Below are 113,388 nucleotides of genomic sequence, written 5' to 3'. Positions count from 1 at the left end.
GGACATCAGGGTGGGGGCCACGACCCCGTAGGCGGACAGGTCCGTGCGTCCGGAGCTCTCGCTGACGGCGAGGAAGACGATGGTGAGGAGCGGCGCCGTCAGACAGACCTGGAGTGTGTCGGGTGAGTTCCTGGCCAGCAGGAGCTGCCAGCGCACGGCCGTGACGAAGAGCCTCACGTGCGCACCGCCATGCCTCGGTCGCCGACGAGGTGAAGGTAGACCTCCTCCAGGGTGGGCCGACCGGTGGTGAGGTCGGTGATTCCGGCGTCGACCAGGTGCCGCAGCACCGCGCGGGTCGCCGCGGTGTCCTCGGTCTCAATCCGCAGCCGGTCCGGGCCGATCGCCCGGGTGGCGACGACGCCCGGTACGCGGCGGACGGCGACGGCGACCTCGTCGGTCGCCCCCTGCGCCTCCACCCGCTCGTAGCGTGTGACGAGCTCGCCGATCTCCGCGGGCGCCTTGGTGGCGATGACCCGGCCGTGGTCCACGAGTGAGACCCGGTCGCAGACCGCCGCGGCCTCGGCCATGTCGTGTGTGGTCAGCAGCACGGTGCGCCGGTCCTGGCGAAGCTCGCCGATCAGGGCGCGGAAGTCATGTGCGGCGACCGGGTCCATCCCGACCGTGGGCTCGTCGAGGATGAGCACGGGCGGATCGGCGACGAGTCCCCGGGCCAGGTGCAGGCGCTGTTTCATGCCCCGGGACAGGGCGTCGACGCGGTCACCGGCCCGCTCGGTGAGGCCCATCCGTTCCAGGAGCGCGTCCGAGCGCCGGCGCAGAGCGGTGCCGTGCAGGCCGTAGAGCGCCGCCCAGAACCGGATGTTCTCCCGCACCGTCAGCCGGCCGTACAGACCGCGCTCGCCGCCGAAGACGATGCCGATGGACCGCTTGACGCGTTGGGCGTCCCGGACCACGTCCAGTCCCATCACCTCGGCGGTGCCCGAGGTGGGCAGCAGGATGGTGGACAGGATGCGGCACAGGGTCGTCTTCCCTGCGCCGTTCGGTCCCAACAGGCCGTAGACCTCGCCGGGTTCGACGGTCAGCTCCACCTCACGCAGCGCGTGGACCGGGGCGCCTTTCCGGCCGCCGCCGTACTGTCGGGCCAGGGCGCGGGTGCGTACCGCGGTCATGCCGGTTCCTCCGTGATCCGATCGAGCTCGCGCAGTGCGGCCTCGTATCGGTCGCGCTCCACGATCTCGCCCGTGACCAGCAGGTAGTCGCCCACAGGTGTCAGGAGCAGCGCGTCGGCCCCGAACCGGTGGACGCGGGCGAGCGGCCAGTGGGCGTGGTCGTCGTGGCGGCGCAGCTGCATGCCGTACAGGGGGCGGCCGTCGTCCAGGGCCGCGGTGGCTCCGGTCGGCGGGGACGGGGCCGCCGGGGCGGTGGCGCGGCGTTCCCGCTCCGCGGCGGCCGTCGTCTCGAGTGCCTCGGCGAGCGGGGCGAGCACGCCCAGCGGGACCAGTCGGCCGGCGAACTCCAGCAGCTCCGTCAGCTCGGGGGCCAGGTGGTACTCGGCCACGGTGGCCACGAGTTCGGTAATGCTCGGCCGATCGAACCGGCCGAGCTGGTGGATGTCCAGGGCGTCCCGCGGATGGAAGGGGCGCTGGAACCGCTCCTCGGCCAGGGCCAGCAGATTGGCCGTCAGCGGATCGTCCGGCATGGCGGTCCTGATCGGCACGGCTTCGAAGTCTCCGACCAGCGCGGCGGTGGCGACCTCGAAGCGCAGGTGCGGATCGAGCAGCGGATCCTCGGCCGGGCGGCTCAGTGTCACCACCACATGGCGGGTCGGCGCGCCCAGCACTGAGACGCCCACGTGCTCCGGCCGCTCGGCCAGCAGCAGCCGGACCACCCGCCACAGCGTCTCCTCGTCGGCGGTGACCAGATCCAGGTCACCCTGCGGGCGCAGCACGTCCTCGGGATAACTCCGGGCCAGCAGCGGCCCCTTCAGGACCTGGAGGGGCTCCTCGGCGGCGACGCGGGCGAGTGCAGCCCGGTAGTAGTCCGCGCGCCGCCGCGCGCGGTCGAGTTCGCCCCGGGCGGCGGTGCTCATCGGTACGCCGTCCCGGGCAAGGACGGAGAGCACCAGGTACGGGAGCGTGTAGTGCCGTTTGCGGGCCTCGAAGAGCAGGTGGCCGGGGCCATTCTCCTCGGGCACGTCCAGTACGTCGTACAGCAGGGCCAGGTCCATATCAGGCGCCGTTCATCGTGAGGGGTGGAGCGACCGTCGCCAGAAGACGTGGTCGAGGTTCCAGCCCTGGGTGAGCAGTGCGGCCACGATGCGGTCGCCGTGATCCGCGGCGGACTGCGCCGAGGGGTGGACGACGTGGCCGAGCAGGGGGAGGTCGAGGCGGTGGGCGTGGGCGAGGGCTGCCGAGGTGAGCGCGGCGGCCACGGCGCCACGGCGGGGCCTGTCCGCGAGCTCGACCAGGATGTCGACCAGTTCCACGGCCCGCCGGCCGGTGACCTCGTCCTGTGCGGCGCACAGCAGGGTGGCATGGCCGACCGCGGTGCCGCCCAGCCGCGCCAGGTAGGAGAAGCGGTCGGGATCGCTCAGGCACTCCCGGGCGAGCGGGACGGCGGTGGCCGGGTCGGCGGTATGACCGTGGTCGGCGCTGCCGTCGACCATGGCCCGGGCCAGCCATTCAGTGATCCGGTCCTCGTCCTGGGCCGTCTCGGCGGGGCTGACCGTGACGCCGGGGACGGCCGGGGCACCGGAAGCGGCGTCGGCCGAGTCGGCCGGGTGGATCACGTAGCTGATGGTGCGCTGCCAGGGGTCATCCAGCCGGACGGTCCCCGGCGCGCGGACGACCACGGCCGCCACCGCGGGTTCCAGGGCGCGGGCCTGCTCGACGAGCCGCGTCAGCCAGGCCAGGTCGGTCAGCAGTTCCTCGTCGCAGTACTCGACGAGAAGCCGGCGCTCGTTCGACAGCGGGTCTTCGTGTACGCCGACGACGTACCGGTGGCCCCGGGCCTGCTCCACCAGTCCGGCGGCGGCGGCTTCGGCGAGGTAGCGCTCGCAGGCGGGCGCGGCGGTCTTCACCTGGCCTCCGGGCGGACGACGGTGACGGGATCCGTCAGCAGCTCGGCGGCGGCCCGCCGCACGTCGGTGGCGGACACGGCGGCGATCTCGGCCAGCTCCCGGTTGATGTCCCAGCGGGCCGGGTGGCGCAGGGCGCGGGAGGCGAGGAGCCGGGCGTGCTCCAGCGGCGTCTCCGTGTCCAGGATCAGGCTCGTCCTGGCGTGCCTCAGCGCCGCCAGCAGATGGTGGTCGGTCGGTCCTTCGTCCGCCAGCCGGGACAGTTCGCGGGTGACGATGTCCACCGCCTTGGGACCGTTCCCGCTCTCCACACCGATCATCACCCGCCAGGCTCCGGCTTCGGTGTAGCCGCGGTCCCATGCCTGGAACGAGTAGGCCAGACCGGCCGCGATCCGCAGCTCCTGGTACAGCACCGAGTAGGCGCTGCCGCCGAGCAGGTTGGCCAGCACGGCGTACCGGTGGCGGTTGGTGTCGGCCAGGCCCTGCGAGCGGCCGCCGACGGCCACCCAGCCGAACGTGTCGGGCCAGGCCGGCCGGCCGGCGCGGACCGCGCCGAGCGGCACCGGGGCGGGTGGTGCGAGGGCGGCACGGCGTTCCGTCGGCAGGCCCGCGAGTGGCCGTGGCAGCCTGGGCCCGATCACGGCCAGTGCCATGGGGGCGGTCACGAACCGTTCGCGGTGGCCTCGTACGACCGTGTCGAGATCGAGAGCGGTGATCTCGGGCACGGTTCCGCCGACCGGACGGCCGAGGGGGTGGTCGGCGAAGATCGCGCCGAGGAACGCGTCCTGGACGACGTCCGCGGGGTCGGCCTCGGCGGCGGCGAGTTCCTGCAGCACCGCCGAGCGCTCGGCGTCCAGTGTGCCCGGATCCAGAGCGGGGCTGAGGAGGCTGCGCAACAGGAGCCCGGCGACCTCGTCCGCGTCCTCGGCGGCGACCTGGGCGTAGAAGAGCATGTGTTCCAGGCCGGTCTCGGCGTTGGCGCTGCCGCCCAGGCTCTCGATGTGCTGGACGAGCGGCCCGACGTCACCGACGGGGGCCGACATCAGCAGGTGTTCGAGGACATGGGCCAGGCCGCCGTGGCCGGTGGGATCGTGGCGTGCTCCGTACGCCACGGCGAGGCAGATGCTCGTCGTCCGCAGCCGTTCGTCGAGCGCGTGGACCAGATGTATCTGATCGGTGGAGGTCATCGGGTTCCTTGGGTATGGGGTGGGAGTCAGGCCACCGAGCGGTGAAGTTCCTGTTCGGCCAGCTCCCCGAGTCGCTCGGCGAGCGCCGCGGGGGGCGCGTCCGTTGCCTGTGCGAGGTCCTGCCGGGTGAGCGCGGCGCGGGTGGCGAAGCGAGCACAGAAGTGGGCGTCCACCAGTCGGCCGGCGGCGAGCAGCGCGCGGGCGTCGGCAAGGGTCCGGTGGTCGCACGCGGGTGAGGCCGCCGCCTCCCGCAGCCTCTCCCGCACCTGGGCCTCGCCGGTCTCCGCCACCTGCCATGCCTCGCGCAGCACCTCCCACAGGTCTGGCCGACCGATCGTCCGAAGGTCCGCGGGGACCCACTTGGGCCTCTGGAACCGTGCCGGCCGGGCGGCCAGCGCCGCCACGGCCAGTTCGAAGGCGGCCGTTCGGACCGCCTCCCAGCCCGGTCGGCCGTGGGCCCCCGGTCCCCGCACCAGGTGCAGCACCCGGTCCAGTCGACCGGCCAGCAGTGCGGGTGGCACCGACTGCCGTGCGGCACGGTCGGCCAGCCGGCCCGCCCGGCCCTGTTCGTCCAGCAGGGGCAGGCCGCCGAACCGCGCGGCGAGCGCGAGCCGGCGCAGCACGGCGGGAAAGGCGTCTGCCGGGTGCGTCGACGGATCCAGGGCGGCGGTCAGGGACTCGGCCGCGTCGAGCGAGACGTATTCGATGCGCACCTCGATGCCGTCCGTCACCTGGCGCACGTCCTGCGGCCGGCCCCGGTCGTCCGTCACCGGCTCGCTGCCGTGCACGACAAGCAGGTTGAGATCGGAGTCGGGGCATGCGCGATTGCGCCCCACCGAGCCGGTGACCAGCACCGCGACGGTGCCTGGGACGCGCCCGAGCCGGTCGGTGAGCCCCCTGGCCACGTCGATCCGCCGTACGCTCTCGGCGGAGCCCGGGAAGTCGTCGGCCTCGCACGGCCGGCCGTTGCGCAGGACGCGGGCCGCTGGTTCCGGCGCGAGGCCGTCGGTGAGGCTCGCCACCGCGCGCCGTCGGCCGGTCAGTTCGAGGAACGGATGCACCAGCGCCGTGGCGGGATCCGCGCCGGCCTCCCCCAACCGCCGCCCCGCGGAGGTCTGTTCCGGTGGGACGCCGAACCAGGTCAGCGCGTCGTGCATCACTTCGATCACGCCGTTGCTCAGGTGGACCCCGTTGTTGGTGCGCCGTACCGGCTCCCCGGCCCTGCCGCACAGCGGAAACAGCCCGACCAGGGCGTCACCGCGCAGGCTGCCCGGAAGCGCCCGGGCGGGGTCGGTGATGCCGCAGAACTCCTGACGCATGCGTTTCCAGGGCAGCGGCTGCTTGCCCGCGGCGGACACCAGGACCGCCACCACGCTGATCTCCGGCTGCTCCAGTTGCGCGAGCACCCCGGGCATGTGGGGATTCATCACGATGACCGGCTCGCCCTCGTTGAAGCCGGGGTCCTGCAGGACGTTGACGAAGAGGCAGTCGCCGATCTCGTTGGGGCCGTCGATCGCGCCGCTGTCCAGTCCGCGCAGCTCGGCGGAGGCGGTGCTCCACTTCTCCAGCCGTTCCGCGGTGATCCTTCCGTCGGCGAGCAGCCGGTAGGCGGGTACGACTTCGAGGTCCTGCGGGCGTGCGCCGAACCGGGCTGTGAACTCGGGTCGGTCGTAGACCCGCAGGAGCGCGATTCGCTCCTCCGCGGTGAGCGACCCGCGCCGCGCCAGCTCGGTGTGCGGACGGTAGTGCGCCATCGCCACCCCGCTGTCGGCGATCTCCCGTCCCGACAGCACTGTGGCCCGCTCGGCACGGTAGCCGCATTCGGCCAGCCGGTCCGCCAGCTCGCGCAGGGTCTCGGCGGTGACCACCATGTCCGGTTTGAACAGGAGGACGCCGTCTGCCCCCGGCCGGTCAGACGCCGCGTCGGGGTGCCGCCAGTGGCCGCTGAGCAGGACGGATTCCAGCCCTGGGGAGGCACACGCGTCGGCGTCCGGTACCCGGCGCAGGCTGCGGCGGAGCGTGGCCGCCGCCCACCAGGTCGCGTCGCACGGCAGCCGGGCGGGGACGGCCAGCGCCAGATCGGGGCCGCTTCCGTCGAACTGGACCACTGTTTCGGCCGGGCCCGTCGCGGTCACGCGGAGAGCATCGGCCGAGTCGGAGATCCAGTGCAGCAGGCGCCCGTGATCCAGCCCGCCCGAGATCGTGAGCCGGGTCACGATCCGACCAGCTCCTCCTGCGTGCGCACCATCGCACGTCCCGCACAGGCCAGGAACTCCTCGATGACGTCGTCGCCGTGGGCGGCCGACACGAACCAGTTGTGCGTCGGATGCACGAAGCAGCCCTCGGCCACCAGATTGACCGCGAAGCGCCGCATCCACAGGTACTCGTCGTCGCCGTCCACCGTGACGTGGGGCATGGCGGCCGGCCCGGTCACCTGCAGCGGCACGCCGTGGAGTTCGCCGAGTGCGTGCAGTCCCGTCTGCAGCTTCTCGCCGCTTGCCCGCATCCGGCCGATGGCGTCTTCCTTCCGCATCGTCCGCAGGTTGGCGATCGCGCCCGCCATCGCCGAGCCCGCGTTCCAGAAGGTGCCGGCCGCGAAGACGTTGCCGGCCGCTTCGCGCAGCGCCTCGGTGCCGGTGACGGCGGCGATGGGCCAGCCGTTGGCGAGCGCCTTGGAGAAACAGACCAGGTCCGGGCGGTAGCCGAACACCGCGTGCGAGCCGCGCAGGTCGAGGCGGAACCCGGCCCGGACGTCGTCCGAGATCAGCAGGGTCCCGGCCCGGTCGCAGTGCTCGCGCAGGGCGCGCAGCCAGGCCGGGTCCGGCAGGACGGCCGCTCCGGGGATCGGGTGGTGGAAGGGGGTGATGGCCACGGCGGCCAGCTCGGGCCCGTGGGTGGCGAAGACCCGGTTCAGGTCGTCGATGTCGTTCCACCGCATCGTGACGACCGTGTGGGAGTCGGACGGCTGACGGCCGGCGCCGGGGTTGCACCAGGCGCACCAGCCGTGCGAGCCGTGATAGGCGCCGTCCACGCACGCCACCAGGCTGCGTCCGGTGTGGGCCCGGGCGGTGAGCAGGGCGATCCAGGTCGCGTCCGAACCGCTCTTGCCCCAGGCCGCCCAGGCGGCGCCGTCCACCGTGTCCACCAGGAGTTCGGCCAGCTCGACCGAGCGGGCGGTCGCCTGGCTCAGGCACTCACCGAGCCGGACCTCCTCGATGACGGCCTGGTCGACCTCCTGGCACGCGTAGCCGTTGACCATGGTGCCGTAGCCGCACATGAAGTCGAGGTACCAGGTGCCGTCGACGTCCCGCAGCCGTGCGCCCTCTCCGCGTTCGGCGAACCAGGGGTACCGATCCGGGTCCAGGACGGAGGGGAACTTGTTGTGGCCCCAGACGCCGCCGGGGATCACCCGCTCGGCGCGGCTGAGCAGCTGGCGGGAAACGGTGAACCGGTCGGGCGTGCTCATGAAGACTCCTCGGAGACGGTGATCGGGGCGGTCAGCCGCTGATGTAGGGGCGCAGCACTTCGAACGCCGCGGGGAACTGTCCGGCTATCTGCTCGGCCCGGGCGATGGCCTGGTCCCGGAAGTCGAAGCCGGGTGCGACCATCTCGCTGATCAGCCCGTGTCCGGCCCCGTCGACGAGCCGGCTGGTCTTCCACCAGCCGCCCGGGCAGGTGAAGGTCAGCACCTGTCCGGCCGCCAGGTCGTCGCCCATCGTCACCTCGTGCACCTCGCCGTCGGGGGCGAGCAGCAGGTAGCGGATGGGACCGCCCGAGTTCAGGAAATGCGTGATGTGCGCGGTGTTGAGGTGCAGATGGCCGACCGGAGAGTCCTGGTCGAGCAGGTAGTGGATGGTGTTGGCGGTCGGACGCGGTCCTCGTGAGGTGTGGACCGACGTCGCGGACTCGTAGTACTGGCGGTAGTAGCCGCCCTCGACGTGGCTGGTGAGCTTCAGCGCGTCCCGCACGGTCGGCGTCCCGCCGGGGTCGGCGGGCGCCACGGTGCGGTCGGCGGGCTGCGCATCGAGGTCTGCCGGGAGTCCGGGCGGCTCCTGCGCCGGGTCCGCGGTCGACCGGTCGAATTCGGCACCCGGTACGACGGCCTCGCTCCAGAGGCCCAGTTCACCGGCCGTGAGCTCGACGGCGAACCAGTGGCCGCCGGGCACGGTGTGCTGGAACGGCTCGCCCGAACCGGGAGACAGGCCGAGGGGGCGGGCGGACACCCGGCCCGACTCGTCACCGAGCCACAGCCGCAGTCCAGCGGCCGTCCCGTGCGGCGGATGGCGGAACAGGACGGTGTCGGCCGGCCTGCGCCGCCAGCCGGTGCGCAAAGCGCTCGCGTGCAGCATGCGGGTGCGAAAGGCCATCGCCCGTTCGGCCAGCCCACGGCCGTCGTAGGAGTCATGGCCACGAACCGGCCCCAGCCACCCTTCGCCGGGAGTGGCGACAAGGCCGAGGAGTGCGGCCGGATCATCGGTGTGCGACATGTTCCTCGGTCCTGGGAGAGCGTCGGAAGGGGGCGAATGCCAGGCGGCGGTCCGTCAGTAGCGGTACGACGCGGGCTTGTACGGCCCCTCCACCGGCACGCGGAGGTAGGAAGCCTGGCGGGCGGTGAGCGAGGTGAGCTCGACGCCCAGCGCGTCCAGGTGGAGCCGGGCGACCGTCTCGTCGAGTTGCTTGGGCAGGGTGTGCAGTCCGATCGGATAGCGGTCCTCCCCGCGGTACAGCTCCAGTTGAGCCAGCACCTGGTTGGCGAACGAGCTGGACATGACGAAGCTCGGGTGACCGGTGGCGTTACCCAGGTTGAGCAGACGTCCCTCCGACAGCACGATGAGCGAGCGGCCGTCGGACCGCATCCACTCGTCGACCTGAGGCCTGACCGTCTGCCGCTGGATTCCCGGTACTTCGGCGAGCCCGGCGAGGTCGATCTCGCCCTCCGCGTGTCCCATGTTGCCCACGACGGCCTGGTGCTTCATCCGGACGAGATGCTCGGCCGTGACGACCTGAGGGCATCCCGTCGCCGTGACGACAATGTCGGCGATTTCGACCACGGAGTCCAGCGCGGCGACCTGATAACCGTCCATGGCAGCCTGGAGCGCGCAGATCGGGTCGATTTCGGTGACGATGACGCGGGCGCCCTGTCCGCGCAATGCGGCGGCACATCCCTTGCCCACGTCCCCGTAACCGCAGACCACGGCGGTCTTTCCGCCGATCAGGACGTCGGTGGCCCGATTGATTCCGTCCACCAGGGAATGTCGGCAGCCGTAGATGTTGTCGAACTTGGACTTGGTCACCGAGTCATTGACGCTGACCACGGGGAAGAGGAGCGAACCGGAGTCCACCAGACTGCGCACGTGGTGGGCACCGGTGGTGGTCTCCTCGGTGACTCCGCGCACGCGCGCCGCGAGGCCGCTCCAGTAGCCGGGGACGTCACGCCTGGCCACGAGCAGCCGCAGCAGCCCGGCTTCCAGCTCGTCGTCGTCCGGGCCGGCGACGGGCGGAGTGCCGGTCCGTTCGCTCTCGGCACCTCGGTGCAGCAACCGGGTGCAGCACGCCGCGTCGTCGAGAAGCATGTTGGGGCCGTCGCCGTCCGGCCAGCTCAGCGCCTGATCGACGCACCACCAGAACTCGTCCGGGCTCTGGCCCTTCCAGGCGAACACGCAGACTCCGGGCTGGTCGCCACCCGGGCCCGCGGCCACCGCGGCGGCCGCGGCGTCCTGGGTCGACAGCACGTTGGAGCCCGCCCAGCGGATCTGGGCACCGAGCTCGACCAGCGTCTCGATCAGCACCGCCGTCTGCACGGTCATGTGGAGGGTGCCGGTGATCCGGGCACCGGCCAGCGGAGCGCTCCCGGCGTAACGAGCGCGCAGCGCCATCAGGGCCGGCATCTCATGCTCCGCCAGGCGTATCTCCCTACGGCCCTGCGCCGCGAGCGAGAGGTCTCGCACCCGGAAGTCCCGGTCCGTACGGCGGTCGTTGCGCGCGGTGTGCGGGTTCCGGGCGGAGGCCGGCCCCGCACTCGGGGTGGCAAGAGAGGTCATGGCCAGCCGTCCCTTCGTCTGCGGTCTTACCTGAAGCATCGTTTTCACGGGAGTGGCCGCTCAAGGGTTTTCCCGTTTCCCAGTCGAACGGGAAACCCATCGGCCGAAAACGAGGCACAAAGCCTTCACCGGCACTGGTCGGGCAACACTTCGGGATGCCGGGCCAGTAATTCCACCGCTGTGCGGCCCGGGTGATCCGTTGCCTGGTTTCCTTCTCTCAGAAACCTCTTGTCCGCCAGGATTCCCGTCGGCAAGGCTCTGAGTCAGGAGAACGCCGCCCGGAAAGTTCCGGGGAATCCGGCGGATCTCTCACCCGGAAAGGAGGTGTTCAAAGATGCGTAACCACAAGGTGGGTCTCCGCCCGCGTCTGGACAAGGTCAAGGTCGGTCGCTGACCTGGCTGACGGTGTGTGCCACGGACGCTCGAACGTCCGTGGCGCACACCTTTTTGGCTGTCCCGCTCCGGCCGTCGCGGTCAGCAGGTGCCGACCGGCTCTTTCCCCGAGCCGAGGCGAGCCCTGCCGAGCGGTTCGGCCGCGCGGCAGCTGCCGTACCGCAGCAGGCTCAGGATCTCGGCAACGTCCGAGAGTTCGACGGACAGGGCGTCCATGTTGAGGCGGCCGGCGTGCGCGATGGCGAAGTGCAGGTTCAGTTCCTCGGCCTGACACCACTGCCAGGCGTGCTCCAGGGTCGGGAAGTTGCCCGACCTGGCCAGGGCCTCGTCGCGTTCGACGCTCAGCAGGGTGCGCAGCGCCTCCTGCGCGGTCCGCCCGTACCACTCCAGGAGCCGGCGGGAACCGGCGTCGCACTGCTGCTGGTCCGCGGTGGCCAGCTCTGCCGCGTAAGCCCGCAAAAGGCAGTGCACGCGGTAGCGGCCCTGGCTGGGCTGCTCCACCAGGTGCAGCTGGTAGAGGGCGTCGAGTCGGCGCCAGGCGGTCGCCTCGTCCGTGTCCAGCAGGACAGCGGCCGCCGCCAGCGAAACGCCGGTCGCGGCGTGCCTGCCGAGCAGCCGGAAAGCGTGGGCGAACTCGTTGTCCAGAGTCCGGAACGACTGCTCGAACGCCGCCCGGATCGAAGCCCCCTCGTCGTTGCCGGCGGACAACAGGTCGAGGCCGGCATCGTCGCCGGCGAACGCGATGCCCTGGTCTCCTGCCAGGATGTTCTCGGCGGCTATCCGCAGCGCCAACGGCAGGTGTCCGCAGCGTCCCACCACCTCGGCCACGGTCACTGGGCTCACGCCCGGCTGCCGCTGCCCCGTCACCTGACGCAACAGCTCACAGGACTCGTCCGTGGACAACGGCTGCAGGGTGACCCGGGCGGCCCCGTTCCTGGCGACCAGGCCCGGCAGACGGTCCCGGCTGCCGACCAGCACCAGGCTGCCCGGCGCGCTGGGCAGCAGCGGACGGACCCGTTCGGCGGAGACAGCGTTGTCAAGCACTACGAGCACCCGGCGTTTCGCCAGCAAAGTGCGATAGAGCGCGGCCCGTTCGGCGGTCCCCCGCGGAATCTCCTCCGTCCTGACCCCCAGAGCCTGCAGGAAGCCCGCGAGCACCTGCCCGGAGTCCGCCGGAACGCCGCCGGGACACAGGTCGTAGAAGAGGCCCCCGCCGGAGAACCGCTCGGCGACGCGGTGCGCCCACTGGAGCATGAGGGCGGACTTCCCCACCCCTGCCATGCCGTCCACCACGATGATGGCCGCCGCCTCGCTGCCCTTGGTACGCAACCGGTCGAAAGCGGTGTCCAGCGCGGCCAGTTGAGCAGTGCGGCCGATGAAAGGGGCTGTGGCCATGGGCAGTTGGGCGGGCCGCTGGGGTTGCGCCCGTGGCGCACCCAGACCGGCCCGGTAGGCCAGCAGCAACTCGCCGCCGGCGCCGAGAACCTCGTCGCAGCCGCGTGCCAGCTGCGCGGAGGCGGGCTTCTCGCCGTTCTCCACTTTACTCAGATGACCCTTGCTGTAATGGACCAGATTCGCCAGTACCTGTAAGGACATTCTCTGGCCGGTCCGGTGGGCACGCAGTTTGCTGCCGAATAACGATGTGCCCTCGGTCGGCATGTGTTCCCGCAACGTGTCGTCTCCCGATCGTTTCCTACTACAGGAAACGGAAAATCATTGCCCGAGGTTCCAATTACGCTGGTGCCGCACGGTCCGCAGGCCCCGCCGGCTCGCTCCGAGCCGCCCAGGACAGGGGCCGGACCCTCAGTGCCACCGTCTCCGAGCCCGAGGTGATCCCCGCGCATGCCCATCGACGACACACCGTTCCTCACCGCGCCCTCGGGCCTGCTGTTCGTGCTCTCAGGCCCGTCAGGTACGGGCAAGACTTCGCTGGCCCAGGCCCTGGTCCAGGCCGACCCCGCACTGGGCCACGCCCGGTCGGTCACGACCCGCAAGCCGCGCCCCGGCGCGGGCGAGGAGCACTACGACCACGTGAGCCGTGACGAGTTCCTCAGGATGGTCGGGGACGGGGAGTTCGCCCAGTGGATCCATCCGTCCTACGACGAGTACTACGGAACACTCCGCACCCCGCTGGAGAAGGCTCTTGCCGCCGGGCAGGACCTGGTCCTCGACTACTGCCCCGAGGGGTACCTGAACCTCAAGCGCTGCTTCCCCGAGCAGACGGTCGGCGTCTTCGTGATGGCACCCAGTGTGGAACACATGGACCGGCGGCTGGCCGGTCGCGGAAGCGAGAACACCGAGGAGCGGGAGTTGCGGCACACGATGGCGCTGCGCGACTTCAACTTCGTCGACCAGCACGACTATCACGTCGTCAACGACGAGTTCGACCACGCGCTGGAGACTCTGCGTGCGATCCGCCGCGCCGAGAAGGCCCGGTTGCGCCGCCAGCGACCGGTGCTGGATGCCTACGCACGCTACGCCGAGCCGACGCTGCTGCGCTACTACTGACCGGCCGTTGACCACACCCGGGACACCTGCGGTCATCGGGCCAGGCCTCTGGCCTGGCCCGATGACGTACGAGGCGGAGGACTTCCGGGTCGGTGACGTGCTGTCGGTCGCCTGCCCCTTCACGCCAACCAGGGTCGAACGAGGCGTGAGGTGGCACGAGGTGTCGGTGCGGTGGCCGTGGTGGCGCATCGACACCGGCAGTGGGGTGCGCGGTCACCAGGCACCGCCACAGGAACCACAGGCCCGCCACCCACAGCGCCGTCATCGCCAGACAGGACATGCCCAGCTGGCCCACGCGCCGAGGCCGACCAGCGCCCCCGCGGCGAGCCACCACCGCGTGCCGCCGGTCGGCCGATCCGCACGGCCACGAGCGCGATCGCCGCCCACGCCAGCACTTCGTACGGCGTCGTGTCGGCGACGTGCCCGCTGCCCGGCAGCACGGGCATGGTGCCCGTCGCGAGCGACTCATAGGGATCCAGCCGAGGCACCGCCGACACAGCTGAATGGAAGACGGAAACCCCTCCTCAGCAACTAAGGCGCGCGCAGAGTCCGTTGCACCGACAAGTGCAAAGTGCACGCGGCAGGTGACGATCAAGACACCCGTGACCGTGGCGAGGCGTGGTCGTGATCTCGACTTGGCAGGGTGGCCACATGAACACTTTGCGGCGGGACCGTCACCCCCGCAGGAGCTCGAGTCGGGAAACGAGCCCGGTCATCCGTGTGTGCAAGGCTGCCGTCGGCCTACTGCTCACGCTGGCCGCCATGACGTCCGTCCTCTCCGGATGCTCCTCAAGCGGGGCAGCCGACGTGAAGCTGGTCGTTCCCTCGGTCTTCTACGTTTCCCGCGATCCACAACAGGCCGTATCCGACCTGCGGGTCGAAGAGAGAGCCGGCCGAGCGACGGTCAGACTGAGGGTGACCTTCGCCGCCGGTGATCTGAAGGGCATCGTCACCGTCAAGCAGGCGCTCGATGCATGTGTCGTCCACTTGCCCGTCTACCACTGCGACACACAGGCGGGTCCGACAGGCGGAGGGGGCATCCAGGCCTTCCACCTGAGTCCCGCGAAAGGCGCGAAGCCCGGCGACTCCGCGGTGCTGCGCTACCGCGTGACCGCGCCCGGCCTGCCGCCCGTCAGCGGCCACTCCCTCATCGTGGTCGGCAGACCGAAGCTCCGGGTCACGCTTCACCCCGATCCGGGCCCGGTGGAACCTGGCGGGAGCCTGGCGGTCCGGCTGACCGTACGCAACGTCGGCGACGTGCCCGCCCGCGGGGTGGCCCTGCGCATGGAAGCACGCGACGGCATCACCCTGACCGACCGGCACCGCAACTGCCGCTATCGAGGCGGCACTTCGGCGTGGTGTCGGCTCCTCGCGGACGACGTCGTCATTCCGCCCGGCCGGTCGTACGGCCTCGGTGCCCGCGAGCACTTGCGGACCGCACGGGATGCCACCTATCCGACCGTCAACTTCAGTGCTGATGCCATCGGCACCGACTACGTGCCCCCGGCCGAGATCGCATCGAGGTACCGGCCCGGCAACGGGCCTCCACTGCATCTCGTTCCGGCCTCCGAGGCCGACGCCGGTGCGACGAGCACAGTCGACGACGATCCACAGGTTCTCCACGTGACCGTCCACAACCAGAGCGAGCTGGCCGCGGTCGCCGACACCGCGCGCGGCCCCATCGGCAGTCTCACCACCGTGCGGATCGGCGTGCGCAACAACGGTCCCGGTTCGCTGACGGCAGCGGTGAAGGTCGTCTTCGCGGTGCCCGAGGGCACCACTGTCATGGCGTCGCCGTACAGCTTCGAACGCGACGAGGAGGTGATCGACCAGGACTGCCGGGCCGTCACCACCGACGGCACGCCACTTGCGGAGGCCTCCGCCAGGCAGCCGAGTGCCAGACGGTACGTGTGCACGGCGCGCGTCAAAGCGGTGGGGACCACGACGACGTTCCCGTTCACTCTGCGCATCGACAAGGACAGCGCCGACGGCAGCGGCCGGGTCACGGTCTCGGACAGCGACCCGAAACGCCCCAGCGGCGACACCGAGCCGGCTGATGACGCGGCGCACGTCGTTGTGTCCGTGTGGCCGGGGCCGGCCTGGGCCACCCCCGGCTTCTACATCGCCGCTGCCGTCGTCATCCCGCTGCTCAGCCTCGCCGTCGCCCTGTACGTGCGGCGCCGAAGGCTCTTCCGCCGCCACGAAGAGATGACACCCGCCGGAAGGTGAGGCGGACGCGGAGCCTGGAATGCCCCAACTCGCCGCGGCGAGGTTGTCCTCGGCGAGGACGTGCAGGGGCACACTGTCGGGAGCGGTCGATCAGGCCGCGAGCAGCTCGGCGACCAGGCGGACGGCCTCTGGCACCTCGACGTGGTCGTCCGGTGTGGCCCCGAAGTGCGCGCCGGCGGGCGTCACGACGGCGGATCCGGTACAGGCCTCTGCCGATCCTGCACTCCGCAGCCGTGGTCTTGGTCGTGCAGAGACGACAGTCCGTGCCGTGATCGAGGAGCGCGGGGTAAGCGCGTGTGGCGGCGCATGTGCGGCAGGCCCGTAGGAACGCAGTCGTACCGCTCTGTTTGAGCAGGTGCTCGCCGAGGCCTGTAGCGGTCTGGGCGGTCAGGCGCTCGCCGCCCCCATGCACTCGGCGCCACGGCGTCGCGCGTCTTTTGGGGCCGGCTCGACACTCGGCCCGGCGGCGGGCGCGACGGACGATCCGAAGGCCGGTGCGGGGGCGTCTGGCGGGCCATCTGTCTTGGGCCGGGGGCAGGGGAATGTCCGGTGTCGTCGCAGACCGTACTCTTCGGGGGCGTCGGCCGGGGGCGGCCGTTTCGGGGGAATCGGGGGCCGCCATGCTCAGGCTGCATTTCACGAGGGACGATCTGGTGCGGACGAGCGTCGCACCCGGACCCGACGTCCTGTGGGAACTCGTCCTCGGCGCGACTCTACTGGGCAGTCGTCAGGGCCGGGCGGTCTTCGACCCGTGGCGTCAGCAGGCCCTGAGCGGCCTGCGTCGGCTACCCGCCTGGCAGCCCCGACTGCTGCGCTCCCTCGCCCCGCCCAGGGGCGACTTCCCCGACTTCCTCACCCCACGCATGGCCGGAAGCGACCTCGACAGTGGCCTCGACATGGTGCTGTCCACGCCGCGGCGCACGCTGCGCACCGACATACGGGTCCTCGGCCGTCAGCCCTCGTGGGCGGGTGGGATCGCCACCGGCGACGGCGAGGCGCTCAACGCGCTCGGCGCCGCCCTGCGCGCCTGTCACCAGAGTCTGATCGCCCCGGTGTGGCCGCGGATCCAGGCCCATGTGGAGGCCGATCGGGCGCTGCGGGCGCGCTCGCTGCTGGACGGCGGCCCAGAGGGGCTACTGGCCGGATTCGGTCCCACGCTGCGCTGGAAGTCACCGGTTCTGGAGGCCGACTACCCGGTGACCCGTGACATCTTCCTGGACGGGCGCGGGCTGCTGCTGATCCCGTCGGTGTTCTGCTGGCGCACCCCGGTCACCCTCATCGATCCCTCGCTGCCGCCGGTGCTGGTGTATCCGATCGGCCGCGGTCCCGGCTGGTGGGCGGGGGCCGGACAGCAGGACGGCGCCGCCCGTCGGAACGGTCTGGACGCGCTGCTGGGGCGGACCAGGGCGGCGGCGCTGCGGGCGGTGGAGGACGGCTGCACCACGGGCGAGCTGGCCCGACGGCTGGGGATCTCGGCCCCGACGGCCAGTGAGCACGCCTGCGTGCTGCGGGAGGCGGGGCTGATCGGCTCGCTCCGGCATCGCAACACCGTGCTGCACGCGCTCACGCCGCTCGGGACGGCGCTGCTGTCGGAGAACCCCTACCGGCCGGGCCGCAGGGCGGTCCGGCCGGTAGGGGTGTGACGGTCAGCCGGTGGACGACGTGATCACGCGGTAGGTCGCGCCCGCGACGTTGTCCGTGTAGCGGTAGATCGTGCTGATCGGAACGTAGTTGTTGATCTCGCCCGAGTAGCACGGGCCCGTCCGGGACTGGTAGCTGCCCTCCAGGATTCCGTATGCAGTCTTGTCGATCTGGCTGAACAGCGGGCCACCGCTGTCACCCTTGCGGGCGCAGATGTCGGTCCAGATGCCGACGCCGTCCTTCGGTGAGATGACCTTGCCGCAGCGCGTTCCGACCAGGTAGCCGTCGCCGGCGCCACTGTCGTAGGACTCGGGGTAGTTCGAGGAGTCCGACCCGGTGCCGGTGGCACACGCGACCCAGCCGGGGTTGATCTCACTGAAGTTGTGGTAGCCGGTGATCCACTGGTCGGCCGTGGTCGCCTGGGTGCCGCACGGCGTGTCCGAGTCGCTGTCCTGGCCGCCGTTGCGGCAGTACTTCATCACCCGGTTCTTCCCGGAGAAGTTGTCCAGCCAGGTCTGCGAGTAACTGCCGCTGATGTACGGCAGCATGACGAAGTCGTACGGATACGAGTTGACCTCGAGGGCGGCGTTCGGCGCGTGCTGCTTCAGGATCGGGTAGCCGTTGTGGTTGATGTACGTGTTGTTGGTCTTCCCGGCCACGCAGTGACCGGCGGTCAGCACCCAGGCCCAGTTGTTGTAGGTGGTGCCGCCCTTGGAGCGGATGTTGAAGCCGGAGGTGCAGCCGCCCCAGGTGCCGTTGTCACGCTTGATGTTCAGGCGGAGTCCGCCGCGCATGGGCCCGTACTTGGTGGAGCAGTACAGCGGGTGGCAGTAGCCCCAGTCCACGTACGGAGTGAAGGCCTGCTGGGGCTGGTCGAGCCGGCGCTCCTCCACCAGCCCGCGCGGCTGCGCCGCCAACGCGGCACGGCCGCGGGCCAGTTCGTGCGCGACGGCGTCGGTCCGCGCCGCGGCGGTCGCCGCGGGACGCCCCGTCAGGTTGGACAGCTTGTTCCATGTTCCTGACCGCTTGGCGTCGGCCACCCAGTCGCGCCGCCACAGCACGACCTTGTTCTCCATCATCGACACCGCCGGGATGAAGAGCGAGTCGGGACCGCCGCCGACCGTCCGCTCGAGGCGGGATACGATCCCGTCGAGCTCGGCCCGGGAGTGAGTGACGGTCCTCGTGCGCACATGGGACCTGTCCGCCAGGGCCCGGATGTAGGGCGCGACGGCGGAGCCGCTGGTGGTGAGGACCCTCAAAACGCCGCCGTGGTCCTGGTCCAGCCACATTCCGGCGTACGCCCCCGGCCGCTCCTTCCTGAGCTTCTTGTCCAGGATCTGTGCGTCGGCCTGCAGTTGCAGCCGGCGCAGCGCCTCGGCGTCGGAGACGTGGTAGGTCTCCTTCAGGTACGCCACGGACTCGCGCACCGCGTCCGGATCGAGTCGCGTGTGCCGTGCCCCCTGCGTGTCGTCCGCCGCTGTGCCGGGCGCAGCCTGCGCCCACGTGGCGCACAGGATCATGGTCAGTACGGCCGCGGCGAGGGCCAGGATGCGCGGCCTCATGCGTCCACCCACAGGCACGTCGTCCCGGACCACCAGCCGCGGGTGATGGCGAAGGCGTGCCGGGTGTGCGGTCCGTAGACGCCGTCGGCCGTGGTACCGGCCGCGTACTGGGCCTTCTTGAGCGCGTTGTAGGTGTTGGTGCCGAAGATCCCGTCGACCGTGAGCTGGGCACCGATCTTGTCGGCGAAACAGTGGTTCAGCTCAGTCTGGAGGTTCTTCACCGCGGAGCTCACAACGCCCTTGACCATGTTGCAGTCGAGGTTCTGTGTGCCCCCGGAGTTGTACGACGGGATCTTGATGGGCCCCGCGTCACCGGTCCAGGCGTCCCCCACTCCGTTGCATGTGGGCGTGGCCGCAGACGCCTGTTCGGCAACTGTCACCCCCAGTCCCAGCGCGACCGCGGTGATTGTCGCCACCGCGAGTAGTCGTCTCATGGGCCGTCCCTCCCTTGCCTCGCCTGCGCGGAATGCACAGCGACGATGGCAGGAGGCCGAGGCGCCGGGCGACCACCTTCGGGCAGTGCCGAAAGACCCAGGTGACGGGGCGCGAGTGGCTGTTCTTGGTGTCCTGGGTCATGACGATTCGACGGTGCCCGCATGTTCGGGTCCGGGTTGCGGGCCGGCCGGCGGCGGGCCGCCGGAGCGGTCGCGGCAGATGACCTCGATTCCGGGATGAGCCCGAAGCCACGGAGCCGGGGTAGCGGCGTCACGTCCAGGCAGCAAGTCCAGGACCTGCTGAGTCTCGGCGTCGATCAGCGCGGGCGATGGGAGTTTCACGAACGGCGACAGGAAGGCGCGGGCGCCGACCGCTCTCGGCTCCGGAGAGGTCGCTCCGTCCCCGTCAAACCTCATCGCCGATTCCCCGTCGCCAGCACCTTGTGTACCGGGCGGGCGACGGGTCGGCGCGGGCTATGGGAGTTTCACGAACGGCGACAGGAAGGCGCGGGCGCCGGGGGTGTCCAGGCGGTACGTCACGTTCGTCGCGTAGCACGGGGTGTCACCGGTGATGGTGGTGGCGGCCAGGACGTTCTTGCCGCCGAACACCGCGAAGTTGGGGCCGCCCGAATCGCCATAGCAGGCACCGCCGTTGCCCTGCGAAGCGGTCATCGCCAGGCGTACCCAGGAGTCGTTGAGGGCGTCGAAGGTGACGGGCGCCTTCATGCGGACGCCGCCGCCGGGGTGGGTCTGCCCGCCGGGGCCGTTGGCGGCTTCCTGGGTGCCGTATCCGGCAACGAACCAGTCGGTGGCGTTCAGACCCTGTGGGCCGAGTGCGCCGAGTTGGTTCGTGGTGGGCAGGGTGGCTGGGGTGAAGGCCCAGCGGGCCTTCACCTTCGCGGCGGGCAGTTCGATCACCGAGATGTCGTGGGGGTCGGAGGCGGGCCCGGGGAAGCCGGGGTGGCTGTGGGCGGTGCCCTGGACGGCGACGGCCCCCGCCTGGGCTGCCGGGTCGCCGGGGTACTTCTGGGCGGCGGCGTCGAGGCCGGCCTGCACGTCCTGGTCGAGCGACACGTAGAACTTCACATTGTCCGGCCAGTCGGTGGTGCAGTGCGCGGCGGTCAGGAAGGTGTCCGCGTCGATCATGGTGCCGGAGCAGACCCAGTCGACCCGGTCCGGGGTCGCGGGGTCGCCGTCGTTGTCCCAGGTGGCCACGAGCGCGCCGACCTCGGTGCGTTCGGGAGCGGGCACAGCGTTATACGAGTTGATGGCCGAGGACGGCATCGCCGTGGCGAGCACGGCCGCACAGGCCGCCGCGGTGACGGCGGTGGCGCGTATGGCTGACAAAAGAACGAACCCTTCTCCAGGTGAGCTTGGGTGTTCTCCTGTGGGGGATGCGCCCAGTGAAGCGCCTCGGAGCGGCCGGGACAAGCGCCTGCTCGTTCCTCCAGGGTTTTCCCTACGGACGATCAGCTCGCCGTGCCGAGAGCCACCCGCACGTTGGGACCGGTGGAGCGTCGTTGCGTCACGTGCCGAATCGGGCCACGCCGCCGAGGGATCGGACTGCTACAGCCGGTAGGGCGCTTCTCCTACGGGCACGGTCCGCCGCCGCCTGAACTCCGCCTGAACGCCGCGCAGGACGAGAAGAGGCAGAGCCGCCGGCTCCGGCCACGGGCCGGTGTCCTTCAACTGCCGTACCAGGAGACCCATCTGAGCCGACGGGGACCTGGGGACAGGACGAGTGAGGTGTTCGATGGCGGCATCGTCGAGGCTGTTGCCGATGTCGGCCATCGTGGGTGCCCTCCCCTGCTGTCCGGCCTTCGTGGTGTTGTCCGGTCGCGGAACGCAAGGATCGGCAGTGAAGTCACGGTGCCGGCGAGGTACTGCCTACCGCGTGCGTCGCAGGGTTGCCGAGAGATGGTGCTGTAGCGGCCGGCCGACGGCCGCGAGGTCGTGAACGAACGTGAGTGTGTCGTTGTCGGTCAGGGTGTAGCGGCGGCGGGTGGCGTTGACTACCTTGGCAGTGGGTGTGAGGGCCACCTCGTGAGTGGAGAGATCGACCGTCTCCTGTGCCGCCTGGCCGACCGCGATCTCGGCGACGCCGGTGGGCTGGGTGATCAGTGCCTCCACCCGACCGTCGGGCTGAAGCCGCCACCATCCGCTCTCCCGAGCCGCCGGGCGCAGCGGCGCGCCGTCGGCGTCGAGCAGCCAGGCCCGGGCCTCGTAGCGGAGGAAGGGGCGGCCGTCGTGGCTGAAGGTGACTTCCTGTGCGTATGTGAAGTCCCCGGCGAGCGTTGGGTATCCCCCTTGGCCCCGGCCGTGCCATGTGCCCAGGAAACCGAGCACGGGCGCGAGCAGTGCGTGCGGTGTGGGCGCGTCGTCCGGCCAGTGGGCGTCGGGGTACGGGTGCTCCGGTGCGGGGTCGTACACGTTCGCGCTCCTTGGGTTGTGCCGGTGCCAGTGCCGGGCGAAAGCCTAGGCGGCCATCTCCTCGGCGACGGGCAGGGCGGTCACTCCGGTGTTCAGCGCGCGGCGGAGCGGGTGGCGGGCTGGAAGCGGGGGGAGACCGCCTCCATCAGCGGCTTGCGCTGTGTCTTCCGGACGGCGGCGATGCGCCGCTCTCCATCTGACCCGGTCAGATACCCCTCCCCTGCCTCAGGAGCCCATCCGGTCGCTATTACGGCGTAATAGACCCTCGCTCCCGGTGGCTTCCCCAGCTCATCGAGCCGATAGCCCCAGACAGGCCGTTTGCAACGGGGTGGAAGCCGGGGTGCGTGCGCGGACTCCACCCCGTACCTCGCTGTCTCGGTACGGGCATGCAGCCTGGTTGAGGCGGCACAGACGGTGCTGACCCGAGCCGCCGATCTCGCCCTGGCCGATGCTGGGCAGCACCCAGCGGCTGCCCGCCTCCACTTTCCTGACCGTCTTCACCGTCGCCCCCGGGCGCCTCTCGGTTCTACCGCCCGCCACTCACTCTCTGGCCGGACGTCGCGCGGAACGGCTGCCTATCGACACACCGCGCGGAACTCCTCCTCCCCCGCTCCCCCGTTGAGACAGCCGTCGAACTGGTCACCGGCCTACGGCTCGCGGCTCAGTAGCGCCGCCAATGCGTCCGAGGCGCCTGCGCCTGATGCGCAGTCGAAGCGGGCGCAGACATTGACGGTGATGCACTGAGGGGCGTCCTGGTGGACTTGGCTGATGAACTTCAGGTCAATCAGCCAAGTCCACCAGGACGGGGTCGGGTCAGGTCGCCCGGCGCAGTGGTACGACGACCTCCTCGCCGGTGGCCTTGGGGCTCAGGCGGTAGTAGCGGATGTGGCCTAGGCGCTCGGACTCCTCCAGCCAGCCGGACTCGACGATCTGGCGGCGGGTGCGGGAGAAGACGGTGGGCGACATGCCGAGGACGTCGGCCAGCTCGGCGGCCGTCTTGCTGACCGTGCCGGCACGGTCCGTGGGGTGCGCGGCGTAGAGCATCAGGATCAGGCGCTGGTTGGCGGGCAGGCCGGCGGTGTGTTCCAGCAGGCGGAGGGTCATGTCCTTGGTGTTGTTCACTTTGCCTCCCACCGTGCAGGGGTTGACTCGTCGAATCCGGGGATGTCCGGCGGGTTGCAGGTCTTGATGGCTTCGCGCTGTTCGATCCCAGTCCCGTGAAAAGCAATGTACGGGCTGATCCGGTAGAAGTTGTAGTTTCCGATGCGGCCGCGGACGATCAGGATGCGGTGCTTGGCCAACTTCCGGTTGACCTTCCCCACGGCATCGGTGGACATGCCGACCCGCTGGCCGATGTCCGCGCCGGTGGCCTTGAGGGGCTCCATGCCTTCCGGTGACACTCCGATCCACCACAGGACGAGGAACTTCTGGCTGGGCGTGAAGGCCCTGCTCTCGGTGATCGCCTCCACCCGAGCCTTGTCGACCTGGGTGTGCCTGCCGGAGAAGGCGTACGGCGCATAGGGGACGATCTCGCCGGTGTCAGCGTCCAGCAGTCTGCGCGCTGTTCCCAACAGGGCCTCCGAGGCTGGTTGCTGAAACGTTCATGAGGGCGGCTTCCAGGCCGACCTCATGAACTTAACGTACATGAACAAGAAGTCGATGAGCCCTGCCCGGAGGGACGTGTCGCTGGACTTCTCGACCGGATCTCGAGTGCCGCCCGGACGGCGTGAAAGGCGGTTTTCTGGGCCGCCTTCATGAACGTGAAGTCAATCTGCCACGTTCCTAGGATCGTTGGCCCACGATCCCTCAGACCGTGTGTACGTTCCTAGGAACTGCCTGGCAGTTCCTAGGAACTGGGTCGGGGGTAGCGTTCTCGCAGGTCAGCGTGGGTTTGGGGGGTGCACGCTCTCTTACTTGAAGCTGAGGCCGTCTTCGGTTGCCGCGCAGGCGGCGGGTGGTGGGGGGTCAGGTTGCAGTGAAGTGCGGGTAGTTCGGGGAAATGGTTGTTGCGGCTCGGCTTGGCGTAGCTCCTCGAGGAGGTGTTACCCGTCTCCCTTTTCGTGCTGCCCATGCCACCCCTTCTGGACCTCAGCTTCCGAAAGTCAGCCACAACGGCGGGTGTGCCGAACGGGCAGGCGCGCGTGTGTTTCCATCAACCACTCCCCCGGCTCAGCCACGTTTGCGTTGTTCCGGGCGGGGGGTGGGACGGGCCGCGGGTGGGCGCGGGGAGAGCCGCAGGTGTGGGTTGGGGGCTACTCCCCCGGTTCTCCGTGGGCTATTACGGCGTAATAGGTCGTAGGTAGAGCGAGGGGCCCCTGCCTTGGTCGGCAGGGGCCCCTCGCTGTGGTGGTCAGTTGTCGGCGGTCGCGCGTTGTCGCTGGTGTTCGTTGAGGATGCTGAGCATCTTGTCGAACTCCGTGTCCGTCATCTTGCGGATGAGGTGCATGGCTAGGAAGGCGCCGTCGTCGTAAGGGAGTTTCGGGGGGTTCGAGGGGTCGGAGCGGGGTTCGGGGACCAGGGCGTCCGCTTCGACGGTGGGTGTGGGGTTGGGTTGTGGTTCGGGGGCGGGGTCGGGTTGTGGCTTGGGGGCCGTGTCTTCTATTACGTCGTAATGGGTGGGGGGTTCGGGCTTGGGCTCCGGTGGGGTGGTTGCCGGGCGTTTGCCTGGCTTCTGTGGGGGGCGCTCGGCCTCCTTGCGGGCTCGTTCCGCCTTCAGTTCCTCCAGGGCCGTCTCCTGCTGGTCGGCCGGCTTGTTGCCGACCGCGCGCAGGAGGTCGATGGGGTCGTGGCCGATGCGGGACTGGAGTTCGGGGGTGAGGCTCAGGAGGGCCAGGCGCTGGGAGACCCAGCCCTGGGAACGGTGGAGGCGCTTGGCGAGGGCCGTCTGGCTGCCGTGGATGGCCAGGAGGCGGTTGAGGGCCTTGGCCTCGTCGAGCTCGTCGAGGTCCTGTCGGTGGATGTTGGCGACCAGGGCCGACTCGAGGAGTTCCTCGGAGGTACTCCCCTGGTCGTCGCTGACCATGACCTTGACGGTGGCCAGGCCTGCTTCGCGGGCGGCGGCCAGACGGCTGCTGCCGTCGATTACGACGTAATAGGTGTCGGCCTCGAGGTCGGCCTCGCGCTCGGGGTTGGCCTTGATGTAGGTGTCGCGGTTCATGACCGTGATCGCCTGCTTCTGGCCGTGCGTGTTGAGGCTGCCCGCGAGCTCGGTCAGGTCGCCGAGGCTGGAACGGGGGTTGTCGGGGTTCGGGCTGATGCGGTGGGTGGGGAGCTCGGTGGGCGGGGCGACTCCGTCGGTGGGGACTCCGGTGGCCGCGGCCACGGCTGCGCGGCGGGCGCTGACCGGTCGTGCCGAGGCTCCGAACCGGCCGGCACCCAGCTGCTCGGCCTTCTTCGTCATGAGATCTCCCGGGCCAGGGCGCGCATGCTGACGGCCTGCTGGGACTTGGGGGCGTAGGACAACAACGGCTGCTTCATGCGGACTGCTTCTTTTTGTTCCTTCAGGTCCCCGACGAGGCCCACCACCCGCGGATCCTTTATGTCCACCCAGCCCTGGAGGGAGGAGGTGGCGATGTAGCCGCGGCGGCCGTCGTAGAGGTTGACGACGATGCCCAGGTAGTCGATTTCGAGGGAGAGGTCTGCGCGCAGGTCCTCGATCTGGGTGGTGAGGAGTTCGTAGGCGTCGGCGGAGCTGTCCTCGGCCTGGACGACGACGAGGGCTCCGGACTGGCCGGGCTTCTCGTTGTCGCGGCGGCGGCCGTAGTAGGCGGCGGCGTCCATGCTGAGGCCGAGGCTGGGCGGGCAGTCGATGAGGATGACGTCGTAGTCGGCTTCCAGGGGGGCCAGGGCCCGTTCGAGAGCGGCTTCCCGGGCTCTTACGGCCGAGAGGCGCACGTCGAGGAGGAAGGCGTCGTTGCAGCCGGGGAGAAGGTGCAGGCGGCCGTCGAAGTTGTCGTCGTCGATGGAGACGATGAGGTCGCGGAGGTCTCCCTTGGAGTCGCCCGCCATATGGTTGGTGAGGCTGTCGCCGTTCATCGGCACGGGGGTTGCGCCGAGCTGGTTGGTGAGGTGGCACTGGGGGTCGAAGTCGACCAGGAGGACGCGCATGCCGAGGCCGGGGAGGCTCTCGACGTCCAGCGGGTCGTCGGTCATGGTCTCGGGCTCATCGGTCTCGACGGCACGGAGGGCGGCGACCAACTGCTTGGCCACGCGGACCGGGTGGAGCTTGTTGGGGTCCTCGGCCATCGCCTCGCCGGTGCCCGCGGTGATGGCGGTCTTGCCGACGCCACCCTTCTGGTTGCAGACGACGATGCGGCGGGTGACGGCCGGGCGTACGACGTCGGGGGCGGGGTTGGTGTCGAGCCAGAGCCTGACGGACTGGGCGAGGCCCTGGATGAGGGAGACCCCGCGATCGGTGGCCGTGCGCTTGAACTCGTCCCACTGGCCCTGGGGGAGGAAGGTGGAGAAGGAGTCGGCACCTGAGGTGTCGACGGGTTCCAGGGCGGAGGCGAGGGCGCACCAGGCAGTGATGCCCTCCTCGACGGCGCTCTGGATCTCGAGGCCGTGCTGGGCGGCCCTGACTTTGAGGTCCTGCCGGAGCCAACCCGGCAGCTTGGAGACGACCTTCTCGCGGTCACTGGAGGTGGCTGGAGAACTCATGGGGGCTACCTTACTAACGTGCTTGATCAAAATCTCGTCCGACACGTTAGTTAGGGAAAGTTGGCCGGTCCCAGTGGGGGGCAGAGGGTGCGTGGGCGTCGTACCAAGACGTATTACGGCGTAATAGCCGGGGCGGGATCAACGGGACGCCCGGGCTATTACGCCGTAATGGGGTGGGGCAGTGATGGAGTGGGGGAGTGGCGAGTGGGCGGCGTCAGGCGATGGCCCAGGGGCTAGGGCCCTGGGGGGCGCGGCGGGAGGCAGGGCGCAAGGTGTCCCAGGCGGGCTGGAGCGCGGCCGAGACGATGCCCCACAGCTGACCGGCGGTCAGGCTGCGGACGGGTACGACGACCTGGCCGGCGAGGCTGATACCGAACGAGGACTCCAGTGCGCTGACGATGCCGATGAGGGCCAGGGAGTCCAGGCCGTAGGTCTCCAGAGGCTCATCGGCCACGGGCGCCTTGTCCTTGCCCAGCCCGGGCAGGCCGCGCTGGAGGACGGTCTCGAACGTCGAGTTCCACGGTGCTGAGGCCATCGGCGGGCTTCCTTCCGGCTGCCGGGCGGGTGTGACGCGTTTCCGCGAGCAGCCTGACCGGGGGGACTTGAGTCCGCGTGGACGGGCGCTCAGGTGCTCAGGTGCTCAGGCGTTGAGCGGGGTGGGTGGGGGAGGGGGCGGCTCTATTACGTCGTAATAGCCCTGAGGCTGTCGGGTGGCCAGTGCTGTGAAACCCGCTCGACCCGGTCGCCTCCCTGAAGAGAGGCTGTGGGTATGGAGTTCCTCTGCTACCACCGCGACAGGCCCGGCTCCCTGCCGTTGCGCGACGAACTGCTGGAAGAGCACTGGTCCTACATGGACCGGTATGCCAAGGAGATGATCGCCCGGGGTCCGACCTTCGCCGACGACGACACCGTCACCGGAAGCTTGCACATCCTCGATCTGCCCGATGCCGCCGCCGCTCGTGCGTTCGCCTTCGAGGAACCGAACTATCAGGCAGGCGTCTACCGGGACGTGCTGCTGCGGCGGTGGCGCAACATGCTGGGGCGCACCATGTGGGACTTCCCCGGTGGCCGGAGCGGCGGCAGCCGGTACCTGGTCCTCGGACTCGGTACGGGGCAGGCCGCCGACCTCGCGGTGCCGCCCGATCAGGAGGAGCTGATCGCCTACGGGCCGCTGCTGTCCGACGACGGCGCCGCCTGGCTGGGCACGGCGGCGTTGGTCCGGGCGCCCGATCCAAAGACGGCGCGCGCCATCCTGACGGCGGAGCGGTACGCCGATATCGAGGTGCACGACTGGGAGTTCGGCGGGCGGCGGTCATGACCGGGGGCGCCTGGTGATCGCTCAGCCGTTGCCACCCAACGGACTGAACACAGGGCCCATCTCGACCGGGCCGGCCTGGGCCCTGCTCGGGGCCGGCGCGGTGGTCGTCCTCACGGCCGGCGTGGCGGCCGCGCTGACGCGGCGGGAGCCCACTGCCAAGCGCCTGACCAACTGGCTGTTCGGGCTAGGACTGACCATGTGCGCCGTAGGTGGACTCGTGCTGCTGGGCGAGGCCTTCGAGGAACAGGAGGCAAGCGATGGGCTGCATGCGGCCGGTCGCCGGATCATCGGCGAGGCGCTGGACTCGGCCCGCAGCTGTGACCCCGCCTCCGCGCAACCGACCTTCGTCTATCCGAGCCAACCCGGGTCCGGCGGCGCGGCCACATACGTTCCGTCGCCGTGCAGCACCTCGCCGCGCGACGTCACGCTGGACTCGTCGGTGGTGACCTCCGACAGCGTGTACGAGGCGCGGGCAGAGGACTCCTTCGACAAGAGCGGGCACGTGACCGTGACCGATTCCGACAGCGGCAAGCAGGTCTGCGCCACCATCCCGGACACGGCGGACGACACCGGCTCTGTTGTCGACGGCCCGTGTCGGGGGTAGGGCCGGGGGTAGGGCCGGGGGCTATTACGGCGTAATAGCCCCCGTGTCCGCCGCTCGGATGATGCGGCTGGGCACCTTGTGCGGGTGTCCCGTCCAGCTGCCTGAACGGCGTTACTCTCGCACGCAACGAAGGAGGGCGCATGTCGGGCAAGGCTGGACGAATGGTCATCGTCTGCATGCTCGCCCTGTCGGGTGCTTTTGTGGTCGTCGGCTGCCGCGACTCCGATCACAAGCCGGACACCAGTCCCTCCGCCGGCACCCCGGAGGCGTCGCCGACGACGACATCGCCGTCCTTGTCCGGCACGGCCCAAGTCCCCTCGCCGAGGCCGGCGTCGTCGTCTGCGGGCGGCACCGCTGTCCCGTCGCCGCCGCCGCCCCCTACATGCACCGACTGCGACCATGACGACGGTCCCAGCCTCGCCCCGTCCGCCACGCCGCCGTCTCCCGCGGCTCCCATCGCTCCCGAAGTGTCTCCCCCTGAGGGCACGTGAGTGAGCCCATGGAGGACCTGGCGCCCCAGCCCGGACGGACAGGTGTCGGGAGCCGGCCGACGGGCCCCACGGCACTCCTCAAGACCGTCATCGCGCAGGCATCCGTCATCGCCGCGCTGATGTTCTATCTGGGGGCGATGTATAGCAGTCAGTACTACGGCTACTTCCATCTCTCGATCTACTCCCTCGACTTCGGCTTCGCCCCGCTGGTGCTCCAGAGCCTGAAGCTGCTGCGGTCTCCGGTTCTCGTGGCTGTCGTCCTCGTCCTGATCGCGGCGACCGCTCCCTGGTACGTCATGCGGCGTCCGCTGTCCGGGCAGCCTGCTCAACGGGCTCTCGCTGCCCTGGCTCCGGTAGCACGGGTCTACCCGGTGGTCCTGGCGGCCGGGCTGGTGCTGCTGGTCTTCTGGTCACGGATCCAGCCGTACGAATGGGCCGCCCCGCTCACGCTCGCGGTCGGATTCCTGCTGGGCCTGGTCGCACATGCCGAGGGCAGCCGGCCAGGGGGAGCGGGCCGTTGGGGCCTGCTCTTCTTCGCCGCCGCCGTCTGCCTGTTCTGGGCGCTCACCGAGACCGCGTTGCAACTCGGGGAGAAGGACGCCAGGGTCCGCGCCAGTCGTGTGCAGAGCTGGCCCAGCGTGATGCTCCTCAGCACCCGGCCGCTGAGCCTGCCCCCGCCCGGGGTCCAGGAGGAGAAGTTTGCTCGCAAGGACCTGCGGATGCCGTACCGCTATACGGGACTGCGGCTCCTGATCGAACGCGGCGGCCGCTACTACGTCGTTCCCGTCGACTGGAAGGCCAGGACCGATCCGGTCTACGTCATCCACGAGAGCGACGACCTCTGGGTCGGGCTCGGACCGGGCGTCCAGTGACCAGAGCCTGGGCAGGACCAGAAGCAGGACCAGAGCCCGGGCGGGGGCAGCTACTGAAGCGACCGAAGCGACTGTGGGACCAGGTTGGGTGCGGGGTCCCGGTGGTGGGGGAGGGGTGGTGGGTCCAGGTTCGCTGCAGGGTCGCTTGAGTCGCTGCGTGCGTTCAGTCGCTGCCCGAATCGGGGGTTCATGTGGTGGGGGCGTGGACAGCGACTGAAGAGGAGCGACTGAGAGTCGCTTGAGTCGCCTTCGGTCGCTGAAGGAAAAGGCCTGGTCAGGCGGGGATTCATGGGTGAAACAGCGACTGAAGCGACCGAAGGTCCGGGTATATGAAGGCTAACGCGCGTGCGCGTGTGCGCGTGTGTACGTCATATATAGGGACCTTGAGTCGCTTCAGTCGCTGTTTTGGGGTGTGGGTACCCTTTGACCTGCGACTTCGTTGAGCGACTGAGACAGCGACCGAAGTGGCTTGAGTCGCTGGAGGATTTGCGTTCAGTCGCTGGAGCGACTCGGCGACACACGCAGGGTTTTTTGTTTTCCCTGTGTCCCCTTCTGTCTGCGTGGTTCGCTAATCTGTCTCAGTCGTTGAGTCGCTTCAGTCGCTGATGGGGGATGTGGATGCCTGCTGAGCTGCGGGTTCCGCGCAGCGACTCAAGGCAGCCGTCTCCCGAGCCGCGCGATGCCGCCAGATCGCTGGCAACGGCACGCTGGTGCGTCGGCCGGGGCTGGCCCGTCCACCCGCTGGCGCCGGGGCGCAAGACGCCCGCGGGCAACTGCGAGGCCTGCCGCGAGCCCGGGCACACCCACCGGGACTGCGGCTGCCCGGCCGCCGGGCGCTGGTGCCACGGGTTCCACGCCGCCACCCTCGACTACGCCAGGGTCGAGCAGTGGTGGGGGGCCAACCCGCGTTTCGGCGTGGGAATCGCCTGCGGGCCCGCGAGTCTGGTCGTCGTGGACATCGACGCGCACGCCCAGGAACTGCCCGGGCGGGACCGGCTGCTGCCGGGCATCGAGATCTCCGCCGGTGTCGATCTGACCGGGCTCGCCAACGGCTTCCATACGATGGGTGTGCTGGCCGCTCTGCGTGGCGAGCAAAGCCCCGCGGACGACGAGAACACCCTGCGCGTGCGCACGCCCTCCGGGGGCCTGCACGTCTGGTACCGGGCCCAGGGCGGACAGCGCTGGCAGTGCTCCACCGGGTCGGGCGGGGGCCGTTCGCTGGCCTGGCAGGTCGACGTACGGGCGCACGGCGGGTACATCGTCGCCCCGGGCACCGTGACCGCGGCAGGGGTGTACGAGCCTGTCGGGCCGGTGCGGGAGCCCGCGCCGCTGCCGGGCTGGCTGGCCCGCGAGCTGGAGCGCACCGGGCATCTGCCGCCCGCGCACGTGCCCGTGCCGCGCCCGGTGCCGCCACGGGCCCGGCAGGCCGTGCTGGCCGCCGGGGAGGGCACGCGGCCGCGGGGCGGGCCCTGAGCGCCGTACTGGCCGAAGTGGCCGCCTGTGCCGCCGTGTCCGAAGGGGCGGGCTTCTCGGAGAAACTCAACCGGGCCGCCTACACCGCCGGGGGACTGGTCGCCGCCGGGCACTTGACCGAGGAGGAGGCCGAGCGGGTGCTGGACGAGGCCGCAGAGCATGCCCGGCCGGGGCAGCAGCGGCGCTACCGCGCCATCATCCGTTCCGGTCTGAGCGCCGGCCGGCAGCGTCCGTTGTCCCCGGGAGGCCGCGCGTGACCCCCGACGACAACGCGCTCTTCGACGCCCAGGCGGTCGCCGCGCAGATCCTCGCCCAGCCCGGCGCCCAGCTGCCCCGGCAGGCCGTCGAGCCCCGGCACGGCACGGGCGGGGACGGGGAGGCCACTGCTGACGGGCTGCTGCCGGACACCCTCAGCGACCGTGGCAACGCCAAACTGTTCGTCAAGCTGTACTCCAACGACTACCGGCACGTGCCCGGCCTCGGCTGGTACCGCTGGGACAGCACCCGCTGGCAGATCGACGAGGACGACACGGTGATGTGGGCCGCGGGGGACCTGGCCGAGTCCCTGGCGACCGACGACCCGCGCGGCGCCCACAGCGCCTCGGCGCTGCAGCAGCACCGCCGGCGCGCGCTGAGCACCAGTGGCATGAACGCGATGCTCACCCAGGCCAGGTCCGCGCCGGGCATGGTGCTCAACGCCGCTCGGCTGGACGCCGACCCCTACGCGCTGTGCACCCCGGCCGGCATCGTCGACCTGCGCACCGGTCTGATCCGTACGCCCGACCCGGACAAGGACTTCCACTCCCGCTCCACCACCGCGGGCCCGCAGGCGATGCCGACCCCGCGCTGGGACCGGTTCCTCACCGACACCTTCGGCGACGGGCCCGAGGGCGCGGAAATGATCGACTTCCTGCATCTGCTGCTGGGCTACTCCATCACCGGGGACGTCGGCGGCCAGGTGATGCCGTTCCTGTTCGGCTCCGGCAAGAACGGCAAGTCGGTGCTCCTGGACGTGCTGATGAAGCTCGTCGGCGACTACGCGGACGCCGCGCCGCCCGGGTTCCTGATGGCCCGGCCCTACGAGGGGCATCCGACCGACCTGGCCGAGCTGCACGGGCGGCGGGTCATCGTGTGCAGCGAGGTCAAGCCGGGGGACCGGTTCGACGAGGCGCGGGTGAAGCTGCTGACCGGCGGCGACCGGATCAAGGCGCGGCGGATGCGGCAGGACTTCTTCAGCTTCCAGCCCACCCACAAGCTCTGGCTGCTCGGCAACCACCGGCCCGAGGTGGGCACCGGCGGCTTCGCCTTCTGGCGCCGGATGCGGCTGATCCCGTTCGAGCGGGTCGTGTCCGACGACCGCAAGATCGACAACCTGGCGGACATGCTGGTCACCGAGGAAGGGCCGGGCATCCTCAACTGGCTGATCCTGGGCGCCCGCCGCTATCTGAGGGGCGAGAAGGACCTCGCCGGTCCGGAGCGGGTGCGCATCGCCACCACCGCGTACGCGGAGACCGAGGACCACACCGGGCGGTTCCTGTCGGAGGAGTGCTGTATCGGGCCGGATCTGAGAGCGGAACAGGCCCAGCTCTACGCGGCCTACAAGACGTGGTGTCAAAATGAGGGGGCTCCGGCGATATCGTCCCGGGCCTTCGCGGCGCGGGTCCGAGAGGTGGTGGGGCTGGCGTCTCCGAAGGAGATGATCCTGTCCAACCAGCGCAAGTACTACCCGGGCATCGGACTGGTCGCCGACGAGGAGACAGCATGAGCGCCCTCATAGGAGAGGACGAGATCATCCACGAGGTCGACTTCGTCTGGCTCGAGGACATCACGGAACTGGACTACGTACGCCAGAGTCTGGACCGGTTGCCCACCCGCAAGGGCAGGCCCGCCTACCACCGCGACGGACGTATGGTCGGCTACGCCCTGCTCGGTCCCAGCGCCAAGCCGTCGCGGTCCTCAGGCACCTTCCGGCGCCGGGTGTTCTGGCTGCTGCCGCACGACCGGGACGCCGTGCCCGACGGGCTGTACGCGACCGGGGCGCCGGCCGAGGCCGTGGACCCGCGCACGCTGGCACCGGGCAAGAAGGGGCGCAAGACGGAGCGTTCGGAGGGCGGACCGACCTCACCGGAGGTACGGGAGGGCGGGCTGACGCTGCCGCTGTAGGGCGGCGTTTGCCGACAGAGTCGTACCCCGGCCGGGCTATTACGCCGTAATAGGCGTCGTGGGCGGTCGCGGGGTGGGGTTCGGTCGGCGGTCGCGGTGCGGGCGGGGTCCGTACGACGGCCGCTGTCGCGGCGCATCCGGTACGCCCTCCCGTGCGGGGAGTCGGCCACGCGCACGTACCGCCGGGGGTCGGTCCGTGCGCGTGGCCGCGGTCGAGCCCGGTCGGCGATTGCCTGTCTCGGTACAACTCGCCCTGGCGACTGCCGCGTTAACAACAGACCTTCCGGTTTTAATCCTCTATGGGACGGGACCGCTGCACGCTAATGTGCACGTGCAGCGGACTTTCGGTCCGCTGCACGTCACTCAACGCAGGCCGCACGTCTCGTAGGCGGGGGAGTGGGTGTGACGATGCCGTGGCTGTCACCCTCATCCGACCGGTCCGGTGATCGTCGAGGTGAACACCGTCTCGTCGTCCTGACGGCCGGTGACCTCCACGGTCATCATTCCGCCGCTCTCGGGGGACACCCGCGTGATGTCGATCCAGCAGGGCCGGTCGAGTTCGACGTAGCGGCGGAACGAGCTGGACGCGCTGGCCGGAGTCATCGTCCGGGGCGCCACCAGGGCGGAGGCCGCCTGCCGTGCGCCCTCCAGCAGGACCATGCCGGGCAGATGGTCGTCGGCGTGGTCGAAGAGGATCGGGTGGTCGAGGCGCGGCGTGAGCAGCCAGCTGGTGGGCGAGTCGGTGGCTGTCAGCACCACATCGGCAGTGGAGCCGCGGCCCACGGTCGCCGGTGGGAGCGGGGCGCGGTCCGCCTGGATGTCGAAGGCGGGGCCCGACCACGGCTTGCGGGCCGCGCGCAGCCGCTTGTAGACGCCCTGCTGGATCACGCAGAAGCTGCCGGAGCCGTGTGCCACCACGTTGCCCTGGCGCCGGATGGACAGCTCCAGCTGCAGCCAACTGGCCATGCCCCGGCGCCAGGTGACCTCCGTGCACCTGGCCTCGAGGTCGAAGTCCGTCGGGCTGAGCGCGATCCGCAGGTTCTGCAGGGCCGTCGTGTAGTTGATGTCGCCCAGCACGAAGCGGTGGTGGAGCGGCACGCCGAGCTCCGCGTGGGCGAGGAACATGCCGGCCTGGCGAAACGTCTCTGCGGTGAGCAGAGGATCGTGGCTGCTCCCGTCGGGGCTGGTGAAGAGTGTGTGCGCCCGGGGCCACTGACCCGTGAGGGAGAACCTCAGGTCGTCCTGGGCCGTGCAGCCCGTGAGGAAGACCTCCGCGAGGCTCGCGCGGTGGACGTATTCCCTGGGGACCGTCGTGGTGAGTCGAGGCAGTGCGGGCAGTTCGACTGTGCTCTGGCTGGTAGGCAGACCCATCGGAGACCCCCCGTCTTGAAGCTTTGTTCGACGACAGCTAATAAGATACGGACCTACCGGTTTTCTTCTATCGCCAGCCAGGTAAAGGATTGTTCAAGTGTCCGAAGAACGCTTGAACCATAGATTCCGTTTCTGTCGGTTTGATCCTGTATCAACTTCGATCGATCAAAGCGACGTTCGGTGCATTGAAGAACAAATCGACAGTCCTGACCGTTCCTTGATCTATGCGAGCGGTCAGTAAAAAAACCTTACCAGCGGTTTTCTTTACCCTTATGCTCGATCGTCGTTTTGGAGGCAGCAGGTGCAGAATCCGTCCGTTCCCGTGGTGCTCGACCCCTCCGGCCAGGACCTTCACGGCGAGGCGGCCCGGCTGAGGCGACTCGGCGCCGTCGTCCAAGTCGCCCTGCCGGGAGGCGTGCACGCCTGGTCGGTGAACCGGGGCGACCTGATCAAGCAGGTGCTGGCCGAGCCGCGGGTGTCCAAGGACGCCTACCGTCACTGGCCCGCGTGGATCAACGGCGAGGTCGACGACTCGTGGCCGCTGGCCATGTGGGTGTCGGTGCGCAGCATGCTCACCGCCTACGGCGAGGAGCACACCAGGCTGCGCAAGCTGGTCGCCGGCGCCTTCACCGCCCGGCGCACGGTGGACCTCAGACCACGCATAGCCGAGATCACCGATGAGCTGCTGACCCGGCTGGAAGGGCTGCCGTCGGCCCAACCCGTCGACATCCGCAAGGAGTTCGCCTACGAGCTGCCCATCCGGGTGATCTCCGAGACGCTCGGCCTGGACGCCCGTGAGCGCGACGACCTCCACCGGGTCACGGACGTGCTGTTCACCACCACCACGACTCCGGAGACGGCCCAGAAGAACCAGGCCGAGCTGTACGGGCTGATGAACGACCTCGTCGGGCGCAAGCGCGTCCACCCGGGCACCGATCTCACCAGCGCCCTGATCACCATGCGCGACGAGGACGGGGAGGGACTGACGGAGAAGGAACTCGTGGACACCCTCCTGCTGATCATCGGGGCGGGGCACGAGACGACCGTCAACCTCCTGGATCACGCCATCTGCGCCCTGCTCACCCATCCCGAGCAGCTCCGGCTGGTGCGGGAGGGGACCGTCACCTGGGAAGCGGTGGTCCACGAGACGCTGCGCTCCCAGGCACCGGTGGCCAACATCCTGCTCCGGTTCGCCGTCGAGGACCTCGACCTCGACGGCACCGTGATCCGCGCGGGGGAGCCGATCCTGCTCGCGCTCGCCGCCGCCGGCCGCGACCCCGGCGCACACGGACGCGACGCGGACACCTTCGACGCCACCCGCCCCACGCGCCACGAGCACTTCTCCTTCGGCCACGGCGTCCACCACTGCCTGGGCCGCCCGCTGGCCATGAGCGAGGCGACGATCGCGCTGCCCGCCCTCTTCGAGCGGTTCCCGCACCTCGAACTGGCCGTCGAGCCTCGCGAGCTGGGGCTGTTCGAGTCCTTCATATCCAGCGGCCACACGGAACTTCCGGTGCTGCTGTCACCCCGTTCATGAGCGCTGCCCGTCCCGCGACCACAGGGAGGTCTCCCCGTGTCCCACCCCGCACTGAGCACGCTCCGGCTGGCCGCCGTCAACATCGACGGCGTCCTGCTGAACGACACCTTCAGCCCGGTCATGCACCGGCTCGTCGCCGCCCAGGGAGTCGAGTACACGCCTGAACTCGAGCGGGCCCTGCTCTCCCGGCCGCAACTCGAGGCCGCCCAGGTGTTCGTGGAGGTCACCGGCACCAGCGCCACTCCGCTGGAGGTGCTTGGCGCCTACTTCGCGGAACGCGAGCGCTACCTTCGTGAGCAGCCCGTACGGCTGCTCGACGGAGCGGTCGCCCTGCTGGAGCGGCTGCGTGCGCTCGGCCTGGACCTCGTGTGCTACGGCGGACTGGACGAGAGTCACTTCCAGCGTCATCTCGGGCCGTGGGCCGCGTACTTCAGCGAGCCGGGCTACATCTGCACCAACGCCTTCCGGCCCGGCATCCGCGAGATCACCCGCGACTTCTTCTCCCTCGCCCCCCACCAGGCGCTCTTCATCGACGACGCGGCCTCCGTCGCCGAGAAGGCCAGGGAATTGGACGTGCCCTTCATCGGACACCCCAGCCCCTTCGCGCACGGATTCCAGCAAGAGCTCATGCGGCGGGCCGGAGTCCGGTACCTGGTGCGGGAGTTGGCCGCGATCGACGAGGCGATGCTGCGAGCCCTCGACGCCGAGGCCGCCGGGCGCACCGTGTGGCGGCACGGCGAACCGACCCCGCCGCAGCCGGCCGCCGAGGCGCCGGGGGCGCGGTCATGACCGGGGCGGGCACCGCACCGCTGGCGGGCAAGGTCGTCCTCATCACCGGCGCCAGCAGTGGCATCGGAGCCGCGGCGGGGCGGGTGTTCGCGCGGCAGGGAGCCGTTGTCGTGCTGACGGCCCGGCGCGAGGACCGGCTCAGGGACCTTGTCGCCCAACTGCGCGGCAAGGGTGCCGAGGCGAGCTATCACGCCATGGACGTGCGCCGCGGCGAACAGGTCGAGCGGGCCGTACGGCACACCATCGAGCGCTACGGCCGCCTGGACGCCGCGTTCAACAACGCCGGCGTCGGGGTGGAGAAGGTGCCGCTGCACCTCCTGGAGGACGAGGCGTACGAACTGGTCATGGAGACGAACGTGCGCGGCGTGTGGAACTGCATGCGTCACGAGATCACGGCCATGGTGCAGGGCGGGGGAGGAGCGATCGTGAACACCAGCAGTGTGGGCGGGCTGGTCGCCTCCTCCACGGCCGCCCCCTACATCGCCTCCAAGCACGCGGTGATCGGGCTCACCAAGGCCGCGGCCGTGGAGTACGCGGCCCACCGGATCCGGGTCAACACCATCGCCCCCGGCCTGACCCGCTCGGAGATGGTCGACGAGTGGTTCGCCGTGTCGCCCGCGGCGGCCGAGAAGGCCTATCGGTCCGCGCCACAGGGGCGGGCCGCGGAGCCGGAGGAAGTGGCGGAGACCGCCGCGTGGCTGTGCAGTGACAGGGCGAGCTTCGTCACCGGCGCGACACTGCCGGTGGATGGGGGCCGCACCGCCTGGTGACCACGGGGAGGCGAGTGACGGGCGGCGGCTGCCCTGCGCCAGGGGCCCCGCCCGTCACACGCGTCACCCGACGACTCCCGGCCATCATCGGATTCCTTCCCGTCCACTCCCGGGTAAGCGCGGTCGAAGTGGGGTAACGTACCTCGTGTTCGGTTTTGTTTTCAACGGAGGAGGGTCCCGTGGCACAGCAAGAGCGTGCGGTACGGACCCGTCGTGCTGTTATCGAGGCCGCAGCCACCGTCTTCGCCGAACGCGGGTACACGGCGGCGACCATCGCGGAGATCCTCGAACGGGCCGGAGTGACGAAGGGCGCCCTGTACTTCCACTTCGACTCCAAGGAGGCCCTGGCGCGCGGTGTGATCGGAGCCCAGATCGAGAACGACTACTGGGTGCCGCGCGAGCTGAAGCTCCAGGAGTGGGTGGACATCGGCATGACGCTGGCCCATCAGATCCCCCTGGACGTCATCCTGCTGGCGGGCATACGCCTCTCCGGCGACATGCAGGGGCGTGACCTGTTCGGCAGTGCGTGGCCGGCCTGGATCGGGCTGTCGACCAAGCTGCTGACCGAGGCCAAGGAGCGTGGCGAGGTTCTGCCCCACGTCGTCCCCCAGGAGACGGCCGAATGCTTCCTCGGGTCCTGGCTGGGGACGCAGATGTTCTCCGAGGCGAACTCCAACTGGGCGGACCTCAGCGAACGGGTCTCCGTCCTGTACAACCACATGCTGCCGGCCATCGCCACACCCGCGGCACTGATCCGGCTGGACACGGCGCCCGACAGAGGCGCCCGGGTCATCAAGGAAGCCGAGCGTGTCCGGCAGGCCGCGCTCGCGGCTTCCGAGGCCTGACCGAGCGCGGGTTTTCGCGCCCGCGGACCGGGGAACCCCACGTGTTCGCGGGGGTTTCGGCATATCAACAAACCTCGCATCTGGTTTGCTGCGTCGCGCGTGAAGGTTCCCGGTGGCGATGCGGAATCCGTTCGACGGGTCGACCGGGTCGGGCGGGCCGTGCCCTCGGGCTCACGGCGACGCAATAGCAGACCTCGTATGCTCTTTTGTGAGCCCGTTGTGAGGCGAGCCTTGGTCCGCCCGCATACGCCATCATCGACGGCTCCACACAATACGAGCAGGGTGTCTGACGGTGTGTGACCATCAGGCCCGCATTAGGGTTGCGTTTCTCCACCCTGGCAAACCTACCAATCATGCGGTTTGCTAATGTCCTGAAACGGAACGCCGCAAGCCCCTGAGGGAAGCGGACTGACGCACTCCGTGTTCCGCTCCAGTCCCCAGGAGGAGACCGATGGTCAAACAGGTGCGCGCGGCCCGTACGCGCCAGGCCCTCATCCTCGCGGCGGCCGAGGTCTTCGCCGACGAGGGGTACGCGCTGGCCACCCTGCCCGTGATCAGCAAGCGCGCGGGAGTGAGCACCGGCGCCCTGCACTTCCACTTCCCCAGCAAGGACGCGCTGGCCAGGGAGGTGGAGGGGGCCGCGGCGGACTCCATCGAGAAGATGGCCGAACGCTGTCTGTCCTCGGCCGACACCCTGTTGCAGTCACTCGTGAACGCCACCTGCCGGCTGCTCGCCGCCGTGGCCACCGACCCCGTCGTGAGGGCGGGCTTCAAGCTGGGCACCGACCCGTCGCGCAACAGCGGGGCGGGGGTGCCGCAGTGGTGGTGCGCCTGGGTCCACGATCTCGTCGTCCAGGCGCAGGACGCCGGGGAGCTGGCGACCGACGTCGCGCCCGAGGACGCGGCGGCGGCCGTCGTCGCGGCGACCGTGGGCTTCGAGGCGCTCGGCGAGGTGGACGGCGAGTGGCTGTCGAGGGAACGGGTGGCCCGGTTCTGGTCGTTCATCCTGCCGCGCATGGCGGCCTCGCCGCAGAAGATCTCGGTCAAGCCGGTCAAGTCCATGGGTGAGCCCGACAGCGAGTGAACGCGACCTTAACAAAAACCGCGCACATGGTTCGGTAATGGTCTAGTCAAGCACGGGTGGCGGTAGCCTTCTCGTTCGGTTTTTACACCCTATTTGTCCCGGTAAATAGGGAAGATCCAGGTCGTCTTGAGCGGGTCTCGCGTACGGATAGAGGACAAGCAGGGAGGCCGGTACGGTATTGACATACCGCCCGTGCTGTTTTTTACTCGGGTTGCTAGGGAACCGCTCAAAGACAGCCAGCAGCGACGGGGAGACGGCGTGGACATCGACATACTCGGCACACTCGCCGTGCGGGAGAAGGGCGTCTCCATCACCCCGACGGCACCCAAACCGCGCCAGGTGTTAGCCCTGCTCGCGCTCGACGCCGACCAGGTCGTGCACGTGGACACACTCAGCGAGGAGCTCTGGGGCGCCAAGCCGCCCCGCAGCGCCCGCCCCACGCTGCAGACCTACATCCTGCAACTGCGCGAGCTGATCACCGTAGCCCTGGAGAGCGGGGACGCGGAAGAGGGCCGTTCGGCCAAGGACGTCCTGCTGACCGTGCCCGGCGGCTATCTGCTCAAGAGCGGCGGAGGCACCAGCGACGTCCGCGAGTTCGAGCGGCTGGCCGGCATGGGATACCGGGCGATGGACGCCGAGGACTACCCCGGCGCCGCCCAGCGGCTGCGCGAGGCCCTCGAGCTGTGGACCGGCCCCGCCCTCGCCGACGTACAGGCCGGAACCCATCTGGAGACGCAGATCAAACGGCTCGAGGAGAGCCGGCTGTGCGCGCTGGACCAGCGCATCGAGGCCGATCTGCGGCTCGGCCGGCACCGTGAGCTGCTCGCGGAACTGACCGTGCTCGTCAGCCGGTACCCCACCCACGAGAGCCTGTGCGGCCAGTACATGCTGGCCCTGTACCGCTCCGGCCGCCGCGGCGAGGCGCTGGACGCCTACCAGCGGCTGCGCGCCACCCTGGTCCGCACCCTGGGTCTCGAGCCGTCGCCCGCACTGGGCAAGCTGCAGCGCTCCATCCTCATGGCCGGGCCGGAGGGCGTCGTACCGCCCGCCTCCGGGCCCGGACGGCTCACGGCCATCGGCTGACCCGGCGTCAGCACGGCCCGGCCGGCCACGTGCCGCCTTGAGCGCCACCTCCGTCTTTGTTCGAGCACCGCTCTAGGCGCACGACGCAGTTTTGAGGACACACGGAGGAGGGGGACAGGCATGCCGTCCGAACGAGGGCACTCGGCCCAGCACACCGTCTCCGTCGCCGCCCCCGCCGGTGTCGTCTACGGCATGCTCGCCGACGCCGTGCGCTGGCCGGTGTTCCTCTCCTCCCACGTCCACGTCGAGCGGATGGACTTCGACGGGGTCACCGAGCACCTGCGCATGTGGGACGTGACGGCCGACCACGTCCGGTCCTCCCGCACCCGACGGGTGCTCAAACCGCAGTCGCGGTCCATCGAGTTCGAGCAGCAGGACACCTTCTGGCCGGACGCGCCCACCACCGGCGCCTGGACCGTGCAGGCCCAGGACGACGCGAGCTCCCTGGTCACCCTGCGGCACGACCTGCCGCCGGCCGGCCCCTACCGGTCCACCGCCCACGACCCCGAGGCCGAACTCAGGGCCCAGCTGGACGGGGTCCGGGAGATGGCCGAGCACTGGGAGAAACTCGACGAACTGCTGCTGTCCTTCGAGGACAACGTGCTGGTGGACGGACCCTTCGAGCTCGTCTACGACTTCCTCTACCGGATCGAGAACTGGGCCGAGACCGTCCCGCACGTCGAGTGGACCAGCGTCACCGAGGACCAGCCGGGCGTGCAGCTCGCCGCCATGGACACCTGTGCCGAGGAGACCGGTGAGACCGTCACCGTCGAGGCCGTACGCCTGTGCTTCCCGCACGCCGGGCGGATCGTCTTCAAGGAGACGGTCACGCCCGAACTGATCGCGGCGCACGCCGGTGAGTGGTACCTGCTGCCCGAAGAGTCCGGGGTGCGGGTCGGCTGCACCCACCACGTTCTGCTCAGGGAAGAGGCCGTGGCCCCGGTCCTGGGCGAGGAAGCCACCCTTGCGGACGCCCGCCGGTATGTGCGCGAGTGGCTGGGCCGCGCGAGCACCGAAGCGCTGGGCCTGGCCAAGTGGCACGCGGAGAGCGCCGTCCGCCGTCTGCGATGAGGAGGCCCGCGATGGCCCTCACCCGACCGGCTCCGACCGGGGAGAACACCGACACCGCCACCGCGGAGCCACGTCCGGCCCGCGAGCGGCGCAGGGCGGCCTACGCCGAACTGCCGCCGCCGGTGGAGGTGGCGCTGCGCGCCGTACGGCTGGAGGCACAGCTCGGCGACCCCGCCGATCCCGCCAACCGCTACGGCCTTCCCGCGCTGAGCGCCGTGGAGGGCACCGAGGGCCCGCCGTCCCCCGCCGACCTGCGCGCCGAGTTCCGGCCCCGCGCGGCCGGCGGCCACTACACCAGCGCCGACCAGCTGGTACGAGTGCTGCGCCCGCTCTTCCGCCGCGACCTTGCCCTCGGCCACGCCTGGGGCACCCGCCCGCTGCTCGCCGCGGCCGACAGCACCCGCCCGGCGCCCGCCCGGCCGGCCGAACTGGCCGCCCTGCTCGGGCCGGTGGCGCTGATCGCGGCGACGGGCACCGTGCTGCGCACCGCGGTCCGCATCGTCGACGAAGTCGACCGCCGTGAACCGGCCGCCCGGCAGTGGCACGGCACGCTCGCCGGAGACTTCGCCGACCTGCTGGCCTGCGAGAGCCTGACGACCGTGGCGCTGCGCTCCCTCGTCCTGCCCGCCGAGGCCACCGCCCTGCTCACCGCCGCGGTCGGATACGTCGTCCCGCAGCTGATGGCCGACGTCCACAACGACCTCGAACTCGTCCTGAACGAAAGCGGGTTCGCGCCCGGCAGCCTCGAACAGCGCTCGCTCGCCAAGCTACGGGCCGACCTCGCCACCGGCGGACAGTGGCCCGACCCGGCCGCCTGCCTGGCCCGGCTCGTCGCCGCACTGCCCGACCTCGCCGAGAACGGGCCGGGCGAGGCGGACGCCACCGCGCTGTTCAGGATCGGCGACACGGCCGCCGTCCCGGCCGACCTGCTGCCCGAGGGCACCGGCTGCCACCATGTGCTGGCCGACGCGCTGGCCACCGCGGCGGCGGCCCGGCCTGCCGAAGGGGAGGACGGCGCGCTCGCCCGCGCCGCCCGCCGGCTGCGCACCGAGCGGCGCACCCTGCGCCTGCCCTGTCTGCAGGCCGCCGACGCCTCCCCGGAGGACCCCGCCGCGCGGGCGCTGGCGGACCGCCAGGCCCAAGTGCTGCTGGCCGCCGCCGTGCTCGGCGTCCGCCGGGCGGCCGACCACACCACCTTCCTCAGCAGCCCGGACTGGGCCCTGCTCGCGCTCGTCCGCCTCACCGAACGGCTCGGCGTCCCACGGCCGCCCGTGCCCGCCGATCCGCGCGACGACGTCTGGGCGGAGCTGGCCGAGCGCGGCCGACGCGACGTCGACTGCGACGTGTACGCCACGAAGTCGCTGTGGTGAACGGGCCCGAGGACCGCGCCGGACAAGGGCACCAGGCCGTGAGCGGCCCGGTGGACGTCACAGCGCCCCTGCCGTCGCCGCTGCACCTCGCCGGTCCCGAGGGGCCCTGGGAGCCGGTGTCCGACGCGGTCGATTCCACCGGGGTCGCCGTGGTGCACACGACCTGGGGCGAGTGGCTCACCGTGACCCTGCTCGACCCGCGGCTGCGCGCGCTGCTCGGCCACGACTGGCCGCGCTACCGGCAGACCCGCGCCAGCGCCGGGCGGCTGCGCTTCGCCGTCTCCCGCCTGGTCATGAAGTACACGGCCGGGGCGGTGCTCCAAGTGCCCCCCGACGCCCTCGACCTCGCCTACAAGCCCGGCGGACGGCCCCATCTGCGCGGGCTCGGCGAGGAGCTCGAGCTGAGCCTCGCGCACACCGACGAGCTGATCGTGGTCGGTGTCAGCGGCACGGGCCCGATAGGGGTGGACGCCGAACCGGCCGACCGGCAGGCGCCGTTCGAGCTGCTGGGCGAGTACGTGTGCACGCCCGAGGAGGCGGCCGCGCTCGCCGCGCTGCCCGAGGCCGAGCGCACCCTCAGGCTGCTGCAGCTGTGGACGCTGAAGGAGGCCTACACCAAGGCCCTCGGCCAGGGCATGCGGCGCCGCTTCGCCGCGTTCGGGTTCCGCCGCGACGGCGAGGGGCGCATCACCCTGGCGGAGGACTCGGAGGGCGCCCGTGCATGGGTGTTCGCCGCCCATCTCGTCCAGGGACGCTACCTCGTGAGCGTCGCCCACCGCCCGGCGCGGGCCGCCCGGCAGGTCCCGTCGTACGACGCCGCGGAGTTCGCCGAGGCCGGTCCGCCGGCCGCGGGCGTACCGGGCTTTCCGGGGCGATGGAGACCCGGCGACCGATGAGGACCGACGTGGGCACCGAGTCCGGGCGCGCCCCGCGGGCGGCCCGGGCGGGGGTGCGCGGACGCCCTCCCACGGGACCGACGACGAGGTCGGTGCCGTACGGGGAGCGGGTGCCGCTGGAGCCGTGCGGGGCGCGCGGGCCGGCGGGGCCGTATGCGCTGAGTGCGCTGGGCGCACCGAGTGCGCCGCAGCAGTCGGCGCATATCGCGCAGAAACGATCCGAACAGGAGCGAGAACGAGCCGAAAAGGGGGGCAGGGAGCCGGTCCTCTTCGCCGCGGCGGCGGGTTTCGGTACCCGGGACAGCGGATGAGCAGCCATCACCTTTCCGAGGACACCGTCCTCGCCGTGGTCCACGAGCCGGGCGGCACCGCGCCAAGGTCCCCCGTCGTGCTGGAGCTGTGCGGGCCGCTGGGCCCCGCGGAGGCCGAGAACGTGGCGGCCCGGCTCGCCGAACGGCACCGCGCGTACTCCGTCACCGTCGACGACGACGGCGAACGGCACAGCCTCAGCTTCCTCCCGGCCGCGCCGGGCGACGGCGGACACGAGCCGCTCACCGCCGAGCTGCTGGCCGACGTACTGGCCCTGCTGCCCGGCGTGGAGGGCATCGTCCCGGCCACGGGGCACCAGCGCGAGCTGATCCTCGCGGCCGCGGCAGGGTCGCCGGACCGCCATGTCGAGCAGCTCTTCTGGAACTGGTCCGGGCCGCTGGACACGTCCCGCTTCGCCACGGCCTGGCAGTCGCTCGTCGAGCGCGAGGCCGTGCTGCGGGCGTCGTTCGACTGGACGGCCGCACCGCGTCTGGTCCTGCACGACCGGGCCCGGATCGAGGTCGTCCACCATGCGCACTCCACCGTCACCTGGGGCGACCTTGTCAAGCGGGACCGGGCGCGCGGCTTCGACCTGCACCGGCCGGGCCTGCTGCGGGTGACCCTGCTGGAGGGGACACCGGGGCCGGCGGTGCAGGACTGGTTCGCCCAGAACTGGTCGCCGCAGGACCGGCTGCCGCCCGAACGGGCGCCGGTGCGGGTGCTGCTGACCTACCACCGCGCCCTGCTGGACGAGCGCGGCGTCCATCTCCTGCTGCGCGAGTTCTTCCGGGCCTATGTCAGCGGCGGCACCCTGCCCGGCGGCGAACGGCGGCCCGACGTCCGCGACCACGCCCGCTGGCTGGCTCGTCAGGACACCACCACCGCACGCGCGTTCTGGTCCGCGGCCGCGCCGGCCCCGGCGTCGCCGTCCGGTCCGGCCGCCCCGGCAGTCCCACCGGGCACACCGGCCCCGGCCGGCTGCAACGCCGTCTCAGGCCCCCGCAGACCGCGCGGCTGCGGTCCTGGGCGGCCATGCGGGGCGTCGGCGAGAGCAGCGCGCTGCATGTGGTGTGGGCGCTGCTGCTGTACCGGGCGGCGGGCGCCGAGGGGCCGCTGCCGGTCAGCTTCGGTGTGCATCTGTCCGGGCGGGACGTGCCGATGCAGGGCGCCGCGGGCATCCCCGGGCTGCTCGGCAACGCGCTGCCGATGACCGTCACCGTCGACCCGGCGGCGCCCCTGGCGGAGCTGCTGCACGAGGTGCGCGACACCGCGTTCGACCTGATCGCGCACGCCTGGGTGCCCGCCGACCGGGTACGCGCCTGGAGCGGCCGGGGCGAGGACACCGACCTGACCGACACGGTCGTCGTCTTCGACAGCCGGCCCGAACTGCCGGAGGCGCTGCTCGCCGAACTGCGGGAGCAGGGCGTCCAGGTGGACGTACCGCAGAGCGTCAGTGGTGACACGAGCCTGCCGTTCACCCTCGTCGCCCAGCACAGCCCGGAGGGCGGGCTGCTGCTGACCGGTCTGTACGACCGCGCGAGCCTGGCGGACGGGGACGCGTCCGCGACGCTGTCCCAGTGCGTGCAGCTGCTGCGCTCCCTGCCCGACCACCGGGACCTGCGGTGCACCGTCGCCCAGGTGCTGGAGCCGCTGCGCACCTCCGACGTGCCCCGGGTGGCCCCGCGCTCGCCCGCGCCGCGCGGCCTCGCCCTGGCCGTGCTGCGCCCCGGGGAACCGCTCTCGGACGTCATCTGCCTGATCGGGGTGCCGGGTGTGCCGGCCGGTGCCTACGAGGTCCTTGCCCGTGACCACCAGGGACCCGAACGGATCGTGGCCCTGCGCATGGAGGGACCGGCGGAGGTGTCGGTGTCCGTGCTGCGCGAGATGCTCGCCCCCGACCGCCGACTCGTCCTCGGCGGCTGCGGGCCGGGCGGCAGCGCGGCCTACGAGATCGCCCGGCGCGGTGCGGCCGAGCCGGGCTCGGCCGTGGCCGTGGTGATGACGGGGGTGGGCGGCGCCACGGCGAGCGCGCAGGCGCTGGCGCGTGGGCTGCGGTCGGTGCGCGCCAGGGACGTGTGACCGTGCGCGCCAGGGACGTGTGACGGGTGCCGGGGGAGGGCGTGACGGGGGCCGGGGGACGGGTGACGGGGCCGAATTCACGCCGGAAATAGGGCGTAAGCAAGCTTTTGTGATGGTCCTCAAGTCGGGGAGGAGCCGTTCTCTAGCGGCTCATTCGACGGTGTCCGAAGAGCTGGAGGAGAGGGCATGAGCGATTCGGGCCAAGTACAACCGGCGCTGCGCATCGAGCGTGGGCAGGCGAGTGACGAGGAACTGGCCGCGCTCACCGTCGTACTGCTCGCGCTGTGCGCGGAGGCGCAGGAGAGCGAGGCGGGACGTCCGGTCAACGGCTCCCGGTGGTGGAGGAGGCCGCACTCCTACCGGGCCCCGCGCAGCTGGCAGTGACGGATCTTGGTGCTCCAGGAAGGAACCTGACCACATGTCAACGACGATTGCCTCCGCTCCGGTCGAGACCGGGCCGGCCGACATCCGCGGCCGGGTGGCAGAGCTGCACGGCATCCGTGCGCAGGCGCTGGCGGGCCCCAGCGAGAAGGCGACCGAGGCGCAGCACGCCAAGGGCAAGCTGACGGCGCGGGAGCGGATCGAGCTGCTCCTGGACCCGGGTTCCTTCCAGGAGGTCGAGCAGCTGCGGCGGCACCGGGCGTCGGGTTTCGGGCTGGAGGCGAAGAAGCCGTACACGGACGGTGTGATCACCGGCTGGGGGACGGTGGAGGGCCGTACGGTCTTCGTGTACGCGCATGACTTCCGGATCTTCGGTGGTGCGCTGGGCGAGGCCCATGCGACGAAGATCCACAAGATCATGGACATGGCCATCGCGGCGGGTGCGCCGCTGGTGTCCCTCAACGACGGTGCGGGCGCGCGGATCCAGGAGGGTGTCTCGGCCCTGGCGGGCTACGGGGGGATCTTCCAGCGGAACACGAAGGCGTCGGGTGTCATCCCGCAGATCAGCGTGATGCTCGGCCCCTGCGCGGGCGGCGCGGCCTACAGCCCCGCCCTCACCGACTTCGTGTTCATGGTGCGTGAGACCTCGCAGATGTTCATCACCGGGCCGGACGTGGTCAAGGCGGTCACCGGTGAGGAGATCACCCAGAACGGTCTGGGCGGCGCGGACGTGCACGCGGAGACCTCCGGTGTGTGCCACTTCGCCTACGACGACGAGGAGACCTGCATCCACGAGGTGCGCTACCTCCTCTCCCTGCTCCCGCAGAACAACCGGGAGAACCCGCCGCACGCCGCGACCGCCGACCCGGCCGACCGGCGCTGCGAGGCGCTGCTGGACCTGGTTCCGGTCGACGGCAACCGGCCGTACGACATGGCCAAGGTGATCGAGGAGATCGTCGACGACGGCGAGTACCTCGAGGTCCACGAGCGCTGGGCGCGCAATGTGATCTGCGCGCTGGCCCGGCTGGACGGCCAGGTCGTCGGCATCGTCGCCAACCAGCCGCAGAGCCTGGCCGGCGTGCTGGACATCGAGTCGTCGGAGAAGGCGGCCCGGTTCGTGACGATGTGCGACGCCTTCAACATCCCGATCATGACCCTGGTGGACGTGCCCGGCTTCCTGCCCGGAGTCGGCCAGGAGCACGACGGCATCATCCGGCGCGGGGCGAAGCTGCTGTACGCCTACTGCAACGCGAGCGTGCCGAGGATCTCGCTGATCCTGCGCAAGGCGTACGGCGGCGCGTACATCGTCATGGACTCGCAGGCGATCGGTGCGGACGTGACGTACGCCTGGCCGACCAACGAGATCGCCGTCATGGGCGCCGAGGGCGCCGCGAACGTCATCTTCCGGCGGCAGATCGCCGCGGCCGACGACTCCGAGGCGATGCGGCGTCAGATGGTCGAGGAGTACAAGGCCGAGCTCATGCACCCGTACTACGCGGCGGAGCGCGGCCTCGTCGACGACGTGATCGACCCCGCCGAGACCCGGCAGGTGTTGATCAGGTCCCTGGCGATGCTGCACGCCAAGCACGCCGACCTGCCCTCCCGCAAGCACGGCAACCCCCCGCAGTAGTCGCCCTGGAGACCCACTCCACGAAGACACCGCACCGTCCGGTTCTCCCCAAGAAGGGAACCGGACGGTACTTTTTTTCGCCGGGAATGTGGCAGAGTTGAGCCTCTGTTGGGGTCCACGGGAGGGCTCCAAGCCATTTTGCCGGGCCGGCGCTGACCTAAAGCAGCGCGACCGGTATGATATTGGCCGACCGCTCGTGCTGTTCTTGGCTGTACTTGTCGTAGGGAGACGGCGTTGGACATCGACGTACTGGGGGCCCTGGCGGTGCGGGAGGGCGGAGTGCCGGTCACTCCCACCGCGCCGAAACAGCGTCAGATGCTGGCCCTGCTCGCACTCAACGCCGACCACGCCGTGCCCGTCACGGACCTGGTCGAGGAGCTGTGGGAGGGGCGACCGCCGCGCAGCGCCCGTACCACCCTGCAGACCTACGTCCTGCACCTGCGCGACCACATCGCCCGGGCGCTCGCCCTCGCCGCCGAGCAGCCGGGGGAGCGGGACAGGCTCCCGCGCGGCGCCAAGGACGTCCTGGTGACCCTGCCCGGCGCCTATCTGCTCGCCGCCGACGGCGGCAGCAGCGATGTGCGCCGGTTCGAGACCCTCGCGGGCGAGGGCTACCGGGCCATGGACGCGGCCTCCTACGCCGACGCCTCCGCCCGGCTGACCGAGGCGCTGAACCTGTGGACCGGGCCGGCGTTCGCCGACGTCCAGCAGGGCACGCTGCTGGCGCGCGAGGCCAAGCGGCTGGAGGAGAGCCGGCTGTGCGCGCTCGACCAGCGCATCGAGGCCGACCTGCACCTGGGCCGGCACCGCGAACTGCTCGCCGAGCTCATCGTTCTGACCAGCCGTTACCGCACCCACGAGAACCTGCACGCGCAGTTCATGGTGGCTCTCGCCCGCTCCGGCCGGCGCAGCGAGTCGATGCACGTCTACCGGCAGCTGCGCACCACGCTCGTGCGGGAGCTGGGGCTGGAGCCGTCGCCCCGGCTGCAGCGGCTGCAGCACTCCATCCAGGCGTCGGCCGTCGAGGTACCGGAGGAGCCGGTCCTGGCGGTGGGCTGATCCGACTTCCTCGGCTGATCCCTCTCCCTCGCAGGAGCGAGTCGGCGGCCCGTGGATCACCCCGGACGGCGATGCGGTCGGGGTGAACCCGCCTGCACAATGCGCAGACGGCCACCCGGGAACCGACCTTGGAGACGCCACCATGACCGCTGCCTCGCCCCCGCCGGGGCACCCCGCCCCGCAGATGCCGGCCGCCGACGTGCTGGCCGAACTCACCGCGCTGCTGGCGGGTTTCGTGGCTGTCGAGGCCCAGGCCGTCGACGCCGAGGAGAGCTTCGCGGTGCTGGGGCTGGACTCCCTGCTGAGCGTGGGGTTCATGGGTGCGCTCAACGCCCGCTTCGGCACCTCGGTGCCGCCGGACGTCCTGTATCAGTGCCCGACGCCGAAGGCCCTGGCCGACCGGCTGGCCGCCGAACTCGGCGGTGCCGCACCCGATCCGGCCGTACCCGCATCCGACCCGGCCGTACCCGTGTCCGCACCGGTCGCGGCCGGGGACCACGACGGTGACGTCATCGGCCGACTGCGCGGCCTGCTCGCCCGGATCCTCGGCTGCGCACCGGACGACATCGAGGCGGATGCCCCCTTCGTCCTGCTGGGCCTGGACTCCATCCTCTCCGCGCAGTTCGTGGAGGGCGTCAACCGGATCTGGGGGCTGCGCGAACCCACGGCGCTGCTGTACGAGCACCCCGACCTGGCCTCGGTCGCGGCGTATGTCGCGGCCAACTCGCGTGCGGGTGGGGGTGGATCGGCGGCCGGGGACGTGGTGCCGTCGGGGTCGCCGAAGGCCGCCGCGTCAGCCGCGTCAGCCGCGTCAGCCGCTTCGGGCGCCTCGGGCGCCTCGGGCGCGCAGATCGACCTGGAGGCGTTGCTGGACGCGGTCCGCGACGATCTGCTCAGCGTCGACGAGGCGGCCGCCCTGCTCGGCACCCGGCCGGCCTGAGGCGCGGAGCGCTCCGTGCCCATGGACAGCCGGGAGATACTCACACGGTTCAAGGACGGCACCCTGGAACGGCGGCATGCGCTGGCGTTGCTGGCGCGCGCGGGGGACACACCTGCCGTGCCGCCCGTGCCATCGGCCGCGGTGCCGTCGTTGGTGGCCGTCGCGCCGACCGTCCGGCCCGAGTCCCTCGCCTCCGCCGCCGCTCCCGCCGACTCTCCGAGCGCCGGATGGTGCGCCGTTGTCGGACTCCAGGGGTGCTGGCCGGGGGCCGACGGTCCGGATGCCTTCTGGGAGGCTGAACTGCGGGCCCGTGGCGCGGCCGTGCGGGGGAGTGTCCCGGGTGGCGTGGACGCCGTCGGCCCCGACCCGTTCGGGGTGGACCCCGGTGAGGCGGCGCGCATGGACTTCCGTGAGCGGCTGCTGCTCTCCGGCGCCCGGCAGGTCCTGGAGGGCGCCGGGTACGCCGGTGCCCGCCTCGACGCGCTGACCGGCCCGGACGGTGAGCGCCGCAGCGTCGGGGTGTTCGCGGCCGCCGGTGCCGCCCGCCTCTCGCGCATCCTGGATCTGCGCGGCCCGAGTCAGGACATCGACACCGGTCCCTCCTCGTTCCTCACCGCCCTGCACCTGGCCCTCGGCGCGCTGCGCGCCGGCGAGTGCGCGGCGGCCCTCGTCGCGGCCACCGAGCCGGGCGCCGGTGGTACGACCGCCGGTGGCATGCCCTCCGGTGGTACGACTGCCGTACTGCTGAAGCCGCTTGCCGCCGCGCGCGCCGCCGGTGACGTCGTGCACGCCGTCGTACCGGCCAGCGCGGTGGGGCATCCGGGGCGTGGTGCGCACCCCGCGCTGCGCGACCGGCTGCGGCGCCGGGCCCTGCGGGCCGCCGGGACACCGGCCGCGCAGGTGCAGGTCGAGGAGGACGGGTACGGTGCCGGGGCCGGGGGAGCGGGACAGCCGGCGGCGACCGCGCTGACCCGCGCCGTCCTCCAACTGCGCCATGCCACCCTGCTTCCGGGGCCGGGCCGGCCGCGGCCCGCCGTCTGGGAGGCCGGGCGCGTTCCCGAGGGGGGAACCCTGCCGCGTACGGTCCTGGTCGGCGTACACGCGCCGGACGCCCAGCACGCGGTCGTGGTGCTGCGCGAGCGGGACCCGGACTCGGACCAGGACTCGTCGCCCGTGGCGCGGGCACCGGGGGACGACGACGGCGGGCCGCAGCTGGTGCTGCTGTCGGCGGCCACCCCCGGGCATCTGGCCGCCACCGCCGAACGACTCGCCACCTGGCTCACCGGCCGCGACCGCCTCACCGGCCCCGGCGTGCCCGCCCTGGCCGCCGTGGCCCGCGAACTCAAACTGGGCCGGGCCGCGCTGGAGTGCCGGCTGGCGCTGGTGGTGTACGACACCTCCCAACTCGCCACCGCACTGGCCGCGTTCGCGGCACGGGGCGGCCCCGAGGACTCGCCGGACGACCCGCCGGAGGGACCGCCGGTGCACAGCGCGGATCTGCGGGACCCGCCCGCCGAACCGCTGCTGCTCGCCGGACTTCCCGAGACCCGCGCCTATGTCGACGCCCTGTGGGAGGGCCGGCGCTTCGAGCAGCTGATCCGGCTGTGGCTGGCCGGTGTCGACGTGCTGGGCGCGGCCCCCGCCCACCTCGCGGGACCGGTGACGGAACTGCCCCCGAGCGCGGTACTGCCCCGAGGAGCGCAGACGTGACGGCCGCCGAGCAGCAGACGGACCCGGCCCAGGTCACCCTGTGGCTGTGTCCCAACGACGGGCTCAACCCCGACATCGCCCGGCTGCTCGCCGAGCACTGGCTGGACGCCCAGGAGCGGCGCACCGCGGGGAAGTTCCTCTTCGAGCGCGACCGTCTCCAGTATCTGATCGCCCACACCCTCGTACGGCGCGCCCTGGCGCTGGAGGCGGGTCTGGCGGAGGCGGAACTGGTCATCTGGCGCTCGGCACGGGGGCGGCCCTTCCTGCGGCCCACCTCCGACCTTGCCTCGCGCGGCGGGCGGGTGCTCGACTTCAACCTCTCCCACGCGGGCGGCTACAACTTCCTGGGCATCGTGCGCCAGGCCCGTATCGGTGTGGACGTCGAGCGGATCGCGGAACGGGACGAGAACGCCATCGCCACCATCGTGAACGCCATCTCGCCGCAGGAGCGCGACTGGGTACGGGAGGCCGACCCCGGGCCAGAGCGGGACCGGCGCGCGCTGCGGGTGTGGGTGCTGAAGGAGGCGTACTCCAAGGCGCGCGGCCTTGGCCTCGGCATCCCGTTCGACAGCTTCGTCTTCACCCTGGACGACGAGGGCGGGGTACGCGCCTTCACCCCGCCCGCCGACGACACCGGCCGCCCCTGGCGGTTCCTCGAACTGGAGCCGGTGTCCGGTGTGCTGGTCGCCGTGGCCGTGCCCGCGGACGGGAACGAGGAGGCGGTCGTCCACCTCAACCACGGCTTCCCCTGGAGCCGGTCGGAGCCGCAGAGGTTCCTGCTGCCCGAGCCCGTGGGAGGAGACACGTACGCCGCTGCCGCGTAACGGGCCGGTCTCCGGAAGGACATCAGGAAAGGGCGTGACGTTCTTCGGCGCCCGTCTTCCGCACCCGCGTTCTGCGCCCGTCTTCCGGACCTGTCTTCCGCGCGCGCCTTCCGCGCGCACTTCATCGCTATTTCGACGTCTGCCGTAGGGGCTTGTGCGGAAATTCTCAAGTTATTGACCCGGTGTGTTGATCGAAATCCTGAAAGACCTTGCCAATGGTCGACGGAATGTTGAATTCCGCACGTCCCGGCCGGTCTGACGAGCAGGTATGTGACTCTCGTACAGATGCTCTTGAAAGGGCCTGATCGAATGCGCAATACCGTCCATGGGATTTCGCTCGAGGACCGCTAGAGGAATTGGCTGGAAGGAGGGGAATGCCGCTAGCTTGCCTTGAGGTGGAGGCACAATTCTGGCCACTGGAAGGAAAGAGACAAGGAACTCGACGAGTACGGAGGAGACCGTGAGGATTCAGGTTCTGGGTCCGTTGAGTGCCGAGGTCGACGGGGGATCCATCGTTCCGTCCGCGAGCAAGCCGCGGCAGATTCTGGCACTGCTTGCCCTCTATCCGGGCCGTGTGATGCCCGTACCCACACTCATGGAGGAGATCTGGTCGACCCGGCCGCCGCAGAGCGCGCTGACCACCCTGCAGACCTACATCCTCCAGCTGCGCAGGCGCCTGGGCACCGCGATGGGGCCCGGCGCGCCCGGCCGCGCCAAGGAAGTCCTCGCCACCCGGCACGGTGGCTATCTGCTGCAGATTCCCGAGGAATCGGTGGACGTGCACGACTACGAGCGCCTGATCCGCGAGGGACAGTCGGCCTTCGACGTGGGCGACAGCGAGGTCTCCGCCGCCCGCTTCGGGGCCGCGCTCAAACTGTGGCGGGGTCCGGCGCTCGTGGACGTACGGGTCGGCCCGATCCTCGACATCGAGGTACGGCGGCTGCAGGAGAGCCGGCTGGTGACCGTGGAGCGGCGCATCGACGCCGAGCTCAGGCTCGGACGGCACGCCGAACTGATCGCCGAGCTCACCGAACTGACCGCCCGCCACCCCCAGCACGAGGGCCTGCACTCCCAGGTCATGGTGGCGCTGTACCGGTCGGGGCGGCAGGCCTCGGCACTGGAGGTCTACCGCAGGCTGCGGATGCGGCTGATCGACGAGCTCGGGGTCGAGCCCTCGCCCCAGCTGCAGCGGCTGCACCAGGCCATGCTGGCCGTCGACCCGCAGCTGGACGTCCTGGCGGGCCCCCGGCACACCTCCACGTTCGATCTGTTCGCGGCGTGAGCCCCGGCTTGGGAGAGGGGAGTTCGCCGTGCGCATCCTGAGACAGCTGGACAGCCCCCTGGACGTGGTGCTGCGGCGGGCCGCCACGCGCGCGGGCGACCGGCCGGCCGTCACCAACGTGGGGGATACCGCCCTGGGGGACACCGCCGTGGGGGACACCACGACCTTCGAGGCGCTCGATCGGGAGGCCGACCGCGTCGCCCACTGGATCGACGGCGCCCTGCGGCGGGCGGACTCCGCCGTCGTGGTGGCCTGCGCCCTGGACGCCGCCTTTCCCGCGCTGTACTTCGGCGCGGTACGCAGCGGGCGGCTGCTCGCGCTGCTCGACCCGGCGGCGGGATCCGCGGCCGCCCACGAGCTGTGCACGGCGGCCTGGGCCGAAGTCGCCTTCGTACCCGGCCACTTGGCCGCGCTGCTCACCGCGGAGGCGGAGGAGGGGCGGCTGCCGCGCCTGCATACGATCGTCGTCACCGACGGCGGTCGCGACGGCGACAACGACGGCGACAACGATGGCGTCGCAGTGCCGCTGGCGGACGCCCTGAGCGCCGTACCCGGTACGCCGTTCCGGACTCCCGTCGGTGACCTCGACGCGGTGGCCTGCGTGCAGCTCGTGCCGCATCCGGTCGCAGGACTGCGGGAGGTGCGCCTGAGCCACCGCAACCTGCTCGCCAACGCCGCGCAGATCGCCGTGGCCCATCAGCTGGACCCCGCGAGCGTCGTGGTCAACCAGATGCCGGCCTACCACCCGGCCCTGCTCGGCGCCGCCGTGCACGCCGGGGCCGAGCAGGTGCTGGTGAGCGACCCGGACCCGTGCGCGGGCATGACCGTGAGCCGCGGGCGGCAGGCCACCCACTACTACGGGCTGTCGACCCGGCTCGCCCGGCTCGCGGAGGACGAGCGGCTCGCCGACCACCGTACGGTCCTGCCCGGCGGCCACTTGAGGGCCGTACTGTCCGCCGGCGTGGCCCTGGAACCGGTCGTCGCCCGCCGCCTGGGGGACACCCTGCGGGTGCCCGTGCTGCAGGGCTACGGCGTCGGCGGGCTCAGCGCGCTCTCCCACGTCCAGGCGCCCGGGGCACGGCCCGAACGGGGCGCGGTGGGCGTGCCGTTGCCCGGGACCGAGTGCCGGGTGGTCGACCCCGTCACCCGGGCGCCCGCGCCGGTGTGGTCCGACGGCGAGGTGGAGATCCGCGGCCCGCAGGTGCCCGCGGGCCGTGCCGACGGCTGGCTGGCCACGGGCGACGTCGGCTACCTCGACCTGGACGACCAGCTGCACCTGGTGCGCCGGTCCGGCTCCCCCTTCGCCTGCGGCGACGCCGTCGTCGCGCCCGGAGTGGTCGAGCGCGTGCTGCGCCAGGACCCCCGCGTGGCGGACTGCGCCGTCGCCGACGTCCCCGATCCCGTCACCGGCTCCTCGGTGTGGGCAGGAGTCGTGCTGCGGGAGGGGGTCGGGGAGGGGGACGGGGAGGAGGTCCGGGACGCGCCGGACATCCTCGACGCCGTCGCCGAACGCGCCAACGCCCAGCTGGGTCCCGGCGAGCAGATACGGCGGCTCGAAGCGGTCGAGACGCTTCCCCGCAGGATCGGGGCGAAGCCGGTGCCGCGGATGCTGGTGCGGCAGTATCTGACGGCGGCCTGAGGGTCGTGGAGGGGTGCACAGGGGCGAAGTCGGGCCTTCGCGTCGCCTCCAGCCCGACGCGACGTCGTACCGGTGGCGCCGGACTCAGCCGTCCGTGCCCGATGTACTTGTCCGACGATCGGCCAGCTGCCGAATGATCACCCAGCGCGTCACGGCGTAACCGAGCACGCCGGTGTACACGGCCATGAACACCACGAATCCCGCCGGGGAAAGACCGAACAGCCCCAGCGCACCGAGCAGCCGCAGCACGACGGCGGCGACGACCGCCACCCCCAGCCCGAGCAGCGGGCCAAGAGCCCACCATCGTGCGGGCAGCCGCGACAGTACACGTCCCGCTCCGGGAGGTTCGTCGGTCGCCCTGAGACGTCCGGCGTCGAGATCGTGCCGCACGCCTTTGGAGACGAACAGCGAGACCAGCAACGACAGCAGGATCGACGTCACGAAGACGTCGACGACGATGCCGCTGTCCCCGGCGAGCGGCACGAAGTCCGTCCGGCGATGGCCGAGCCAGGTGATCAGCGAGTTGAGCACCACGTTGATGATCGCGGCGATCGTCGCTTGCTTGCGAATGTACGAGGTCACCGACATACGAGATCTCCGCCGGGTCGCGGTTCCGGCTACGGCTGCGGCTTGACCACGACGCGGACCGGGTTGCCTTCCTTCCGGGGCTGGGGAAGCTGACGCGGGGGGTGCCGCGCACATGCCCGCTGACGGCAGCTGCCCACCCGTAGAGACGGTGATTCCACGCCGTTCCGGGAGAGTTGCCCAGGCGATCAGGAAATCACCCCGGTGGCACGGCGGCGCAACCGTTCGGGTGACACGGGCGCGCCGAACCGGTCGCTTGGTTGTGTCGTGTTGCCTCAGAACCGCTGTCAACTCCTCGCGGTGGAAGTCTGACTGGGTTGACCACCACGGACGTCTGCTCGGCGGCTAGCGCTCACGGCAGCGCCGAGATCACGCGCGTCCGGTTCACCGCATGCCCTTCGCACCGCAACTTCCCCATGGGAGCCGCCGTCGTGCCGACGACGCAGCCGTTTCCGCCCGCGACCACGGAAGGCTGGGTCGAGGGCCTCCACGGTCGAACCTGGTACCGGATTACCGGGGACCTCGATGTCTCGCGGGCGCGCGGACACACTCCGCTGGTGGTCGTGCATGGGGGGCCGGGCTTCCCGCACGATTACCTGCTGAGGATCGCCCGGCTGGCAACGGCAGGGCGCGCCGTCGTTCACTACGACCAACTGGGCTGCGGCCGTTCCACCCACCTGCCCGATGCCGACCCCGGCCTGTGGACCGTCGGCCTGTTCGTCGACGAACTCGATGCGCTGCTCGATCGTCTCCAGATCACCGAGGACCACACTGTGCTCGGCCAGTCCTGGGGCGGCATGCTCGCCGCCGAGCACGCGGTGCGGCGTCCGGCCGGGCTGCGCGGAATGGTGCTGGCGGACGCACCGGCATCGATGCCCCTGTGGTGCAGCGGGGTGGCACGGTTGCGCCGGGCGTTGCCACGAGACGTGCGGGAGGTTCTGGACCGCCATGAAGCGGCCGGCACCACGGGGGCACCGGAGTACGCGCAGGCCGCTCAGGTCTTCTACGACCGCCACCTCCTGCGGATCAAGCCGTACCCGCCCGAGGTGGCCGCGAGCTTTGCCCAGTGGGAGGAGGACCCCACCGTGTATCACACGATGGTCGGCCCCAGCGAGTTCAACGTCACCGGCACCCTCCGTGACTGGTCGGTGGTGGACCGGCTGGCGTCGGTCGACGTTCCGGTGCTCGTTGTGCGCGGGGAACACGACGAGGCCACCGTCGAGTGCGTCGCGCCGTTCGCCGAGTTCATCACCGGTGCGCAACTGCGCGTGTTCCCGGAATCGAGCCACATGCCGCACGTCGAGGAGGAGGCGGCGTTCTGTCACGCTGTCGAGACCTTCCTCGCCGGGTCTGGTGCCGACTGAGGAGGTGTCTGGCGGCCTCCCCCTCCTACCGTGGAGTCGTGACCGGAGAGGAAGGTGAGGGGCGTAAGAACGACGATGTCTCCAGTCACCGCGTTCGTGACGACGGTCAGGCACCACGCCTGCTCGTTCCGCTGCTCGGCCTGACGCCGGGTGACCCTGCCCTCGCGGACGTGGCGGGGCTTGCGGCACCAAAGTTGAAGGGAACTGCTCCGAGTCCGGCATGGATCACATCCTCGGAGCCGGGGTGGGCCGATGTGACGCCGTGTGAGGTGAGCGGCGGCACTCTTCGCCGAGGCTCGGTAGGGCCGTTCCCTCGGCTGGTCGCGCCTACCGCTTGGGCCAGCCGATGTCGTCCTCGGACTGGTCCTGGACCGGTTCGGCGGGCTGGGTCGCGGTGACCCGCGCGGCCTCTTCGTCGCCGGGGGACACCTTCGCCGTACCGGCTGCGGAAGGCGTGCTCGCCCACGGCCTCATCGTCGACCCCCTGGAAACGGAAAAAGGGCAGGAACCGGCCCCCCGGGCAGGAGCCGGGCAGTTCGAGAGCCTGCCGGGAACCGCTGGAGAAGTGCTCGAGGAACGCACGAGATTCGAATGAGGACCGCTGCAAGGTGGCGCTCGGGCGGTGCTGAGGCGGCGACTGCGGCGTTGGCCGGGGCGGCAGTTGGGGCCCCTCTCAGGAGCGGCCCGCGAAGAGGGTGAGCCGAGGGGGCCGGCGCGGAGCGGGGGCCGGGGTGTCCCGCATGCCCCACATGATCCTGGTCGCGGCCGCGCCTACGGCCCGCAGTCGCACGCGGTGCAGCGTGCGGCCCACGGAATGGGATGAGGGCATTTCCTGCTCCTTCATCAGCCTGTTTGGCAACTGTTTGCCACATAGCCTGTTCAGGCTTGCTCGCATACGCGCGGAGCGGCGCTGGACCGGGGCCGAAATTCTGGAATGCGTCTTGAATTCCGGCGGAATGCGGGGGAGTTGTCTTGACCCCCCGGGTGGCCGCTGGCGAACCTCGATTCCGGGTATTCCGAGAAGGAGGCATTGCCGTGGCCAGCAACAACAAGAACGTGCCGAACAGCGAGCCGGAGGCCGTCACCGACGCCCTGACGGACGTGGACGCGGAGGCCGTCCTCGGCAACATCGCCCTGCAGTAGGACGTACGGACGCACCGCACGGCAAGGAGGAGGGGCCACCCGACCGGGTGGCCCCCTCCCTCCTTGCCGTGCGGCTGGGCGGGCTCAGCTGCTCGCGAGCGCCACGCACATCCCGCCCAGCGCCAGGGCCTGCAGGGCCACGCGGGCGTTGATGACGCTGTCCCAGGTCCGCTGGAGTCCACGGGCGTCGGGGGCCACCCGGCAGTCCAGGGCAGCGCCGGTGAGCTCCTTGTTCACCGGGGCGCTGACCTTGTTGTAGATGGCCAGCCACACCACCAGGGACACGGCCGCGACGCCCGCGGCCACCGCCGGCACCGCCTTGCCGTCGACGGCGGCGACGGCGACCGTGGCAACCGTCGCCACCAGCCCGAACACGCCCGGTACCGGCATGCGCTGGTCGCCGAAGCGGTGGGTCTGGCCCATGGCGCTGGTGAGTACCACGTCGTCGACGTGCGCCATGGCGGGCCGCTGCACCAGGGCGGAGAAGACGTCGGTCCCGTAGACCACCGCGTTGGCCATGGTGGCCACCACGGCCAGCGTTTGCAGGAGCGCTTCCATCACAACCACCTTTGGGTCTCTGCCGGTTGGCATGTGGTCCTGAGCCACACGGATATGTCGATGCTAGATACTCTTTCGAGACTATATTGGTCGCCGCTCTGAATGCTAGCGTTGACAACAACATTGTTCCGTCGGGGACTTCGCACCGGACCTGCGCCCGGACAGAGCCACGAGGAGACCAAGAGATGGCCATAGGACGTGCCCGTCGCATACTCATCGCCGGCGGAGGGATCGGCGGCCTGGCCGCGGCCCTCGCACTGCAGCAGAGGGGGTTCGAGACCGTCGTGTTCGAGCGGGCCGAGTCGCTGCGCGACGGCGGCGCGGGCCTGCACATCTGGAGCAACGGCGTCCTCGCCCTGGACTACCTGGGCGTGGCCGAGCAGGTCCTGCGGGTCGCGCCCGTCCAGCACGTCGCGCACTTCAGCACCTGGCGCGGCGAGGTGCTGGGCGCCTGGCCGGTCGGTGACTTCATCGAGCGGTACGGCGCACCCACCATCGCCATCGAGCGGTCCGAGCTGCACGGTGTGCTGCGCGACGCCCTGCAGGGCTCGCCGCTGCGCACCGGCGCCCACGTCGTGTCCTTCGACCAGGACGCGGACGGGGTGACGGTGCACTTCGCCGACGGCGGCAGCGAGCGCGGCGACCTTCTGATCGGCGCCGACGGCATCCACGGTGCCGTACGCGACTGCCTGTTCGGGCCCGCCCGCAACCGCTTCAGCGGCTACATCGCCTGGCGCGGCCGGGCGCCGATGGAGCACGCCGACATCCCGCCCGGCACCTTCAACGCGATCTTCGGACCGGGCACCCGGTTCACGTACTACGACGTCGCGCCCGGCCTGGTGCACTGGATGAGCGTCGCCAACGGGGTACCCGGCGGGCGCGACAAGCCCGGTACGGCGCGGGCGATGCTGCTGCGCCGGCACGAGGGGTGGGCCGGGCCGGTGGCCGACATCCTGCGGGCCACGCCGGAGGAGTGGGTCCTGCGCGGCGACGTCGAGGGCCGCAAGCCCGAGCGCGAGTGGGGCCGGGGGCGGGTCACGCTGCTCGGCGACGCCGCGCACCCCATCACCTTCAACATCGGGCAGGGCGCCTGCCAGGCGCTGGAGGACTCCCTGGTGCTCGCCGAGTACCTCGACCAGCCGGGCGACCCGGTCGCGGCGCTGCGCCGGTACGAGACCGAGCGGCGGGCGCGGACCGCTCCGCTGCAGAAGATCGCCTGGCGGATCGGGAAGATGGGCGCGGTGGAGAACTCGCTGCTGATCAGGATGCGTGAGTCGTTCATGCGCAAGAACTGGAACACGAAGGCCTTCCAGGCGGCCGAGCAGGGCCAGGTCGCGTACGGGATGCGCTGGGCCAAGCCGGGTGCCTCCCGGCGGGCCGCGGCTCCGACCACCGGGGACTGACGCTCGCTTCGCGGGATTCTCTCCGGCTCGCGGCGGGGCGACTGGATTTCCGTTGTCGGGCAGTCGCCGGCCGGGGAGCGGCCCGACGGCCTGCCACTGGGTGAGTGGGGGCCAGTTGGGGGAGCTGGTGGCGAAGGGCGCCATCGTCCGCGAGCCCGGCCGCCCGCGCGGCATCCGGCTCACACGGTGACGGCGGCTGCGTCGCGTCAGCTCCGCCGTGCTGCACCGTCCGGCCAGACGACGTCGACCGACAGGCCGGCGTCGCGGGCTTCGAGGACGGTGTCCGCAGTGCCGCCGCCCTTACCTGACGGGGGCTCGCCGTTCCAGACCGCGACGAGACGGTCCGCACGCCGGAGGAGTGTGCGGTTGGCGTCCTCGTACGCCGAGCGGTTCGCGGTCTCGTGCTCCAGGACGACGACATCTGCGGCGGCCTCGGTGAGGCGGTCGAACGCCTCGGCGTGGTCGGGCTTGACCTTGTTCTGCCGGTAGTCCTTCGAGGGGATGACCGCGACCAGGCGGCCGCCGAGCTCCAGGACGACCTCCGCGAAGATGGAGTCGCTGCCCTTGGCGATGCATGAGACGCCGACGAGGGAGCCGTCTGCGGCGTACGGCTTGAGCGTCTCCCACAGGGCGTCGCGCACCAGGGGCACGCTGGCGTCGGTCAGGTCCATGTGCCCGGTCACGGCGATTGTGGTCACGCTGCTCCTCAGGTCGACAACAGGTCGCGGATCATTGTTCTGGCTTCGGCCACGGGCCGCGAGGCTCCCCGGCCGACCGTGTACGGGTACAGCTGGCCCAACTGCGTCCTGACGCGATTGGACTGGGTGAGGGCCGCAGCCTCGACGGCGCGCCGGGTGTGGGTGACGGCGCCGCTCATGTCGCCCATGAGGAAGTGGCACTCTGCGAGGCCGATGGTGTCCAGGGCATGACTACGCCCGGCCTCCGGACCGCGCCGGGCCAAGGCCTCACGGATGGAGTCTGCGGCTGATTCGGCGTGCTGCCGAGGTTCTTGCCGAGCCATGTCCAGGAGCCGGCCGCCGGTAACACCCGACAGTTCGGCTTCGTCGAAGTACCCGATCCAGTGCGGATCTTCGCCCGTCCCGGCATCGGCCAATGCTCCGGCCGCTTCGCCGGTGGCGCGCCGGAAGGCCGCACTGCGGCCCATCGCCGCGTATGCCCAGGCCTCCCGTGTATGCAGCATGGCGCGCAGGCGCGCGCTGGCTGCTTTACCCACGCCCTTCTGTGCCAGGTGCACGAGTTCGAGCGCGTCCTGCGGCCGGTCCCGGTACAGCATCTGCCGTGCCATGCCGGCAAGGACGTTGGCGCCGAAGGCAGAGTCACGGCAGGCGTGGGCTGCGTGCAGGGCGAGCAGGTAGTAGGACTGCGCCTGCCGCTGCAGCCCGGAGTCCCACGCAGCGTGCGTGGGTCGACGACCCCACGGCCGCCTGGGACATCTGAGCGAGTTCTGCTGACCGGCCCTGAACCGGCCCCGTCGGTCCGTTCCCCTCTTGGCGGGTGGTCGGGGCCTCACCGGTGCCGCTGTTTCCATTTCGGTGGAGGGCAATAGGCGTGAGCCTGGCGACTTGTTCGCGCCCGGAGGCAGGCACGGTTCTTCGGCGAGGCGCTCGGCGCTGCGTGATGAACGTCTGGCGCCGGCGCGTCCTCGCCGACGAGTTCGGCGAGGTAAGCCGGGTTTAGCCCGCCAGAACCGGAGGTTTGCGGCGGCGCGGGCGCCAGCGGGCCGCTGCGGGCGCCTCCGTGCGGCACGATGCGTGTCGCCCAGCTCCGGACCCCGAGGCATGGCTGCTTTCATGGCTACGTACTTAGAGGGCATCTGACCGTTGTAGCGCAGCTTCCGGCGAGTGAGTACGAACTCGCTGGGCACCTACAGCAGTTCGCGGCGTGAGAGGTCACTCGGCGGACCTTGGCGACGACTCCTCGACCACCCACTCCAGGTAGGCCTCGGATCCGCCGGTCACCGGCAGAGTGATCCACTCAGGAACTTCGTAGCTGTGACGCTCGGTGACCCAGGCCTCCAGTTCCGGGCGCCGGTCCGTGGTCGTCTTGTACGAGATCCGCCACTCCTGGGCGGTCTCGATGGCACCCTTCCACCGGTACACCGCGGTGAACGGTTGGTCGATGTGGGCGCAGGCTGCCAAGCGGTTCTCGACCGCGCCGCGTGCGAGGGTCTTCGCCTGCTCCTCGTTGTCGATGGTCGTCTGCGCAATCACGATCTCGCTGGCCATGCGACTGCCCTTCCAGGTCGGTGAATCTCGACACTATCCAGCGGCCTTCGAGTTCTCGAAACGCGTCGCGGGCCGGAAACGTGCCGGGTCAGGAGACCCGCACTCTTCCCGTCACCGGCGGCGCAGCGCATCAACGCCGATCGAAGGATCCAGCGCCTCCCAGACCCGGTGCTCCGGTGGGAAGTTCAGGGCCACCAGGGTGTTGACCAGCATGCCTCGGGACATGAACCAGGACGTGTCGTCGGGGTCGGTGCCCAGGGCAAGGTGGACCTCCTGCCACAGGCTCTGCCAGTCGGCGCGGACCGTTTCGCCGAACTCGTGGTCGCCCGCGGCCTCCGCGCCCGCCACCGCGGCGTAGACCTGCATCTGCATCAGGAGGCGTTCCGGCTCCTTCACGATGACCCGGGTGTAGGCGATGGCCATCGCGTGCCGTGCCTCCTCGCCCTTGAGGCCCTCGGCCGCCCGCGTCAGCAGCCGTGCGGTCTCGGCCACGCAGCGTGTCGCCGCCGCGAGGAACAGGGCGCGTTTGCCGGGGAACAGCCGGAAGAGGTACGGCTGCGAGATCCCGGCCCGGCGGGCGATGTCCTGCGTCGAGGTGCCGTCGTAGCCCCGGCGGGCGAATTCGATCATCGCCGCGCCGACCACGGCCGTCCGCCTCTCCTGCGCGCTCATCCTCGGCATGGCAACACGCTCGGGTGTGCCCGCCCGCCGCGTCAAGGAAAACCGGCCGAATCGGTTTTCGAGACACATTCGAGGAATGCGCCAGAGCGGGGTGCGAGATTCGGCGGAGTCGAGAACCGCTCGTCGACGGCTCGATGACCCACGCCGCCACAATTCAGTGAGGTAGGAACGGGGATGAGCGACAACCGATTCACGATGTTTCCCGGACAGGGATCGCAACGCGCCGGCATGGCCGAGCACCTGCTGCGCGAGCATCCCCGCACGGCGGGACGCGTGCTGGAGCGGGCTCAGGAGGCGACCGGCCTGCCGCTGACCGAACTGTGCACCACGGCGGCGGAGTCGGAGCTCGAGCCCACCGAGATCGCCCAGCCCGCCATCGTCGCCACCAGCCTCGCCGTGTACGAGGTGCTGCACCAGGAGACCGGCTTCGTCCCGGGCGCGGCCGCCGGGCACAGCCTCGGCGAGTACACGGCCCTGGTCGTCGCCGGTGTCCTCGACGCCGACGACGCGCTGCGTCTGGTGCGCCGCCGCGGTGAGCTCATGGCCGGTGTCTCGCGCCGGGTGTCGGGGGCGATGGCCGCGATCATCGGTCTCGCGCCCGCGAAGATCGAGGAGATCTGCGCGGCCACCGCCGCCTCCGGCGTGGTGGAGGTGGCCAACTACAACGAGGCCGGGCAGACGGTGATCTCCGGCCAGAGTGCCGCGGTCGACGAGGTCGTACGGCTGGCGAACGGGGCCGGTGCCGAGCGCACCGTGCCGCTGAAGGTGTCCGCGCCCTTCCACTGCTCGCTGATGCGGGTCATCGAGGACGAGTTCGCCGCGGAGCTGGAGCGGGTCGAGTTCGGCGCCCCCCGGCTGCCGGTGTTCAGCTCGGTGACCGGTGCCCTGGTGCGCGACGGCGCGCACGCCCGCGATCTGCTGCGGCGTCAGCTGGCCGGTCCCGTGCGCTGGGTGGACGTGCTGGACGCCGCCGCCTCCTACGGGGTCGACGGCTACCTCGAGGTCGGCCCGGGCCGGGTGCTCAGCGGCTTCGCCAAGCGGACCGTGCCCGACGCCCAGGTGCGCAGCACCAACGACGCGCGCCGCATCACCACGCTCCTGCGCGACCTGCGCCAGGACGCGGCCGCCTCTGCGGTCGCCGCGTAACCGGCCGCGGCCGTCGGCGGCGCACCGGACGCCGGCCCCGGTCCCAGCCCCTTCCCTGTCCGAGCCCCGGTCCCTTCCCTGTCCGCTCCGACTCCCGACCTCCCGAACCTCCCGACCATCCGCGTGCCGGGGGCGCTTTCAGCCCCGGCGCGCACTCACCACCCGAAAGGCAGCCAACGGTGTCCGAAACCCTGATTCCCACGTCGACCGACTACCTGTCCGCGGTGCAGGCGGCCGTCGCCGACGCCCTCGGCATCGACGAGTCCGAGGCCGTTCCCGAGGCGACCCTGCTGGGCGAGCTCGGCGCGGAGTCGATCGACCTGCTCGACATCCTCTTCCGCCTGGAGCGCGCCACCAAGGTGAAGATCACCGTCTCCGACATCGCCGACCTGCTCCAGGGCGGCATCCCGGACGAGGAGTTCGGCGACGAGAACGAGGTCGTCAACGACCGCGGCCTGACGCACCTGGAGAGCGTCCTGCCGCAGTTCGACCGCAGCCGGCTCGACGAGCCGCTGACGGCCGAGGGCGTGCTGGGCCTGTTCACCGTCCAGAACCTCACCGACCTCCTGACCGAGCGGGCCAAGGCCGCCGCGTCCGCCTGAGCGGTGCACGCGTCCGCCTGAGCGGCGCCCGTGTCTCCGCGGCCGGTGTCCGGGTCAATGACGCCCCGGACACCGGCCGCGGGGCCCCGGCACCACCCGCCCCGCCCTGCCCCGGGCCCGTCCCGCCGGCAACCAGGCCGCCCACCTCGTAGCAGAAACGGGAAGAGAGAGATGAAGCTGAAGGACCGTACCGCCTTGGTCACCGGCGCCTCCCGCGGCATCGGCCGGGCCATCGCCCTGGCCCTGGCCGAACAGGGGGCGGCCGTCGCAGTGAACTACCGCTCGCGCCAGGAGGAGGCGCTGGCCGTGGTCAAGGAGATCGAAGCGGCGGGCGGCCGGGCCGTCGCGGTCGGGGCCGACGTCTCCGACCCCCAGGAGGCCAGGCGCCTGGTCGACGAGGCCACCGCCCAGCTGGGCTCGCTGAACATCCTGATCAACAACGCCGGCATCAGCGACGACGGGCTGATCTACGACTCGGCGCCCGACGCCTGGTGGAACGTCATGAAGGTCAACTTCGGCGGCGCGTACCACACCACGCACGCCGTCATGGACCAGTTCATGGCGCAGGGCGAGGCGTCCGTCGTCAACATCTCCTCCGCCATGGGCGAGAGCGGCTGGATCGGCCAGTCCAACTACTCGGCCTCCAAGGGCGCGCTGAACTCCTTCACCCGCTGCGCCGCGATCGAGCTCGCCCGCTTCGGGGTCCGGGTCAACGCGGTGCTGGCCGGCTTCACGCCGACCGAGCTGGTCGAAGAGGTCTTCCAGCGCGACGGCGGCAAGAGCATCAAGCGGCAGATCCCGCTGCGCCGGTTCGCCACGGTCGAGCAGGTGGCGGCGGCCGCGGTGTTCCTCGCCGGACCCGACTCCGCCTACACCACCGGCGAACTGCTCACCGTCGACGGCGGCTTCACCGCCCAGCTCGGCATCGGGCGCCCGTAGGGCGGCGGGGGACGGGAGACGGGACGACGATGCGATTCCATCTGATCGACAGGATCGAGACGCTCACCCCGCGCGAGACCATCACCGCGCGCAAGGTCACCTCGGTCGACGAGACGTACTGGCAGGCCACCCCGAACGGCCCGGCGCTGCCCTTCGGCCTCGCTCTGGAGGCCCTGTGCCAGGCGGCGACCTGGCTGATCATGATCAGCACCGACCACCGGCTGCGCGCGGCGCTGCTCGCGGTCGGCGAGGCCACCGCCCACCGGGACGTGGCCCCCGGAGAAGTGCTTCAGATGCACGCCACGATCGAGTCGATGACCGACGAGGCCGCCATCCTGGACGGCACCGTCACGGTCGACGGCGAGAGTGTCCTCGAGGCCACCGGCATCCTGTGCGCGCTCATCGACGCCGAGCGGCTCGACGACCCTGACAACACCAGGCGCATGGCGCACCAGCTGCAGGGCGGAGGGCCGGTGGGATGAAACGTGTAGTGATCACCGCGGTGGGAGCGGTCACCCCGCTCGGCAACGACGCCGAGACGACCTGGGAGGGCCTGGCCACCGGACGCAACGGAGTGGGCCGGCTGACCACCTTCGACGCCGAAGGGTTCTCGGTGCGCATCGCCGCACAGGTCAAGGACTTCGACGCGGCCAGGGCCATCCCGAAGCACATCGGGCGCAAACACCTTTCGCGCGTGGGCCAGTTCGGCGTCGCGGCCGCCTGGGAGGCGGTGCGCAAGGCGGGGCTCGACACCCTCTCCGAGGAGGTGTACGGCGCCGACGAGCGCGGCGTCGCCATGGGCGCCAGCGTCGGCCGGCCCGAACTGCAGACGCTGCTGGACATCGGTCATCTGCGCAGCAGCACCGGCAACCCGGACGCGTTCATCTGCATTCCGCCGGCCGTGACGCTGACTCACGACCAGAACGTGCCACTCGCCGCCATGACGCGGATGATCGGCGGCACCGGTCCGATGCTGGGCATCAGCACCGCCTGCTCCGGCTCCGGGCACGCCATCGGCGAGGCCTTCCGGGCCATCCAGGAGGGCGACGCCAAGGTCATGGTCGCCGGTGGGTACGACTCCCTGACCACCTGGCTCGACCTGCTCGGCTTCAGCCTCCTGGGCGCCCTGACCGACCAGCACAACGACGACCCCGAGCGCGCCTCGCGGCCCTTCGACGCCGACCGCAGCGGCTTCGTCATCGGCGAGGGCGCCGTCGCCGTCGTACTGGAGGAGCGGGAGGCCGCCGTCGAGCGCGGCGCCGAGATCCTCGCCGAGGTCCTCGGTTACGGCTCCACGCTCAACGCCTACCGCATCACCGACTCGCCGCCCGACGGCTCCGGCGCGATCCAGGCGATGGAGGGGGCCCTGCTGGACGCCGGCCTCGGCACCGGCGACATCGACTACGTGGTCGCGCACGGCACCAGCACCCACGGCAACGACCAGTCCGAGACGGTCGCCATCAAGAAGGTGTTCGGCGCCGACACCCAGAAGCTGGTGGTCAGCGCCCCCAAGTCCATGGCCGGGCACCTGACTTCGGCGAGCCTGGGCCTCGGCGTGCTGGCCGCGATCGGCGCCATGCGGTACTCGCTGGTGCCGCCCACCGTCAACCTGGAGCGCACCGCTCCCGGCCTCGACCTCGACTACGTGCCGCACACCGCGCGGAAGATGCCGGTGGGCACGGCCCTGATCAACGCGTTCGCCTTCGGCGGCAGCAACACCAGCATCGTCATCGGTGCGGCGCGGGAGGACGCATGAGTACGACCCAGGCGGCCACGAGTGCGGTCGTCCCCGTCTTCGATCGGATCGTGGAAGTCGAGCCGGGGCGCCGGGCCGTGGCCGTGCGCAATATCCCGAACACCCTTCCGTGCTTCGACCACCACTTCCCGCGTTTTCCCGTCCTTCCCGGGGTGCTGCTCCTGGAGAGCATGGCGGCCCTGGCGAAGGCCGCCGCCGGGGGCGAGCGGGCCTGGCGCCTGGCATCCGTCAGGGGCGTGCGCTTCAAGCACTTCGTCGGCCCCGGGGACCAGGTGCACATCACCGTCGAGGTGACGGGAGGCAACCGGCAGACGACCGAGGTACGGGCCACCGCCCGGGTCGGGGACCGGGTGGTCGCCACCGCTCGCTCCCTGGCGCTGGTGAGCGCCGACGAGCCCTGGGAGGGCACAGCATGAGCCACGACAGGCGACGCGTGATGGTGACCGGCATCGGCCTGATGACCGCGATCGGCCAGGGCGCCGCACCGACCTGGGAGAACCTGCTCGAGGGCCGCATCGGCATCGGCCCGCTGCGGTCCTACGACCCGGCACCGCTGAACACCCGCATCGGCGCCGAGATCCACGACTTCGACCCGACCCAATGGGCGAAGCGGCGCACCCTGCGCATGCTGTGCCGCGGCGACCAACTGGCCCTGGCCGCGGCCGTCCTGGCGCTGCGCGACGCCGGCCTGGAGGACGCGGGCGACCTCGGTCACCGCACGGGCCTGTTCCTCGGCAGCAACAAGGAAATGCCCCGCATGGACGAGCTGATCTCCCAGCTCCAGTCCGTGCGCTCCCCGGACGGCACCCCCGACCTGCACAAGCTGGGGCAGACCGCCTCCTCGGTGATCGCCCCGCTGTTCTTCGTCGAGGGCCTGCAGCCCGCGGCCGGCTTCCACATCTCCGAGAAGTTCGGCATCCGCGGCGCCAACGCCTACTTCGCCGGCACCGCCGACTCCGGCGCGATGGCGGTCGGCCGGGCCATGCGCACGGTGCGCCGCGGCGAGGCCGATGTGGTCGTGGCCGGCGGCTACGACGACGCCACCGGCTGGTGGGCGATGTCCAAGATGGACGGCATCGGCGTGCTCAGCGACCGCAGCGACCTGGGCAAGGAGGCCTTCCGGCCGTTCGACCGCGACCGCAGCGGCTCCGTCTTCGGCGAGGGCGCGGCCTTCCTCATCCTGGAGGAGCGCGAGCACGCCCTGGCCCGCGGCGCCCGCTGCTACGCCGAGGTCACCGGCTTCGGCTCCGGCAACGACTGCGTCCGCCCGCCCAGCCCGCAGCCCCGCGCCCGCGGGCTGTCCAGGGCGATCACCCGCGCGCTCGGCGACGCGGGCGGCTCCTTCCCCGACGGCAGCTACATCGCCGCGCACGGCTGCGCCACCCGCCAGGGCGACGCCAGCGAGACCATCGCCCTGCACGACGCGCTCGGTACGGCCGCCAAGGCCGCGCAGATCAGCAGCGTCAAGCCGCAGACCGGGCATCTGGTCGGCGGCGCCGGGGCGCTGAACGCCGCCGTGGCCGCGCTGACCCTCGACTCCGGTGTCGTACCCGCCACCTTGAACCTGCACAACCCCGCCGAGGAGTGCGACCTGGACTACGTCCCGCTCACCCCGCGCGAGACCCGGCCCGGCCATGCGCTGGCCGTCGCCCGTGGCCTGGAGGGCCAGGCGGTGGCCATCGCCATGGAGCGGACCTCATGACGGACATATCCGAGGACACATCCGAAAGGAGCGCGGACATGAGCCACGGCGAGCACGGCAACACCTCGCCGGATCGCGGCGCTCGGTCCCGGCGGGTCGTGGTCTGCGGTGTGGGCGCGGTGACCGCCCACGGCGACGGCGCCACGGCACTGTGGGAGGGCATACGGTCGGGCGAGGCGGCCATCACCCCGGTGCGCGCACTGCCCATGGAGGGCTGCGCCACCGAGATCGGCGGCGAAGTCCGTACCGAACGCCGTCCCGCCTACGACTACCTGGCCTCCTTCGGCGGCCGCGAACGCGAACCCGCCGTGGACTTCGCCCTGCTGGCGGCCGAAGAGGCACTGAACCAGGCGGGCCTGGCCGAGGTGCCCGCGGAGCGCTGGGGCGTGGCCCTCGGCTCCTGCATGGGCGGACTGCGCAGCGCCGAGAAACTGTCCCGGCGCGGTGCCGACGGCATCTCGCCCGAGGACGACGGGCGGCACAATCTGCTGGTCCCGCCGCAGGCCATCGCCGAGGCGGTGAGCAGTGCCTTCGGGCTCAAGGGCCCCTCGCTGTCGGTGAACACCGCCTGCGCCTCCGGCGCCCACGCCATCGCCCACGCCAGCGAGTCCATCCGCGCGGGCCGCGTCGACGCCATGCTCGTGGGCGGCAGCGACGCGTTCACGGAGACGGCGTTCGCCGGGTTCACCAGCCTGCAGTCGCTGTCGACCAGGCCCGCCGCGCCCTACTCCAGGGACCGCGACGGCCTCTCGCTCGGCGAGGGCGCCGGCATGCTGGTCCTCGCCGAGGAGTCGGTGGCCCGCGCCGCGGGCGCCCCGATCCTCGCCGAGGTCCTCGGCTACGGCCTGTCCGCCGACGGTTACCACGCCACCGCCCCGCACCCCAAGGGCGAGGGCGCGGCCCGCGCCATCCGCGCGGCGCTGGAGTCGGCCGGCATCGACCCCGAGGACGTGGCCTACATCAACGGCCACGGCACCGGCACGCCGAAGAACGACTCGGCCGAGAGCAACGCGGTGCGCTCCGCGCTCGGCGAGGCCGCCGAGAACACCGCGCTGAGCAGCTCCAAGTCCATGATCGGGCATCTGCTCGGGGCGGCCGGCGCGGTCGAGGCCATCGTCACCGTGCAGGCGCTGGTCGAGCAGATCGCGCCGCCCACCGCCAACTTCACCGAGGTGGACCCCAAGTGCGGCCTGGACGCGGTGCCCACCGCGCGGCCGCTGGCCATGCACACGGCGCTGTCGAACAACTTCGCCTTCGCCGGCGCCAACGCGTGCGTCGCCTTCGGCCGTCCCGGCCAGGAGCGCACCCCCGTGGAGGCGCCGGCCGACCCCGCCGACGACAAGGTCGTGATCACCGGGTATGCGGCGGTCACCTCGGCCGGCGAGGGCGCCGAGGCGCTGTGGCAGGCCTGGCGCGACGGACGGGTCCTCGGCGCCGACGAGGACGGACTGCACGTCGCCCGCGCCGACTTCGACCCGAAGGCGATCCCGCCGCGCGAGCGGCGCCGCATGGACCGGCTCGGCCAGCTCGCCGTGGCCACCTGCCGCGGCGCGCTGGAGCATGCCGGGATCACCGCCGACGAGCGGGTCGGCGTGGTCCTCGGCACCGGACTCGGCCCGATGCGCAGCATCGAGGAGTTCCTGCTGCCGGTCCTGGCCGGCTGCCCCGACCACGGCAGCCCGGCGATCTTCCCGAACACCGTCTTCAACGCCGCCGCCGGGCAGGTCTCCATGAACGTCGGCGCCAAGGGCCCGACGTCGACCGTCACCACCGGGCACGCGGCCGGGGCCTCCGCCCTGACCGTCGCCCACGACCTGCTGCTGCAGCACCGGGCGGAGGCCGTGCTGGTGCCCGCCGTCGAGGACCTCTCGCCGGGGGTGCTGGAGGCCTACCGCAGACTGCCGCTGTTCGACGACAGCGACTACACCCTCGCCGAGGCGGGCATCACCCTCGTCCTCGAACGCGAGTCGACCGCGCGGGCCCGCGGGGCGCGCATCCTGGCGGAGTTCGCCGGGCACGGCACCGCCTCCGACGCCCAGGGCGTCGGCCGCTGGGACCCGCAGGGTGGGGGAGTGGAGCGGGCCATGCGCCAGGCCCTCGACCACGCCGGGGTCACGGCCGCGGAACTGACCGGGATCTGGGCCAACGCGGCCGGCCTGAAGCGGGCCGACGCCCCCGAGGCGCTGGCCACCGACCGGCTCTCCACCCGGGCCACCGTGCACACCCCCAAGCGGATCGTCGGCGAACCCATCGGCGCGGGCGCCCAGTTGGCCGCCCTGCTCGCGGTCACCGGCTGGGAGCACGGCGTCGACGAAGGGCCCCAGCTCATCAACAGCTCCTCACTCGGCGGCACCCACATCAGCCTCGTCCTGCGTCCCGCTACGGAGAAGTGACATGCCCTCCAGCACCGACCGCCATGTGTCGATCCTCGCCACCGGCGCGTATCTGCCGGGCGAGCCGCTCGACAACGACGCCCTGGCCCGGGTGACCGGGCCGCTGCCCGACGACGTCCTGGAGGGCATCCAGGTCCAGCGCCGGCACTGGATGGTGGACCCGGACACCGGTGAACACCGCATCAGCACCTCGCAGATGGCTACCGCGGCGGCCCGCCAGGCCCTTCAGCGGGCGGGTGTCGAGGCCGACGAGATCGACCTGATCGTGGTGTCCACGGCCAGCCCCGACTATCTGCTGCCCGTCGCCGGAACGTACGTCCAGGAGCAGCTCGGTCTGGAGAGCGTCGCGGTGATCGAGGTCCGGGCCGGCTGCGTCGGCGCCGTCCAGGCCCTGGACATCGCGCGCCGCCAGCTCGCCGACGGCACCTACAGGACGGCGCTGGTGATCGGCGTGGAGGCCGTCTCCCCGCTGCTCGCCCCCGTCTTCCTGGGCCTCGACCCGCAGCGCGTGCGGATGCGCGACCGGCTCACCGTCTACACCTTCGGCGACGGCGCCGGCGCGGTGGTCCTGCGCGCCGGCGAGGAGGGCTCCGCGCACGAGGGCAGCAAGCAGGTCTTCGCCACCGCCTCCATGGGCGGCAAGCGCAAGCCCGGCATGCTCATCGTCGGCGGCGGCACCGACGTACCGCTGGCCGAACAGCAGCGCCGCAAGCGGCTGATGGACATCAAGCTCGACATCCCCGGCACCGCCACGTTCGGTCCCAGGGTCTTCGTGCGCGGCATTCACGACATGCTGGAGCGCTCCGGGCTCGCCCTCACGGACATCGACGCGTGCGTGCTGCCCGAGGGCAACGCCGAGTACTTCGCCAGCGAGTATGGCACCGCCGGGCTGTCCGAGGACGACCAGGCCACCCTCTCCAAGAACATCGTCGAGAACCTGACCGACGTGGGCGCCACCGGCTCCGCCGCGGTGCCGCTGGCGCTGGACGCCGGCTGGACCGAGGGCCGTATCCGCCCCGGTCACAAGGTGCTGCTGCTCGCCATCGAGGCCAGCCGCTACCTGTACGCGGGGCTCACCCTCACCTGGGAAGCACCGTTCCCCGGGAAGTGACGGCCCGTCGCGTCCCGTAGACCGTCACATCCCGAAAACCCTTCGACCATTAAGGACGGAACGTGTCGACACAGCAGACGGTGCAGACCGGTGAGAGCGTCGAGGAGCGCAACAAGAAGACCATCCGCTCGGTCTTCGACGTCTTCGTCAACAAGGGCGACTTCACCATCGTCGACAAGATCTACAGCCCCGACATGATCGACCACCAGCCGCTGCCGGGCGCCACCGAGGACCTGGACGGCGTCAAGTACACCATCGCCGCGCTGCGGGAAGGCTTCCCCGACCTGCACGTGACCATCGAGGACATGAGCGCCCACGCCAACTACGTGGTCATCCACAACACCTGGCGCGGCACCCACAAGGGCGAGTTCCTCGGTATCGCGCCCACCGGTCAGTTCATCGAGTTCATCGGCGTCGTGGTGTGGCGTCTGCTGGACAACGGGCAGATCGCGGAGCGCTGGGGCATCGGCGTGGAGTCCAACATGCTGGAGGTCCTCGGCATGCGCCGCTCGCCCCCGCGGCGCGCGGCGGCGCGCGGGCCGAGGCCCGCAGGAGCGCCAGGCCCGGCTCGGTCCTGGTGCCGCTGCTGCCCGGCAGGAGCGAGCGCTGGGCCGAGGTCCAGGCGGAGCTCGACACCTCGCGCCGGACGGCCTACGACGCCTCCCGTCGGCGCGTCGGCATCGTCCAGGAGTCCTTCGCCGTGCAGAACGTGGGCGGCCAGGACGTGGTGGTGCTCCAGGTGGAGTCCCGTGACCCGGCGCTGTCGGGGCGCAAGCTGCGCGATTCCGCGGACGAGTTCGACGTCTGGCTGCGCGCGGCGGCCGTCGAGGTGTTCGGCAGCGACCCGTGGGCCGCGCTCGCCGACGGCGGCGCTGCCGCGCAGGGCCACCACTGGTCCAACGTCACCAGCGAGCTCGTCGCCCGCTGATCGTCCGTCAAGTCTGCTGCTCGGTACGGGCATTGCCGAGCTGGGCTGCTGGCTTCCCGGATTATGTCAATGCTAGGATTTCTAACAATGGTAAGTGCCCGGGGGAGCAAGACCCGAACCGCCAGCCCTCCGAGGCCCGCACGGCTCAGGAAGGAACCGATTCATGCGGCAACGTAAGCTCGGCAGCCAGGGGCTCGCGGTCTCCGAGCAAGGCCTCGGATGCATGGGCATGACCTTCGCCTACGGCCCGGCCGACGAGGCCGAGGCCCTGCGCACCGCCCACCGGGCACTCGAACTGGGCGTGACCCTGCTGGACACCGCCGACTTCTACGGCCCGCACACCAACGAGGAGTTCGTCGGCCGGATCATCGCGGGCCGGCGCGACGACGTCGTCGTCTCCTCCAAGGTCGGCAACGAGGTCTCCCCCGAGGGCACCATCACCGGACAGATCAACGGCCGCCCCGAGTACATCCGGGCCACCGTCGAGGGCACCCTGCGCCGACTGGGCACCGACCGGCTCGACCTGTACTACCTGCACCGCGTCGACCCCGAGGTGCCCATCGAGGAGAGCATCGGCGCCCTCGCCGAGCTGGTGGCCGCCGGCAAGGTGCGCCACATCGGCATCTCCGAGGCCTCCGCGGCCACCATCCGCCGGGCCCACGCCGTCCACCCGCTCAGCGCCGTACAGACCGAGTACTCGCTGTCCACGCGCGACGTAGAGGTCAACGGCGTGCTGGAGACGGTCCGCGAGCTGGGCATCGGCTTCGTCGCCTACAGCCCGCTCGGCCGCGGCCTGCTGACCGGCCGCATCCGCAGCCTGGACACGCTGGCCGCCCATGACTTCCGCCGCATCGTCCCCCGCTTCCAGGAGGAGAACCTCGCGGCCAACCTCACCGTGGTCGAGCGCCTGGACGCCCTGGCCGCGGACAAGGGCGTCACCACCGGACAGCTCGCCCTCGCCTGGGTCCTCGCCCAGGGCGACGAGGTCATAGCCATTCCGGGCACCAAGCGCGTCGCCTACCTGGAGGAGAACGTCGCCGCCTCGGACGTCCGCCTGAGTGCGGCCGACCTCGCGGCGCTGGACGAGATCGCCCCGTACGGCAGCACCGTCGGGGACCGCTACCCCGCCAACTCCATGGCCACGCTCAACCGCTGACGCGGGCCGCGGAAGCGAAGGTGACTGAGGAGCAACCATGGTGAACATCACGATCATCGGCGGCGGGATGGCCGGCCTGACAGCAGCCATCGCCGCCGCCGAGCAGGGCGCCCGGGTCACCGTCCACGAGGCGCACTCCCAACTCGGCGGCCGCGCCCGCTCGGCCGAGGGGCCGTACGTCACCAACGACGGCCCGCACACCATCATGAACAACGGCGAGGCCTGGCAGTGGCTCATCTCGCGCGGTGTGGCCGGCCACTATGTGCGCCTGTCCTTCCACGAGTGGACCCGGATGCGCTTTCGCCACCAGGGCCGGCTGCGGATGACGCTGCCGCCCGGCTACATGCGCATGACCCTGCTCGACCGTGACCGGCCGGTCCCCACCGACCAGTCCTTCCAGGACTGGGCCTCGAAGATCTTCCCGCAGCAGACGGTCGACGAGGCCCTCGGCTTCCTCGGCCCGATCGTCTTCCACGGCGACCCGGGCACCCTGTCCGCGGCGTTCATCTGGGAGCGGCTGCTGCGCGTGGGCACCCCCAAGTTCCCGCTGCCCAGCCGGTACTTCATCGGCGGCTGGGGCACGGTCGTCGACCGCATGGCGCGCGTCGCCCGCCGGCACGGTGTGATCATCGAGACCAACTCCCGCATCACCGAACTGCCGGTCAGCGACGGCCCGGTGATCGTGGCGACCTCGCTGGCCGCCGCCCGCGGACTGCTCGGCGACAGCCAACTCGACTGGCCGAGCGGCACCGCCGCCCTGGTGGACATGGCCGTCACCCACTCCAAGAAGGACGGCAACGTCTCCTTCGACATGGACGAGGGCGGCTTCACCTCCCAGTACTCCGACCACGACCCCTCCCTCGCCCCCGAGGGCGAGGCGCTCTTCCAGGGCGCGATGCCGCTTCGGCCCGGCGAGAACAAGGCCCAGGCCATCGAGCGGCTGGAGGGGCTGTTCGACCTGACCACCCCCGGCTGGCGCGAGCGCATGCTGTGGCGCCGCGAGGGCGTCTCCCGCGGCCGCACCGGAGCCGTCGACTACCCCGGACACACCTGGCGGGACCGGCCCGCCATCGACCGGGGCGACGGCGTGTACCTGATCGGCGACAGCGTCGCCGCCCCGGGCATCCTCGCCGAGACCTCCATCAACAGCGGTCTGATGGCCGCCGAACTCGCCGTACGGACACGGCCGGTGAGCGCACCGCGCCCCGCCGTCCTCGGCATGTGACCACGCCGACCACAACAACCGACCTCATATCCGACTACTTGTCCCACCCGACCCCGTAAGAGGGGGTGCACCCATGCGAATCACGCTGTCCATGCGCGACACCCCGGACTGGCAGGTCGCCGCCGACCTCGTCCAGGACGTGTTCGCCGCTCAGTACGACGCTCGCATCCGGCCCAACCCGGACGCGTTCCTCGCCTACTTCGAGACCGCAGAGGACGAGACGGAATCCGCCCTCGCCTGCGCGGGACTGTCCTTCCCCGAGCAGGAGGGCATCCTGCTGGAGCGCTACCTCGACGCCCCCGTCGAGCAGATCATCGCCGATGAACTGGGCTCTGAGGTCGCGCGCGAGCAGATCCTCCAGATAGGCAACATCGCCTCCGTCCGCGCCAGCGCCGGCGGCGAGATCATCAAGGCCCTGCCCCTGGTGATGGCCTGCCTGGGCCGCCCGTACGCGGTGATGACCATGACCGGCCGGCTGGCCATGCTGATGCAGCACCTCGGCGTGGTCTTCCACCCGCTCGTCGACGCCTCCCGCGACCGCCTCTCGCCCGAGGAGGCGGCCCTGTGGGGCTCCTACTACGACACCCGGCCGGTCGTCGGCTGGGCCGAGGCGGCCGCGCAGAGCACCCTGCTGCTCGCCGCGATCGGCCGCTACTGCTTCGAATCGGTCGACATGCGGTTCGTCGGCAACCGCCCCGAGCAGAAGGTGCTGACCCGTGCCGCGTGACACCGAGACCGTGAGCCTTGCCGCCGGACTGCTCGCGCGGGCGGACAGCGACGACGTCATGGTGCGCGTGCTGTCCGCCGACGGCGGCCCCGCCACCGACTTCGGCTACCGCGACCTCATCGGCGCGGCCCTCGTCCTCGCCGCCCGGCTGAGCGAGTGGGAGCGGGAGCACGGGCGCCCCGCCCGCGTCGGGCTGCTCGCCGAGAACTCGCCCGAGTGGGTCGCCGCCGACCTCGCCCTGCTGTTCGCCTCCGCCGTGGAGATCCCGGTCCCCACCGCGTTCGCCGCCGAACAGGCCGCCTCCCTCTTCGAGACGGCCGACCTGTGCCTGGTCGACGCCGCAGGCGCCCACGCCCTGGAGCGCTGGACCAAGGACCGCGAGGGCGGCGTACTGCCCGAGGGCTGCCCGGTGACCGAGATCGACCTGGCCGCCCTGCGGGCCGCCGCGCCCGCCACCGCACCGACGTGGCCGGTGCCCGCCGAGGACGCCATCGTCAAGGTCATCCACACCTCCGGCACCACCTCCGCCCCCAAGGGCGTACAGATCCGCCGGCACGGCATGGACGCCCTGCTGACCTCGCTGCGCGCCCGTACCGGCACCGCCCTGTTCGAGCGCTATCTGTCCATCGTCCCGCTGAGCCTGCTCATCGAGCAGGTCGCCGGGCTCTACATGCCGTTCCTCGCGGGCGGTTCGGTCACCTTCATGCCGCCCGGCACCGCGCTGGTCGGCACCGCCGCCGACGCCGCGCCCCGCATGCTCGAACTGCTGCGCAGGGCCCGGCCCACCGCCCTGGTCATCCCGCCCACCGTCGCCGGGCTGTTCCTCGCCCTGTGCGACCAGCGGCCCGAGGAGAACGTGACCGAGCGGCACCTGCGGATCTTCGGCCACGAGGGCCCGGTCTTCGTCGCCTGCGGCGGCGCCCCGGTGCCCGCCGAGATCCTCCAGCGCCTGCACGACTTCGGCCTCACCGTCCACGAGGGCTACGGGCTGAGCGAGAACTCCTCGGTGGTCTCCTGGAACTTCCCCGGCGAGGTCCGCTTCGGCACCGTCGGCCGCCCCCTGGACCATGTCGAGGTGGAGCTGGCCGAGGACGGCGAACTGCTCATCCGCAGCAGCTCGCTGTTCGCCGGCTACACCCGCGAGGACCCCTCCAGCGTCGTCGTCGACGAGCAGGGCTGGCTGCACACCGGCGACCTCGCCGAGCTCGACGACGACGGCTATCTGCGCATCACCGGCCGCAAGAAGAGCCTGGTGATCACCGCGGGCGGGCGCAACGTCTCGCCCGAGTGGGTCGAGGCCCGCTACCGCGAACTGGGCTTCGTCCGCGAGGCGGCCATCGTCGCCGACGGACTCGAGGCGGTGCACGGCCTGTTCGTCGTCGAGGCGGGACTCGACCACGACACCGCCCGCCGCCGGATCGAGGAGTTCGGCCGGGAGCGGCTCTCCGACATCGAGCGCGCCGCGGTGATCCGCCTGATGTCCGAGGACGACCCCGACTACGCCCGCTGCTTCACCGTCACCGGCCGCCCGCGTCGGGACGTCATCCGCGCCCATGTGCTCGGCGGCGCCCCCGGTGCGGCCGCCGGTGACACCCGTATCAAGGAGAAGGCATGACCACCGCCTCGCACACCGCCCTGAAGACCAGTCCCTACGGCACCGGCAGCGGCCTGCTGGTGGAACCCGCCGCCGGCACCGCCCTGGACGCCATCGACTCCGCCAAGCTGCTCGAACTCCTCAAGCAGGCGGGCTTCCTGCTGCTGCGCGGCTTCGACACCGACATGACGTCGTTCACCGCGCTGGTGCAGAACACCTCCACCTCCACCACCCTCGACCCCGCCCGCGACTTCTACTCCGACGTCGCGCAGAAGGTCGACGCCGGCCTCGACGAGGTCGGCCTGCACACCGAGAACGGCAACAGCCCCTTCCGCTCCCACCTGGCCTGGTTCTTCTGCGAGAAGGCCGCCACCTCCGGCTCCCAGACCACCGTCTGCGACGGCTACCGCGTCTGGGAGGCCCTGTCCCCGGCCGCGCGCGAGGCGTTCTCCGCGCAGGACATCGTCTACAGCCGGTACGTCTCCGAGCCCCAGTGGCGCGGCATGGCCCACCACCTGATGGGCCGTACCAAGCCCGCCGAGGAGATCCAGATCTCCGAACTGCTCGCCCTGACCGGCACGTTGAAGGGCACCGAGATCGTGCCCGAGGCCGACGGCGGCATCCGCTACTCGTACACCACCCCGGCCGCCGACTCCACCGTCTTCGGTACGCGCCCGTCCTTCGCCAACAGCATCCTCGGCCCCTCCTTCAACTACGAGAAGCCGAAGATCACCTTCGCGGACGGCACCGAGTTCTCCCCGGAGCTGCTCGCCGAGGTCGAGGCCGTCACCGCCGCCCTGACCGAGAACCTCGACTGGCAGCACGGCGACGTCGCCGTCATCGACAACACCCGGGTCATGCACGGCCGCCGCGCCATCACCGACCCGGACCGCACCATCTACAACGCCCTCAGCTACATCGCCGTACCCGCCGCCGCCTGACGCGGCGCGCCGGGCCGCCGGACGCGCACCCCGCCCGGGGGCGCGTCCGGCACACAGGACCCACGCAGGATCCACAGACAGGGGGAGCCATGGACACACGAGAGGGAGCCATGGGCACCGAACGCCACGCGTCACCCGCCGACCAGCCGGTCGACACAGCCGTGGTCGAGGCCGAGGACCACACCCCGCCGGATCCACGGCGCTGGACCCTGCTCGTCTTCGTCGCGATAGCCCAGTTCATGGTGCTCCTCGACACCACCGTGGTGAACCTCGCGCTGCCCGCCATCCAGGCCGACCTGAAGGCGAGCGCCACCGCCACCGAGTGGGTGCTCACCGGCTACATCCTCTGCTTCGGCGGCCTGATGCTGCTCGGCGGGCGCACCGCCGACCGCTGGGGCAGGCGGCGCACCTTCCTGGTCGGCGCCGTCCTGTTCACGGCCGCCTCCCTGGCGTGCGGACTGGCCGGCGGCACCACCGTGCTGATCGCCGCGCGCGCCCTGCAGGGCTGCGGCGCGGCCTTCCTGTCGCCCGCGGCCATGTCGCTGGTCACCACGTCCTTCCCAAAGGGCCGCGAACGCACCACCGCCCTCGCCGTCTGGGCGGCGCTCGCCGGTCTCGGCGGCACCCTCGGCGTCGTCCTCGGCGGCGTCATCACCGACAGCCTCGACTGGCGCTGGATCTTCTACATCAACATCCCCTTCGGTGTCGTCGCCGTCGCCGGAGTGCTGCTGCTCGGCAGCCGCCGCGAGGACCTCACCCCCGGCTCCAGCCCCGACCTGATCGGCGCGGTCACCGTCACCGGCGGCCTGGCCGCGCTCGTCTACGCCATCGTCAACATCCAGGACCACGGCTGGCGTTCGGGACTGTACGTGGTGACGCCGTTCGTCGGCTCGCTGGTCCTGCTCACCACGTTCGTCCTCGTCGAACTGAGGGTCGCCGACCCGCTGATGCCGATGCGGCTCTTCGCCACCCGCTCCCTGGTCGCGTCCTCCATCGGCCGCGTCCTGACCAGCGGTGTGCAGGCGGCCGTACTGTTCCTGAGCAGCTACTACCTGCAGCGCACCCTCGGCTGGTCCACCCTGAAGTCGGGCTTCGCGTTCCTGCCACTCGGCATCATCGCCATCATCATCACCGCCCCGGCCACCCGCGTGATGCACAGGTTCGGCCCCCGCCCCGTCTACATTGCGGGCGCCGTCGGCTCCGTCGCCGGCCTGTACCTGCTCACCCAGGCCCCGCACGACGGCGACTACGTCACCCAGGTACTGCCCGCGCTGCTCATCCTGGGCGCGGCCATGCAGTGCTGCACCATCCCGGTCAACGTCGCGGGCGTGTCCGACGTACCGCAGGAACAGCAGGGCATCGCCTCCGGTGTGCTCGTCGCCGCTTTCCAGGTCGGCGCCTCGCTGGGCGTCGCCACCGTCGCCACCAGCGCCCTGACCCGTACCACTTCGGAACTCACCAGCGGCACCGCCCCGGCCGTCGCCTGGCTCGACGGACTGCACCTCGGCTTCTGGATCGCGGCCGGCATCGCGGTGCTCAACCTGATCAACGCCGTCGTCGGCCTGCCCGGCCGGCGTCGCGCCACCAGCACGGCCCGGGCACAGACCACCTGACCCCCCACCCTCACGAGGGAGACCCCCATGGCAAGCCCCGGAGACGTCCTGCGGCTCGGCGAGGACCGGCTCACCTTCCTGAAAACGGCGGCCGAGACCGACGGCGCCTATGTCGAGGTGGCCGTGGAGTACTCCCCGGCCAGCATCAAGCCGCCCCAGCACTACCACCCCCGGCAGACCGAGCGGATGCAGGTCGAGCGCGGGCATCTGCACCTGCTGCTCGACGGCACCCTGCACGAGTACGGTCCCGGCGACGAGTTCTACATCCCGCCGGGCGCCGTGCACTCCATCTGGAACCCCGGCCCGGAGCGGGCCCGGATCACCTGGCGCACCACGCCCGCCTACAAGACGGAGACGGTCTTTGAGACCCTGTGGGGCCTGACCAACGAGGGCCGGCTCAAGCCCGACGGCACCCCCAGGCTCCAGATGCCGCTGCTCGCCCTCGGCTTCCGCGACGAGTACCGCGTCGTCACCGGCCGTCCGTTCCTTCTCGACATGGCGCTGTGCACCGCGCTGGCGCCGCTGTCCGTGGCCATGGGCTACCGCCCGACCTACCGTCCGCCGCAGGAGCGGGCCGGGCAGCCGCAGACGGCCTGATCCGTTCAGGCAGACTGCTCGGCAGATTCAGGTCGCTCGGCCGGTTTTCGAGTTCCGTGCGAGGGCCGGCCTAGCGGTGCGTCCTAGCGTCGGCCCCGACGGATTCACCGCGACGCGTGGAGGAACGGGAACATGGCCAGCGACAACGGATTCACTCTCCCGGGCGCGGATCTCCCCGCGCCCGACGCCGACCTGCGCGCCCGGCGCGAGGCGGTGGTCATCGAGCACACCATCGCCGAGACGCAGTGGGACATCGACGGCGTCTTCGCCACGTTCCCGCGCGGCCCCGTCTACCGTATCCAGGCCTTCGAGGAGGAGTCCTTCGTCGGCCCCGAGGCCATCCGCAAGGGCTATTTCGACGGTATGCAGGCGGCCTTCCCGAACCTGGAGCACGACGTGCTCCACCTGCACCACACCCCCACCGCGGTCATCCTCGAGGCCTGGGCCCGCGGCAAGCAGGAAGCCGACTGGCGGGACATACCCAACCGCGGCAAGTCCATCGACGCGCCCATCCTGGTCATCTTCCACTTCGACGGTGACGTGCTGATCGACGAGACCCTCTACTTCGACATCGACACCTTCAAGCGCCAGCTCGCCTGATCACGGGCCGCGACACCGCGGGGCCCCGGCCGCCCACGGACGCTGCCGACACCGGCAGCGCCGCCGACGGCCCGGGGCCCCGCGGCGCACCCGCACACCTGGGGGTTCAGCGCTCGCCGAGTGAGGCTCAAGGGGAAGTCGAGTACCCGTCCGTAGCGTCGTCCGCGCCGGGCCGGCCGTGCGCCCGGTCCACGCTGTCGTACGTCGGACACGTCTCCGCGACGAGCATCTCGCACTGACCGCCTCCAGAAAGGATGCTCGAATGAGCACCGTCAACCCCCCATCTACGGGCGGAGGAACGAAGGGGCTGGTCTTCTGGGCCATCCTCACCACCGGCCTCGCCTCCTTCATGGCGGGCCTGGACAACCTAGTGATCATCACGGCGCTGCCCACGATCCGGGAGAAGCTCGGCGGCAGCCTCGCGGACCTGGAATGGACGGTCAACGCCTACACGCTGTCCTTCGCGGTCCTGATGATGTTCGGTGCCGCGCTCGGTGACCGGTTCGGCCGGCGCAAGGTCTTCTGCCTCGGCCTGCTGCTGTTCACGGGTGCCTCCGCGGCGGCGGCGATGGCGCCGGGGGTCGGTGAACTCATCGCGGCCCGTGCCGTCCAGGGCGCGGGCGCGGCCATCGTGATGCCGCTGTCGGTCACCCTGCTGACTGTTGCCGTCCCGCCCGAGAAGCGCGGTTCGGCCCTCGGTATCTGGGGCGCGATCAACGGCCTGTCGATCGCCGCGGGTCCGCTGGTCGGCGGTGTCGTCGTCGAGCACCTGTCCTGGCAGTGGATCTTCTGGCTGAACGTGCCGCTCGGTCTGATCCTGGCCCCGCTGTCCTGGCGCAAGCTCGCCGAGAGCAGCATCGCCGACTCCCGTCTCGACGCGGTCGGTACGGTCCTGTCCGGCGTCGGCCTGTTCGGCATCGTGCTCGGTCTGATCAAGGGTCACGAGAATGGCTGGACCTCGCCGATGGTGCTCACCGGGCTGGTCGGCGGCGCCGCCGTGATGGGCCTGTTCGTGCTGTGGGAGAACCGCACCGACAAGCCCATGGTGCCGATGCGGCTGTTCCGCGGCCGAGCGTTCACCGGCATCAACCTGGCCGGTGTGCTGATGTCGGTCGGCATGTTCGGAGCCATCTTCCTGATGACCCAGTTCTTCCAGCTGATCCAGGGCTACACCGCGATGCAGGCCGGCGTACGGCTGCTCGCCTGGACCGCGATGCCGATGGTGGTCGCGCCGATCGCCGGCATGGTATCCGACCGGATCGGCGGCAAGCCGGTGGTCGCCGTCGGCCTCGCGCTGATGACGGCGGGCATGGCCTACTGGGCGGTTGTCATGGACCCGGACGTCTCCTACGTCAAGCAGCTGCCGGCCCTGATGATCTGCGGCGCGGGCATGGCCATGTTCTACGCCCCGCTGATGAACCTCACCATGGGCTCGGTCGCCGAGCACGAGCAGGGCATCGCCTCCGGTGTCACGGCCGCCACCCGTGAGGTCGGCGCGGCGCTCGGCGTCGCCCTCCTGGCCTCCATCTTCAGCGCCAACGGCGGCTTCGCCTCACCGCAGAACTTCGTCGACGGCCTGGTCCCGGCGATGTGGGTGGGCGCCGCCGCGGTGGGCCTCGGCACCCTGTTCATGCTGATCGTGCCGGGCCGCGGTGCCCAGGACGCGAGCCAGTCCGCGCCGGTGGCCAAGTCGTCCCCGGCCACCTCGGACGAGAAGTCCGCACCCGCCCCGGCCCGCTGACCCCCGAGGCGCGGCGCCGGCTCCCCGCTCCGGGGCACCGGGCCCCGGAAACCCGACCACGCCCGCGGGGGGTCCGGCGCCGCGCCCGGGCGTTCTCGACCGGCTCAACCCCGTTGCCCGAACAGGAAACCGAGGAAGCGGAGCATGGCAATCGAAGAAATGAAGGTCAAAGACGCCTTCAGGATCACGCCGTCGCACATCCCGGACAACCGCGGCCACTTCTTCGAGGCGTGGCGACTGAGCGAGCTGAGCGAGGCGAGCGGCCAGACGTTCGCCGTCCGGCAGGTCAACTACTCGGTCTCGCACCGCAACACACTGCGCGGCATCCACGGTACGACCCTGCCGCCGGGCCAGGCCAAGCTCGTGACCTGTGTGCGCGGGGCCGCCCTGGACGTGGTGGTCGACCTGCGGGTCGGCTCGCCCACGTTCGGCATGTTCGACACCACGCTGCAGGAGGCCGGTTCGGGCATCGGCGTCTACCTCGCCGACGGCCTCGGCCACGCCTTCCTCGCGCTGAGCGACGACACCTGCATGAACTACCTGTGCTCCGAGGAGTACGTGCACGGCACCATGGTCGACATCCAGGCCCTGGACCCGGCGATCGGCATCCCGTGGGACACCTCCCACCCCTTCATCCGCTCGGAGAAGGACGCCGCCGCGCCGACCCTCGCCGAGGCCGTCGCCGCCGGTCTGCTGCCGACGTACGAGCAGGCGAAGGCGTCGTACCGGACGCCGGTGCTGTCATGACCGCCATCGCCGTCCTCGGCTCGGGCACCGTCGGCAGCGGCCTGGCCCTGGGCCTGGCCCGCGCCGGCCACACGGTGCTGATCGGCTCCAGCCACCCGGACCGCGCACCGGGCGAGGAGCTGACGCAGGCAGGCGTACGACTGAAGACGCACGCGTCGGCCGCCGAGTCGTCCGAGGTCGTCTTCAACGCCACCCCCGGCGAACTGTCCCTCGACCTCCTGCGCCCGCTGGAGCCGCAGCTGCGCGACAGCGTCCTGGTGGACGTCTCCAACGCGTACGTACGCGGCCCGGACGGACTGCCCGCCGCACCCGTCTACGCGGACTCCAGCCTGGCGGAGGAACTCCAGAAGGCGCTGCCGCGGACCCGGGTGGTCAAGGCCCTGAACTCGATGGACAGCCGGGTGATGACCAACCCCTCCATCCTGTCGATGCCGCCGACCGCGTGCCTGTCCGGCGACGACCCCGGGGCCAAGGAGACGGTGGTCGGCCTCCTGCGCGACCTGGGCTGGAAGGACGACTGGATCCTGGACCTGGGCGGCCTGTACAGCGCCCGCACCCAGGAGTGGCTGATCCTGTTCCTGGGCCCCTTCGTCATGCGCTACGGCATGATCCCCTTCAGCCTGGGCATAGCCCGCTGATCCTGCTGATCCCGCGCGGCGGCTTCGGCACCCCCCGCCACCGCCGCGCCCCGGGCGCGCCCTTCAGTCCCCCGGCCCGCCCCACCGCGCCCCTGGTCCACACCGGGGGCGCGGTCGTGTGCTGACGACGTCGCGTTGTGATCGACGCCGTGCTTTGAACGACGTAGCTGCACGCGACGTATCAGTCGCAGTAGGTGGCGTCATCTCACGCGGGAAAGGGCCGAACGATCTCACTGCAATCGAACCATCCCGTCAGCAGCGGCATCGGCATTGACACCGGTAGTGACATCGACCTGGCCGTCCGGGCGCGGCAAGGGGACGGGACGGACGAAGTGCACGATCGCAGCCATGTGCACGACCGCGGCCATGTGGAGGGCCTCGACGGACTCCGCGGCCTGGCCGCACTGTACGTGGTGCTGTTCCACTGCTGGCTGCTGACCTTCCCGGGATTCCCCCACAACTCCGGCCCCTCCTGGCTCGGCTGGCTGATGTACGGGCGTATCGCCGTCGTCTTCTTCCTCGTGCTGTCCGGGTTCTCCCTGGCCATCACACCGGCCCGCCGAGGCTGGCAACTGGGCGGCGTCGCCCCGTTCCTGCGCAGACGGGCCTGGCGGATCCTGCCGCCGTACTGGGCGGCACTCGCGCTGAGCCTGGCGGTCGCCTGGTGGGTGGTGCCCGCCTCGCACTACGGCCCGCCGACGGGGAAGACACTCCTGGTGTACGGCCTCGTACTCCAGGACATGGTCACGGCCCCCACCCCGAACGGCGCGTTCTGGTCGATAGGCGTGGAGGCGGAGCTCTACCTCCTCTTCCCGCTCCTCCTCCTGATCCGGCGCCGCCTGGGCGCGGTGGTCCTGGTCGCGGGTGTGACGCTCCTGGTGGTGGCCCACGGCCTGACGGCGGCGAACGGGACACCGACGGAGGGCATGAACATGCTGACCCCGGATCTCGCTCCGGTGTTCGTCGCCGGCCTGGTAGGCGCGGGAATCGTCGCCGCGCCCGAGCGGGTACGGCGCCTGCCGTGGCACTGGCTCGCAGCGCTGACCGCGACGCCGGCTCTGGCACTGGTAGCCGTCAAGGGATCGGCCTGGACGGTGGACCACTACTTCTGGCTGGACCTGGCCGTCGTACCGGCCATGACGATGCTCCTGGCGGCGGTGGCCACCGGCAGGCCCGCCTTCCTCACCCGCCTCCTGGCCACGCGGCCCGTACGCACTCTCGGCAATTTCTCCTACAGCCTCTACCTCATCCATCTCCCGATCGTCATGCTCGTCGTCCGGAAGCTGGCCCCGCACGTCGTTGCACCCGGCCTGCCGACGTTCTGTTTCACAGTGCTGCTGGCCGTGCCCGCCTCGGTGCTGGGGGCGTGGCTGTTCGCGGAAATCTTCGAAATGCCGTTCAAACGGAACCGGTCGTGGAGGGCGATGCGCGCCGCGCTTGCCGGCCGGACGGGCACGGCGCCGGTGCCGGGGGGCCGGGAGCAGATGAAACGGGATAAGGATGTGACGCCCGTCGGCGACCGCGGCTAGCGTCTGCCTGTCTTTTACGCATGGACCAGGGGGCATTCATGGCGGCGGCTGCGCTGACGAAGCGCTGGATATCGGTGAACACGGCGATAGCTGCCGGGGTGCTCGTCGTGTCCGGCTGTTCGGCCGTAGAGGGGAACGGCACATCGGCGTCTCCGACGACGGCAATACCGTCAAGAACCTCCAGCCCCCCGCTGACGGCTGAGCAACTGAAGGCTCTCGCCTTGAAGGCCAATGAGGTGCCTCGGGCTCACAGCGTGCCGATACAGGATCCTGTTCCGAAGAGCGAGCAGCGAACCTTCCCGCCGGTCTCCGACGCCTCGTGCCAGACGGCTCTCGACGTGCTCGGCGGCAAAACCGCCTCTGCTGCCGTGATCCAGATCTTCAACTGGAAGAGGGACATCTGGCCTGGCGGCTCCACACTCGCTTCGTACGAGGGCGGGAAGGCGCAGAGGGCGTTCCGCCAACTGCAGGACTCACTCGAGACCTGCCGGTCCTTCACCGGGGTCGGGTGGACTGGAAAGTTCCATGCCAGGATTGTCGTGGACAAGGCTCCCGACGTGGGTGACGAGGCCCTGAGTTTTCACCAGCTTTCGCAGTTGCCGGACGGAGGCGGACTGCGGGATGCGCACCATGTCTACGTCCGAGTCGGCAACACCACGGCCGACTTCGAAAAGCTGAACGTGGGCGACAAGGCGCAGTTCCCTCTCGCCCTCGTCGAGAAGCAGGTCGACCGGTTGAGTAGCGCCCTGCACGGCTGACCAACTGCATGAATCAGGGAGCGTTGAACTCGGTGACCCGTCAGGCGTAACTGGGAAGCGTATGGCTGCGAGCCGGTCAGCGACTTGCACAGGTGAGCCCGCATCGCCAGCCCCTGCTGCGTCAGGCCGCGCTGCTTCCGGATGCGGGCGATCCGAGCGCCGGTGTGTTCCTCGATGCTCTGCGGCACGGCGAACTCCGTTCTGCGGCAACATTCAGACGGTACCCCTGCGGCACTGCCCCGGATCAACCGAATGATGATCATCCCGGCCGAATCGCGAGTCGGCGGCGCAGGAATCTCATGTGGCCAGACCCGACACGGAAGCCGAGCGCGTGGAAGCAACGAACCTCCTCTATCGGGATCCGGCGCTCTACGACATGGTCCAGTCCGACAGCACGAGCGCCGAGATGTTCCAGATGCTCATCGAGTTGCACGGGCCGGACACCCGAACCGCAGGACCCCCCTGGTAGACCAAGGCAAGCTTGTCGGTGCGCGGCCATGGGTGCACCCTTCTGCAGTGGCGCCGCGACAACGGCCTGCGGGCTCGGCCCGGCGGCTGCGGTTCGTACCGCCGGAAGAGATCGCCCAGTTGCCGATGAACCACACCCAACGGTTCAGGATCCAGTACTTCCCGGAACGGCGCGAGTGGTTGTACCTGGCTGAACTGCCTGGCCATGCATCTGACGGGCGGGGGTTCACGGCCCTGGCTCTTGTCATGTGTACGAAGCCGGTACCAGGGCAGGTGAGGAGCTGGGCTGTGCCGGTTTGTTGTCGAGGCAGAGAAATACCGGATGACGTGGCTGAGGTGAGTGGGTGGCCAGGGTGGCCTCCGCTCGTACGAGGGCGTGCAAGCCACCGCGGGGGCTGGCTTTCGGTGGTGCGGGTTCAAGAGTGGGGGAAGCGGTGCGGTTCGTGTGCAGACATCGGGTCGGGCTGCTCTTTAAAAAGAGGCGCGCGGCGGCCTAGCCTTGTGACCTGCATGTTCGTCGCCCCCATGTTGTCCTGAGGAGCACATTTACGGCCTCGTTCTGTAGCTGTGGCGCGCACATTTCGTCCCGGAAATCAACGAGCGCTTGATTCTTGCCGTGCAGGACTGCGGGGGTGCGAAACCGCAGGTCGCAGCTCCTAGGTCACCGGCGTGCGGTGGGCTGTTTCGGGCTGGCGCCAGGTGTCGAATGTGTCGTAATGGCGACACGACTAATCAACTGATACTTGATTAACGACATCCGGCAGCCCGAAAGTTCAACCTGTGGTTGATTTTTCAGGCCGCCCGCACGTGAGGCCTCTCTCGGAAGGGCTGGTGACGAGTAGCCGAAGCAAGAAAACAAGCCCTGCTTGATATTTGGGCTGGTCCTCTGGACGGCCCGAGCAACGACGGAGTTCCCGTGACATCTGGTGCACCGGCACATCGGTGGCCCCGAGCCGTCCCTGACCCCGCTTCCGACGTCGGTTTCGACGATCTTCTGCAGGTCTTGGGTGAGCAACTCGGACAAGTCGGCGACACGGCCGACCCACGTACCCGCCGGAAGCTGAAGATTGTCTCCTTCGAGTTCGAGCCGGACCATACTGCGGTGCACGACATGGCCGGTGACTCCGGCTACAGCCTGGCATCGAACTGGTTCACCCAGTTCCTGGCCCAACTCGCCGTCGCCGAATCCATCACCAAGTCACAGTTGTGCGTGTTCCTGTACGTCGCCGGGGGCCAGCAGCGCGGCACTGGCATCGCCCAGTACACCCAGCAGGAGATCACCGATGGGCTGAACAAGCTCGCCGCCAAGAAGGGTGGCAAGCGCACCACCCGCTCCACGGTCAATCGCGCCGTCCGCGCCCTTGTCGGCTACAAGTGGGTCGAACAACTCGGCAACGGCATGATCCAGCTGAACGTACGACTGTGGTTCCACGGCAACAGCAACGCCCAGCACGCTGTCCTCGAGCAGCTCGCCGTCCGGCACGACCGGGATCCCGAGGCATTCCCTCACGCCATCGGTCCCGAAGCCTGCGAGAAGGAGCTGGATCTCGGCTTCGCGCAGCACGTGGGATACGGGAACGGAAGGCGCACGGGGTGACAGCCGGGCACCGATCGCCGCGCCGTGCGTCACAAGGAAGGAAAACCGATGGCTGAGGTCATGTCGCCGGTCGTGTCCGAGCGTATTTGGGCCCTGCCCGTATCCGGAGCGTCGGTGAAGTTCCTCCAGTACCTGCTCCACCGCTCCGACTTCGGCGGTCAGCTGCCCATACGACAAAAGGACATGGCCCGCGAATACCGGGTCACGCCCCAGGCCGTCAGCAACCTCATCGCGCCCCTGTGCGCATTGAACATCGTGCTGCGGCCGAGGAACGAGGACGGCAGCAAGGGCAACTCCTACCGCCTTCACCCGCTGGCAGCGAAGTACGCCAGTGCTGAAGAGATGGACGCCGCTCTACGGGCAGCCATCGCCGGCATCAAGGCCGGCGACCTGCCCAACCTCAAGCTCCCCGCCTACGCATCCGTGCCGCCGGCGCAAGGGCATCCTGACCTTCAGGTTGCCTGACAGAGGAAGGGCACGAACGATCCTGAAGCGCGGCCGCCCCGGACCGGGCAGGGTCCGGGGCAGCCGCGATTGTCACCACCCGACATGAGTGGGACCTGCGGACCCAGATCAACACCACGTACCGACACTGGATGCTCCCCTCGGGCGACGAGGCCCGAGACGAGATCCGCAGACGCGTCCTGTTCCCCCGCGAGCTGGAGCGCTACGCGGAGCATGCCGGCTTCGAGGTCCTGGACATGCTCGACGGCACAGGAACAGGGCTCACCGGCCCGACCGCGTACACGGTGGCTGGATACACCCGGCGGTGACCCGTGAGGTGAGAGATGCACCAGCACGTCGTGGCGTATCACCCTCAAGCTCCCGGAGCCACGCCCACAAGGTTAGGCGAGCGGCCTACGGAATGCGGTCGACGCCGCAGGCCGAGTCAGCCCTCAGCGACGGCAGACGAGGATGCCGCCCTTACAGGTGATCTCAAAGGCTCCGTGCTGAGTGAGGTGTTCGGCGAGGATCGTGCGGGCCCGCTCGATCGTGGCCTCGAAGGGCACGTCGTGCTGGTCCGCCCATGCCCGGTAGGAGGTCATGTGGGCGATGACCGGCTCGGGTTCCTGGACCGTGATGGTGCCGGGCAGTTCGATCGTCTCTACGCGGCCGAACTCCTCCCCCAGGAGAGCTGGGGCCTTTTCCAGGGAGAAGCGGGCGCTGAGCGAGATGCGGGCCGGGCCCCGTCCGGTGCCGAGGATGTCTCCCGCGGCCCGCTGCCACAGGTCGTCGAGTTCGGCCTTGTCCCGGTCGCTGTTGGTGGAGGCGATCACCAGCCCGTCACGGGCAACGACACGGGACAACTCCCTGACCGCCTGGGCAATGTCTGGGACGTGGTACAGCATGTGCAGCGCCAAAGCGGCGTCGACGCCCTCCGTGGCCAGCGGCAGGCGGGTTGCGTCCGCCACGGCTACCGGGCCGGGGACACCGGCGAGGATGCCGGGAGCGATGTCCAGGCCCAGCAGTGCCAGATCAGGCCTGTCCTCGCGGAGTCGCTGGATGAACTTGCCGTTGCCGCAGCCGACGTCGACCACGCGCCCGCGCACGGTGCTCAGCTGCTCGGCGACGATGCCGGGCAGGTCGTATCTGGGCGTCTGCCACTGGTAGAGCGACTGGCGGGCGGCCAGGTCCCGGTCGCTGCTGTAGGCGCTCCCGGCCAGTCGGCCCCGGTCGGTGACGGCGGCGTCGTGCGCGGCGGAGAGTTCGGTCACGTCGGTAGCTCCGGAGGACGGGCGGCGGGTGAGGCCGCGAGGACGGCCGTGTGCTGGAGTCGTTCGCGTAGGTGTGCGGCCCGCACGGCTCCACCGTACTGCGCGCGGCTCAGCTCCCCGCCCAGAGCGGTGAGTCTTCGCACGATGCTGGCCGACATGCGCTCCGGCGGGGAGTCGAGGACGAAACCAAGCATCGCCTCTGTGCCGTCCAGGTCACCGAGAAGCAGGTGACCGCGGGCGAGGTCGACGTGGGCGGCGAACAGGTCGCCGACCGACTGGTCGTCGTCCTCGGCACTGCGATAGAGCCGGATCGCGGTGTCCGCGCTGGTAATGGCCTGTTGGACGTGCTCCCGGCCCCCCATAGCCAGGTGACTCGTCCCGGCGTAGGCGAACTGCTTGGCAGCCGGGAAGGTGAACATGCCTGGCGCGTCGTCATGGCCGGGCATCGCCTCGCGGGAACGCTCGGCGTCCGCCAGTGCGGCCACCGCTCCCGCCCGGTCCCCGACCATGGCCAGCGCCCGCGCCTCAAGGCTTGCAAGCCGAGCTCCCAAGCTCCCGCCCGCCCGGTGCTGCCGACCTGCCTGCGCCAGTCGCGCCGCCCGCTCGTATTGCCCGGTCCAGTAGGCGATCAAGGACTCAACTGCCCGTACCCAGGCCAGCATTCCGTCATGGCCCACCGCCTCGGCGCACGCCCGGGCGGTACGAGCGTGTCTGGCTGCGGAGTCGTAGTCCCCCAGGTCCAGGCAGACGTGCGCTGACAGCCCGCAAAGGCGGGAGGCCGCAACGTACAGGTCGGTGGTCTGCCGGGGATGCTGCCGGCCGCGCAGCAGCTCGAACACTCCGTCTCGCAACCGCTGGATCTCGACGTACAGCTCCAGCAGCGGGTGACTGACGTAGGCGCGGGCAAGACGAGCGACATCCGCCTCCAGCTGCTCCACGACGAGTTCGTCGGCGTTGCGCTGCGCGATGAACCGGGCGAACTCTGCCGAGGCCACGGCATCCGCCGACACAGCCCCTACGGCCGAGCGCGGACGCGCCGTGGGCCGCGTGGGTAACGCCCGTTGTGGCTCTTCCGCACCGTCATCACTGCGTCGACGCTTGCTGACAGCGACCGCCCGGTCGAGCATCCCGGCATCCACGCCGAACACCTGCGCCAGGTACTTGCGCGTGTACGGCACCGGGATCCGCACCTCGCGCTCATAGCGCCCGATCTCTTTGCCCGTCTTGGCAGCCTGCCCCTCCAGGACGTTGTACTCGTCGGCCACTCGCTGCTGGGACCAGCCACGCTCGGTGCGCAGCCGGGCGAGCAGCGCACCAATCCCCGTGTCACCCATCCCCTCTCCCCGCAGCACGCGAACACTGGCCCCCATAGTGGCCCCCGACATGGCCCCCACGCTGGCTCCCGACCCGAACGAGCGACAGTGGTTGGCTCTTGGCCATGCCCAGCACACTGCCCGGCAAGCCGGGCACCCTCGCCCCGGCCCCTGCTCTCGGCGGCACCGTCGAGCACCGTACGAGGCTCTTCGACCGACGCCGGAGCACACCAGGCGCCGCCCGGAAATTCATCGAGGAGGCCCTTACCTCATGGGGCCGGACCGAACGCTTCGACGATGTCCAGCTCTGTACCTCCGAACTCGTCACCAACGCCATCCTGCACGGAGCCTCAGCAGGCGGCCGGGTGCTGGTGCGCGTCACGCTCGACGATATCCAAGTCCGCATCGAAGTACACGACAGCGGTGACGCCACACCCCGCAGACGACACGTAGCGGACACCGCCGACAGCGGCCGCGGCCTGCTGCTCGTCTCAGCCGTCGCCGAGGACTGGGGCGTGGAGGAACGCCAGGGTCCCGGCAAGTGCGTATGGGCCGCTTTCCACCACAGCGTGGCGCCAGGATGCTGACTCCGGCTCGCACTGGCTCCTTCACGACTTTTGCCTTCCTTGCCACTGTCACGTGGCTGGACATCGCCCTGCCCGGATCGACAGCTACCTCGACGTCAGCGACCTCAGCCAACGCCTCCTCTCGGCCACACCCGAACCGAATGGAACCCAACTCACCCGAGAAGGACGTCCCGTGACGATTCATCCAGTCTCACCGAACACTGTCCTCGCCAACGCCCTCCATCGCGCCGAGGACATCCTGACCCCGCGCATCCTGGCCACCTCACCGGAGCGGATCGTGCTGGTCGTCGGCGCACAGATCAACGGCGCGCCGCACATCGGCACCTCCCTCGTCCAGTCCCTGGCCTTCGCCATGGCCGCCCGCCTGCGCGACCGCCTCGTTCTGCCCATCGAGGTCCTCTTCAACGCCCTCGACAATGCGCCCTACGAACTGGCCACCGACCCAGCGACCGGCAACCGCTACCAGCGCGCCTACGCCCAGGTGCTCGGGGAGCACGCGCTGGGCGACCTCGTCTCAGCCCTCTATCAGCCCCTGTTCACCGTGCTGTCGCGGCGCCTGGGCGTTCCGCACCGCGTCGAGACCTACACCGAGCAGCAGGCCGGCGAGCACTTCCGACGCACGTGGCTGCGGCTAGTGCCCCGCCTGGACGCCGCGCGCTGGTGTCTCGCTCCTTCTACCGGCACACCACACTTGCGCATCCCCTGCCCTCATCCCGGCTGCGGCTGGGCCGAAAAGCACGCCGAACGGACCCGCGTCCGACTCACCAACCGCGAGTCTGCGCAGGTGGCTGCCATCTGCCTGCACCACGGCCCCTACCGGGCCACCATCACGCCGACCGAGGGCTCCTACCTGGACCTGGCCACCCTGTACCGCAACATGGTCAAGGAACTTGCCCTGTCCAGCCTCCGCGGCACCCTGCATGTCATGGTCAAGGGTGGCGACTGGGTCTTCGGCTCCTACCTGGTCGACGAGGCACTCCAAGCCGTCGGCCTCACCTGCGGACAGCTCCCGGCTCGCCTTTTCTGTCCCCAAGTCGTCACCGAGACCGGCGCCAAACTCTCCAAGTCGCTGATCCGCGAGGGCCACGCTCCCTTGCCCGAAGGTGCAGCCGACTGGATGCTCGATACCCGACAGTGGCCTGGAACCGTCGCTGAGTATGCCGACCGACTACTGACCATGACCGATACCTTGCTGTCGGACCCCCGCCACTTCTTCCGCTCGTACTCGGCCGCCGAGATCGGCCGCATGATGACCGCACCAGCCACCAGGAGCGTTCCTGCCACATGACCGACACCACCGCCCGTGTCCACGAACTCAACCTCTACCGGCAGTACTTCGACCTCGTTAGCGCGGGCACCAAGACCATCGAGGTGCGGGTGAAATACCCGCACCTTGCCGACCTCGCCGCAGACGACGTCATCCGCTTCCGCATCAAGGGCACCAACGAGACGTGCGACGTTTGCGTAGTGCGCGTGACTGAGTACGAGTCCTTCGACGCCTTGCTCGACGGCGAGGGCCCCACCAACGTGAACCCCACCGCCGACCGCGAGCAGCAGCTCGCCAACATTCGAAACATCTACCCACCGGAGAAGGAAGCGCTGGGTGCCCTCGCCATCGAGATCAGGCGTGCTGCGTCGTAGGTTCTCCGTCTCCGTCGTGGCCGATGTGGGGGAGACGGTGCTCCCCTACCGAAGCGCGGCCGCCCCGGGCTGGGCCGGGCAGGGCCAGGGTCCGGGGCAGCCGTGCGGAGGGTTCCGGGGCCGGGGTCCGCCCGGACAGTTCACAGTGCCGCTCGCTCCTTCAGCGGCTCCCACCATGAACGGTTCTCGCGGTACCACGTGAACGTCTCCGCCAGGCCCTCCGCGAAGTCCTTGCGCGGGCGGTAGCCCAGTTCCGTGGTGATCTTGGTGCAGTCGACCGAGTAGCGCAGGTCGTGGCCCAGGCGGTCGGGGACGTGTTCGACGCTGTCCCAGGTCGCGCCGGCCAGGTCCAGGAGGAGCTGGGTCAGCTCCTTGTTGCTCAGCTCCGTGCCGCCGCCGATGTTGTAGACCTCGCCCGCGCGGCCGCCGGTGCGGACCAGTTCCAGGCCCTGGACGTGGTCGTCGATGTGCAGCCAGTCGCGGACGTTCAGGCCCTCGCCATACAGCGGTACGCGCAGGCCGTCGAGGAGGTTGGTGACGAACAGCGGGATGACCTTCTCCGGGAAGTGGTGATGGCCGTAGTTGTTGGAGCAGCGCGTCACCCGCACGTCCAGGCCGAACGTGCGGTGGTACGACAGCGCCAGCAGGTCGGAGGAGGCCTTGGACGCGGCGTAGGGGGAGTTGGGCTTCAGGGGGTCCGTTTCCGGCCAGGAGCCCTCCGCGAGTGAGCCGTACACCTCGTCCGTGGATACGTGGAGGAAGTGGGCCGGGCCGCCGGGGCGGCGCAGGGCCGCGTCCAGCAGGGTCTGGGTGCCCAGCACGTTGGTGATGACGAATTCCGCCGCCCCCTGGATGGAGCGGTCTACGTGGGACTCCGCCGCGAAATGCACGATCTGGTCGTGCCCGGCGACGAGTTGGGCGACCAGGTCGCGGTCGCAGATGTCGCCCTGGACGAAGCGGAAGCCGGCGTGGCCGCGGACCGGGTCGAGGTTGGCCGGGTTGCCCGCGTAGGTCAGCTTGTCGAGCACGGTGACCGAGACGTCGTCCGGTCCGTCGGGGCCGAGAAGCGTGCGGACGTAGTGCGAGCCGATGAAGCCGGCGCCGCCGGTGACGAGGATGTGTGTGGTGGCCGTCATCGGGGCTCTCCTTCGTGGATACCCCGACCTTCGGGCCGGGGAGGAAACGAAGCTCCTGCGGAGCAGGGCAAGGACGGCCGGTTCGCCGCCAGGGTGGACCGACGTCCGCCTTCCACCGGCCGACCTCCGCTTCTCACATAGGAGCTGATAGAATGTGAGACATGGCGCGGCAGGTCAAGCGGGCTTTCAAGTACCGCTTCTACCCCACGGATGAGCAGGCGGCTGAGCTGTCGCGCACGTTCGGCTGCGTCCGCCTGGTGTACAACAAGGCGCTGGAGGAGCGCACGCGGGCCTGGTACGGCGAGCAGCGTCGTATCTCGTACGTGCAGTCGTCGGCCGCGCTGACGCAGTGGAAGAAGACCGGGGAACTCGCCTTCCTCGCGGAGGTGTCCTCCGTTCCGCTCCAGCAGGCGCTGCGCCATCTTCAGACGGCGTTCGGGAGCTTTTTCGCCAAGCGGTCCCAGTACCCCCGGTACAAGAGCCGGAAGAAGTCCCGGGCGTCGGCGGAGTACACCCGCAGCGCCTTCGCGTATCGCGGTGGTCGGTTGACGCTGGCGAAGATGGCGGAGCCCCTGGACATTCGCTGGTCGCGTCCGCTCCCGCAGGGTGCGGAGCCCACGACGGTCACTGTGTCCCGTGACGCGGCCGGCCGCTGGTTCGTGTCCCTGCTCTGCGAAGTCACCATCGCCCCGGCCCCCGCCACCGACAAGGCGGTCGGCATCGATGCCGGGATCACGTCGCTGGTGACCCTGTCCACCGGGGAGAAGGTCGCCAATCCGAGGCATGAGCGGCGTGACCGTGCCCGCCTGGCGAAGGCGCAGCGGGAGCTGTCGCGCAAGGCGAGGGGATCGAACAACCGGGAGAAGGCCCGTCAGCGTGTCGCCCGCGTGCATGCGCGGATCGCTGACCGGCGCCGGGACTTCCTGCACAAGCTGTCGACTCGACTCGTCCGTGAGAACCAAACGGTCGTGATCGAGGACCTCACCGTCCGCAACCTGCTGAAGAACGGCAGGCTCGCGCGCGCCATCTCGGACGCGGCCTGGACGGAACTCCGCTCCATGCTGGAGTACAAATGCGCCTGGTACGGGCGCGAACTCGTCGTGATCGACCGCTTCTTCCCCAGCAGCAAGCTGTGCGGAACCTGCGGCGCGGTCGCGGCGAAGTTGCCGCTGAACGTCCGTGAGTGGACGTGCGACTGCGGCGCCGTACATGACCGTGATGTGAACGCGGCACGCAACATCCTGGCCGCCGGGCTGGCGGCGTCTGCCTGCGGAGACGGTGTAAGACCTCAACGGGAGCCTTCCCGGACGGGGCGGTCGTCGGTGAAGCAGGAAACCCAGCGGGCGACCGCTGGAATCACCCGCCTTTAGGGCGGGCGAGGAAGTCAAGACGATATCTGCACCTTGCTGTGGTCGCCGAGGATGAGCCGGTGCGCGGCGGGCACCCGCGGCGCGGGCGTCACCTCCACGTTGCGTCCGATGATCGACGCCTCCACACGGCGGGCGCCGTGCACCAGGGAGTGGTCGAGGACGATCGAGAACTCGATCTCGCTGTCGGTGATTTCGCAGTCGCCGGCGATCGAGGTGAACGGGCCGATGTAGGAGGAGGTGACCACCGTGCCCGGACCGATCACGGCCGGGCCGACGATGCGCGACGCCGTCACCGTCGCGGTCTCGTCGATCTGCACCCGCCCGATGATCTCGCTGCTGTCGTCGACGGTCCCGTCCACCCGCGGCTCCGCGCGCTCCAGCACCGTCCGGTTGACCTCCAGCATGTCGGCGACGTTCCCGGTGTCCTTCCAGTACCCGGAGATCGTCGTCGAGCGCACGTCGCGGCCGGCGTCGATCAGCCACTGCAGCGCGTGGGTGATCTCCAGCTCGCCGCGCCAGGACGGCTCGATGGCGCGTACGGCCTCGTGCACGGCCGGCGTGAAGAGGTAGACGCCGACCAGCGCCAGGTCGCTCTTGGGCGACTCGGGCTTCTCCTCCAGGTTGACCACGCGTCCGTCGGCCCCGAGTTCGGCCACGCCGAACTGCCGCGGGTCGGAGACCTGGGTCAGCAGGATCTGGGCGTCGGGACGGTCCGCGCGGAAGCCGTCGACCAGGGAGGAGATGCCGCCCACGATGAAGTTGTCACCGAGGTACATCACGAAGTCGTCCTCGCCGAGGAACTCCCGGGCGATCACTACGGCATGGGCGAGGCCCAGCGGCGCCTCCTGCGGGATGTAGGTGACGGAGACACCGAACATGGAGCCGTCGCCGACGGCCTCCCTGATCTCGTCGGCCGTGTCCCCGACGACGATCCCGACCTCCGTGACACCGGCGTCCGCGATCGCCTCCAGACCGTAGAACAGCACGGGTTTGTTGGCCACGGGCACCAGTTGCTTGGCCGATGTGTGGGTGAGGGGGCGCAGGCGGGTTCCGGCCCCGCCGGAGAGTACGAGAGCCTTCATGGCCTCGAGGCTAGGAGCGGGCACTTGAGCGGGGGTTGGGGATCGGCCGCGCCCACAGGGGCCCTGCCCACAGGGGTCCTCCAGGGCGGCTCGAGAGGGAGTACGGATCCTCGGTGCAGTTCCGTCACGAGTTCTTCAGTACGTCCGTGAGGCGAGCCCGAGCCCGAGCCCGAGTACGAGCCGAGAGAGGCACACACCCAATGGCAGACAACCACCGCGCACTCGTCCAGGCCTTCGTCGACATGATCAACAGTCATGATGTGAGCACGATGAGCGAGCACACCGCGCCCGGGCACATCGACCACAACCCGGTCGTCGCCGACGGCATCGAGGCCAACGCGGCCTTCTTCCAGCAGATCTTCGACGCGTTCCCGGACGTCCACGTCGTCGCTCACGACGTGATCGTCGACGGTGACCGGATCGCGGGGCGGTTCGAGTACTCCGGCACCCACCGGGGCACGTTCTTCGGCGTCGAGGGCACCGGCCGCACGCTGTCCTTCCAGTCCATCGACATCTGGCGCGTGGAGAACGGGCTGCTGGCCGAGCACTGGGACCAGCTGGACATGGCCGGGATGTTCCACCAGCTGGGCGTCGACTTCTACGCCATGCAGGGCGCCTGAGCGGCACACAGCAACACGCAGCAGCACACGTGGAAACGCCGGCGGCCCGGCGCGGTGACGGGAGGATCCCTGTCGTCACCGCGCCGGGCCGCTTTCCCTGTGGCCGCGCTCCGTCAGCGGCCGGCCGCCCGCTCGACCTCCTCCACGAGCCGGGCGTGGTCCAGGATCGCCTCCGCGTGTGGGGCGAAGTCCTCGCCGTGCAGTACGGCACGGGCGAAGACACCGGCGATGTTGGTGAAGTGGTGGTCCTTGTCCAGGACCATTTCGCTCACCTCGCCGTCGCGTTCCACCTTGAGCACGGGGGTGAAGTCGTCCGGCGTGCTGAAGGCCCGCTCCAGCCGCAGCCGCCCCCGGCTGCCCCACAGCCCGTACCCGCTGAGGTACGCGTGCTCGACGCCGTAGGCCAGCTGCGCGGCGGCGCCGGACGTCGACACCAGCAGCGCGCTGCCCGCGGGGCTCGGCCCGTAGGCGCTGGCCGGGCGTTCCTGGGCCCCGGCCACCCGGAGCCCGGGGCCCAGGAAGAGCTGGGCGGCGCGGATCGGATAGGCGGCCACCTCCGGCAGGGTGCTGGCCCGCCGGGGTGTGCCGCCGGGCTCCGCGGCCGGCCGCAGTGGGATGCCGAACTCCGAGGAGAACAGCTGGACTTCACCGATCAGCCCGTCCGCGACCAGTTCCCGTACCCGGGCGTGCTGGGAGTGGTGGAGGAACATGAAGCCCTCCATCAGCAGCAGTCCGCGCTCCCTGGCGAAGGCCACCGCCTTCTCGGCGTCGGCCAGGCTGGTGGCGAACGGCTTCTCGCACAGCACGTGCTTGCCGGCCGCCAGCGCCCGCAGGGTCCACTCCACATGCATCTCGGGAGGCAGCGGAATGTACACCGCGTCCACGTCGTCGCGTTCCAGCAGCCGCCCGTAGCCCTCGACGGGCGTGCCGCCGAAGAGGTCGGTGAACTGCCGGGCCTTGTCCGAGGTACGGCTGGCCACCGCGGTCACCTCGACCAGCGGCTGCCGCTCCAGCGAGGGGAGCATGCGCCGCCGGGCGATGTCCGCGCAGCCCAGCACGCCCAGGCGCAGGGGTCGTACGGCCGTGGCGCTCACCGGGCGAACACCCCGCCCAGCGACCAGACCGCGCGCAGCCCGGTCAGCAGCGTCCGGGCCTCGATGTTCAGGTAGTTGCTGTGCCGTACCAGCGCGCTGAGCTGCTCGGCCGTCACCCACACGAACTCCTCGGGTACGTCCACCGGGAACTCGTCCCCGACCTCCATCAGGACGTAGCGGTTGCCCGCGTGGTGGAAGCGTCCGCCCTCCTCGGACTGCACGGTGTCGTAAAGCAGTTCGTCGGGGGTCGCCCGCAGGACGACGTCCAGGTAGCGCGGCCGCAGCTCGGGCGGCAGGGTCAGGGCCCGGCCCGGCTGGCACTGCACGGTCGGGCCGAGCTCGGCCACGTCCAGCACGCCCGCCTCGGACCTGGCCTGCGCCAGCAGGTGCGGCACCCCGCAGATACGGCGGATCAGGAAGGCGGACAGGCCCTGTTCGGCGGGGGCCAGCAGGGGCTGGGTCCAGCTCTTCACCTCGCGGTTGGCGGCCGCCACGGACGCGGCGATGACGGTGAAGTGGTGCCCCGTCTCGTGCTCGATGCCCTCGTCGGTACGCCGCCAGCGCTCCACCCGGTTCAACGGCAGGGTGCGCTGCACCAGCTCGCGCCGGGCCTTGACCTCGGTCAGCCGGCTCAGCACCTGCTCGGTCGGGTGCAGCGGCAGCCCGCTCTCGCCGAAGGCCGGGATCAGCGACAGCACCGTACGGGCGTCCATGTTGATGACGTTCGACTCGTGCAGCAGCTGGTGGATCTGACCGAGGGTCAGCCAGACGAAGTCCTCATGCTCGGGGACGTCCCCGACGGCCTCCACCACGATGTTGCGGTTGCGCTTCCGTAGGAACCAGGAGCCCTGCTCGGACTGGAGCGAGTCGTACAGCACCCGCGACTGCATCCGCGGCGGCTTGAAGTAGTCGATGTAGCGGACCGCGGCGCCCTTGTGCACCCCGGTGTAGTTGCTCCGGGTGGCCTGCACGGTGGGGGAGAGCTGCACCGTGTCGACGTTGCCCGGCTCCATCTTGGCCTGCATCAGACAGTGCAGGACGCCGTCGAACTCCTTGACCACGATGCCCAGGATGCCGATCTCGGGCTGGTTGATGATCGGCTGCTCCCACGACGCCTCGCGCCCGTTCCACTCGGTGCGCACGCTCAGGCCCTCGACCGAGAAGAACCGCCCGCTGTCGTGCACCAGGTTCCCGGTGGCGTCCTCGAAGTGCCAGCCCACGAGTTCGGAGAACGGGATACGGCGCACGTCGTAGCGGTTGGTGCGGCGCTGGGCGGAGAACCACTCGTGGAACACCTCGTTGGGCGTCACCGCGCTGTCGAGGGCCTGCGCGGACAGCATGAACCGCTGCACATGACTCCTCGAGACACCCGGAGGCGCGACTGCCTGGGTGGTGATGGTCATCAAGGGGCTCCTTCGGCTTGTCTCGCGCACCCTGGGGCGGGCGGCCGCATCACGACGATGGGGTGGCGCGATCGGCTGTGCCTGGAGAGCGCCTCGACCTGTCCCAGAGGGGCGCTCGATCCGCCGAGCGACTTCCGAGTGACGTTCAAATGGCTTGCCATCAGCGATAGTTGGCGTGTTGGCTGTCGATGACAGAAAATCTGTCAGCACTAGACAGCGGCTGTTCGCGTCCCTACGCTGGGGCGGTATGAGAATCCTCTTTGCCGGCGCCGGTAACTTCGGCCACGTCTATCCCCTCCTGCCGTTGGCGAAGGCCGCCCGGGCTGCGGGCCACGAGGTCTCCTTCGCCACGGGTGAGCAGTTGCACCCCGCCGTGGTGACGGCCGGCCTCGAGCCGGTGGCCGCGGGCCGGTCGGTGCCCGAGGCGTTCATGGAAGCAGTCAGCTCTCGAGCCGACCTCGCGGGAGCGGGCGAGCTCGGGGCCCAGGACGTGCCGCCGGAGGTGCTGGCGGACCTGCATGTGCAGGTGTTCGGCTCGGTGCTGCCGCGCTGGGTGGCGGCCGACCTCGCCACCGCCCTGGAGCGGCTGCGGCCCGACCTCGTCGTCTACGAGGCGCTGAACCCCGGTGCCGCCTTCGCCGCCGCCCTCGCGGGTGTGCCCGCCGTCGCGCACGGCGTCGGTGTGATGGCGCTCGGCCCGGAGGAGGAGCGCATCCAGCAGGAGCTGCTCGCCACGGCCGGCGACCTCGGCGTGGACGTGCCCTTCGGCCAGCTGCTGGCCCTGTCCCGCAGCTACATCGACATCGTCCCGCCGTCCATCCAGGACCCGGGCTTCCTGGCCGCGCCGCTGCCCCGCATCGAGCAGCGCACGGTCGCCTACTCCGAGCCGGGCCAACTGCCCGAGCGGATCCGGGAGTCGGGCAAGCCGTTCGTCTACCTCACCCTGGGCACCGCCCTCGGCTCGCCCGAGGTGCTGCGCTCGGTGCTGCAGGGGCTGCTGCCGCTGGACGTGCCGGTGCTGGTCGCGGCCGGGCCCGTCGTACCGGTCGAGGAACTGGGTGAGCTGCCCGAGCGCGTGGTGGCCGTGCCGTGGGTGGCACAGCCGGAGGCGCTCAAGCACGCGTCGGTGGTCGTGCAGCACGGCGGCGCCGGCACCACGCTGGCGACGCTCGCGGCCGGACTGCCGCAGCTGGTCCTGCCGCAGGGTGCCGACGGCCCGGCCAACGGGAGGGCAGTCGCCGCCGCGGGCGCGGGCGAGGTCGTCCTCGCCGCGGACCAGTCGCCCGAGGCGGTCACCGAGGCCACCCGTCGCCTGCTCGCCGAGGAGGGCTACCGGGTGGCCGCCGGCAAGGTCGCCGCGGAGATCGCCGCGATGCCCGACCCGGCCGAGAACGTCACCAAGCTCGTCGAACTGGCCGGCTGAAGCCGAGCCGGTCGGCTAAGGCTGAAACGAAACGCCGGCTGAAACGGCCGTAAGCTGAACCCGCCGGGACCGGCCCGCACCGGTCCCGGCCACCGACCGGTCCCTCGGGCCGCCGGGGGACCAACGGCCCCGGTGCGCGCGCCGATTCCCCCGCGGCGTGCGCACCGGCGTCGCCCCGCTCCTGCCCCGACCGGGGCGGGGGCAGGGGCAGGGGCAGGGGCTGGGAGCTGCGAAAACCTCCTTGCGCCGACGCGGTGGGTGACCACAATCGGGGCGTGCACATCCTGTCGTTCCCCGAAGAAGCCACTCCCTTCGAGCTGCGTGCGCAGGTGCGGGAGATCCAGGAGCAGGCGTGGCCGTCGCCGCCCGGCGCGGCTGCTCCGCCCGACGCACCGGCCCATGATCCCGCGCTGCGGCCGCTGTCGATGCTGCTCGTGGACGACGGGACGGTGGTGGCCGCGCTGGACATCCTGTCCAAGGAGATCGTCCACGCGGGCGGGGCCTATGCAGCCGGGGGCCTGAGCACCGTGGTCACGCGACGCGAGACCCGTGGCCGCGGACACGGCCGACGCCTGGTGGCGGCTGCCCGGGAGACGATGCGCGAGCGGTTGCTGGACCTTGGACTGTTCACCTGCGACAGCCCGCTCCGGGCGTTCTACGAGAGCGCGGGCTGGGCGGTCCTCCCCGGGGCGGTGCTGATCGGTGGCACGCCCGAGTCCCCGTTCCCCAGCGACCGTCCCGGCTTCGACAAGGTGACCATGGCCGCCTTTTTCTCACCCGAGGCCCGGCAGGCGGAGGCGCTTTTCCACGAGAGCCGTATCGAGCTGTATCCCGGGGAGATCGACAGGCTCTGGTGAGGTCCGTCGGGAGCCGACCGCCTGCGACGGAGAGGCCCCGTCCATCCGCCACGGGGGAAGCGGACAGACGGGGCCGCTTGGGGGACCGTCAGGTCGTGTACTCCAGGTCGGTCACGGCCGTCTCACGCAGCAGTCCGGCCATTTCCGCCAGGTCCAGGCTGTTCAGGAATCCGATGAGTGCTTTCCTGGTCTCGCCCAGGCGGTCGGTGAATATCGGCCCCTCCAGCTCTCGGGGCAGGATGATCCGGCGGAATTCAGGCCGTTCGATCGCCCGCGCAACGAGCTGCTCGGGAGCCCAGAAGGGGGTGCGTTCCCTGATGGCGAAGGTCAGGTGGATGCTGTCCGCGGTGCTGTCCCGGGCGTGCGGGTTGTGCACCCAGCCTCGCGGCAGCACGAGTGTCTGCCCGGCTGCCAGGTCGATCGTCAGGTCCGGTCCGGTGCTCTCCCACATCGGGATGAAGTGGTCCTGCCAGACTCGCCACGACTCCTGGTACTCCCGCATAGGAGCGTCGTACACCGGCTTCCACAGCTGCCACGTCTTGACGCCCGCGACCTGCACGATGACTGCCATCTGCTGATCCCAGTGGTGCAGCAGTCCTTGTTCACCGGCGGGGGTGAGGAAGGCGTGCACGTAGTTGCTGTATCTGGTCTCCTTCTGGATGGCCTGGCAGACGCGGGTGAACGCGGGGATGACGCGTTGCAGGTTGCCCAGGCGGATGGTGTGGCCGGCGGTGTGGAGACGGCGGAGCTTGGCCGGGTCGAGGCGCCCGTTCGTCTTGAAGGCGCCCGGGTTGAGCGCCGGGCCAGCCCTCAGGACGGCGACCTCGGAGGCGGGCACGCACCCGGTGTCGATCCACTCGTCCAGGTGGCAGTCGGCGATGTGGTCGATCTCCGTGGTGCCGCGCTCGTAGACGCGCGGCGCGTCGGGCCAGTCGGCCAGGAGGTCAGCTGCCCCATCCGGGGGCAACAGCAGACCGAGCGACATCGGGGCTCCTCATCGATGAGGCTTTCAGCGGGCACGGCGTGTCCGGGTGGAAGAGGTTCGGGCAGCACACGACGGCAGCCGAGAAGAGGCTGCGCGACTCGGTGTAGTGAACCCAGGTGACGTCGACTCCGCGGGGGAGGACGTCGTAGACATAGGCGACTTTGACGTCCAACTCGGCGTAGGCCTGCAAGCCGTCGGACCGCTCGAAGGGAAGGTTCCTGGTGTAGTGCCCCCGAAGCCACGCCACGGCGTCGGTGACGTCCGTCCAGGTGCGGGAGGCCTCGGCCTGCCCGCGTTTCATCAGCCAGTGACCGGTCATCAGAGGCGGCAGGTTGCCGCTGGCGAACTCGCCGGCGGCCTCGCGGTAGCGGTTGGCGTGGTCGCTGTCGGGCCCCGGCTGCACGGGGTGAGGTGGGCGTTTGCTGCCCTCTTTCGCGTAGTGCTCCGGCGGGCCGACCCAAGGGCCGAAGCCGTGCCAGTGACCAGCCCAGTTCTGGCTGGTCAGCCTCGGGTGTTCGGGTGCGATGGTGGTCATGAGTGTCCTTCCAGGACGGGCCGCCCCGTGGGGCGGCCTGCGGTCTGCGTATGGCGGGCGGTCAGGCTAGAGCTTCAGGCCCCGGTCACGAGCCCACCGGAGGGCGAAGCTGTCGAGCTCCGCACCGGTCATGCGCAGCTCGCGACCGGCGCCCTCCGGCTTGGAGTCGCCGACGATGAACGCGTCCGCTTCAGCCAGTGGAGTGGTGGTGACACAGGTCTCGTTGTCGCCGCCCAGATTCCCGCCGCACCACGTCCTGGCCGGGGTGTCTGCAGCCGCGTGCATCTCGTACAGATTCATAGCCAACCTCCGGATTCATCCGTAGTCGGAGAAGTGGTCTCCGCCCGGTTGTGCACCCGTTCCGACCGCCCGTGGCCGGGACAGGCTCGTGGAACCCCTGCCGTCGGAGAATTCCGTTGCTCCAGCGGGAGGGGCGCTGAGAGTGCGGCCCTGACCCGAAGCGGCCGCCTTGGGCCCCTGGTCACCGGGGCAGGTGACGCCGGTCAGCGGCTGCGGCGCGCGCGGTTGACGCACGCGGCATGAATGTGCCCGGATCTGATGGCGCCGCCGGACGGGCTCAACTGGTCGTACAGGACGGTCTCTTCGCCGGCCGCGATCGGCTTGTCGCAGACCAGGCACATCGTGGTCCCCGACAGCGTCTCGTAGTGGTCGCACAGTGCGAGCACGGAGCAGGCGAGCTTCTTCACGCGCTCGTGTTCGCCCTGCAGCCCGGGACGCTCGATCAGGTCGAGTCGACGCTGTGCCTCGGCGGCTGCGGCCATGGCCACGATCGCGACCACCTCTTGCGGCTGCGGAGCGGCGAGCCGTCCGATCTGGTCGATCAGCTGCCACAGGTTCTGGCTGAAATCGGTGCTGTGCTGTTTCAGCTCCCCGTGGCGAAGGAGCACATCCCCGGCGCGAATGAAGTCGTGCGCCGTACCGCGCATCGTCACCGTGTCCAGCGGCGCCTTCTCTGCCTGAGGGCGGATGGCGGTCATCGCGCCGTACCCGCCTTGGCGTGCTGAGGGCAGTCGCAGGGCGGCAGCTGGGTGCCGAGTCCCTCGGGGGGTGGCACGTAGTCGTGCGGCACGCTCACAGGGGCGCGAGGCTCGGTCACGACGCCCTCATGGGTGACTGTGTAGACCCTGATCGTCATCTTCGGGCCGGGTGGGCGGCCTGGGTCCGGGGCTGTAGCGTTCTGCATGTCGGCGCTCCTAAGCAGCGTTGGTCGGCCCCGGAGTCGTTCGCGCGACTGCCGGGGCGCGCCTTGCGCCAACGGCCGCAGGGCCGCGAGGGAACACAGGTCTGCGCCGTTCGGAACGTTCCGACCATGTGCCATCGCGCTGCTCCCGCGTCGTCGTTGACCAGGCGTGAGAACAGCGTGACGCTCCGAGAGCGGCACAACGCTCACAGTTTTGTGAGCGTGACCTACAGGCCGATCCAGGCGGCCATGTGGTTCAGGGCGCCGGGAGTCCGCCGAGACAGGTGAATGAGACCGGTGATGGTCTCACGGGCCGCCGGGTGATACCGGGTCTGTTCGGGGGCCATACGCCGCGCTACGACCAGTGACTTCAGCGCATCCTCGGTGTGCCCGGACTCCATCTCGGTGCGGGCCTGGTCGATCAGGAAGTGGGCGCGGCGAGACGTTGCGAGCTTCGGCGTCAGCTTCTTGCTGATCTTCCGGGCCTTCTTCAGCGCGTCGTCGTACTGGTGCATCTCCACGGCAGCGGACATCTCGTGCAGGTCCACGTTGGTCGGGCCGAAGCTGAGCCAGTGCACCTCGGAGGCGTCACCGATCCGCTTCGCGATTCGGCGGGCCTCGGCGATGTGGTTGTTCACTGCGGTCGCGTCCTCCGCGCGTGCGGAGATGACAGATGCGCCGAGATGCAACTGCCCGGCCACGGCCATGGCCTCCCGTGTGTCGTCGGCCTGGCCGACTACGCTGTGCCCGGACGCGACGAGCCGCTGCCCGATCTGGTACTCGCCCTCACGGAAGTACACCAGGGCCCGCATGTACTGCCGCACCGCCGCCAGGCACGGGTCGGAGGCACGCTGCGCCGCCCAGTCCATCCGGTCCAGGGCGACCGCGGACAGGTCGTAGTAGCCAAGCTTCACACTGATGTCGTGTGCGGTGCGGTAGGCCGAGGCGAGCGCCTGCCATAGCTCGGTTGACGGTGTTGACCAGGCGGTGTGCGTGAGTTCGGCGATGAGGCCAGGCAGCTTTCGGGCTGCGTTCCGCAGATGTGTGGCGCGGACATCCTCGCACAATTGGTCGGCTCCGGCGATGAGCTGGTCTGCCAGCCGTACGGTCAGATCCGGGTTAGGGCCCAGGTCGTACAGGTCGAGTGATTCACGGATGGGTCGCACCAGCTCGACGAGCCGATCTCGCTGCAATTCGGTCACGTACGGCTGCCCCGTCAACACGGTCACATCGACATTGAGGACCTTGGCGCACGCGGCCACGAAGGCGGCTGTCGCCGGGCGAGCGCCGCACTCCACCTGGTTGAGGTAGCTGTACGAGTAGGGCAGCAGATCGGCCATATGGCGCTGCGTGAGCCTGGCCAGTCTGCGCTGCTCCTTGATACGTGCGCCCGTGTGTTCGCCGTCCAGTGCGGGCATACTGGTCTCCGTTCTGAGCACGCACTTGAACAGTACCTGCGCCCGGTGGCATAGGTGCACCCTTCCGCCCCCGACTCCCCTGTGAGCGGGGGCGGTTGCGTGTGGTCGGATTGGCCCATGACGACTTCCGGTGTGCTCTACCTGTTCGGCTCCGCAGCCCCGCCCGTCTTCGATGTTGCAAACGTGATCCAGGACGCGCAGGCCCGCGGATTCGACGTGTGCCTCGGGCTCACCCCGACCGCCGCGCGCTGGCTGGCGCCGCAGCTGGCTGAGCTGGAGGGACTGACCGGCCATCCCGTGCGCAGTGAGTACAAGATGCCCGGCGAGCCGGACGTCTGGCCGAAGGCGGACGTGATCGCGGTCGCGCCAGCGACCTTCAACACGATCAACGAGTGGGGGCTCGGCCTCACGCACGACTTCGTGGTGGGCGTCGTCGCCGAGGGCATCGGCAAGAACATCCCGACCGTGGCCATGCCGTGCGTGAACGCGGCGTACGTGCAACACCGGCAGTTCGAGCGGAGCGTCGCCGAACTGCGCGCCATGGGCGTACGCGTCCTGTACGGAGAGGGCGGCTTCGTCCCGAACCAGCCGGGTCAGGGCAGGCCGAAAGAGTATCCGTGGCATCTGGTCCTCGACGCGGCGCAGGAACTGAACGACCGGGCGTGAGGCAGCCACCGGCGGAATGACTCGGTGCCCCAGCCGTCCGGTGATCAATGGCTGGGGCACCGCTGCAACGCCATGCCTCGCGAGCGGGCGCGCCCCACCCCCTCTGAGGCAGCCCGGGCCAGGCGAGGTGCACGCTGCGCGGGCGGCCGGGCTCGCGGACGATGACGCCCTTCGCTACCAGTTCCCCCTGCTGGTAGTGCACGGACGCACCGCTGCACATCCCCATCTCCCGAGCTGTCTGCGCAATGCTCGGGGCCTCGCCCTGGTCCATGCTGCGCCAGCGTATGGCGGTGAGAATGCTCTCCCAGCGCGGAGCTGATCGTGCTGCACCGCGACCGCCGGATGTACGACTGGGAGACGTTCGCCACGGTCCCCTTGGACTGACCGCAGCGTGCTGCCAGCAGGCGAGCCGTATGCCGCGGGTGCGGCCCGGCTCGACCGCGGCTGGCTACTTCGACCACGCCCGCGAGGCGGGAAGCGGGTGCGTCCCGGTCGAACCGGCGGTCATCCTGGGCCCACAGGACGTACCGACCGCAAGCCGGGCCTCGGGCTGTTCAGCTGCGACAGCCCGCTCCGGGCGTTCTACGAGAGCGCGGGCTGGGCGGTCCTCCCCGGAGCGGTGCTGATCGGCGGCCCACCCGAGTCCCCGTTCTCCAGCGACCGTCCCGGCTTCGACAAGGTGACCATGGCCGCCTTCTTCTCACCCGAGGCCCGCCGGGCAGAGGGGCTGTTCCGCGACAGCCGGATCGAGCTGTATCCCGGGGAGATCGACAAACTCTGGTGAGGTCCGCCGGGACGCCGGGAGCTCGGGCAACCATCGGGTGCGGCGAGGCCGACCCCGCTACAGCGACCTGCTGAGGATTGCCGAGAATTCAGGCAGATCGCCGCACCGGGTACCGGACGCACATGTGCCCGGACCGCGTTCGCTGCACCCGGCGTCGGCGGCTACCCCACCGTCGCCGTCCGCGCCCCCCTCACCGCAGTCCGCGGCAGGAGGTCGTCGACCGGGGTGCAGGGGTGGGAGTGGGCCAGGGCGCGGAGGGTGGTGCGGAGTTCCGCCGCGAGGCGGACGGCGTCGGAGTGGTGCAGTGCCGAGGTGGCGAAGTCCAGGGCCAGCAGCGGGCGTTCGCGCCAGCGCAGCACCGTCAGGGCCGCGTCGGCGGTGGCGCCGCCCAGGTGGCCGTGGTGGAAGCGGGCGGTCAGGCCGCCGGCCCGCACGCTCGTGGGCAGCAGCTCGTCGTGGGCCGCGAAGGTCGCTGGAGCATCCCACCCGACGCTCACACCAGACCCGTGACCTGCGACTTCGGGTGGAAGATCTTCATTGTCCCCCGCGAAGCCATCGGGTGACGAACCCTGTGGCCTCTCGCAGCCGCGGATGCTCACCAGGGCGTCGGCGAGCCGGATGGATGGCACTGTGGCACGGCGCTGTGGCGGCAGCCGCCGACGGCGGAAGCTCGCCCGGCTGCCTCAGTCCGGTGGCCCCGCGCGCGTACTCATGGTGACACTCGTTCTACTGAGAGTCCTCGATATGGGGGTCAGGGTATGCGGAACCACGGTACGACCTGGCTGCGCAGCACCCCAAGGCATCGAATTGGCCAGGAGGGATGACCATGGGCCGCGTCGCGCCGAGAGTCTGGTACTCGCTGACGTGCCTGATGCTGCTCGCCGTATCCGGGTGTGGTCAGCACCAGGCCGGCGCGGGGGAAGGCACGGCCGGTGATGCGATCACCACGGGGCTGGTCGCCGACCTGCAAGAGAGTGGGTTTCAGGTCAATCCGGGATACGCGAGGCTGTATACCCAGCAGGACTGCAAGGACGCCACCTACCCACTGCTGAAGAACTGCCTCCTGAACAACCCCGCGGCCCCATACGTGGTGCCCGTCGTGAAAACCTGGCCGAACGAGTACGTGGATCCCGCCATGGTGAACGCGTTCGGCCGGACGAGGCCCGGCTACACGACGGCCTACCGGCTCGATCCGCGAGACGCGATCGTGCTCTACGGGAAGATGCCACCCCCGGGCCGCTACATGGGGCTGCAGACATGGGAATCCAGCCAGCGCGGGCAGTGGAAGACCAGTGACTACCTCAAATGGGAGCGCACGGCCGATCGGCCTGTCCCCATGCAGTACCTGTTCGACACGATCCCACCCGACGGCCGGCGGTCGGGGCGGGTCCAGAGCACGTCCGCACTCGGGGACACCGTCAACAACGTCGTCATGGAACGGCAATCCGGCTACTCCTTCGAGAAGAACCGGTACTTCATCATCACCCCCAGCGCCACCACCGACCGCGCCGTACGCCGGACCCTGCAGGCCCAGGGCGTTCCCGGCGAGGACATCTTCACCGAGCAGATTCCCGCCCGCGACAACCTCGGCTCGATCGGGCCGCTCGGCATGGGCAAGGACGCCATCGACTTCTTCACCGCGTTCCGGTACGCCGTCCCCGACCCCGGCCAGGAGCAGGCTGCGGACAAGTGGCGAAAGAATCCTCCGCTGACGGTGCTGCGCGTACGTGCCCCCGACTCCCTGGGACCCGTACAGCGCTACGGATCGCTGAGCTTCGAGAAGCGAACGGCGAACAGCGAGGCCCACCTGGCCGGTGACCTGGGGAATCTGGTCAGTGCGGTGTGCGACCGTGTCAGCAGTACGGCGCACCTGCAGACCAGCGACTGCACGCAGCCGCCGTCAGCATCTTCCCTGATCCCCAACCTGGTGCGGGACTACGGGTGGATTGGGCCGTACTGCCGCGAGATCAACATGAACTGCCTGGGCGACCAGCAGGACGCGGCCTACTTCTTCGCACCACCGCTCCCGCTTGATTCCGGACAGGTCTACGCGGTGGTCGACACCCTCGCCACCGAAACTGGCAACGCGACTTACACCGCCCTGTCCGTCAACGACGCCTCGTTGCTGGCGGGCGTGGCGAACGTTCTGGACACCACCCTCAAAGGTTCCGCAGACGGCTATGCGAACACGGTCAAGAACAGCGGCAAATTCTTCGTGCACTACTTCACCCGGGACTGCGCAGTGCTCCGGGGCCTGCCCGGCTGGCCGAAGAACTGCACCGAGATCACCACTCAGATGCTGCCGTCACACCTGAACACCTCCGCGGAAGGCGACCCCGCCCTGCACGGCATGTTCATGGCCTCGCTGCGTGACTACATCAAGCCGGGGACCGAACGCGGGCCGGACTCCTCCGAACTGCTGACACCGAGAATCCTCACGTTCACCCAGCCGGGGAAGTAGCTCACCGAAACCCTGGACCTGCGGCGCTCCGACGGCAGCAAAGGCAGCGGCACGGTGGTGTCATGAACCGCCCTGACCAGCTGGTCAGCCACTCCCGCGCAGCGGGGGAACCTCAGGATGGCCTGGCAGACGCGGGTGAACGCGGGGATGACGCGTTGCAGGTTGCCCAGGCGGACGGTGTGGCCGGCGGTGTGGAGACGGGCTCTGGCCGATCGCGGCGCGGCCAGAGACCTCATCGACGTCCACGCCGCAGCCGCTACCCGAACCCTCCGAGATCTCGAGAGGCTCGGCGAGCGACATGGCCGCGGGGAATTCCGCCTCCAGGACCTGCGCGAGCGCCTCGGCGGTGTCGACTGGATCGACGACGATGAATTCGCCGTCTATGGCCTGACCCCGGAAGAGACAGCGGCCCTCAGAATCTGGGCCCAACACTGGGTGAATGACCTCGACCAGCGACTGGACGACACGGGCGCGGACGATTACGACGACTGACGCGAGCCCGGCTCACGGGGCTGCTGCGGTTGAGTTGCAACTGGGCCCGGTAGGCGAGAAGCAGGGCGGACGCACATGTGCCCGGACCCCGTTCGCGGCACCCGGCGACGCCGGCTACCCCACCACCGCCGCCCGCGCCCCCCTCACCGCCGCGCGCGGCAGGAGGTCGTCGACCGGGGTCCACGGGTGGGAGTGGGCCAGGGCGCGCAGGGTGGTGCGGAGTTCGGCCGCGAGGCGGACGGCGTCGGAGCGGTGCAGGGCCGAGGTGGCGAAGTCCAGGGCCAGCAACGGGCGTTCGCGCCACCGAAGTACCGTCAGGGCCGCGTCGGCGGTGGCGCCGCCCAGGTGGCCGTGGTGGAAGCGGGCGGTCAGACCGCCGGCCCGCACGCTGGTGGGCAGCAGCTCGTCG

At 70.5% G+C, this 113,388-nt stretch carries 109 protein-coding genes and 4 pseudogenes (2 of these 113 cut by a window edge); 68 read left to right on the top strand and 45 right to left on the bottom strand.

All coding sequences use genetic code 11. The annotated features are described in order from the left end of the window. The 10 genes from N8I87_RS43295 to N8I87_RS43250 form a co-directional block, all read right to left on the bottom strand. Nucleotides 1-177, bottom strand: the beginning of a protein-coding gene (locus tag N8I87_RS43295) for an ABC transporter permease (protein WP_263217360.1). It extends 591 nt beyond the left edge of the window; 177 of the gene's 768 nt are visible here — the first part of the coding sequence; its start codon is at nt 175-177; the stop codon falls past the left edge of the window. Continuing rightward, nucleotides 174-1,127, bottom strand: a complete 954-nt coding sequence (locus tag N8I87_RS43290; RefSeq protein ID WP_263217357.1) for an ABC transporter ATP-binding protein — start codon at nt 1,125-1,127, stop codon at nt 174-176. Before N8I87_RS43290 ends, N8I87_RS43295 begins: the two co-directional genes overlap by 4 nt. Continuing rightward, nucleotides 1,124-2,185, bottom strand: a complete 1,062-nt coding sequence (locus N8I87_RS43285) for a nucleotidyltransferase family protein (RefSeq protein WP_263217354.1) — start codon at nt 2,183-2,185, stop codon at nt 1,124-1,126. Before N8I87_RS43285 ends, N8I87_RS43290 begins: the two co-directional genes overlap by 4 nt. Nucleotides 2,186-2,197: 12 nt before the next feature. Then, nucleotides 2,198-3,037 (bottom strand): hypothetical protein, encoded by an 840-nt coding sequence (locus N8I87_RS43280; RefSeq protein ID WP_263217353.1) that lies wholly within the window; start codon nt 3,035-3,037, stop codon nt 2,198-2,200. After that, nucleotides 3,034-4,221, bottom strand: coding sequence for a M16 family metallopeptidase (locus tag N8I87_RS43275; RefSeq protein WP_263217352.1), 1,188 nt, complete (start codon nt 4,219-4,221; stop codon nt 3,034-3,036). The genes N8I87_RS43280 and N8I87_RS43275 overlap by 4 nt, the downstream gene beginning before the upstream one ends. Before the next feature lie 26 nt (nt 4,222-4,247). After that, on the bottom strand, nt 4,248-6,437 hold the full coding sequence (locus N8I87_RS43270; RefSeq protein ID WP_263217350.1) for a hypothetical protein: 2,190 nt from the start codon (nt 6,435-6,437) through the stop codon (nt 4,248-4,250). Then, the gene (locus tag N8I87_RS43265; RefSeq protein WP_263217349.1) at nt 6,434-7,687 is read right to left on the bottom strand and encodes an aminotransferase class III-fold pyridoxal phosphate-dependent enzyme; all 1,254 of its coding nucleotides are present in this window, start codon (nt 7,685-7,687) and stop codon (nt 6,434-6,436) included. Before N8I87_RS43265 ends, N8I87_RS43270 begins: the two co-directional genes overlap by 4 nt. A 31-nt stretch (nt 7,688-7,718) precedes the next feature. Further along, entirely contained in the window at nt 7,719-8,708 is a 990-nt protein-coding gene (locus N8I87_RS43260; protein WP_263217348.1) for a cupin domain-containing protein, read from the bottom strand. Between the two features lie 54 nt (nt 8,709-8,762). Then, on the bottom strand, nt 8,763-10,262 hold the full coding sequence (gene ahcY / locus N8I87_RS43255) for an adenosylhomocysteinase (RefSeq protein WP_263217346.1): 1,500 nt from the start codon (nt 10,260-10,262) through the stop codon (nt 8,763-8,765). Nucleotides 10,263-10,736: 474 nt separating this feature from the next. Continuing rightward, nucleotides 10,737-12,314 carry a helix-turn-helix domain-containing protein gene (locus N8I87_RS43250; protein ID WP_263217345.1) on the bottom strand — a complete coding sequence of 526 codons (1,578 nt, stop codon included), beginning with the start codon at nt 12,312-12,314 and terminating at the stop codon, nt 10,737-10,739. Nucleotides 12,315-12,497: 183 nt separating this feature from the next. On the opposite strand from N8I87_RS43250, the gene N8I87_RS43245 reads away from it, so the two are divergent. The 3 genes from N8I87_RS43245 (at nt 12,498) to N8I87_RS43235 (ending at nt 17,035) form a co-directional block, all read left to right on the top strand. Next, a complete protein-coding gene (locus tag N8I87_RS43245) occupies nt 12,498-13,163 on the top strand; it encodes a guanylate kinase (RefSeq protein WP_263217344.1) in 666 nt (221 codons plus the stop codon). Between the two features lie 762 nt (nt 13,164-13,925). Next, a complete protein-coding gene (locus N8I87_RS43240; protein ID WP_263217342.1) occupies nt 13,926-15,392 on the top strand; it encodes a COG1361 family protein in 1,467 nt (488 codons plus the stop codon). A gap of 620 nt (nt 15,393-16,012) precedes the next feature. Continuing rightward, the gene (locus N8I87_RS43235) at nt 16,013-17,035 is read left to right on the top strand and encodes a winged helix-turn-helix domain-containing protein (protein WP_263217339.1); all 1,023 of its coding nucleotides are present in this window, start codon (nt 16,013-16,015) and stop codon (nt 17,033-17,035) included. Between the two features lie 3 nt (nt 17,036-17,038). Here N8I87_RS43235 and N8I87_RS43230 read toward each other — a convergent pair whose 3' ends face one another. The 10 genes from N8I87_RS43230 to N8I87_RS43185 all read right to left on the bottom strand — a co-directional run bounded on the left by N8I87_RS43230 (nt 17,039) and on the right by N8I87_RS43185 (nt 26,653). Continuing rightward, complete coding sequence (locus tag N8I87_RS43230) at nt 17,039-18,595, bottom strand: chymotrypsin family serine protease (protein WP_263217337.1); 1,557 nt, start codon at nt 18,593-18,595, stop codon at nt 17,039-17,041. Continuing rightward, a complete protein-coding gene (locus tag N8I87_RS43225) occupies nt 18,592-19,029 on the bottom strand; it encodes a peptidoglycan-binding domain-containing protein (RefSeq protein WP_263217335.1) in 438 nt (145 codons plus the stop codon). Before N8I87_RS43225 ends, N8I87_RS43230 begins: the two co-directional genes overlap by 4 nt. A 474-nt stretch (nt 19,030-19,503) precedes the next feature. Then, nucleotides 19,504-20,376 carry a trypsin-like serine protease gene (locus tag N8I87_RS43220; RefSeq protein ID WP_263217334.1) on the bottom strand — a complete coding sequence of 291 codons (873 nt, stop codon included), beginning with the start codon at nt 20,374-20,376 and terminating at the stop codon, nt 19,504-19,506. A gap of 219 nt (nt 20,377-20,595) precedes the next feature. Next, nucleotides 20,596-20,820, bottom strand: coding sequence for a hypothetical protein (locus N8I87_RS43215; RefSeq protein WP_263217333.1), 225 nt, complete (start codon nt 20,818-20,820; stop codon nt 20,596-20,598). A 96-nt stretch (nt 20,821-20,916) separates the two neighbouring features. Then, nucleotides 20,917-21,459, bottom strand: coding sequence for a heme-binding beta-barrel domain-containing protein (locus N8I87_RS43210; protein WP_263217332.1), 543 nt, complete (start codon nt 21,457-21,459; stop codon nt 20,917-20,919). An 813-nt stretch (nt 21,460-22,272) separates the two neighbouring features. Beyond that, on the bottom strand, nt 22,273-22,563 hold the full coding sequence (locus N8I87_RS43205; protein WP_263217399.1) for a cyclic nucleotide-binding domain-containing protein: 291 nt from the start codon (nt 22,561-22,563) through the stop codon (nt 22,273-22,275). A gap of 14 nt (nt 22,564-22,577) precedes the next feature. Beyond that, the gene (locus N8I87_RS43200; protein ID WP_263217331.1) at nt 22,578-23,030 is read right to left on the bottom strand and encodes a MarR family transcriptional regulator; all 453 of its coding nucleotides are present in this window, start codon (nt 23,028-23,030) and stop codon (nt 22,578-22,580) included. Between the two features lie 779 nt (nt 23,031-23,809). Continuing rightward, nucleotides 23,810-24,859: a ParB/RepB/Spo0J family partition protein gene (locus N8I87_RS43195; protein WP_263217330.1), complete on the bottom strand. Its 1,050-nt coding sequence runs from the start codon at nt 24,857-24,859 to the stop codon at nt 23,810-23,812. Continuing rightward, nucleotides 24,856-26,118, bottom strand: coding sequence for an AAA family ATPase (locus N8I87_RS43190; RefSeq protein WP_263217329.1), 1,263 nt, complete (start codon nt 26,116-26,118; stop codon nt 24,856-24,858). Before N8I87_RS43190 ends, N8I87_RS43195 begins: the two co-directional genes overlap by 4 nt. 214 nt (nt 26,119-26,332) lie before the next feature. Next, the gene (locus tag N8I87_RS43185) at nt 26,333-26,653 is read right to left on the bottom strand and encodes an acyl carrier protein (RefSeq protein WP_263217327.1); all 321 of its coding nucleotides are present in this window, start codon (nt 26,651-26,653) and stop codon (nt 26,333-26,335) included. Nucleotides 26,654-26,887: 234 nt separating this feature from the next. Between N8I87_RS43185 and N8I87_RS43180 the strand changes: the two genes are divergently transcribed. Both N8I87_RS43180 and N8I87_RS43175 read left to right on the top strand, forming a co-directional pair. After that, nucleotides 26,888-27,436, top strand: a complete 549-nt coding sequence (locus N8I87_RS43180; protein ID WP_263217324.1) for a YciI family protein — start codon at nt 26,888-26,890, stop codon at nt 27,434-27,436. A 13-nt stretch (nt 27,437-27,449) separates the two neighbouring features. After that, nucleotides 27,450-28,040: a hypothetical protein gene (locus tag N8I87_RS43175; protein ID WP_263217323.1), complete on the top strand. Its 591-nt coding sequence runs from the start codon at nt 27,450-27,452 to the stop codon at nt 28,038-28,040. Nucleotides 28,041-28,266: 226 nt separating this feature from the next. On the opposite strand, the gene N8I87_RS43170 is transcribed toward N8I87_RS43175, so the two are convergent. Then, the gene (locus N8I87_RS43170) at nt 28,267-28,497 is read right to left on the bottom strand and encodes a hypothetical protein (protein WP_263217322.1); all 231 of its coding nucleotides are present in this window, start codon (nt 28,495-28,497) and stop codon (nt 28,267-28,269) included. 30 nt (nt 28,498-28,527) lie between these two features. Here N8I87_RS43170 and N8I87_RS43165 point away from each other — a divergent pair, with 30 nt between their 5' ends. The 4 genes and pseudogenes from N8I87_RS43165 (at nt 28,528) to N8I87_RS43150 (ending at nt 33,039) form a co-directional block, all read left to right on the top strand. Further along, on the top strand, nt 28,528-29,403 hold the full coding sequence (locus tag N8I87_RS43165) for a hypothetical protein (protein WP_263217321.1): 876 nt from the start codon (nt 28,528-28,530) through the stop codon (nt 29,401-29,403). A gap of 618 nt (nt 29,404-30,021) precedes the next feature. Beyond that, nucleotides 30,022-31,133: pseudogene (locus tag N8I87_RS43160) on the top strand (bifunctional DNA primase/polymerase). Further along, the gene (locus tag N8I87_RS43155; RefSeq protein ID WP_263217320.1) at nt 31,130-32,641 is read left to right on the top strand and encodes a DNA primase family protein; all 1,512 of its coding nucleotides are present in this window, start codon (nt 31,130-31,132) and stop codon (nt 32,639-32,641) included. Before N8I87_RS43160 ends, N8I87_RS43155 begins: the two are co-directional and overlap by 4 nt. Next, nucleotides 32,638-33,039, top strand: coding sequence for a DUF6009 family protein (locus tag N8I87_RS43150; RefSeq protein ID WP_263217319.1), 402 nt, complete (start codon nt 32,638-32,640; stop codon nt 33,037-33,039). Before N8I87_RS43155 ends, N8I87_RS43150 begins: the two co-directional genes overlap by 4 nt. Nucleotides 33,040-33,465: 426 nt before the next feature. On the opposite strand, the gene N8I87_RS43145 is transcribed toward N8I87_RS43150, so the two are convergent. Continuing rightward, the gene (locus N8I87_RS43145) at nt 33,466-34,410 is read right to left on the bottom strand and encodes a ScbA/BarX family gamma-butyrolactone biosynthesis protein (RefSeq protein WP_263217317.1); all 945 of its coding nucleotides are present in this window, start codon (nt 34,408-34,410) and stop codon (nt 33,466-33,468) included. 301 nt (nt 34,411-34,711) lie between these two features. On the opposite strand from N8I87_RS43145, the gene N8I87_RS43140 reads away from it, so the two are divergent. From N8I87_RS43140 to N8I87_RS43055, 18 genes are all read left to right on the top strand, one after another. Then, nucleotides 34,712-35,947, top strand: a complete 1,236-nt coding sequence (locus N8I87_RS43140) for a cytochrome P450 family protein (RefSeq protein WP_263217315.1) — start codon at nt 34,712-34,714, stop codon at nt 35,945-35,947. A 36-nt stretch (nt 35,948-35,983) separates the two neighbouring features. Continuing rightward, nucleotides 35,984-36,736, top strand: a complete 753-nt coding sequence (locus N8I87_RS43135) for an HAD family phosphatase (RefSeq protein WP_263217313.1) — start codon at nt 35,984-35,986, stop codon at nt 36,734-36,736. Further along, on the top strand, nt 36,733-37,506 hold the full coding sequence (locus N8I87_RS43130; RefSeq protein ID WP_263217311.1) for an SDR family NAD(P)-dependent oxidoreductase: 774 nt from the start codon (nt 36,733-36,735) through the stop codon (nt 37,504-37,506). The genes N8I87_RS43135 and N8I87_RS43130 overlap by 4 nt, the downstream gene beginning before the upstream one ends. 179 nt (nt 37,507-37,685) lie before the next feature. After that, on the top strand, nt 37,686-38,351 hold the full coding sequence (locus tag N8I87_RS43125) for a ScbR family autoregulator-binding transcription factor (protein WP_263217309.1): 666 nt from the start codon (nt 37,686-37,688) through the stop codon (nt 38,349-38,351). Between the two features lie 451 nt (nt 38,352-38,802). Then, nucleotides 38,803-39,435 carry a ScbR family autoregulator-binding transcription factor gene (locus tag N8I87_RS43120; protein WP_263217307.1) on the top strand — a complete coding sequence of 211 codons (633 nt, stop codon included), beginning with the start codon at nt 38,803-38,805 and terminating at the stop codon, nt 39,433-39,435. Nucleotides 39,436-39,693: 258 nt separating this feature from the next. Further along, the gene (locus N8I87_RS43115; protein WP_263217306.1) at nt 39,694-40,518 is read left to right on the top strand and encodes an AfsR/SARP family transcriptional regulator; all 825 of its coding nucleotides are present in this window, start codon (nt 39,694-39,696) and stop codon (nt 40,516-40,518) included. 120 nt (nt 40,519-40,638) lie between these two features. Then, a complete protein-coding gene (locus tag N8I87_RS43110; RefSeq protein ID WP_263217305.1) occupies nt 40,639-41,589 on the top strand; it encodes an SRPBCC family protein in 951 nt (316 codons plus the stop codon). Between the two features lie 11 nt (nt 41,590-41,600). Further along, nucleotides 41,601-42,959 carry a hypothetical protein gene (locus tag N8I87_RS43105; protein WP_263217303.1) on the top strand — a complete coding sequence of 453 codons (1,359 nt, stop codon included), beginning with the start codon at nt 41,601-41,603 and terminating at the stop codon, nt 42,957-42,959. Next, nucleotides 42,953-43,855 carry a 4'-phosphopantetheinyl transferase family protein gene (locus N8I87_RS43100; RefSeq protein ID WP_263217300.1) on the top strand — a complete coding sequence of 301 codons (903 nt, stop codon included), beginning with the start codon at nt 42,953-42,955 and terminating at the stop codon, nt 43,853-43,855. The genes N8I87_RS43105 and N8I87_RS43100 overlap by 7 nt, the downstream gene beginning before the upstream one ends. A gap of 1,341 nt (nt 43,856-45,196) precedes the next feature. Continuing rightward, on the top strand, nt 45,197-46,243 hold the full coding sequence (locus tag N8I87_RS43095) for a condensation domain-containing protein (protein ID WP_263217298.1): 1,047 nt from the start codon (nt 45,197-45,199) through the stop codon (nt 46,241-46,243). A 186-nt stretch (nt 46,244-46,429) separates the two neighbouring features. Then, a complete protein-coding gene (locus N8I87_RS43090; RefSeq protein WP_263217297.1) occupies nt 46,430-46,627 on the top strand; it encodes an acyl-CoA carboxylase subunit epsilon in 198 nt (65 codons plus the stop codon). Between the two features lie 34 nt (nt 46,628-46,661). Further along, entirely contained in the window at nt 46,662-48,254 is a 1,593-nt protein-coding gene (locus N8I87_RS43085) for an acyl-CoA carboxylase subunit beta (protein WP_263217295.1), read from the top strand. Between the two features lie 234 nt (nt 48,255-48,488). Beyond that, nucleotides 48,489-49,313, top strand: coding sequence for an AfsR/SARP family transcriptional regulator (locus tag N8I87_RS43080; protein WP_263217294.1), 825 nt, complete (start codon nt 48,489-48,491; stop codon nt 49,311-49,313). 142 nt (nt 49,314-49,455) lie between these two features. After that, nucleotides 49,456-50,253, top strand: a complete 798-nt coding sequence (locus tag N8I87_RS43075) for an acyl carrier protein (protein WP_263217292.1) — start codon at nt 49,456-49,458, stop codon at nt 50,251-50,253. 21 nt (nt 50,254-50,274) lie between these two features. After that, the gene (locus N8I87_RS43070; protein WP_263217398.1) at nt 50,275-51,963 is read left to right on the top strand and encodes a beta-ketoacyl synthase N-terminal-like domain-containing protein; all 1,689 of its coding nucleotides are present in this window, start codon (nt 50,275-50,277) and stop codon (nt 51,961-51,963) included. Continuing rightward, entirely contained in the window at nt 51,960-52,787 is an 828-nt protein-coding gene (locus N8I87_RS43065; protein WP_263217291.1) for a 4'-phosphopantetheinyl transferase family protein, read from the top strand. Before N8I87_RS43070 ends, N8I87_RS43065 begins: the two co-directional genes overlap by 4 nt. A gap of 460 nt (nt 52,788-53,247) precedes the next feature. Then, nucleotides 53,248-54,069, top strand: coding sequence for an AfsR/SARP family transcriptional regulator (locus N8I87_RS43060; RefSeq protein WP_263217290.1), 822 nt, complete (start codon nt 53,248-53,250; stop codon nt 54,067-54,069). A gap of 28 nt (nt 54,070-54,097) precedes the next feature. Beyond that, nucleotides 54,098-55,708: a class I adenylate-forming enzyme family protein gene (locus N8I87_RS43055; RefSeq protein ID WP_263217287.1), complete on the top strand. Its 1,611-nt coding sequence runs from the start codon at nt 54,098-54,100 to the stop codon at nt 55,706-55,708. Between the two features lie 84 nt (nt 55,709-55,792). Here N8I87_RS43055 and N8I87_RS43050 read toward each other — a convergent pair whose 3' ends face one another. Beyond that, nucleotides 55,793-56,290, bottom strand: coding sequence for a hypothetical protein (locus N8I87_RS43050; protein WP_263217284.1), 498 nt, complete (start codon nt 56,288-56,290; stop codon nt 55,793-55,795). A gap of 419 nt (nt 56,291-56,709) precedes the next feature. Here N8I87_RS43050 and N8I87_RS43045 point away from each other — a divergent pair, with 419 nt between their 5' ends. Continuing rightward, nucleotides 56,710-57,657 (top strand): proline iminopeptidase-family hydrolase, encoded by a 948-nt coding sequence (locus N8I87_RS43045; RefSeq protein WP_263217396.1) that lies wholly within the window; start codon nt 56,710-56,712, stop codon nt 57,655-57,657. 327 nt (nt 57,658-57,984) lie between these two features. Here the strand turns inward: N8I87_RS43045 and N8I87_RS43040 are convergent, their stop codons facing one another. From N8I87_RS43040 to N8I87_RS43030, 3 genes are all read right to left on the bottom strand, one after another. Beyond that, nucleotides 57,985-58,131 carry a hypothetical protein gene (locus N8I87_RS43040; protein ID WP_263217283.1) on the bottom strand — a complete coding sequence of 49 codons (147 nt, stop codon included), beginning with the start codon at nt 58,129-58,131 and terminating at the stop codon, nt 57,985-57,987. Between the two features lie 199 nt (nt 58,132-58,330). Next, on the bottom strand, nt 58,331-58,486 hold the full coding sequence (locus tag N8I87_RS43035) for a hypothetical protein (RefSeq protein WP_263217281.1): 156 nt from the start codon (nt 58,484-58,486) through the stop codon (nt 58,331-58,333). Between the two features lie 398 nt (nt 58,487-58,884). Next, nucleotides 58,885-59,358 (bottom strand): DUF1772 domain-containing protein, encoded by a 474-nt coding sequence (locus tag N8I87_RS43030; protein ID WP_263217280.1) that lies wholly within the window; start codon nt 59,356-59,358, stop codon nt 58,885-58,887. Nucleotides 59,359-59,543: 185 nt separating this feature from the next. Here N8I87_RS43030 and N8I87_RS43025 point away from each other — a divergent pair, with 185 nt between their 5' ends. Further along, complete coding sequence (locus N8I87_RS43025) at nt 59,544-60,761, top strand: FAD-dependent monooxygenase (protein ID WP_263217279.1); 1,218 nt, start codon at nt 59,544-59,546, stop codon at nt 60,759-60,761. Nucleotides 60,762-60,967: 206 nt separating this feature from the next. Here N8I87_RS43025 and N8I87_RS43020 read toward each other — a convergent pair whose 3' ends face one another. The 4 genes from N8I87_RS43020 to N8I87_RS43005 form a co-directional block, all read right to left on the bottom strand. Next, complete coding sequence (locus N8I87_RS43020; protein WP_263217277.1) at nt 60,968-61,459, bottom strand: hypothetical protein; 492 nt, start codon at nt 61,457-61,459, stop codon at nt 60,968-60,970. An 8-nt stretch (nt 61,460-61,467) separates the two neighbouring features. Continuing rightward, nucleotides 61,468-62,310 carry an NsdA family TPR-like regulatory protein gene (locus tag N8I87_RS43015; RefSeq protein ID WP_491743952.1) on the bottom strand — a complete coding sequence of 281 codons (843 nt, stop codon included), beginning with the start codon at nt 62,308-62,310 and terminating at the stop codon, nt 61,468-61,470. A 361-nt stretch (nt 62,311-62,671) separates the two neighbouring features. Next, nucleotides 62,672-63,007, bottom strand: coding sequence for a divalent-cation tolerance protein CutA (gene cutA, locus N8I87_RS43010; RefSeq protein ID WP_263217274.1), 336 nt, complete (start codon nt 63,005-63,007; stop codon nt 62,672-62,674). 111 nt (nt 63,008-63,118) lie between these two features. After that, a complete protein-coding gene (locus N8I87_RS43005) occupies nt 63,119-63,688 on the bottom strand; it encodes a TetR/AcrR family transcriptional regulator (protein ID WP_263217272.1) in 570 nt (189 codons plus the stop codon). Nucleotides 63,689-63,862: 174 nt separating this feature from the next. On the opposite strand from N8I87_RS43005, the gene fabD reads away from it, so the two are divergent. From fabD to N8I87_RS42865, 28 genes and pseudogenes are all read left to right on the top strand, one after another. Beyond that, nucleotides 63,863-64,834 (top strand): ACP S-malonyltransferase, encoded by a 972-nt coding sequence (gene fabD, locus N8I87_RS43000; protein ID WP_263217270.1) that lies wholly within the window; start codon nt 63,863-63,865, stop codon nt 64,832-64,834. 191 nt (nt 64,835-65,025) lie between these two features. After that, a complete protein-coding gene (locus N8I87_RS42995; protein ID WP_263217393.1) occupies nt 65,026-65,436 on the top strand; it encodes an acyl carrier protein in 411 nt (136 codons plus the stop codon). A gap of 171 nt (nt 65,437-65,607) precedes the next feature. Next, nucleotides 65,608-66,375 (top strand): SDR family NAD(P)-dependent oxidoreductase, encoded by a 768-nt coding sequence (locus N8I87_RS42990; protein WP_263217269.1) that lies wholly within the window; start codon nt 65,608-65,610, stop codon nt 66,373-66,375. A gap of 29 nt (nt 66,376-66,404) precedes the next feature. Next, a complete protein-coding gene (locus N8I87_RS42985) occupies nt 66,405-66,857 on the top strand; it encodes a hotdog family protein (protein WP_263217268.1) in 453 nt (150 codons plus the stop codon). Further along, nucleotides 66,854-68,131 carry a beta-ketoacyl-[acyl-carrier-protein] synthase family protein gene (locus N8I87_RS42980; protein WP_263217266.1) on the top strand — a complete coding sequence of 426 codons (1,278 nt, stop codon included), beginning with the start codon at nt 66,854-66,856 and terminating at the stop codon, nt 68,129-68,131. The genes N8I87_RS42985 and N8I87_RS42980 overlap by 4 nt, the downstream gene beginning before the upstream one ends. After that, on the top strand, nt 68,128-68,547 hold the full coding sequence (locus N8I87_RS42975) for a 3-hydroxyacyl-ACP dehydratase FabZ family protein (RefSeq protein WP_263217264.1): 420 nt from the start codon (nt 68,128-68,130) through the stop codon (nt 68,545-68,547). The genes N8I87_RS42980 and N8I87_RS42975 overlap by 4 nt, the downstream gene beginning before the upstream one ends. Beyond that, the gene (locus N8I87_RS42970; RefSeq protein WP_263217263.1) at nt 68,544-69,833 is read left to right on the top strand and encodes a beta-ketoacyl-[acyl-carrier-protein] synthase family protein; all 1,290 of its coding nucleotides are present in this window, start codon (nt 68,544-68,546) and stop codon (nt 69,831-69,833) included. Before N8I87_RS42975 ends, N8I87_RS42970 begins: the two co-directional genes overlap by 4 nt. A 38-nt stretch (nt 69,834-69,871) precedes the next feature. Further along, nucleotides 69,872-72,226: a beta-ketoacyl-[acyl-carrier-protein] synthase family protein gene (locus N8I87_RS42965; protein ID WP_263217262.1), complete on the top strand. Its 2,355-nt coding sequence runs from the start codon at nt 69,872-69,874 to the stop codon at nt 72,224-72,226. A 1-nt stretch (nt 72,227) separates the two neighbouring features. Continuing rightward, entirely contained in the window at nt 72,228-73,337 is a 1,110-nt protein-coding gene (locus N8I87_RS42960; protein WP_263217260.1) for a 3-oxoacyl-ACP synthase III family protein, read from the top strand. 62 nt (nt 73,338-73,399) lie between these two features. Then, nucleotides 73,400-73,744: pseudogene (locus N8I87_RS42955) on the top strand (ester cyclase); the annotation flags it as partial. Between the two features lie 170 nt (nt 73,745-73,914). Continuing rightward, nucleotides 73,915-74,265, top strand: coding sequence for a hypothetical protein (locus N8I87_RS42950; protein ID WP_263217404.1), 351 nt, complete (start codon nt 73,915-73,917; stop codon nt 74,263-74,265). Nucleotides 74,266-74,428: 163 nt separating this feature from the next. Beyond that, nucleotides 74,429-75,421 carry an aldo/keto reductase gene (locus N8I87_RS42945; RefSeq protein WP_263217258.1) on the top strand — a complete coding sequence of 331 codons (993 nt, stop codon included), beginning with the start codon at nt 74,429-74,431 and terminating at the stop codon, nt 75,419-75,421. 37 nt (nt 75,422-75,458) lie between these two features. Then, the gene (locus tag N8I87_RS42940; protein WP_263217257.1) at nt 75,459-76,646 is read left to right on the top strand and encodes an FAD-dependent oxidoreductase; all 1,188 of its coding nucleotides are present in this window, start codon (nt 75,459-75,461) and stop codon (nt 76,644-76,646) included. Between the two features lie 73 nt (nt 76,647-76,719). Then, entirely contained in the window at nt 76,720-77,373 is a 654-nt protein-coding gene (locus N8I87_RS42935) for a thermostable hemolysin (RefSeq protein ID WP_263217256.1), read from the top strand. Beyond that, complete coding sequence (locus tag N8I87_RS42930; RefSeq protein ID WP_263217255.1) at nt 77,363-78,988, top strand: AMP-binding protein; 1,626 nt, start codon at nt 77,363-77,365, stop codon at nt 78,986-78,988. The genes N8I87_RS42935 and N8I87_RS42930 overlap by 11 nt, the downstream gene beginning before the upstream one ends. Next, nucleotides 78,985-79,908: a TauD/TfdA family dioxygenase gene (locus tag N8I87_RS42925; protein ID WP_263217254.1), complete on the top strand. Its 924-nt coding sequence runs from the start codon at nt 78,985-78,987 to the stop codon at nt 79,906-79,908. The genes N8I87_RS42930 and N8I87_RS42925 overlap by 4 nt, the downstream gene beginning before the upstream one ends. Before the next feature lie 89 nt (nt 79,909-79,997). After that, entirely contained in the window at nt 79,998-81,521 is a 1,524-nt protein-coding gene (locus N8I87_RS42920) for an MFS transporter (RefSeq protein WP_263217253.1), read from the top strand. Nucleotides 81,522-81,548: 27 nt separating this feature from the next. After that, entirely contained in the window at nt 81,549-82,118 is a 570-nt protein-coding gene (locus tag N8I87_RS42915; protein ID WP_263217251.1) for a cupin domain-containing protein, read from the top strand. Nucleotides 82,119-82,250: 132 nt separating this feature from the next. Then, complete coding sequence (locus tag N8I87_RS42910; protein WP_263217249.1) at nt 82,251-82,718, top strand: ester cyclase; 468 nt, start codon at nt 82,251-82,253, stop codon at nt 82,716-82,718. Between the two features lie 262 nt (nt 82,719-82,980). Next, entirely contained in the window at nt 82,981-84,459 is a 1,479-nt protein-coding gene (locus N8I87_RS42905) for an MFS transporter (RefSeq protein WP_263217248.1), read from the top strand. A 144-nt stretch (nt 84,460-84,603) separates the two neighbouring features. Then, a complete protein-coding gene (locus N8I87_RS42900; protein ID WP_263217247.1) occupies nt 84,604-85,206 on the top strand; it encodes a dTDP-4-dehydrorhamnose 3,5-epimerase family protein in 603 nt (200 codons plus the stop codon). After that, complete coding sequence (locus N8I87_RS42895; protein ID WP_263217245.1) at nt 85,203-85,844, top strand: NADPH-dependent F420 reductase; 642 nt, start codon at nt 85,203-85,205, stop codon at nt 85,842-85,844. The genes N8I87_RS42900 and N8I87_RS42895 overlap by 4 nt, the downstream gene beginning before the upstream one ends. A gap of 332 nt (nt 85,845-86,176) precedes the next feature. Beyond that, nucleotides 86,177-87,373, top strand: a complete 1,197-nt coding sequence (locus tag N8I87_RS42890) for an acyltransferase family protein (protein ID WP_263217243.1) — start codon at nt 86,177-86,179, stop codon at nt 87,371-87,373. Nucleotides 87,374-87,393: 20 nt separating this feature from the next. Further along, nucleotides 87,394-88,131 (top strand): hypothetical protein, encoded by a 738-nt coding sequence (locus N8I87_RS42885; protein WP_263217241.1) that lies wholly within the window; start codon nt 87,394-87,396, stop codon nt 88,129-88,131. 301 nt (nt 88,132-88,432) lie between these two features. Then, nucleotides 88,433-88,600 carry a hypothetical protein gene (locus tag N8I87_RS42880; RefSeq protein WP_263217239.1) on the top strand — a complete coding sequence of 56 codons (168 nt, stop codon included), beginning with the start codon at nt 88,433-88,435 and terminating at the stop codon, nt 88,598-88,600. A 1,002-nt stretch (nt 88,601-89,602) separates the two neighbouring features. Beyond that, nucleotides 89,603-90,196, top strand: a complete 594-nt coding sequence (locus N8I87_RS42875) for a hypothetical protein (RefSeq protein ID WP_263217238.1) — start codon at nt 89,603-89,605, stop codon at nt 90,194-90,196. Between the two features lie 48 nt (nt 90,197-90,244). Beyond that, on the top strand, nt 90,245-90,661 hold the full coding sequence (locus tag N8I87_RS42870; protein WP_263217236.1) for a virulence RhuM family protein: 417 nt from the start codon (nt 90,245-90,247) through the stop codon (nt 90,659-90,661). Between the two features lie 65 nt (nt 90,662-90,726). Next, a pseudogene (locus N8I87_RS42865) lies at nt 90,727-90,969 on the top strand (SAM-dependent methyltransferase); the annotation flags it as partial. 123 nt (nt 90,970-91,092) lie between these two features. On the opposite strand, the gene N8I87_RS42860 reads toward N8I87_RS42865, so the two are convergent. Together N8I87_RS42860 and N8I87_RS42855 are read right to left on the bottom strand one after the other, a co-directional pair. Beyond that, nucleotides 91,093-91,911, bottom strand: a complete 819-nt coding sequence (locus N8I87_RS42860) for a class I SAM-dependent methyltransferase (RefSeq protein ID WP_263217234.1) — start codon at nt 91,909-91,911, stop codon at nt 91,093-91,095. Continuing rightward, entirely contained in the window at nt 91,908-93,245 is a 1,338-nt protein-coding gene (locus N8I87_RS42855) for a helix-turn-helix domain-containing protein (protein WP_263217232.1), read from the bottom strand. Before N8I87_RS42855 ends, N8I87_RS42860 begins: the two co-directional genes overlap by 4 nt. 104 nt (nt 93,246-93,349) lie before the next feature. Between N8I87_RS42855 and N8I87_RS42850 the strand changes: the two genes are divergently transcribed. The 3 genes from N8I87_RS42850 (at nt 93,350) to N8I87_RS42840 (ending at nt 95,452) form a co-directional block, all read left to right on the top strand. After that, entirely contained in the window at nt 93,350-93,811 is a 462-nt protein-coding gene (locus N8I87_RS42850) for an ATP-binding protein (protein ID WP_263217231.1), read from the top strand. 172 nt (nt 93,812-93,983) lie between these two features. Next, nucleotides 93,984-95,099 (top strand): hypothetical protein, encoded by a 1,116-nt coding sequence (locus tag N8I87_RS42845; protein ID WP_263217230.1) that lies wholly within the window; start codon nt 93,984-93,986, stop codon nt 95,097-95,099. Then, nucleotides 95,096-95,452: an ASCH domain-containing protein gene (locus tag N8I87_RS42840; RefSeq protein ID WP_263217229.1), complete on the top strand. Its 357-nt coding sequence runs from the start codon at nt 95,096-95,098 to the stop codon at nt 95,450-95,452. The genes N8I87_RS42845 and N8I87_RS42840 overlap by 4 nt, the downstream gene beginning before the upstream one ends. 140 nt (nt 95,453-95,592) lie before the next feature. On the opposite strand, the gene rfbB is transcribed toward N8I87_RS42840, so the two are convergent. After that, nucleotides 95,593-96,588 carry a dTDP-glucose 4,6-dehydratase gene (gene rfbB / locus N8I87_RS42835; protein WP_263217228.1) on the bottom strand — a complete coding sequence of 332 codons (996 nt, stop codon included), beginning with the start codon at nt 96,586-96,588 and terminating at the stop codon, nt 95,593-95,595. A gap of 161 nt (nt 96,589-96,749) precedes the next feature. Here rfbB and N8I87_RS42830 point away from each other — a divergent pair, with 161 nt between their 5' ends. Then, nucleotides 96,750-97,958 (top strand): RNA-guided endonuclease InsQ/TnpB family protein, encoded by a 1,209-nt coding sequence (locus N8I87_RS42830; protein WP_263217227.1) that lies wholly within the window; start codon nt 96,750-96,752, stop codon nt 97,956-97,958. A 14-nt stretch (nt 97,959-97,972) separates the two neighbouring features. Here the strand turns inward: N8I87_RS42830 and N8I87_RS42825 are convergent, their stop codons facing one another. Further along, a complete protein-coding gene (locus N8I87_RS42825) occupies nt 97,973-99,040 on the bottom strand; it encodes a glucose-1-phosphate thymidylyltransferase (protein ID WP_263217226.1) in 1,068 nt (355 codons plus the stop codon). A 200-nt stretch (nt 99,041-99,240) separates the two neighbouring features. On the opposite strand from N8I87_RS42825, the gene N8I87_RS42820 reads away from it, so the two are divergent. Then, a complete protein-coding gene (locus N8I87_RS42820) occupies nt 99,241-99,660 on the top strand; it encodes an ester cyclase (protein ID WP_263217224.1) in 420 nt (139 codons plus the stop codon). Between the two features lie 113 nt (nt 99,661-99,773). On the opposite strand, the gene N8I87_RS42815 is transcribed toward N8I87_RS42820, so the two are convergent. Both N8I87_RS42815 and N8I87_RS42810 read right to left on the bottom strand, forming a co-directional pair. Beyond that, entirely contained in the window at nt 99,774-100,754 is a 981-nt protein-coding gene (locus tag N8I87_RS42815) for a Gfo/Idh/MocA family protein (protein WP_263217221.1), read from the bottom strand. After that, complete coding sequence (locus N8I87_RS42810) at nt 100,751-102,157, bottom strand: NDP-hexose 2,3-dehydratase family protein (protein ID WP_263217220.1); 1,407 nt, start codon at nt 102,155-102,157, stop codon at nt 100,751-100,753. The genes N8I87_RS42815 and N8I87_RS42810 overlap by 4 nt, the downstream gene beginning before the upstream one ends. Before the next feature lie 247 nt (nt 102,158-102,404). Between N8I87_RS42810 and N8I87_RS42805 the strand changes: the two genes are divergently transcribed. After that, nucleotides 102,405-103,580: a glycosyltransferase gene (locus N8I87_RS42805; RefSeq protein WP_263217219.1), complete on the top strand. Its 1,176-nt coding sequence runs from the start codon at nt 102,405-102,407 to the stop codon at nt 103,578-103,580. Between the two features lie 275 nt (nt 103,581-103,855). Further along, nucleotides 103,856-104,437 (top strand): GNAT family N-acetyltransferase, encoded by a 582-nt coding sequence (locus N8I87_RS42800; RefSeq protein WP_263217218.1) that lies wholly within the window; start codon nt 103,856-103,858, stop codon nt 104,435-104,437. A gap of 88 nt (nt 104,438-104,525) precedes the next feature. Here N8I87_RS42800 and N8I87_RS42795 read toward each other — a convergent pair whose 3' ends face one another. From N8I87_RS42795 to N8I87_RS42770, 6 genes are all read right to left on the bottom strand, one after another. Next, nucleotides 104,526-105,422, bottom strand: a complete 897-nt coding sequence (locus N8I87_RS42795; protein WP_263217217.1) for a cupin domain-containing protein — start codon at nt 105,420-105,422, stop codon at nt 104,526-104,528. Next, nucleotides 105,382-105,957: a hypothetical protein gene (locus tag N8I87_RS42790; protein WP_263217215.1), complete on the bottom strand. Its 576-nt coding sequence runs from the start codon at nt 105,955-105,957 to the stop codon at nt 105,382-105,384. Before N8I87_RS42790 ends, N8I87_RS42795 begins: the two co-directional genes overlap by 41 nt. Before the next feature lie 66 nt (nt 105,958-106,023). After that, nucleotides 106,024-106,257 carry a DUF397 domain-containing protein gene (locus N8I87_RS42785; RefSeq protein WP_263217213.1) on the bottom strand — a complete coding sequence of 78 codons (234 nt, stop codon included), beginning with the start codon at nt 106,255-106,257 and terminating at the stop codon, nt 106,024-106,026. Nucleotides 106,258-106,460: 203 nt separating this feature from the next. After that, nucleotides 106,461-106,955, bottom strand: a complete 495-nt coding sequence (locus tag N8I87_RS42780) for a DUF6415 family natural product biosynthesis protein (RefSeq protein ID WP_263217211.1) — start codon at nt 106,953-106,955, stop codon at nt 106,461-106,463. Then, nucleotides 106,952-107,161, bottom strand: a complete 210-nt coding sequence (locus tag N8I87_RS42775; RefSeq protein ID WP_263217210.1) for a hypothetical protein — start codon at nt 107,159-107,161, stop codon at nt 106,952-106,954. Before N8I87_RS42775 ends, N8I87_RS42780 begins: the two co-directional genes overlap by 4 nt. Nucleotides 107,162-107,385: 224 nt before the next feature. Further along, the gene (locus tag N8I87_RS42770) at nt 107,386-108,576 is read right to left on the bottom strand and encodes a helix-turn-helix domain-containing protein (RefSeq protein WP_263217208.1); all 1,191 of its coding nucleotides are present in this window, start codon (nt 108,574-108,576) and stop codon (nt 107,386-107,388) included. Between the two features lie 117 nt (nt 108,577-108,693). Here N8I87_RS42770 and N8I87_RS42765 point away from each other — a divergent pair, with 117 nt between their 5' ends. Then, nucleotides 108,694-109,242: a flavoprotein gene (locus tag N8I87_RS42765; RefSeq protein WP_263217207.1), complete on the top strand. Its 549-nt coding sequence runs from the start codon at nt 108,694-108,696 to the stop codon at nt 109,240-109,242. 196 nt (nt 109,243-109,438) lie between these two features. Here the strand turns inward: N8I87_RS42765 and N8I87_RS44690 are convergent. Then, nucleotides 109,439-109,513, bottom strand: a pseudogene (locus N8I87_RS44690) (hypothetical protein); the annotation flags it as partial. A gap of 210 nt (nt 109,514-109,723) precedes the next feature. On the opposite strand from N8I87_RS44690, the gene N8I87_RS42760 reads away from it, so the two are divergent. After that, nucleotides 109,724-110,026: a hypothetical protein gene (locus tag N8I87_RS42760; RefSeq protein WP_263217206.1), complete on the top strand. Its 303-nt coding sequence runs from the start codon at nt 109,724-109,726 to the stop codon at nt 110,024-110,026. Nucleotides 110,027-110,187: 161 nt separating this feature from the next. On the opposite strand, the gene N8I87_RS42755 is transcribed toward N8I87_RS42760, so the two are convergent. Further along, the gene (locus N8I87_RS42755; protein ID WP_263217205.1) at nt 110,188-110,523 is read right to left on the bottom strand and encodes a hypothetical protein; all 336 of its coding nucleotides are present in this window, start codon (nt 110,521-110,523) and stop codon (nt 110,188-110,190) included. Nucleotides 110,524-110,852: 329 nt separating this feature from the next. On the opposite strand from N8I87_RS42755, the gene N8I87_RS42750 reads away from it, so the two are divergent. Next, the gene (locus N8I87_RS42750; RefSeq protein ID WP_263217204.1) at nt 110,853-112,487 is read left to right on the top strand and encodes a hypothetical protein; all 1,635 of its coding nucleotides are present in this window, start codon (nt 110,853-110,855) and stop codon (nt 112,485-112,487) included. A gap of 117 nt (nt 112,488-112,604) precedes the next feature. After that, the gene (locus N8I87_RS42745) at nt 112,605-112,979 is read left to right on the top strand and encodes a hypothetical protein (protein ID WP_263217203.1); all 375 of its coding nucleotides are present in this window, start codon (nt 112,605-112,607) and stop codon (nt 112,977-112,979) included. A gap of 114 nt (nt 112,980-113,093) precedes the next feature. Here the strand turns inward: N8I87_RS42745 and N8I87_RS42740 are convergent, their stop codons facing one another. Then, nucleotides 113,094-113,388, bottom strand: the end of a protein-coding gene (locus N8I87_RS42740; RefSeq protein WP_263217202.1) for a condensation domain-containing protein. The gene runs 1,322 nt beyond the window's last position; the window shows 295 of its 1,617 coding nt (coding positions 1,323-1,617); the start codon falls outside the window, past its right edge; it ends in the stop codon at nt 113,094-113,096.

It is taken from the genome of Streptomyces sp. HUAS 15-9 (assembly GCF_025642155.1).
GTDB lineage: Bacteria > Actinomycetota > Actinomycetes > Streptomycetales > Streptomycetaceae > Streptomyces.
Note: the sequence above shows the minus strand (reverse complement) of the source record. Positions and strands in the feature narration are given on the sequence as shown.

Bases quoted from the DNA above. Each gene is read 5' to 3' on its own strand.
- N8I87_RS43290 (WP_263217357.1), bottom strand. From the start codon at position 1,127: ATGACCGCGGTACGCACCCGCGCCCTGGCCCGACAGTACGGCGGCGGC.
- N8I87_RS43285 (WP_263217354.1), bottom strand. From the start codon at position 2,185: ATGGACCTGGCCCTGCTGTACGACGTACTGGACGTGCCCGAGGAGAAT.
- N8I87_RS43275 (WP_263217352.1), bottom strand. From the start codon at position 4,221: ATGACCTCCACCGATCAGATACATCTGGTCCACGCGCTCGACGAACGG.
- N8I87_RS43265 (WP_263217349.1), bottom strand. From the start codon at position 7,687: ATGAGCACGCCCGACCGGTTCACCGTTTCCCGCCAGCTGCTCAGCCGC.
- N8I87_RS43260 (WP_263217348.1), bottom strand. From the start codon at position 8,708: ATGTCGCACACCGATGATCCGGCCGCACTCCTCGGCCTTGTCGCCACT.
- ahcY (WP_263217346.1), bottom strand. From the start codon at position 10,262: ATGACCTCTCTTGCCACCCCGAGTGCGGGGCCGGCCTCCGCCCGGAAC.
- N8I87_RS43250 (WP_263217345.1), bottom strand. From the start codon at position 12,314: ATGCCGACCGAGGGCACATCGTTATTCGGCAGCAAACTGCGTGCCCAC.
- N8I87_RS43245 (WP_263217344.1), top strand. From the start codon at position 12,498: ATGCCCATCGACGACACACCGTTCCTCACCGCGCCCTCGGGCCTGCTG.
- N8I87_RS43240 (WP_263217342.1), top strand. From the start codon at position 13,926: ATGACGTCCGTCCTCTCCGGATGCTCCTCAAGCGGGGCAGCCGACGTG.
- N8I87_RS43235 (WP_263217339.1), top strand. From the start codon at position 16,013: ATGCTCAGGCTGCATTTCACGAGGGACGATCTGGTGCGGACGAGCGTC.
- N8I87_RS43230 (WP_263217337.1), bottom strand. From the start codon at position 18,595: ATGAGGCCGCGCATCCTGGCCCTCGCCGCGGCCGTACTGACCATGATC.
- N8I87_RS43225 (WP_263217335.1), bottom strand. From the start codon at position 19,029: ATGAGACGACTACTCGCGGTGGCGACAATCACCGCGGTCGCGCTGGGA.
- N8I87_RS43215 (WP_263217333.1), bottom strand. From the start codon at position 20,820: ATGGCCGACATCGGCAACAGCCTCGACGATGCCGCCATCGAACACCTC.
- N8I87_RS43205 (WP_263217399.1), bottom strand. From the start codon at position 22,563: ATGACCCTCCGCCTGCTGGAACACACCGCCGGCCTGCCCGCCAACCAG.
- N8I87_RS43195 (WP_263217330.1), bottom strand. From the start codon at position 24,859: ATGACGAAGAAGGCCGAGCAGCTGGGTGCCGGCCGGTTCGGAGCCTCG.
- N8I87_RS43190 (WP_263217329.1), bottom strand. From the start codon at position 26,118: ATGAGTTCTCCAGCCACCTCCAGTGACCGCGAGAAGGTCGTCTCCAAG.
- N8I87_RS43185 (WP_263217327.1), bottom strand. From the start codon at position 26,653: ATGGCCTCAGCACCGTGGAACTCGACGTTCGAGACCGTCCTCCAGCGC.
- N8I87_RS43180 (WP_263217324.1), top strand. From the start codon at position 26,888: ATGGAGTTCCTCTGCTACCACCGCGACAGGCCCGGCTCCCTGCCGTTG.
- N8I87_RS43170 (WP_263217322.1), bottom strand. From the start codon at position 28,497: ATGGGAGCCGCGGGAGACGGCGGCGTGGCGGACGGGGCGAGGCTGGGA.
- N8I87_RS43150 (WP_263217319.1), top strand. From the start codon at position 32,638: ATGAGCGCCCTCATAGGAGAGGACGAGATCATCCACGAGGTCGACTTC.
- N8I87_RS43145 (WP_263217317.1), bottom strand. From the start codon at position 34,410: ATGGGTCTGCCTACCAGCCAGAGCACAGTCGAACTGCCCGCACTGCCT.
- N8I87_RS43130 (WP_263217311.1), top strand. From the start codon at position 36,733: ATGACCGGGGCGGGCACCGCACCGCTGGCGGGCAAGGTCGTCCTCATC.
- N8I87_RS43120 (WP_263217307.1), top strand. From the start codon at position 38,803: ATGGTCAAACAGGTGCGCGCGGCCCGTACGCGCCAGGCCCTCATCCTC.
- N8I87_RS43110 (WP_263217305.1), top strand. From the start codon at position 40,639: ATGCCGTCCGAACGAGGGCACTCGGCCCAGCACACCGTCTCCGTCGCC.
- N8I87_RS43105 (WP_263217303.1), top strand. From the start codon at position 41,601: ATGGCCCTCACCCGACCGGCTCCGACCGGGGAGAACACCGACACCGCC.
- N8I87_RS43095 (WP_263217298.1), top strand. From the start codon at position 45,197: ATGCGGGGCGTCGGCGAGAGCAGCGCGCTGCATGTGGTGTGGGCGCTG.
- N8I87_RS43090 (WP_263217297.1), top strand. From the start codon at position 46,430: ATGAGCGATTCGGGCCAAGTACAACCGGCGCTGCGCATCGAGCGTGGG.
- N8I87_RS43085 (WP_263217295.1), top strand. From the start codon at position 46,662: ATGTCAACGACGATTGCCTCCGCTCCGGTCGAGACCGGGCCGGCCGAC.
- N8I87_RS43075 (WP_263217292.1), top strand. From the start codon at position 49,456: ATGACCGCTGCCTCGCCCCCGCCGGGGCACCCCGCCCCGCAGATGCCG.
- N8I87_RS43070 (WP_263217398.1), top strand. From the start codon at position 50,275: ATGGACAGCCGGGAGATACTCACACGGTTCAAGGACGGCACCCTGGAA.
- N8I87_RS43045 (WP_263217396.1), top strand. From the start codon at position 56,710: ATGGGAGCCGCCGTCGTGCCGACGACGCAGCCGTTTCCGCCCGCGACC.
- N8I87_RS43040 (WP_263217283.1), bottom strand. From the start codon at position 58,131: ATGAGGCCGTGGGCGAGCACGCCTTCCGCAGCCGGTACGGCGAAGGTG.
- N8I87_RS43035 (WP_263217281.1), bottom strand. From the start codon at position 58,486: ATGCCCTCATCCCATTCCGTGGGCCGCACGCTGCACCGCGTGCGACTG.
- N8I87_RS43030 (WP_263217280.1), bottom strand. From the start codon at position 59,358: ATGGAAGCGCTCCTGCAAACGCTGGCCGTGGTGGCCACCATGGCCAAC.
- N8I87_RS43025 (WP_263217279.1), top strand. From the start codon at position 59,544: ATGGCCATAGGACGTGCCCGTCGCATACTCATCGCCGGCGGAGGGATC.
- N8I87_RS43015 (WP_491743952.1), bottom strand. From the start codon at position 62,310: ATGGAAACAGCGGCACCGGTGAGGCCCCGACCACCCGCCAAGAGGGGA.
- cutA (WP_263217274.1), bottom strand. From the start codon at position 63,007: ATGGCCAGCGAGATCGTGATTGCGCAGACGACCATCGACAACGAGGAG.
- N8I87_RS43005 (WP_263217272.1), bottom strand. From the start codon at position 63,688: ATGCCGAGGATGAGCGCGCAGGAGAGGCGGACGGCCGTGGTCGGCGCG.
- fabD (WP_263217270.1), top strand. From the start codon at position 63,863: ATGAGCGACAACCGATTCACGATGTTTCCCGGACAGGGATCGCAACGC.
- N8I87_RS42990 (WP_263217269.1), top strand. From the start codon at position 65,608: ATGAAGCTGAAGGACCGTACCGCCTTGGTCACCGGCGCCTCCCGCGGC.
- N8I87_RS42985 (WP_263217268.1), top strand. From the start codon at position 66,405: ATGCGATTCCATCTGATCGACAGGATCGAGACGCTCACCCCGCGCGAG.
- N8I87_RS42980 (WP_263217266.1), top strand. From the start codon at position 66,854: ATGAAACGTGTAGTGATCACCGCGGTGGGAGCGGTCACCCCGCTCGGC.
- N8I87_RS42975 (WP_263217264.1), top strand. From the start codon at position 68,128: ATGAGTACGACCCAGGCGGCCACGAGTGCGGTCGTCCCCGTCTTCGAT.
- N8I87_RS42970 (WP_263217263.1), top strand. From the start codon at position 68,544: ATGAGCCACGACAGGCGACGCGTGATGGTGACCGGCATCGGCCTGATG.
- N8I87_RS42965 (WP_263217262.1), top strand. From the start codon at position 69,872: ATGAGCCACGGCGAGCACGGCAACACCTCGCCGGATCGCGGCGCTCGG.
- N8I87_RS42960 (WP_263217260.1), top strand. From the start codon at position 72,228: ATGCCCTCCAGCACCGACCGCCATGTGTCGATCCTCGCCACCGGCGCG.
- N8I87_RS42945 (WP_263217258.1), top strand. From the start codon at position 74,429: ATGCGGCAACGTAAGCTCGGCAGCCAGGGGCTCGCGGTCTCCGAGCAA.
- N8I87_RS42940 (WP_263217257.1), top strand. From the start codon at position 75,459: ATGGTGAACATCACGATCATCGGCGGCGGGATGGCCGGCCTGACAGCA.
- N8I87_RS42935 (WP_263217256.1), top strand. From the start codon at position 76,720: ATGCGAATCACGCTGTCCATGCGCGACACCCCGGACTGGCAGGTCGCC.
- N8I87_RS42925 (WP_263217254.1), top strand. From the start codon at position 78,985: ATGACCACCGCCTCGCACACCGCCCTGAAGACCAGTCCCTACGGCACC.
- N8I87_RS42920 (WP_263217253.1), top strand. From the start codon at position 79,998: ATGGACACACGAGAGGGAGCCATGGGCACCGAACGCCACGCGTCACCC.
- N8I87_RS42915 (WP_263217251.1), top strand. From the start codon at position 81,549: ATGGCAAGCCCCGGAGACGTCCTGCGGCTCGGCGAGGACCGGCTCACC.
- N8I87_RS42910 (WP_263217249.1), top strand. From the start codon at position 82,251: ATGGCCAGCGACAACGGATTCACTCTCCCGGGCGCGGATCTCCCCGCG.
- N8I87_RS42905 (WP_263217248.1), top strand. From the start codon at position 82,981: ATGAGCACCGTCAACCCCCCATCTACGGGCGGAGGAACGAAGGGGCTG.
- N8I87_RS42900 (WP_263217247.1), top strand. From the start codon at position 84,604: ATGGCAATCGAAGAAATGAAGGTCAAAGACGCCTTCAGGATCACGCCG.
- N8I87_RS42895 (WP_263217245.1), top strand. From the start codon at position 85,203: ATGACCGCCATCGCCGTCCTCGGCTCGGGCACCGTCGGCAGCGGCCTG.
- N8I87_RS42885 (WP_263217241.1), top strand. From the start codon at position 87,394: ATGGACCAGGGGGCATTCATGGCGGCGGCTGCGCTGACGAAGCGCTGG.
- N8I87_RS42870 (WP_263217236.1), top strand. From the start codon at position 90,245: ATGGCTGAGGTCATGTCGCCGGTCGTGTCCGAGCGTATTTGGGCCCTG.
- N8I87_RS42855 (WP_263217232.1), bottom strand. From the start codon at position 93,245: ATGGGTGACACGGGGATTGGTGCGCTGCTCGCCCGGCTGCGCACCGAG.
- N8I87_RS42850 (WP_263217231.1), top strand. From the start codon at position 93,350: ATGCCCAGCACACTGCCCGGCAAGCCGGGCACCCTCGCCCCGGCCCCT.
- N8I87_RS42840 (WP_263217229.1), top strand. From the start codon at position 95,096: ATGACCGACACCACCGCCCGTGTCCACGAACTCAACCTCTACCGGCAG.
- rfbB (WP_263217228.1), bottom strand. From the start codon at position 96,588: ATGACGGCCACCACACACATCCTCGTCACCGGCGGCGCCGGCTTCATC.
- N8I87_RS42830 (WP_263217227.1), top strand. From the start codon at position 96,750: ATGGCGCGGCAGGTCAAGCGGGCTTTCAAGTACCGCTTCTACCCCACG.
- N8I87_RS42825 (WP_263217226.1), bottom strand. From the start codon at position 99,040: ATGAAGGCTCTCGTACTCTCCGGCGGGGCCGGAACCCGCCTGCGCCCC.
- N8I87_RS42820 (WP_263217224.1), top strand. From the start codon at position 99,241: ATGGCAGACAACCACCGCGCACTCGTCCAGGCCTTCGTCGACATGATC.
- N8I87_RS42810 (WP_263217220.1), bottom strand. From the start codon at position 102,157: ATGACCATCACCACCCAGGCAGTCGCGCCTCCGGGTGTCTCGAGGAGT.
- N8I87_RS42805 (WP_263217219.1), top strand. From the start codon at position 102,405: ATGAGAATCCTCTTTGCCGGCGCCGGTAACTTCGGCCACGTCTATCCC.
- N8I87_RS42795 (WP_263217217.1), bottom strand. From the start codon at position 105,422: ATGTCGCTCGGTCTGCTGTTGCCCCCGGATGGGGCAGCTGACCTCCTG.
- N8I87_RS42790 (WP_263217215.1), bottom strand. From the start codon at position 105,957: ATGACCACCATCGCACCCGAACACCCGAGGCTGACCAGCCAGAACTGG.
- N8I87_RS42785 (WP_263217213.1), bottom strand. From the start codon at position 106,257: ATGAATCTGTACGAGATGCACGCGGCTGCAGACACCCCGGCCAGGACG.
- N8I87_RS42780 (WP_263217211.1), bottom strand. From the start codon at position 106,955: ATGACCGCCATCCGCCCTCAGGCAGAGAAGGCGCCGCTGGACACGGTG.
- N8I87_RS42775 (WP_263217210.1), bottom strand. From the start codon at position 107,161: ATGCAGAACGCTACAGCCCCGGACCCAGGCCGCCCACCCGGCCCGAAG.
- N8I87_RS42770 (WP_263217208.1), bottom strand. From the start codon at position 108,576: ATGCCCGCACTGGACGGCGAACACACGGGCGCACGTATCAAGGAGCAG.
- N8I87_RS42765 (WP_263217207.1), top strand. From the start codon at position 108,694: ATGACGACTTCCGGTGTGCTCTACCTGTTCGGCTCCGCAGCCCCGCCC.
- N8I87_RS42750 (WP_263217204.1), top strand. From the start codon at position 110,853: ATGGGCCGCGTCGCGCCGAGAGTCTGGTACTCGCTGACGTGCCTGATG.
- N8I87_RS42745 (WP_263217203.1), top strand. From the start codon at position 112,605: ATGGCCTGGCAGACGCGGGTGAACGCGGGGATGACGCGTTGCAGGTTG.